At 44.6% G+C, this 115,343-nt stretch carries 114 protein-coding genes and 2 other annotated features (1 of these 116 cut by a window edge); of the genes, 28 read left to right on the forward strand and 86 right to left on the reverse strand.

Translation table 11 applies throughout. The features are described 5' to 3' along the window. The 13 genes from GYO_RS36730 to sppA all read right to left on the reverse strand — a co-directional run. On the reverse strand, positions 1–32 hold the start of the coding sequence (locus tag GYO_RS36730; RefSeq protein ID WP_014114762.1) for a metal-dependent hydrolase. It extends 652 nt beyond the left edge of the window; the window shows 32 of its 684 coding nt (coding positions 1–32); its start codon is at positions 30–32; its stop codon lies off the left edge, out of view. A 61-nt stretch (positions 33–93) separates the two neighbouring features. Continuing rightward, positions 94–861: an SDR family oxidoreductase gene (locus GYO_RS36735; protein ID WP_014114763.1), complete on the reverse strand. Its 768-nt coding sequence runs from the start codon at positions 859–861 to the stop codon at positions 94–96. Positions 862–987: 126 nt separating this feature from the next. After that, positions 988–1,119, reverse strand: a complete 132-nt coding sequence (locus GYO_RS44245; RefSeq protein WP_003223517.1) for a hypothetical protein — start codon at positions 1,117–1,119, stop codon at positions 988–990. A gap of 64 nt (positions 1,120–1,183) precedes the next feature. Beyond that, positions 1,184–2,569, reverse strand: coding sequence for an argininosuccinate lyase (gene argH, locus GYO_RS36745; RefSeq protein ID WP_014114765.1), 1,386 nt, complete (start codon positions 2,567–2,569; stop codon positions 1,184–1,186). Next, complete coding sequence (locus GYO_RS36750) at positions 2,566–3,777, reverse strand: argininosuccinate synthase (RefSeq protein ID WP_014114766.1); 1,212 nt, start codon at positions 3,775–3,777, stop codon at positions 2,566–2,568. The genes argH and GYO_RS36750 overlap by 4 nt, the downstream gene beginning before the upstream one ends. Before the next feature lie 168 nt (positions 3,778–3,945). After that, positions 3,946–4,458: a MogA/MoaB family molybdenum cofactor biosynthesis protein gene (locus GYO_RS36755; protein ID WP_014114767.1), complete on the reverse strand. Its 513-nt coding sequence runs from the start codon at positions 4,456–4,458 to the stop codon at positions 3,946–3,948. Between the two features lie 84 nt (positions 4,459–4,542). Next, positions 4,543–5,730, reverse strand: coding sequence for an acetate kinase (locus GYO_RS36760; RefSeq protein WP_003223511.1), 1,188 nt, complete (start codon positions 5,728–5,730; stop codon positions 4,543–4,545). Positions 5,731–6,076: 346 nt separating this feature from the next. Continuing rightward, a complete protein-coding gene (locus tag GYO_RS36765; RefSeq protein WP_014114769.1) occupies positions 6,077–7,063 on the reverse strand; it encodes a class I SAM-dependent methyltransferase in 987 nt (328 codons plus the stop codon). Between the two features lie 59 nt (positions 7,064–7,122). Then, on the reverse strand, positions 7,123–7,626 hold the full coding sequence (gene tpx / locus GYO_RS36770) for a thiol peroxidase (RefSeq protein ID WP_003223506.1): 504 nt from the start codon (positions 7,624–7,626) through the stop codon (positions 7,123–7,125). Between the two features lie 108 nt (positions 7,627–7,734). Then, entirely contained in the window at positions 7,735–8,196 is a 462-nt protein-coding gene (gene ytfJ, locus GYO_RS36775; RefSeq protein WP_014114770.1) for a GerW family sporulation protein, read from the reverse strand. A 13-nt stretch (positions 8,197–8,209) separates the two neighbouring features. Next, on the reverse strand, positions 8,210–8,890 hold the full coding sequence (locus GYO_RS36780) for a DUF2953 domain-containing protein (protein WP_014114771.1): 681 nt from the start codon (positions 8,888–8,890) through the stop codon (positions 8,210–8,212). 74 nt (positions 8,891–8,964) lie between these two features. Next, positions 8,965–9,459 (reverse strand): RDD family protein, encoded by a 495-nt coding sequence (locus GYO_RS36785; protein WP_014114772.1) that lies wholly within the window; start codon positions 9,457–9,459, stop codon positions 8,965–8,967. Between the two features lie 12 nt (positions 9,460–9,471). After that, on the reverse strand, positions 9,472–10,479 hold the full coding sequence (gene sppA / locus GYO_RS36790; protein WP_014114773.1) for a signal peptide peptidase SppA: 1,008 nt from the start codon (positions 10,477–10,479) through the stop codon (positions 9,472–9,474). Positions 10,480–10,665: 186 nt separating this feature from the next. Here sppA and GYO_RS36795 point away from each other — a divergent pair, with 186 nt between their 5' ends. Continuing rightward, on the forward strand, positions 10,666–11,469 hold the full coding sequence (locus GYO_RS36795) for an NAD kinase (protein WP_014114775.1): 804 nt from the start codon (positions 10,666–10,668) through the stop codon (positions 11,467–11,469). Between the two features lie 36 nt (positions 11,470–11,505). Here the strand turns inward: GYO_RS36795 and GYO_RS36800 are convergent, their stop codons facing one another. The 5 genes from GYO_RS36800 to GYO_RS36820 form a co-directional block, all read right to left on the reverse strand. Beyond that, the gene (locus GYO_RS36800) at positions 11,506–13,092 is read right to left on the reverse strand and encodes an amidohydrolase (protein WP_014114776.1); all 1,587 of its coding nucleotides are present in this window, start codon (positions 13,090–13,092) and stop codon (positions 11,506–11,508) included. A gap of 19 nt (positions 13,093–13,111) precedes the next feature. Further along, positions 13,112–14,701, reverse strand: a complete 1,590-nt coding sequence (gene mbcS, locus GYO_RS36805) for an acyl-CoA synthetase MbcS (protein WP_014114777.1) — start codon at positions 14,699–14,701, stop codon at positions 13,112–13,114. A 180-nt stretch (positions 14,702–14,881) separates the two neighbouring features. Beyond that, entirely contained in the window at positions 14,882–15,091 is a 210-nt protein-coding gene (gene sspA, locus GYO_RS36810; RefSeq protein WP_014114778.1) for an alpha type acid-soluble spore protein SspA, read from the reverse strand. Positions 15,092–15,182: 91 nt separating this feature from the next. After that, positions 15,183–16,388, reverse strand: a complete 1,206-nt coding sequence (gene thiI / locus GYO_RS36815) for a tRNA uracil 4-sulfurtransferase ThiI (RefSeq protein ID WP_014114779.1) — start codon at positions 16,386–16,388, stop codon at positions 15,183–15,185. A 3-nt stretch (positions 16,389–16,391) separates the two neighbouring features. Continuing rightward, positions 16,392–17,537, reverse strand: a complete 1,146-nt coding sequence (locus GYO_RS36820) for a cysteine desulfurase family protein (RefSeq protein WP_014114780.1) — start codon at positions 17,535–17,537, stop codon at positions 16,392–16,394. 201 nt (positions 17,538–17,738) lie between these two features. Between GYO_RS36820 and brnQ the strand changes: the two genes are divergently transcribed. After that, positions 17,739–19,079, forward strand: coding sequence for a branched-chain amino acid transport system II carrier protein (brnQ, locus tag GYO_RS36825; protein ID WP_014114781.1), 1,341 nt, complete (start codon positions 17,739–17,741; stop codon positions 19,077–19,079). Between the two features lie 99 nt (positions 19,080–19,178). Here the strand turns inward: brnQ and ezrA are convergent, their stop codons facing one another. Continuing rightward, a complete protein-coding gene (gene ezrA, locus GYO_RS36830; RefSeq protein ID WP_014114782.1) occupies positions 19,179–20,882 on the reverse strand; it encodes a septation ring formation regulator EzrA in 1,704 nt (567 codons plus the stop codon). Positions 20,883–21,078: 196 nt separating this feature from the next. On the opposite strand from ezrA, the gene hisJ reads away from it, so the two are divergent. Next, complete coding sequence (gene hisJ / locus GYO_RS36835; RefSeq protein ID WP_014114783.1) at positions 21,079–21,888, forward strand: histidinol-phosphatase HisJ; 810 nt, start codon at positions 21,079–21,081, stop codon at positions 21,886–21,888. Here the strand turns inward: hisJ and refZ are convergent. Next, entirely contained in the window at positions 21,881–22,504 is a 624-nt protein-coding gene (gene refZ / locus GYO_RS36840) for a transcriptional regulator RefZ (protein ID WP_003223478.1), read from the reverse strand. The two genes, hisJ and refZ, sit on opposite strands and share 8 nt — an antisense overlap. Positions 22,505–22,630: 126 nt before the next feature. On the opposite strand from refZ, the gene msrC reads away from it, so the two are divergent. Then, positions 22,631–23,122: a free L-methionine (R)-S-oxide reductase MsrC gene (msrC, locus tag GYO_RS36845; protein ID WP_014114784.1), complete on the forward strand. Its 492-nt coding sequence runs from the start codon at positions 22,631–22,633 to the stop codon at positions 23,120–23,122. 37 nt (positions 23,123–23,159) lie between these two features. Here the strand turns inward: msrC and GYO_RS36850 are convergent, their stop codons facing one another. Further along, positions 23,160–24,899, reverse strand: coding sequence for a diguanylate cyclase domain-containing protein (locus tag GYO_RS36850; RefSeq protein WP_014114785.1), 1,740 nt, complete (start codon positions 24,897–24,899; stop codon positions 23,160–23,162). 294 nt (positions 24,900–25,193) lie between these two features. Here GYO_RS36850 and rpsD point away from each other — a divergent pair, with 294 nt between their 5' ends. Further along, a complete protein-coding gene (gene rpsD, locus GYO_RS36855; protein ID WP_003223474.1) occupies positions 25,194–25,796 on the forward strand; it encodes a 30S ribosomal protein S4 in 603 nt (200 codons plus the stop codon). Positions 25,797–25,817: 21 nt separating this feature from the next. Here rpsD and sr7p read toward each other — a convergent pair whose 3' ends face one another. The 3 genes from sr7p to acsA all read right to left on the reverse strand — a co-directional run bounded on the left by sr7p (position 25,818) and on the right by acsA (position 29,403). Then, the gene (gene sr7p, locus GYO_RS44250) at positions 25,818–25,946 is read right to left on the reverse strand and encodes a small protein SR7P (RefSeq protein WP_014114787.1); all 129 of its coding nucleotides are present in this window, start codon (positions 25,944–25,946) and stop codon (positions 25,818–25,820) included. A gap of 130 nt (positions 25,947–26,076) precedes the next feature. After that, on the reverse strand, positions 26,077–27,345 hold the full coding sequence (gene tyrS / locus GYO_RS36865) for a tyrosine--tRNA ligase (RefSeq protein ID WP_014114788.1): 1,269 nt from the start codon (positions 27,343–27,345) through the stop codon (positions 26,077–26,079). A gap of 48 nt (positions 27,346–27,393) precedes the next feature. Next, positions 27,394–27,630, reverse strand: a binding site (T-box leader). 54 nt (positions 27,631–27,684) lie between these two features. Further along, positions 27,685–29,403 carry an acetate--CoA ligase gene (gene acsA, locus GYO_RS36870; RefSeq protein ID WP_014114789.1) on the reverse strand — a complete coding sequence of 573 codons (1,719 nt, stop codon included), beginning with the start codon at positions 29,401–29,403 and terminating at the stop codon, positions 27,685–27,687. A 159-nt stretch (positions 29,404–29,562) separates the two neighbouring features. Here acsA and acuA point away from each other — a divergent pair, with 159 nt between their 5' ends. Genes acuA through GYO_RS36885 form a run of 3 tightly spaced genes read left to right on the forward strand, consistent with a single transcriptional unit; the run spans position 29,563 to position 32,029 of the window. Next, the gene (acuA, locus tag GYO_RS36875) at positions 29,563–30,195 is read left to right on the forward strand and encodes an acetoin utilization protein acetyltransferase AcuA (protein WP_014114790.1); all 633 of its coding nucleotides are present in this window, start codon (positions 29,563–29,565) and stop codon (positions 30,193–30,195) included. Positions 30,196–30,221: 26 nt separating this feature from the next. Beyond that, positions 30,222–30,866, forward strand: a complete 645-nt coding sequence (locus GYO_RS36880; protein WP_014114791.1) for an acetoin utilization AcuB family protein — start codon at positions 30,222–30,224, stop codon at positions 30,864–30,866. Further along, positions 30,863–32,029, forward strand: a complete 1,167-nt coding sequence (locus GYO_RS36885) for an acetoin utilization protein AcuC (protein WP_041521040.1) — start codon at positions 30,863–30,865, stop codon at positions 32,027–32,029. Before GYO_RS36880 ends, GYO_RS36885 begins: the two co-directional genes overlap by 4 nt. A 28-nt stretch (positions 32,030–32,057) precedes the next feature. On the opposite strand, the gene motS is transcribed toward GYO_RS36885, so the two are convergent. The 13 genes from motS to GYO_RS43820 form a co-directional block, all read right to left on the reverse strand. Further along, complete coding sequence (motS, locus tag GYO_RS36890) at positions 32,058–32,768, reverse strand: flagellar motor protein MotS (protein WP_014114793.1); 711 nt, start codon at positions 32,766–32,768, stop codon at positions 32,058–32,060. After that, positions 32,758–33,576: a flagellar motor protein MotP gene (gene motP / locus GYO_RS36895; protein ID WP_014114794.1), complete on the reverse strand. Its 819-nt coding sequence runs from the start codon at positions 33,574–33,576 to the stop codon at positions 32,758–32,760. Before motP ends, motS begins: the two co-directional genes overlap by 11 nt. Positions 33,577–33,639: 63 nt before the next feature. Beyond that, complete coding sequence (gene ccpA, locus GYO_RS36900; RefSeq protein WP_041521041.1) at positions 33,640–34,644, reverse strand: catabolite control protein A; 1,005 nt, start codon at positions 34,642–34,644, stop codon at positions 33,640–33,642. Positions 34,645–34,919: 275 nt separating this feature from the next. Continuing rightward, positions 34,920–35,996, reverse strand: a complete 1,077-nt coding sequence (locus GYO_RS36905; RefSeq protein WP_003223454.1) for a bifunctional 3-deoxy-7-phosphoheptulonate synthase/chorismate mutase — start codon at positions 35,994–35,996, stop codon at positions 34,920–34,922. 235 nt (positions 35,997–36,231) lie between these two features. Further along, on the reverse strand, positions 36,232–36,558 hold the full coding sequence (gene ytxJ / locus GYO_RS36910) for a bacillithiol system redox-active protein YtxJ (RefSeq protein WP_014114796.1): 327 nt from the start codon (positions 36,556–36,558) through the stop codon (positions 36,232–36,234). A gap of 23 nt (positions 36,559–36,581) precedes the next feature. After that, positions 36,582–37,037, reverse strand: coding sequence for a YtxH domain-containing protein (locus GYO_RS36915; RefSeq protein ID WP_014114797.1), 456 nt, complete (start codon positions 37,035–37,037; stop codon positions 36,582–36,584). A 29-nt stretch (positions 37,038–37,066) separates the two neighbouring features. Next, positions 37,067–37,489 (reverse strand): DUF948 domain-containing protein, encoded by a 423-nt coding sequence (locus tag GYO_RS36920; protein WP_014114798.1) that lies wholly within the window; start codon positions 37,487–37,489, stop codon positions 37,067–37,069. Positions 37,490–37,650: 161 nt separating this feature from the next. Next, a complete protein-coding gene (murC, locus tag GYO_RS36925) occupies positions 37,651–38,949 on the reverse strand; it encodes a UDP-N-acetylmuramate--L-alanine ligase (protein WP_014114799.1) in 1,299 nt (432 codons plus the stop codon). Positions 38,950–39,198: 249 nt separating this feature from the next. Then, positions 39,199–42,261, reverse strand: a complete 3,063-nt coding sequence (locus tag GYO_RS36930; RefSeq protein WP_014114800.1) for a DNA translocase FtsK — start codon at positions 42,259–42,261, stop codon at positions 39,199–39,201. 160 nt (positions 42,262–42,421) lie between these two features. Next, positions 42,422–43,027, reverse strand: coding sequence for a YtpR family tRNA-binding protein (gene ytpR / locus GYO_RS36935; protein ID WP_014114801.1), 606 nt, complete (start codon positions 43,025–43,027; stop codon positions 42,422–42,424). A 15-nt stretch (positions 43,028–43,042) separates the two neighbouring features. Continuing rightward, positions 43,043–43,852: a DUF1444 domain-containing protein gene (locus tag GYO_RS36940; RefSeq protein ID WP_003223439.1), complete on the reverse strand. Its 810-nt coding sequence runs from the start codon at positions 43,850–43,852 to the stop codon at positions 43,043–43,045. A 15-nt stretch (positions 43,853–43,867) separates the two neighbouring features. Next, the gene (locus GYO_RS36945; RefSeq protein WP_014114802.1) at positions 43,868–44,191 is read right to left on the reverse strand and encodes a thioredoxin family protein; all 324 of its coding nucleotides are present in this window, start codon (positions 44,189–44,191) and stop codon (positions 43,868–43,870) included. A gap of 39 nt (positions 44,192–44,230) precedes the next feature. Further along, on the reverse strand, positions 44,231–44,347 hold the full coding sequence (locus tag GYO_RS43820) for a hypothetical protein (protein WP_014114803.1): 117 nt from the start codon (positions 44,345–44,347) through the stop codon (positions 44,231–44,233). Between the two features lie 77 nt (positions 44,348–44,424). On the opposite strand from GYO_RS43820, the gene GYO_RS36950 reads away from it, so the two are divergent. Next, positions 44,425–44,871, forward strand: a complete 447-nt coding sequence (locus GYO_RS36950) for a YtoQ family protein (protein WP_003237917.1) — start codon at positions 44,425–44,427, stop codon at positions 44,869–44,871. Positions 44,872–44,927: 56 nt separating this feature from the next. Here GYO_RS36950 and GYO_RS36955 read toward each other — a convergent pair whose 3' ends face one another. Next, positions 44,928–46,001 (reverse strand): M42 family metallopeptidase, encoded by a 1,074-nt coding sequence (locus GYO_RS36955; protein WP_014114804.1) that lies wholly within the window; start codon positions 45,999–46,001, stop codon positions 44,928–44,930. 158 nt (positions 46,002–46,159) lie between these two features. Between GYO_RS36955 and GYO_RS36960 the strand changes: the two genes are divergently transcribed. After that, the gene (locus tag GYO_RS36960) at positions 46,160–46,477 is read left to right on the forward strand and encodes a PepSY domain-containing protein (protein WP_014114805.1); all 318 of its coding nucleotides are present in this window, start codon (positions 46,160–46,162) and stop codon (positions 46,475–46,477) included. Positions 46,478–46,534: 57 nt separating this feature from the next. On the opposite strand, the gene GYO_RS36965 is transcribed toward GYO_RS36960, so the two are convergent. The 3 genes from GYO_RS36965 to trmB all read right to left on the reverse strand — a co-directional run bounded on the left by GYO_RS36965 (position 46,535) and on the right by trmB (position 49,871). After that, positions 46,535–48,235 carry an NAD-dependent malic enzyme gene (locus GYO_RS36965; protein WP_014114806.1) on the reverse strand — a complete coding sequence of 567 codons (1,701 nt, stop codon included), beginning with the start codon at positions 48,233–48,235 and terminating at the stop codon, positions 46,535–46,537. Between the two features lie 82 nt (positions 48,236–48,317). Next, positions 48,318–49,163 carry a YtnP family quorum-quenching lactonase gene (locus GYO_RS36970; protein WP_014114807.1) on the reverse strand — a complete coding sequence of 282 codons (846 nt, stop codon included), beginning with the start codon at positions 49,161–49,163 and terminating at the stop codon, positions 48,318–48,320. Positions 49,164–49,229: 66 nt separating this feature from the next. Beyond that, positions 49,230–49,871, reverse strand: coding sequence for a tRNA (guanosine(46)-N7)-methyltransferase TrmB (trmB, locus tag GYO_RS36975; protein ID WP_014114808.1), 642 nt, complete (start codon positions 49,869–49,871; stop codon positions 49,230–49,232). Between the two features lie 204 nt (positions 49,872–50,075). Between trmB and GYO_RS36980 the strand changes: the two genes are divergently transcribed. Beyond that, positions 50,076–50,354 (forward strand): YtzH-like family protein, encoded by a 279-nt coding sequence (locus tag GYO_RS36980; protein WP_003237926.1) that lies wholly within the window; start codon positions 50,076–50,078, stop codon positions 50,352–50,354. On the opposite strand, the gene GYO_RS36985 is transcribed toward GYO_RS36980, so the two are convergent. The 5 genes from GYO_RS36985 to thpR form a co-directional block, all read right to left on the reverse strand. Next, entirely contained in the window at positions 50,355–51,152 is a 798-nt protein-coding gene (locus tag GYO_RS36985) for a phosphotransferase family protein (protein WP_003223423.1), read from the reverse strand. A 179-nt stretch (positions 51,153–51,331) separates the two neighbouring features. Then, a complete protein-coding gene (pulA, locus tag GYO_RS36990) occupies positions 51,332–53,488 on the reverse strand; it encodes a type I pullulanase (protein ID WP_014114809.1) in 2,157 nt (718 codons plus the stop codon). A gap of 25 nt (positions 53,489–53,513) precedes the next feature. Further along, positions 53,514–54,443 carry a YegS/Rv2252/BmrU family lipid kinase gene (locus GYO_RS36995; protein ID WP_014114810.1) on the reverse strand — a complete coding sequence of 310 codons (930 nt, stop codon included), beginning with the start codon at positions 54,441–54,443 and terminating at the stop codon, positions 53,514–53,516. A gap of 48 nt (positions 54,444–54,491) precedes the next feature. Next, entirely contained in the window at positions 54,492–55,406 is a 915-nt protein-coding gene (locus tag GYO_RS37000) for a hypothetical protein (protein ID WP_014114811.1), read from the reverse strand. 25 nt (positions 55,407–55,431) lie between these two features. Next, positions 55,432–55,983, reverse strand: coding sequence for an RNA 2',3'-cyclic phosphodiesterase (thpR, locus tag GYO_RS37005; protein ID WP_014114812.1), 552 nt, complete (start codon positions 55,981–55,983; stop codon positions 55,432–55,434). Positions 55,984–56,131: 148 nt separating this feature from the next. Between thpR and cysK the strand changes: the two genes are divergently transcribed. Further along, the gene (gene cysK / locus GYO_RS37010) at positions 56,132–57,067 is read left to right on the forward strand and encodes a cysteine synthase A (protein ID WP_014114813.1); all 936 of its coding nucleotides are present in this window, start codon (positions 56,132–56,134) and stop codon (positions 57,065–57,067) included. 32 nt (positions 57,068–57,099) lie between these two features. Here the strand turns inward: cysK and pepV are convergent, their stop codons facing one another. Next, on the reverse strand, positions 57,100–58,491 hold the full coding sequence (gene pepV, locus GYO_RS37015; protein ID WP_014114814.1) for a dipeptidase PepV: 1,392 nt from the start codon (positions 58,489–58,491) through the stop codon (positions 57,100–57,102). Between the two features lie 96 nt (positions 58,492–58,587). Between pepV and pbuO the strand changes: the two genes are divergently transcribed. After that, the gene (gene pbuO, locus GYO_RS37020) at positions 58,588–59,886 is read left to right on the forward strand and encodes a hypoxanthine/guanine permease PbuO (RefSeq protein WP_041521042.1); all 1,299 of its coding nucleotides are present in this window, start codon (positions 58,588–58,590) and stop codon (positions 59,884–59,886) included. Between the two features lie 40 nt (positions 59,887–59,926). Here the strand turns inward: pbuO and GYO_RS37025 are convergent, their stop codons facing one another. Both GYO_RS37025 and GYO_RS37030 read right to left on the reverse strand, forming a co-directional pair. Further along, the gene (locus GYO_RS37025) at positions 59,927–61,075 is read right to left on the reverse strand and encodes an ABC transporter permease (protein WP_014114816.1); all 1,149 of its coding nucleotides are present in this window, start codon (positions 61,073–61,075) and stop codon (positions 59,927–59,929) included. Continuing rightward, a complete protein-coding gene (locus tag GYO_RS37030) occupies positions 61,072–61,782 on the reverse strand; it encodes an ABC transporter ATP-binding protein (RefSeq protein ID WP_014114817.1) in 711 nt (236 codons plus the stop codon). Before GYO_RS37030 ends, GYO_RS37025 begins: the two co-directional genes overlap by 4 nt. 289 nt (positions 61,783–62,071) lie before the next feature. On the opposite strand from GYO_RS37030, the gene GYO_RS37035 reads away from it, so the two are divergent. Continuing rightward, positions 62,072–62,293 carry a DeoR family transcriptional regulator gene (locus tag GYO_RS37035; RefSeq protein ID WP_003152337.1) on the forward strand — a complete coding sequence of 74 codons (222 nt, stop codon included), beginning with the start codon at positions 62,072–62,074 and terminating at the stop codon, positions 62,291–62,293. A gap of 121 nt (positions 62,294–62,414) precedes the next feature. Here GYO_RS37035 and GYO_RS37040 read toward each other — a convergent pair whose 3' ends face one another. After that, positions 62,415–63,134 carry a pseudouridine synthase gene (locus GYO_RS37040; RefSeq protein WP_014114819.1) on the reverse strand — a complete coding sequence of 240 codons (720 nt, stop codon included), beginning with the start codon at positions 63,132–63,134 and terminating at the stop codon, positions 62,415–62,417. A 68-nt stretch (positions 63,135–63,202) separates the two neighbouring features. After that, positions 63,203–64,837, reverse strand: coding sequence for a lipid II flippase MurJ (murJ, locus tag GYO_RS37045; RefSeq protein WP_014114820.1), 1,635 nt, complete (start codon positions 64,835–64,837; stop codon positions 63,203–63,205). A gap of 204 nt (positions 64,838–65,041) precedes the next feature. On the opposite strand from murJ, the gene GYO_RS37050 reads away from it, so the two are divergent. Together GYO_RS37050 and opuD are read left to right on the forward strand one after the other, a co-directional pair. Then, a complete protein-coding gene (locus tag GYO_RS37050) occupies positions 65,042–66,304 on the forward strand; it encodes a BaiN/RdsA family NAD(P)/FAD-dependent oxidoreductase (RefSeq protein WP_014114821.1) in 1,263 nt (420 codons plus the stop codon). 189 nt (positions 66,305–66,493) lie between these two features. Beyond that, positions 66,494–68,029, forward strand: coding sequence for a glycine betaine transporter OpuD (gene opuD / locus GYO_RS37055; RefSeq protein ID WP_041521043.1), 1,536 nt, complete (start codon positions 66,494–66,496; stop codon positions 68,027–68,029). 38 nt (positions 68,030–68,067) lie between these two features. On the opposite strand, the gene GYO_RS37060 is transcribed toward opuD, so the two are convergent. The 6 genes from GYO_RS37060 to rmgP all read right to left on the reverse strand — a co-directional run bounded on the left by GYO_RS37060 (position 68,068) and on the right by rmgP (position 72,900). Next, positions 68,068–68,250 carry a sporulation protein Cse60 gene (locus GYO_RS37060; protein ID WP_003223398.1) on the reverse strand — a complete coding sequence of 61 codons (183 nt, stop codon included), beginning with the start codon at positions 68,248–68,250 and terminating at the stop codon, positions 68,068–68,070. Between the two features lie 67 nt (positions 68,251–68,317). Then, a complete protein-coding gene (locus GYO_RS37065; protein WP_014114824.1) occupies positions 68,318–68,986 on the reverse strand; it encodes a YesL family protein in 669 nt (222 codons plus the stop codon). Between the two features lie 21 nt (positions 68,987–69,007). Beyond that, a complete protein-coding gene (locus tag GYO_RS37070; protein ID WP_041521044.1) occupies positions 69,008–70,294 on the reverse strand; it encodes a Gfo/Idh/MocA family protein in 1,287 nt (428 codons plus the stop codon). Between the two features lie 11 nt (positions 70,295–70,305). Further along, complete coding sequence (locus GYO_RS37075; protein ID WP_079288113.1) at positions 70,306–70,809, reverse strand: lipoprotein YteS; 504 nt, start codon at positions 70,807–70,809, stop codon at positions 70,306–70,308. Continuing rightward, positions 70,806–71,927, reverse strand: coding sequence for an unsaturated rhamnogalacturonyl hydrolase (rmgQ, locus tag GYO_RS37080; RefSeq protein WP_133063243.1), 1,122 nt, complete (start codon positions 71,925–71,927; stop codon positions 70,806–70,808). Before rmgQ ends, GYO_RS37075 begins: the two co-directional genes overlap by 4 nt. Before the next feature lie 7 nt (positions 71,928–71,934). Beyond that, entirely contained in the window at positions 71,935–72,900 is a 966-nt protein-coding gene (rmgP, locus tag GYO_RS37085) for a polygalacturonan/rhamnogalacturonan ABC transporter permease (protein WP_014114828.1), read from the reverse strand. A 214-nt stretch (positions 72,901–73,114) separates the two neighbouring features. On the opposite strand from rmgP, the gene GYO_RS37090 reads away from it, so the two are divergent. Next, positions 73,115–75,430, forward strand: a complete 2,316-nt coding sequence (locus GYO_RS37090; RefSeq protein WP_080010098.1) for a helix-turn-helix domain-containing protein — start codon at positions 73,115–73,117, stop codon at positions 75,428–75,430. A gap of 41 nt (positions 75,431–75,471) precedes the next feature. On the opposite strand, the gene GYO_RS37095 is transcribed toward GYO_RS37090, so the two are convergent. The 11 genes from GYO_RS37095 to GYO_RS37145 all read right to left on the reverse strand — a co-directional run bounded on the left by GYO_RS37095 (position 75,472) and on the right by GYO_RS37145 (position 86,783). Continuing rightward, entirely contained in the window at positions 75,472–76,968 is a 1,497-nt protein-coding gene (locus tag GYO_RS37095; RefSeq protein WP_014114830.1) for an extracellular solute-binding protein, read from the reverse strand. Between the two features lie 23 nt (positions 76,969–76,991). After that, on the reverse strand, positions 76,992–77,852 hold the full coding sequence (locus GYO_RS37100; protein ID WP_010886597.1) for a carbohydrate ABC transporter permease: 861 nt from the start codon (positions 77,850–77,852) through the stop codon (positions 76,992–76,994). Between the two features lie 208 nt (positions 77,853–78,060). Continuing rightward, positions 78,061–78,822: an NAD-dependent epimerase/dehydratase family protein gene (locus GYO_RS37105; protein ID WP_014114833.1), complete on the reverse strand. Its 762-nt coding sequence runs from the start codon at positions 78,820–78,822 to the stop codon at positions 78,061–78,063. 76 nt (positions 78,823–78,898) lie between these two features. After that, the gene (gene bioI, locus GYO_RS37110) at positions 78,899–80,086 is read right to left on the reverse strand and encodes a biotin biosynthesis cytochrome P450 (RefSeq protein WP_014114834.1); all 1,188 of its coding nucleotides are present in this window, start codon (positions 80,084–80,086) and stop codon (positions 78,899–78,901) included. Between the two features lie 69 nt (positions 80,087–80,155). Continuing rightward, the gene (gene bioB, locus GYO_RS37115) at positions 80,156–81,163 is read right to left on the reverse strand and encodes a biotin synthase BioB (RefSeq protein ID WP_014114835.1); all 1,008 of its coding nucleotides are present in this window, start codon (positions 81,161–81,163) and stop codon (positions 80,156–80,158) included. Between the two features lie 2 nt (positions 81,164–81,165). After that, on the reverse strand, positions 81,166–81,861 hold the full coding sequence (gene bioD / locus GYO_RS37120) for a dethiobiotin synthase (RefSeq protein WP_041521045.1): 696 nt from the start codon (positions 81,859–81,861) through the stop codon (positions 81,166–81,168). After that, positions 81,858–83,027 (reverse strand): 8-amino-7-oxononanoate synthase, encoded by a 1,170-nt coding sequence (bioF, locus tag GYO_RS37125; protein WP_014114837.1) that lies wholly within the window; start codon positions 83,025–83,027, stop codon positions 81,858–81,860. The genes bioD and bioF overlap by 4 nt, the downstream gene beginning before the upstream one ends. Then, positions 83,017–84,363 (reverse strand): adenosylmethionine--8-amino-7-oxononanoate transaminase, encoded by a 1,347-nt coding sequence (gene bioA / locus GYO_RS37130; RefSeq protein ID WP_014114838.1) that lies wholly within the window; start codon positions 84,361–84,363, stop codon positions 83,017–83,019. Before bioA ends, bioF begins: the two co-directional genes overlap by 11 nt. Further along, the gene (gene bioW / locus GYO_RS37135) at positions 84,353–85,129 is read right to left on the reverse strand and encodes a 6-carboxyhexanoate--CoA ligase (protein WP_041521046.1); all 777 of its coding nucleotides are present in this window, start codon (positions 85,127–85,129) and stop codon (positions 84,353–84,355) included. Before bioW ends, bioA begins: the two co-directional genes overlap by 11 nt. Before the next feature lie 199 nt (positions 85,130–85,328). Then, the gene (locus tag GYO_RS37140) at positions 85,329–85,829 is read right to left on the reverse strand and encodes a hypothetical protein (RefSeq protein WP_014114840.1); all 501 of its coding nucleotides are present in this window, start codon (positions 85,827–85,829) and stop codon (positions 85,329–85,331) included. Positions 85,830–85,883: 54 nt separating this feature from the next. Then, positions 85,884–86,783, reverse strand: coding sequence for a dienelactone hydrolase family protein (locus GYO_RS37145; RefSeq protein WP_014114841.1), 900 nt, complete (start codon positions 86,781–86,783; stop codon positions 85,884–85,886). Between the two features lie 217 nt (positions 86,784–87,000). On the opposite strand from GYO_RS37145, the gene GYO_RS37150 reads away from it, so the two are divergent. From GYO_RS37150 to GYO_RS37180, 6 genes are all read left to right on the forward strand, one after another. Next, complete coding sequence (locus tag GYO_RS37150; RefSeq protein ID WP_014114842.1) at positions 87,001–88,035, forward strand: LacI family DNA-binding transcriptional regulator; 1,035 nt, start codon at positions 87,001–87,003, stop codon at positions 88,033–88,035. Positions 88,036–88,068: 33 nt separating this feature from the next. Further along, positions 88,069–89,346, forward strand: coding sequence for an ABC transporter substrate-binding protein (locus GYO_RS37155; protein WP_014114843.1), 1,278 nt, complete (start codon positions 88,069–88,071; stop codon positions 89,344–89,346). Next, positions 89,343–90,254 carry a carbohydrate ABC transporter permease gene (locus GYO_RS37160; RefSeq protein ID WP_014114844.1) on the forward strand — a complete coding sequence of 304 codons (912 nt, stop codon included), beginning with the start codon at positions 89,343–89,345 and terminating at the stop codon, positions 90,252–90,254. Before GYO_RS37155 ends, GYO_RS37160 begins: the two co-directional genes overlap by 4 nt. Continuing rightward, complete coding sequence (locus tag GYO_RS37165; RefSeq protein ID WP_014114845.1) at positions 90,251–91,081, forward strand: carbohydrate ABC transporter permease; 831 nt, start codon at positions 90,251–90,253, stop codon at positions 91,079–91,081. Before GYO_RS37160 ends, GYO_RS37165 begins: the two co-directional genes overlap by 4 nt. Positions 91,082–91,100: 19 nt before the next feature. Continuing rightward, positions 91,101–92,399: an alpha-galactosidase MelA gene (gene melA / locus GYO_RS37170; RefSeq protein WP_014114846.1), complete on the forward strand. Its 1,299-nt coding sequence runs from the start codon at positions 91,101–91,103 to the stop codon at positions 92,397–92,399. 110 nt (positions 92,400–92,509) lie between these two features. Beyond that, a protein-coding gene (locus GYO_RS37180) for an IS3 family transposase (protein WP_087941766.1) occupies positions 92,510–93,660 on the forward strand; the annotation gives its coding sequence in 2 pieces (ribosomal slippage) (positions 92,510–92,783 and positions 92,783–93,660; 1,152 coding nt in all). Between the two features lie 50 nt (positions 93,661–93,710). Here GYO_RS37180 and GYO_RS37185 read toward each other — a convergent pair. The 3 genes from GYO_RS37185 to GYO_RS37195 form a co-directional block, all read right to left on the reverse strand. Further along, on the reverse strand, positions 93,711–94,022 hold the full coding sequence (locus GYO_RS37185; RefSeq protein WP_014114849.1) for a rhodanese-like domain-containing protein: 312 nt from the start codon (positions 94,020–94,022) through the stop codon (positions 93,711–93,713). Positions 94,023–94,137: 115 nt separating this feature from the next. After that, a complete protein-coding gene (leuS, locus tag GYO_RS37190; protein WP_014114850.1) occupies positions 94,138–96,552 on the reverse strand; it encodes a leucine--tRNA ligase in 2,415 nt (804 codons plus the stop codon). A gap of 109 nt (positions 96,553–96,661) precedes the next feature. Further along, positions 96,662–96,876, reverse strand: a binding site (T-box leader). A gap of 103 nt (positions 96,877–96,979) precedes the next feature. Beyond that, positions 96,980–97,315 carry a DUF4257 domain-containing protein gene (locus tag GYO_RS37195; protein WP_003223352.1) on the reverse strand — a complete coding sequence of 112 codons (336 nt, stop codon included), beginning with the start codon at positions 97,313–97,315 and terminating at the stop codon, positions 96,980–96,982. A gap of 392 nt (positions 97,316–97,707) precedes the next feature. On the opposite strand from GYO_RS37195, the gene ytvA reads away from it, so the two are divergent. Further along, on the forward strand, positions 97,708–98,493 hold the full coding sequence (gene ytvA, locus GYO_RS37200) for a YtvA family blue-light photoreceptor (RefSeq protein ID WP_014114852.1): 786 nt from the start codon (positions 97,708–97,710) through the stop codon (positions 98,491–98,493). Between the two features lie 30 nt (positions 98,494–98,523). On the opposite strand, the gene GYO_RS37205 is transcribed toward ytvA, so the two are convergent. Next, the gene (locus GYO_RS37205) at positions 98,524–99,717 is read right to left on the reverse strand and encodes an MDR family MFS transporter (RefSeq protein WP_014114853.1); all 1,194 of its coding nucleotides are present in this window, start codon (positions 99,715–99,717) and stop codon (positions 98,524–98,526) included. A gap of 188 nt (positions 99,718–99,905) precedes the next feature. Between GYO_RS37205 and GYO_RS37210 the strand changes: the two genes are divergently transcribed. Further along, entirely contained in the window at positions 99,906–100,652 is a 747-nt protein-coding gene (locus GYO_RS37210; protein ID WP_014114854.1) for an LMBR1 domain-containing protein, read from the forward strand. Between the two features lie 36 nt (positions 100,653–100,688). On the opposite strand, the gene bceB is transcribed toward GYO_RS37210, so the two are convergent. From bceB to GYO_RS37270, 12 genes are all read right to left on the reverse strand, one after another. Next, positions 100,689–102,629 (reverse strand): bacitracin ABC transporter permease BceB, encoded by a 1,941-nt coding sequence (bceB, locus tag GYO_RS37215; RefSeq protein ID WP_014114855.1) that lies wholly within the window; start codon positions 102,627–102,629, stop codon positions 100,689–100,691. Continuing rightward, complete coding sequence (gene bceA, locus GYO_RS37220) at positions 102,619–103,380, reverse strand: bacitracin ABC transporter ATP-binding protein BceA (protein ID WP_014114856.1); 762 nt, start codon at positions 103,378–103,380, stop codon at positions 102,619–102,621. Before bceA ends, bceB begins: the two co-directional genes overlap by 11 nt. Positions 103,381–103,481: 101 nt before the next feature. Then, positions 103,482–104,486 carry a two-component sensor histidine kinase BceS gene (bceS, locus tag GYO_RS37225; protein ID WP_014114857.1) on the reverse strand — a complete coding sequence of 335 codons (1,005 nt, stop codon included), beginning with the start codon at positions 104,484–104,486 and terminating at the stop codon, positions 103,482–103,484. Next, positions 104,479–105,174, reverse strand: coding sequence for a two-component response regulator BceR (gene bceR, locus GYO_RS37230; RefSeq protein ID WP_014114858.1), 696 nt, complete (start codon positions 105,172–105,174; stop codon positions 104,479–104,481). Before bceR ends, bceS begins: the two co-directional genes overlap by 8 nt. Before the next feature lie 96 nt (positions 105,175–105,270). Continuing rightward, positions 105,271–106,581 carry an ABC transporter permease YtrF gene (ytrF, locus tag GYO_RS37235; protein ID WP_014114859.1) on the reverse strand — a complete coding sequence of 437 codons (1,311 nt, stop codon included), beginning with the start codon at positions 106,579–106,581 and terminating at the stop codon, positions 105,271–105,273. After that, a complete protein-coding gene (ytrE, locus tag GYO_RS37240; RefSeq protein WP_014114860.1) occupies positions 106,571–107,266 on the reverse strand; it encodes an ABC transporter ATP-binding protein YtrE in 696 nt (231 codons plus the stop codon). Before ytrE ends, ytrF begins: the two co-directional genes overlap by 11 nt. Positions 107,267–107,280: 14 nt before the next feature. Further along, a complete protein-coding gene (locus tag GYO_RS37245) occupies positions 107,281–108,258 on the reverse strand; it encodes an ABC transporter permease (RefSeq protein ID WP_014114861.1) in 978 nt (325 codons plus the stop codon). A 30-nt stretch (positions 108,259–108,288) separates the two neighbouring features. Next, positions 108,289–109,275, reverse strand: coding sequence for an ABC transporter permease YtrC (gene ytrC / locus GYO_RS37250; RefSeq protein ID WP_014114862.1), 987 nt, complete (start codon positions 109,273–109,275; stop codon positions 108,289–108,291). Further along, positions 109,269–110,147: an ABC transporter ATP-binding protein YtrB gene (gene ytrB / locus GYO_RS37255; protein WP_014114863.1), complete on the reverse strand. Its 879-nt coding sequence runs from the start codon at positions 110,145–110,147 to the stop codon at positions 109,269–109,271. Before ytrB ends, ytrC begins: the two co-directional genes overlap by 7 nt. After that, on the reverse strand, positions 110,140–110,532 hold the full coding sequence (gene ytrA / locus GYO_RS37260; protein ID WP_003223328.1) for a GntR family transcriptional regulator YtrA: 393 nt from the start codon (positions 110,530–110,532) through the stop codon (positions 110,140–110,142). The genes ytrB and ytrA overlap by 8 nt, the downstream gene beginning before the upstream one ends. Positions 110,533–110,564: 32 nt before the next feature. Beyond that, positions 110,565–110,702 (reverse strand): hypothetical protein, encoded by a 138-nt coding sequence (locus tag GYO_RS43825; RefSeq protein ID WP_014114864.1) that lies wholly within the window; start codon positions 110,700–110,702, stop codon positions 110,565–110,567. Positions 110,703–110,856: 154 nt separating this feature from the next. Next, complete coding sequence (locus GYO_RS37270) at positions 110,857–111,129, reverse strand: YtzC family protein (RefSeq protein WP_003223324.1); 273 nt, start codon at positions 111,127–111,129, stop codon at positions 110,857–110,859. A 161-nt stretch (positions 111,130–111,290) separates the two neighbouring features. Here GYO_RS37270 and mnmL point away from each other — a divergent pair, with 161 nt between their 5' ends. Both mnmL and mnmM read left to right on the forward strand, forming a co-directional pair. Continuing rightward, positions 111,291–112,259 (forward strand): tRNA modification radical SAM protein MnmL/YtqA, encoded by a 969-nt coding sequence (mnmL, locus tag GYO_RS37275; RefSeq protein WP_014114865.1) that lies wholly within the window; start codon positions 111,291–111,293, stop codon positions 112,257–112,259. Beyond that, positions 112,256–112,840: a tRNA 5-(aminomethyl)-2-thiouridylate-methyltransferase MnmM gene (gene mnmM / locus GYO_RS37280; protein ID WP_014114866.1), complete on the forward strand. Its 585-nt coding sequence runs from the start codon at positions 112,256–112,258 to the stop codon at positions 112,838–112,840. The genes mnmL and mnmM overlap by 4 nt, the downstream gene beginning before the upstream one ends. On the opposite strand, the gene tbcS is transcribed toward mnmM, so the two are convergent. Beyond that, positions 112,830–113,936, reverse strand: a complete 1,107-nt coding sequence (gene tbcS / locus GYO_RS37285) for a tetraprenyl-beta-curcumene synthase (RefSeq protein ID WP_014114867.1) — start codon at positions 113,934–113,936, stop codon at positions 112,830–112,832. The genes mnmM and tbcS overlap by 11 nt on opposite strands. Positions 113,937–113,956: 20 nt before the next feature. After that, positions 113,957–114,736 carry a phospholipase YtpA gene (gene ytpA, locus GYO_RS37290; RefSeq protein ID WP_041521047.1) on the reverse strand — a complete coding sequence of 260 codons (780 nt, stop codon included), beginning with the start codon at positions 114,734–114,736 and terminating at the stop codon, positions 113,957–113,959. Between the two features lie 48 nt (positions 114,737–114,784). Between ytpA and GYO_RS37295 the strand changes: the two genes are divergently transcribed. Continuing rightward, complete coding sequence (locus GYO_RS37295) at positions 114,785–115,300, forward strand: gamma carbonic anhydrase (RefSeq protein ID WP_041521048.1); 516 nt, start codon at positions 114,785–114,787, stop codon at positions 115,298–115,300. Positions 115,301–115,343 lie beyond the last annotated feature (43 nt).

Raw genomic sequence — 115,343 nt, forward strand, 5'->3', positions numbered from 1 at the left:
ATTACAGAATGTCCGTGATATGTCACTTTCATTTCTTTCACCTCGTCACGTTATTTTGTTTTTTTATTTTCCCTTTTTATAAAGCTGAAAAACTTATGTTGTTTGATTCTTATTAATGACATTGAGGCCTCCAGTGGCTTCAATGACAGTCCCTGTCACAAGGTCTGAGTTCTCCTCACACAAGAAAGCGATAATCCGGGCAATATCCTCGCCTGTGCCGGATCTTCCTATCGGCGTTTTTTCTTTGCCGATTCGCTTTCTGGCTTCCTCTATTGATGCTTCCTTCATGTCGCCGACAATGTCACCCGGGCAAACCATGTTGGCGGTTATGCCGAATTCGGCTTCTTCAAAGGCAATTGTCTTCGTTAAAGAAGCCAAACCCACTTTCGCAGCGCCAAATGCCGACCGGTGAAGCCATCCGGGCGCGTGCGCCGCACCTTGGAATCCGTACGTGATAATGCGTCCGAATTGCTGTTTTCTCATAATAGGAATAACCGCTTTGAATAAATGAAAGACGGCGCTTAAATTACCTTCCAGCATGCCGTACCATTCATCATCAGTATAATCGGCTAACTTTTTACGTTCAAATATGTAGGGTCCCGCGTTGTTAATCAAAAAGTCGATCCTTCCGAAGCGGTTTAAGGCAGCCTCTGCAATACGCAGCAGATCTTCTTTTTTGGTGACATCACCTTTTACAAATTGCAGCCGGTCAAGACAATCAGGACAGGCTTCCTTCAGGCGGCTGACAGCCTCCTCATCCTGCCTGTAATTGACTGTTACTGAATACCCCTTTGCAAGCAACGTCTCAGTCACTTTGCGGCCTAAACCCTTCGAACCGGCAGTAATTAAAGCATGTCGCACATGAATACCTCCCAAAGCAACGTCGCCGCTTTCAATAAAGTGTTTCTTCTTCTACTTTACTATAAAAGGCCTTCAATATCACTTTTTACACTTGGACATACAAAAAAAGCTGCCTGTACAGACAGCTTATTCAGCAGAAGATGAAGGCTCCTGATCATGCATATCGACATAACCGCTTTGATATGCTTCTGAAATGAGCCTTGTTGTCTCCTGGCTTTCTTGTTCATCATATATATAGCGTTCCGGTTCTTTTTTCATTCTTCTGCCTCCCATCATTATAGAGGTAGGTTGGCTATAATGACGGGATTTTATGAAGGAAATTTTAACAAACTCCGGCTGCCACGCAAGCTTTCGCTTTTTCAAGCGCGTGCTCCACCTGTTTGAATCCGGTGCCTCCGGCGCTCATTCTTTTTTCAACTGCGTGGTAAGGGTCTAAGACAGTGTATATATCTTCTTCGAAGAGCGTGCTCGCCTGCTGAAATTCGGCAAATGGCATATCACTTAGATAGATCCCTTTTTCGATACATGTGTACACAAGTTTCCCGACTACTTCATGCGCTTCTCTGAACGGCATTCCTTTTTTCGCTAAATAATCGGCCAGTTCCGTCGCATTTGAAAAGTCTTGTTTTGTCGCTTGCTTCATGACCTCTTTGTTTACAGTCATTGTTTGAATCATGCCTGTGAAGATTTGCAGGCTGCCCTCAACTGTTTTCACTGTGTCAAACATGCCTTCTTTATCTTCCTGAAGATCTTTATTGTAAGCGAGCGGAAGACCTTTCATGATCGTAAACAGTCCCATCATATCGCCATAAACGCGTCCTGTTTTACCCCGGATCAGCTCTGCCATATCAGGGTTTTTCTTTTGCGGCATCATGCTGCTTCCCGTTGCATACGTATCGTCAAGCTCGATGAATTTAAACTCCTGAGAGCACCATAGAATGATTTCTTCAGAGAAACGGGATAGGTGCATCATCAGCATACTGCTGTTGCTTAAAAACTCCAAAATGAAATCTCTGTCGCTGACGCCGTCCAGGCTGTTTTCATAAATGGAATCAAAACCGAGCAGTTCTGCTGAATAATCACGGTCGATTGGGAAGGTTGTTCCCGCAAGTGCCCCGCAGCCTAGCGGAGATTTGTTAATCCGCTTCATTGAATCCTGAAAACGCTCCTTGTCGCGCTCCAGCATCCAGAAATACGCAAGCAAATGGTGAGCGAACGAAATCGGCTGGGCGCGCTGCAGATGAGTGTAGCCCGGCAGAATCGTTTCGACATTCGCTTCGGCCTTTTCGATCAGCGCGCTTTGGAATGCCTCAATCAGCTCGATGATGTGGCCGACATGATGTTTCAAGTATAAATGCATGTCAGTTGCCACCTGGTCATTCCGGCTTCTGCCGGTATGAAGCTTGCCGCCGAGAGGGCCAATTTCGTCAATAAGCATTTTCTCAATGTTCAAATGAATATCTTCATAATCAACTGAGAATTCCAATGCTCCCTCCTCTGCTTTTTGCAGAAGGGTATTCAGTCCCTCACGGATTTTCAGCTCTTCCTCTGCTGTCAGGATACCGCATTTTTTCAGCATGGCAGCATGTGCGAGAGACCCTGTAATGTCTTCAGTGACTAAATTTTGGTCAAATGATATAGACGCGCCGAACTCGTCGACCCATTTTTCCGGTGTTTTTTGAAATCGGCCTCCCCAAAGCTTCTTCATGCTTGAATCTGCTCCTTCTTTTTCACGATGCTGTTCACTTTTGTCGGAAGTCCCCAAAGCTCGATAAACCCGATTGCCGCATGGTGATCAAACGCATCGTCTTTTGTATATGTTGCAAGTTTTTCATCATATAGAGAGTATTCTGATTTACGACCTTCTACAATCGCATGGCCTTTAAACAGCTTCACGCGGACAATGCCTGTGACATGCTTTTGCGTTTCTTTTAAGAAAGCGTGCAGCGCGTCTTTTAACGGCGAGAACCACAAGCCGTTGTAAATGATTTCTGACATTTTTTGCTCGACGATCGGTTTAAAGTGGGCTACCTCTTTAACCAGGGTTAGATCTTCCAATTCTTTATGCGCTTTGATGAGTGTTATCGCACCAGGGCATTCGTATACTTCCCGCGATTTAATGCCGACAAGACGGTTTTCCACGTGGTCGATACGTCCGACACCGTGCGCGCCTGCCATTTCATTCAGCTTCAAAATCAGTTCAGAAAGCGAGTAGGATACGCCATCAATGGATACAGGCACACCTTGTTCAAATGCAATTTCAATCACTTCCGGCGTGTCCGGCGTTTTTTCCAGCGGAGCTGTTAAATCGTATGCACCTTCTGGCGGCGCCGCCCATGGATCTTCTAAAATGCCGCACTCATTTGCGCGTCCCCAGAGGTTTTGGTCGATTGAATAAGGGCTGTCAAGATTGATCGGAATCGGAATGCCGCGGCTTGCCGCATATTCAATTTCTTCTTCACGTGACCACTGCCATTCCCGAACCGGCGCGATCACTTCGAGGTCAGGGTTTAATGATTTAATGGATACTTCGAAACGAACCTGGTCATTTCCTTTCCCTGTGCATCCGTGCGCAATCGCCTGTGCATCTTCTTTTTCCGCGATTTCAACCAGTTTTTTTGCAATCAGCGGCCGAGATAATGCCGAAACGAGCGGATATTTTCCTTCATACATCGTGTGGGCCTGCAGAGAGATAAGCGCGTAGTCCTGTGCAAATTCTTCTTTTGCATCGATCACGTAGGAGTTTGTCGCGCCGACTTCCAGCGCTTTCTGCTGAACAAATGCCAAATCTTTGCCTTCACCGACGTCCAGGCAGCAGGCGATTACATTATATCCTTGCTCCTGGAGCCATTTTATTGCGACGGAAGTATCAAGACCTCCTGAGTATGCTAATACGACTTTTTTCTGTTCTGACATGATAAAAATCCCCTCTCAACCGTGTTTCTTTTTGTATAAAAATAAATTATATTTAATAAAAATACATTTTGTATGTATACACTTTAACAAGTACGTTTCGTTTTTTCAAGCCTTTTATAAAAAAAACTTCACCTAATTTTCAGGTGAAGTTTCGTAGTATTTATTCATTTACTTGTCTTTTCTGATTTCTCTGACCACATGTGCAAGTTCGGGAATAATCAGCTTATTCATTGCCAGCTTTACCGCGCCGCTTGAGCCTGGTGTTGAGAAAACAGCTGTATGCTGGATGACACCAGCAGTAGCTCTCGACATGATTGCGGCAGAGCCGATATCCTCTGTATAACTCAGCATCCTGAAGATTTCTCCAAAGCCGGGCAACTCTTTCGAAAACAGCGGCGTAATGGCTTCAATTGTGACGTCCCGATTTGCTATGCCTGTCCCTCCGTTTAAGAGAACCGCGTCTGTTTGTTCATCCATGCAGCCCGCAAGCACAGCCCGCTGCAAAGCATCCTTTTCGTCTTTTACAATTTCATATGCAGCAATGTGATGACCGGCTTCTTCTAAAAACGAGATCATCAGTTTGCCGCTTTTATCGGTTTCCTCTGTTCTCGTGTCACTGACTGTGATCACTTTGCACCGAACGATATCCGGAGCTTCTTGTTTATGCTCTTGAACACTCATTGGCCCACCTCTTTTAATTTTCTGTCTGTCATTATGATGCATGAACAAAAAAGCACATTCAAGAGAATGTGCTTTTCAACTGATTTATTTTGCTAAACGAACAACGTCGCGCGCAATCATGACTTCTTCATCAGTCGGAATGATCATGACTTTTACTGGAGAATGCGGATAGCTGATGAAAGCTTCCTCGCCGCGCACATTATTAAGCGCAGGATCCCAGTATACACCCATGAATTCTAAGCCGCGAAGGACGCGCTCTCTTACTTCCACACTGTTTTCACCGATACCGGCAGTAAAGATGATCGCATCTACACCACTCATTCTTGCAGCGTAAGAACCGATGTATTTGTGGATTCTGCTCGCGAAGACTTCAAGGGCAGTTTCCGCGCGCTCATTTCCTTCTTTCGTTGCTTCAACGATGTCACGAAGATCGCTTGAGAAACCGGAGATGCCGAGCAGTCCGCTTTTTTTGTTTAATGTATTCAGTACTTCGTCAGCCGTTTGGCCTGTTTTCTCCATGATGTATGGGATCAGGGCAGGGTCGATGTTTCCAGAACGTGTACCCATTGCAACACCGGCAAGCGGCGTAAAGCCCATAGATGTATCAATTGATTTGCCGCCTTCAACAGCCGCAATACTTGCGCCGTTTCCGAGGTGGCAGGAAATCAGGCGTAAGTCTTTTAACGGGCGGCCGAGAAGCTCTGCCGCGCGCTCAGTCACATATTTATGTGAAGTGCCGTGGAAGCCGTATTTACGGATGCCGAACTTTTCATAGTATTCATACGGCAGGCTGTATAGGTAAGACTGCTCAGGCATTGTTTGGTGGAATGCCGTATCAAAAACAGCAACCGCAGGAACATTTGGAAGCACTTCTTTGAACGCTTTAATTCCAACGATATTTGCCGGGTTGTGAAGCGGTGCCAATTCAGAAATATCCTCAATTTCCTTAATGGTTTCATCCGTTAATAAAACAGAATCGCTGAATTTTTCTCCGCCATGCACGACGCGGTGGCCGATTCCGTCAATTTCATTCAAATCTTTAATAATGCCGAATTCCGTTAACTTGTTCAGCAGCATTTTAACAGCTACCGCGTGATCCGGAATATCAGTTACTTCTGTATTTTTTTCGCCGTTTACAGAAATCGTGAATACGCTGTCGGCGATACCAATTCGTTCAACTAAACCCTTCGTTAAAACGGTTTCTGAAGGCATTTCGAAAAGCTGAAATTTCAAAGACGAGCTTCCTGCGTTAATTGCAATAATTTTGGACATGATTGACGCTCCTTTATACTCTGTATCAACAACTTCATTTTTCGTACTTTTTTCCCGGTGAATATCATCATCTTCCCCGAAAAATATCTGACTTTTCCATTTAAACATTGTCATGTCGGCATTTCAAGTCAACTTGTGTATTGATAACGCTTACAATAAGAAGTCGTTATTTTCAGACATATCACCTATAGATTTCGTGTTGACGAACGCTTACATGTTGCGGTTTTTCTTTCTGTATTTTGTGTTTCAAAGCTGGATTCAATTCGCCGGCCTTGTCTTCAAGTGCACAAATAAAAACAGCTTAAGCATCCATCGTATGACGGCTGCCTAAGCTGCTATTCGACACCTATTTTTCTTTTCTAAACCACTCATCGAATTGAGCCATCATATCAAGCATTGCCTTCTGATTGGAGAAAGACGGAAGATTCGCAAGCAGAATTTTACTCGGCGCTTTCGTCTCCTCTCCTTTTTTCTGAAGCACAAGAATGCTTTTGGCATGAGCCTCATCTTTAAAAATGGATTTTGGCAGCTGCAAAAGCGCGTTGATATGAACCTTATCTTTGAAAAACTGTTTCAGCTTGTCGCTTTGGGAGCTCTCAAATAAATGATTCGGGATCATAAAAAATAAGTAGCCACCCGGTTTGGTATGTTTGACGCTCTGTTCAATAAACAGATGATGCGCGAAGGAATGGCCTTCGTCCGCTTTGAGCTCAAACGCTTCTGCTCCTTCGTCATTCGGATAATAGCCGACGGGCAGATCGCATATGACAGTGTCAACAGGATCGATAAACAGCGGCTCAAGGCTGTCCTGATGGAAAAGCTCAAGCTCTTTTTTCAGAAGGTTCGCTTGGGCATACGCGATCTTCAACAGCACATCATCAATTTCAATGCCATAGCTATTTGCCGTTTTTTCAGACAGCTGGTTCAGCACGGTGAACAGAAGGTTTCCCGTTCCGACAGCCGGATCAAGAACCGTCAGTTCCTTTTGGTCCGCCATAAACTTATTCACCAAATAACTGATGAAAAGCCCGATCGTGTCCGGCGTCATTTGTCTGTTCGGATGGGAGACATCTTTCAGGCCTTTCAGGACGGCAAGCTGAAAAGCTTTGCGCACCCACTCGTGCTCATACGTGCCGAATTCCGCTTTTTCAAGCAGAGCCTGAAGCTGTTTGACTTTCTCATCAGGCAGTTTCAACTGATCCGTTTTTTCAAGAAAATACATTTCTCCCGCTTCAGCCAGCGCTTCTATATATGAAATTTGCAATTCATTCTTTATTATTATCGCGGCTTCGTTTAACAGCTCGTAAACCGCACCTACATGGTCTTTTTGCATATATGTTCCTCCTTGCCATGAAAAAAGCTCCGGCGGCAGCCTGGAGCTTTTTTCCGTGCTTACTTCACTAATGCCTTGGCAGCCTCAATTGGCTTTTCATAGTTCGGGTGGTTTGTTGCTTCGCTTACATATTCAGCGTAAACGACTTTTCCGTTCTCATCAAGGACGAATACGGAACGTGCAAGCAGACGAAGTTCTTTAATATACACACCGAATGCTTCGCCAAATGACATATCTCTGTGGTCAGACAGTGTTTCCACTTTGTCAATTCCGTTAGCACCGCACCAGCGCGCTTGTGCAAATGGAAGGTCTGCACTGATTGTATAGACGTTAACATCTCCAAGCTTTGCAGCTTCTTCGTTAAAACGGCGTGTTTGCGCATCACAAACACCTGTATCAATTGAAGGGATAACAGAAATAATCGTTACCTTTCCTTTCATATCAGCTAACGATTTTTCTTCAAGGCTGTTAGTCAGCACTGTGAAATCAGGAGCTTGATCTCCTACTTTCACTTCTTGTCCGACGAGTGTAACCGGACCGCCTTTAAATGTAATTTCAGCCATTATAATTCCTCCCTTTTGTATGTATGACTCTATCATAGTAAAGTTTCCTGTAAACTGCAAAGTATATGCCAAAAAAAAGTTAACTGCGGCGGCCGCAGTTAACCTTCTTTAATAATTCATATTGTTCATTTGGTTTTGATTTTGGCCTTGGCCCTGACCTTGGTTCTTGTTATTTTTCTTGAACATTTGCTGGATGCGTTCAAGGGTTTGAGGGGCTGCGTCTAAAATTTTCTCAATCAAATGGGTATTTTCATCTAAATGAAGCATTCTGATTCCTGTCGATCCGACAATTAAAAACGCGATCGGCGTAATGGACACACCGCCCCCGCTTCCGCCTCCGAAAGGAAGTTTTTGTTCTCTTGTCTCATCGTCTTCCGATTTCTTTTCTGCCGGCTTTCCGCCAAACTCGCTTCCGCCTGCGGCGAATCCGAATCCAACTTTAGAAACGGTTAAAATCACGCTTCCATCCGGCGTTTCAACCGGATCTCCAATAATGGTGTTAACATCAATCATTTCCTTCAAGTTTTCCATTGCGGTTTTCATTAAACCTTGGATGGGATGGTCTGCCATATACGCTTCCTCCTTAAACTGATGAATCATTCTTTGAAGTCATTCGGGACGACGGATTCTTCTTTAATACGGATAGCTCCCGTCCGTATTTGACGAATTTGAAAGCTGCAAGCATAGCATGTCCAAAGCGAAAAAAGAATATACACTGAAGATGGGTCTTGGAGACAGGGACTTGAAACGATGGAATCACTTCATAGACGGGTTTATTCACAAAGTCCAGATGGTCATACAGCATCGCAGCGATGCCGCCTTTCACACCCCATACAGCACCTGTTAACACACCTGTCACTGCCGCGTCGTGAATACCGACAACTGTGACCCATTCGAGTTTTGTGATATGCAAATGCGCCAGAATAGAGGCGCTGGTTTTTCTTAAATTAGTAACTCGATGCACTAGCATTTCAATTTTATTAATGCTTTGCTGTACATCATCAAACGTAATTTTTTTCTTGCTGCTGCTTTTTTTTACTTTCGATGTTGATTTTTGTTTGATATCAACTGTTCCGTCCTCTTTATTCACCTTAATCGCCGGAATTGTTTTTTTGATCCGTATGAGGCCAAACAGCGTCGTAATATTCAAGGTCAGTTTGTCGTTATCATCGGCATGAAGAAACTCCATCGCGACATGGATTTTCATTCTGAAAAGCAGCACGATACCTATAAGAATAAGAATGGCTGTCAGCACATATACCATATTCTTCACTTCCTCTAGGAGCATTATCGCCAATTCAGAAAAAAATAAACCCGGACGAGGTCCGGGTTTATCGGTTATTTGCTGTATAGTTTTTCATGCACCACAGTTGTATCCGCAATATAATCATGAATCCCCTGCTTTGTGGGTGAAAAAGCAACGACGATATATAAAATCCAAATCTTATCAATATACCGTCCGACTACTTCACGAAAAATCACTGTGCTCCATGACAGTTTGCGATCCGGCTTCATAGAAACCACTTTGAGGCCGAACACCATCTTTCCAAGCGTCTGCCTAAAAAACTTTGTCATCAGCGCAAAATAGGCAAGATAAACAACAAGCGTAGTCACACTGTAGGCCGAGAAGGTAAACATGCCGGATGTTTTCGGCAGATCCAATACGGTAAAGAGGGGAGAAACAAGTAAATGGTTTAATCCCCATACAACGAGCCAATCAAGCAGGAAAGCCCAGAAACGAACCCAAAAGCCAGCATAGGCGTGTGTCAGCCGCTCTGCTTCTTGCGGGCTTGTGATGTCATTGTGCTCTAACTCTTCATATGTCACATCCATTATTGATCCCTCCTACTTCGCATAGAGATACATCATTCTCGGCGAACCGGATTGTGAAAGAATTTCTCTCATATTCAGAAAATCAATTTCACTCTTAAACATTTTGTTCGCGCCCATGGAAAACAGTGAGCCTAATCCGAAGCTTTCCTCGTAAGAAATGACAGAGGCGTTTTTCAAATCCTTATGATCCTTTTTCATCGCTGAAATGGTATCGTCATAAAAACCAAGCTCATCAACGAGATTCAGCTTTTTCGCCTGCCGTCCGTCATACACGCGTCCGTCCGCAATTTTCTTTACCTCTGCTTTCGACATGCCGCGGCCTTCTGAAATGACATCAACAAAGCCTTCATACGAATGATCAACCATGGATTGCATGATGTTCTTTTCTTCTTTTGTCATCTCACGGGAAGGAGACATAATATCCTTATGGGCCCCGCTCTTAATTGTTTCAAAAGAAATGCCGAGCTTATCAGCAAGCTTTGAATAATTGACGCTTTCCATAATGACGCCGAGTGACCCAGTCAGGGTTTCCGGTGTCGCAAAAATCTTATCAGCCGCCGTTGAGATGTAATAGCCGCCGGATGCTGCCATCGATCCCATCGACACGTAAATCGGTTTTTTTGTTTCTTTCTTGATTTCTTCCAGCTTCTTATGTATTTCAGCACTTTCATATACTCCGCCGCCCGGAGAATTCACCTTCAGAACGATGCCTTTAACCGCCTTGTCATCTTTTGCACGCTCAAGGTTTTTTAAGAACGTTCTGTGGTTATATCCGTCTGAACCGAGCAGACTGCTTGAATCCCCATTATCCTGAATGGTGCCGCTGACCTCCAATACGGCAATTTTACTTGAAAGACTGCCGTTTTCCAGCGTCTTTTCCTGAGATTCATCTGTCAGTGATGTGAGATCCGTTTGAGCGCCTTTGACGCTTTCAAAGAAACTCATTGAGATGCTGACGATGATGGACACGCCGAAAATCCCCAGGGCAATCACTAATGCAATCCATCTTTTTGCATTCATTTTTTTCTCCTCCTTTTTCCCAAACTCTCTCATTATACGATTTAATAAGAAAAATGTTTCATTTGATGAGAAAGCTCTGGCTTAACGGGCTGCCGGCAAACGTGGTACACTTATGGCCAAAGGTATTTTATCACAAATACTGGATGGCAGAAAAACTTAAATATGACAGCAAAGGGGAAATGGGATATGACCGATCAACGCCGTAATGTTTATTTTTTTCACAAACAGGACCAGGAAACAAACGAACAAGCTAACTCTTTAACGCAATTGGCTGAAGAGCATGGATTTACAGTTGTGAATCAGCACTCAGACGCCAATATCATTGCTAGCATTGGCGGGGACGGCACATTTTTGCAGGCAGTCAGAAAGACGAATTTCCGTGACGACTGCTTGTACGTCGGCATTACCAAAAAGGGGAAAGCTCATTTATATTGCGACTTTCATAGTGATGAGCGTGAAAAAATGGTCGATGCGATGACGTTTGAACAAATTGAAGTCAGAAAATATCCGCTGATTGAAGTGACAGTGGATAACGCCAGTCCTTTTCATTGCCTAAACGAGGTTTCCATCCGTTCAAGCATCATTAAAACCTTTGTGATGGACGTGCTGATTGATGATCTGCACTTTGAAACGTTTAGAGGTGACGGGATGATTATCTCAACGCCTACAGGCAGCACCGCATATAACAAGTCTGTTGCAGGAGCGGTTGTTGATCCGCTGCTCCCATGCATGCAGGTATCTGAGCTTGCTTCTCTTAACAATAACACCTACCGGACACTTGGCTCGCCATTTGTCCTCAGCTCTGACCGAAAGCTGACCCTTCGTGTGGTACAAGACGGCAATGAGCACCCAATCATTGGCTTAGACAATGAAGCACTCAGCACGAGGAATGTGAAAACGATCGAAATCAAACTGTCCGACAAGAAAATCAAAACAGTCAAACTAAAGGACAATTCATTTTGGGAGAAAGTGAAACGTACTTTTTTATAGAAAATGAAAAGGACAGGCTTCCCGCCTGTCCTTTTATTATTTCTCATATACAATCTGGCCGTTAATTACGGTTTTTTCAATGTCTAAAAGATGAAGCTTTACAGGGTCAATTGCAAAAGGATCCTCGCTGAGAATCGTAAAATCCGCGTCATAGCCTTCGGCAATTTTTCCGCGTGATGTCTCTTTATAAATGATTCCTGCGCTTCCTTCTGTATAGAGCTTAATTGCTTCATATACAGTTAAACATTCGCTTTCATAATAGCTTGGCCCGTTCTGTTCATGACTGCTTTTCCGGAGCACCGCGGACTGGATGCCAAGAAGCGGGTCAACAGGCTCAATCGGGGCGTCTGAACCGCCCGCGCATAAAATGCCTTTAGACATCAGCGTTTTCCACGCAAAGGCTGTATTCATCCGGTCTTTTCCGAGACGGTCAATCACCCAAGGAAAATCACTGGCGACAAAATGAGGCTGAAGATCAAGTGCGATCGGCATGCGCGCTGCTTTTTCGATTAATTCGTCATTCAGCACTTGAGCATGAATCAGCCGATCATGCCGGCCGTTTTTGGGCGGATGCTTTTCTATTGCGTTCAGCACTTTTTCAAAAGCTAGGTCGCCGATTGCATGAACCGCAACTTCCATGCCTTTTTCTCTCGCTTTTCGAATGAGCTGGCCAAGGGTTTCGTCATCATGAACTTGAACACCATTAGTGGATGGATCGTCCTGATATGGTTCTTTCAATAAAGCCGTTCTTCCGCCAAGCGCCCCGTCTGCAAAGATTTTCATCGCACCGAACTCCACATACGGGCCTGACGGCTTCTCCAGCTGCTCCCATCGATCTACTGCTTCGTGATGAACGAGCAAATGACAGCGGAACGGATACTTTCCGCTAGCGGCAGCTTTCTCATAAGCTTTCATCGGCACCGAAACATCACCATAATAGGACAAGTCTTCCGAATGTCCGCCCGTCAGGCCTTTTGTCCAGCAGTCCTCTATTGCAGCCGTAAGCGCCTCATCAACATAGTGCTGGGAGACTGGCGGGACAGCCTTCAGAATCAAATCCTGCGCCTTATCAAACAGAAGCCCGGTCGGCTCACCGTTTGCATCTTTTACAATGACTCCGCCATCAGGATCAGGAGTGTTTCTGGAAATCCCTGCCGCTTGAAGAGCCGCAGAATTGACGGCTATCGCATGCCGACATATTCGTTTAAGCAAGACGGGCCTGTCTGGAAATAAGCGATCAAGATCATGCTTAACCAAATAGTCAGGTGTCTCAAACTGATTTTCATTCCAGCCCTCTCCAATGAGCCAATCGCCTTCAGGAAGCTGCTGCTCTCTTTCCTTGGCAGCCTGCAAAATAGCTTCTTTTGACGTTAGTGCGGACAGATCGAGCTGAAGCTGTTTCTCACCGTGGCCGATCAAATGTAAATGGCTGTCGACAAAACCGGGAAACATCACTGCTCCGTTCAGGCTGATTTCTTCTGTTTCCGGGGACCCGTACTTTTTCTTTAGACGTTCATAGCTGCCAGTGCCCTTTATGACACCATCCTCGACATAGACTGCCTCTGTCAGATCGCCTTCTTCGAGCATCGTATAAATGAAACCGCCGTGCCATATCGCCTTCATTCACGTTCACTCTCTTTCTTTACGCCTTTTTATTGGCTTTGAGCTGTTCTTCACGTTTTCTTAATTCCACTCGTCTGATTTTTGCAGAAGCTGTTTTCGGCAGGCTTTCCACAAATTCAATTTCTCTCGGATATTTGTATGGAGCGGTAATGGTCTTCACGTGATTTTGCAGCATTTTGACAAGCTCATCACTGCGTTTTGCGTGATCTTGCAGGACAACGTACGCCTTAACGATGGAGCCTCTGATTTCATCAGGGCTTGCGACCACAGCACATTCTTTTACTTCAGGGTGCTTAACAAGCGCGTCTTCCACTTCGAATGGCCCGATCGTGTAGCCAGAGCTAATAATGATATCGTCATTTCGGCTTTCAAACCAGAAGTAACCTTCCTCATCTTTTTTTGCTCTGTCTCCTGTTAGGAAATAATCGCCGCGAATTTGTGTTTTCATTCTTTCAGGGTCTTTGTAATATTCTTTAAAGAGTGCCGGCGTGCTAAGGTGAACTGCGATATCGCCAACCTCACCAGATTTGCAGATTTCACCGTCTTCATTAATGATCTCCACCTGATTTCCTGGTGTCGGTTTTCCCATGCTTCCCGGTTTAATATCCATATCTTTCAAGACACCGACTAAAAGCGTGCTTTCTGTTTGGCCATACCCGTCCCGCACCTTAATGCCGAAGTGCTTTTGGAACACATCAATGACTTCACGGTTAAGCGGCTCGCCTGCGGACACAGCGCTGTGCAGGGCAGAAAGATCATACCGGTCCAAGCCTTCGACCTTCGCCATTAAGCGGTATTCCGTTGGCGTACAGCAAAAGACATTGATTTTGTAGCGGTTTAAAAGTTCTAAATATTTTTCTGCTTTGAATCTGCCGTGGTACACAAAACCCGTTGCTCCACTGCCGAGTACCGCTAAAAACGGGCTCCACACCCACTTTTGCCAGCCAGGGGCAGCAGTCGCCCAGACGATATCCTTTTCAGAAATATCAAGCCAAGCGCCGGCAGATGTTTTTAAATGAGCAAATGCCCATCCGTGTGTATGTACAACACCTTTAGGCTGACCTGTTGTTCCGGATGTATAAGATAAGAAAGCCATATCTTCTCTTGTTGTGTCAGCTGTTTGGAATCGGCTTCCGTCCGCTTTAATCGATAAGAGATTTTTCCAGCCGGCATCGTTTTCGCCAATAGACAGTTTAATCAGTTTGTCAGCCGTACTGACATCACGGAAAGCGCCGATAAATTCAGAGTAGACGATGGCGCCTTTCACTTCTGCATGTTCAATCCGGTATTCAAGATCTTTCGCACGAAGCATTTCCGAGCACGGAATGACAACCATTCCTGATTTCAGGATAGCCAAATAAACAGCATAGGCTTCAAGCACCCGCGGAACCATTACAATCAGCTTGTCTCCCTTTTTAAATCCAAGGTCAGCCAAAGCCGCTCCAATTTTATTTGTTTCTTCCATCAGCTTTTCATATGACCAAGATTTTTGCTTGCCTGACTCATCCTCCCATAGAAGAGCGGTTTTTTGTCCAGCGGCACTGAACTTTTCCATTTCATTCACTAAATTATATTGCATAGGGGCAATTAAATCTTCTCGTTTTAACACGAACAACTCCTCACTTTCTTCACCCATTATACATAAATACAGGCTCTTTCCGTAAGGATATGCCTAAAAACAAGCTCTGTAAACATAGGTTTTTATAGGCCGCTGGTCCTTTTTTATACATATAACACGAAAAAGAGTGGGGATACCCCCACTCCTAAAGCCATTATGTGAAATTGTAAATTAGAATTGTCCTCCGCCCATGTTTTGTTGAGCAAAAGATACAAGACGTTTTGTGATCTCTCCTCCAACAGAACCGTTAGCGCGAGAAGTTGTTTCTGCTCCAAGGTTTACACCGAATTCAGAAGCGATTTCTAATTTCATTTGGTCGATCGCTTGAGCAGCTCCTGGTACTAAAAGGTTGTTGCTGTTACCTGAGTTATTGTTAGCCATGTGTCTCACCTCCTTGTGAGTATAGAATGTGTTAAAACACATGGCTTCATTCAAAAAAACTTTGGTAATTGTATACAGGAGCCGGAGCGATTTAAAAGAGTTCTGCGAATTTATCGTTTGCTTCTTGTTCGCTATAAAGCGTCATTGTTTCAATGTTGTCAACCGCTTCTTGAATATACGGCTCAAAATCAACAAAGCTTTCAAAGTGTTCGATTTTTTCTTTTTTAGGTCGTGTTTTCGGACTTGGCGGCGTAAAGATCGTACAGCAGTCTTCAAACGGCTGAATGCTTGTCTCATATGTGCCGATTTCTCGTGATTTTTCGATGATTTCTGTTTTATCCATGGCGATTAACGGACGCAAAATCGGTGTTGACGTCACCGCATTAATCGCATACATGCTTTCAAGCGTTTGGCTCGCTACCTGACCGAGGCTTTCTCCAGTAATGATGGCAAGCCCATTTCTCTTTTCTCTGATTCTGTCGGCAATTTGAAGCATGAGGCGGCGGGTTGCCGTCATTGTGTAGTTCTCAGGTATTTGTTTTTGGATGAGCTCTTGCGTTTTCGTAAACGGAACGATATGAAGCGTCATGCTTCCCCCAAAGCGGGACAGGCATTTTGCCAGATCCATTACCTTTTGTTTTGCGCGCTCGCTTGTGTACGGCGGGCTGAAGAAATGAACAGCTTCTACCGATAGTCCCCGTTTCATCGCATAAAAACCAGCCACAGGGCTGTCAAAACCGCCGGAAAGCATTAGCATCGCTTTGCCTGCAGAACCAACGGGCAGGCCGCCTGCACCTTTTTCATCGCGAATCGTCAAAAAGGTCGCTTCTTCCCTGATTTCGATTCTGAGCGGGATGTCGGGATTGCGAACATCGACCGTCAATCCTTCTGTATTTCGCAAAATATGGCCGCCGATTTCAGCGTTCATTTGATTTGTATCTAATTCAAATTGTTTATACGCTCTCTTCGTTGCGACTTTAAACGTATCACCAGGCTGATACTGATCTTCGATAGCCTGCAGAGCAGTTTCCTTAATATCATCAAGGCGGCTATCACACTTAATCGCCAGGCTGAAGCTTTGAATGCCAAACACCTGCTTTAAATGAGGAAAAAGAGCCTCAGGATCTTCTCCATTTAATGTAATCGTCATACGGTCCCGATTGGAAAAGTATTTTAAGTTCGGATAGTCTTTCAAAACGAGTCTGACGTTTTGCTTTAAGCGCTCAATAAAGCTTTTTCTGTTTTTGCCTTTGGTTGAAATTTCCCCAAAACGAATTAATATATGATCGTAATTCATGTTCTACCTCATCATTTTCTTTAATTTTTTGATGCCAGGCACAAGTGCGTTCATAAACGGTTCTGTCACATCGCTTGTCTGGCTGTAGTTTAAGCTGATTCTGATGCTGCTTCCGGCAATCTGCTCTCCCTTGCCCATCTGTAAGAGAACTTTGCTGGGCTTATGCTCTTTTGCCGAGCAGGCCGAAGTTGTTGAGACGAATATATCCTGTTCCTCGAGCATGTGTAAAAGCACCTCTGCTTTAATCCCCGGAACAGAGAAATTAATAATGTGCGGCGCACTATTCATTTGAGGCGTGTTGACAACGACACCTTCAGTTTCACTCAGCCTTTTCATAAACAATTCCTTTGCGGCAGCCATCGTGTCAAGCCTTGTTGCAAAATCAACAGCGGCAAGATTAATGGCTTTGGCAAGCGAAACCGCACCCGCAGTATGCTCCGTTCCGGCCCGAATGCCTTTTTGCTGAGAGCCGCCCGTTATCAGGGGAATAAGACGTGTTCCTTCTTTTACGATAAGCGCGCCTGTCCCCTTCAGCCCGTGAAACTTATGCCCGGAAATCGAACAAAGATCAATGCCTGCCTTTTCAATCGCCAAGGGCACTTTATAGATGCCCTGCACATAATCGACGTGAAACAAAATGTTCGGGTGCTCTTTCAGCACTTCTCCTGCCTTTTCAATAGGCTGCACCGAACCGACTTCATTGTTCACATGCATCATGCTGACAAGCACGGTATCCGGACGGATGGCTTGTTTCAGTTCTTCAATTGAAACAAATCCGTCTTCGTTCACTGAAAGATAAGTGACATCAAACCCGAATAACTCTGTCAGCTGTTCTAACGATTCCGTAACGGATGGATGTTCAATAGAAGTGGCAATGATATGTTTGCCTGCTTTTATTTTTGACAAAGCGGCTCCTTTTAAAGCCAAATTATTAGCTTCTGTAGCGCCTGACGTAAATACAATATCATAATTCTTTAGGCCTATGGCTCTTTTTATCTGATGTTTAGCTGCATGAAGCAGCTGTTCCGTTTCAACTCCATACCGGTGCAAAGATGAGGGATTTCCAAAATATCGTCTGCTTGTTTGTTCATATGTGTTCAAGACTTCATCGTAAGGTTTGGTCGTTGAACTATTGTCTAAATATAACATCTTTTTACTCCTTTAATATGAAAGCGATACAAAACTGATTTTATATGTTACCATAACAAATTACTGCAGAAAAAGTAAATGAAATTACTATTGACTTCTTCATACATTCACCTATAATTAGATTTGTTACTTTCGTCATATTATCTGACAATTAATTGACAGAATATTCTACCATAGTGAAATTAGGAGGATTTATACGTTATGAAATCATCACTATCAGCCAAGGAAACGATCGCCATTGGGCTTATGCTCTTTGCTTTGTTCTTTGGCGCAGGAAATATGATATTTCCGCCGGAACTTGGACAAGCAGCCGGTGAAAATGTTTGGAAAGCGATGATAGGCTTTCTCGTGACGGGTGTCGGCCTGCCGCTTTTAGGTGTTGTAGCTGTTGCATTAACAGGTACAGACGCTAAAGGCCTTGCAGATAAAGCACATCCGGTCTTTGGAACCATTTTTACAGTCGTTCTGTATTTAACAATCGGACCGCTGTTTGCGATTCCGCGAACAGGCACTGTTTCTTATGAAATTGCGGCTGCACCTTTTGTAGGAGGCATGCCGGCATGGCTCACACTTCTTATTTTTACGTTTCTTTTCTTCGCTGTTACGTACTACCTGGCTTTAAACCCTACAAAGCTAGTTGACAGGATTGGCAAGGTATTAACACCTATTTTACTTGCTGTTATCGCAATCTTAGTCATCAAAAGCATCGTGACGCCGATGGGGGACATTCAGTCGCCGCTTGAAACGTATGCTTCCGGATCATTGTTTAAAGGATTTTTAGAAGGCTATAAAACAATGGATGCACTTGCTTCTATCGTGTTCGGAATTGTCGTTGTTAATGCCGTTAAGGACAGAGGCATTACAAGCCGTAAATCAGTTGCTTCCGTATGTATTAAAGCGGGACTTGTTGCCGCAGCAGGACTCGGCCTGGTTTACGTATCACTCGCCTATTTAGGAGCAACAAGCACAGATTCTGTCGGACTCCTTGGTGCAGGAAGCAAAATTTTATCAGAATCTTCACAGCACCTGTTCGGATCATTAGGAAATATCATTTTAGGCGTCGCTATCCTATTCGCGTGCTTGACAACAAGCATTGGCCTTGTCTCTTCATGCGGAAATTATTTCTCAAAGCTGATTCCTTCTTTATCTTATAAAGCCGTTGTAACGATTGTCACTGTGTTCAGCTTTATTATTTCTAACTTTGGGCTGTCAAATATTATTTTGTTCTCAGTTCCTATTTTATCAGCTATTTATCCGTTAGCAATTGTTATCATTTTGCTTTCATTTATTGAAAAATCATTTAAAGGTAGACGTGAAGTATATATTCTTTGTTTGATTGCAACAGGTATTTTCAGTATTATTGACGGTCTGAATGCCGCGAGCATTCCGCTCGGTTCTTTAAATAAAGTTCTCGGTCAATCGCTGCCGCTTTACAGCTTAGGATTTGGCTGGGTCATCCCTGCAATCATTGGAGGCATTGCCGGTTATCTGATTTCTCTTGCTACCGGTTCGAATAAAAAAACAGCTAATATCAACCAGTAAAAACAAAAAGCCTTAATGGATGTAGATCCAAAAAGGCTTTTTTATATTCTGAATACATTAAAAGGCCGAGCACTCACGCGTCGGCCTTTTATATACAATTTATTGATATTGATGCTCTTTTGTCTTTTGTGATTCTATTTTTCGGACAGCACCTGGTGCAGCCTTTTCAACTGCTGCTGCTGCAATTTCATACGCTTCACTGTAATCATATTCATAAAAACGTCTTTCCGCTTCTTTCAGCTGTTCAGATAAAATATGATTCTGGCTTCTGAACCTGTTTCCGAACTGAATGATTTTTTCAATGAGGATCACCTGCTCGACAAGTTCCTCTGATTCCCTGCTTGCCCTGTTGACGATATCTTCTGCTTGCTTTAAATGGGCTCCGGCTTCTTCCATGTTTAATGGAAGTTCGTTTAGTTGATTGACTGTTTCTTGAATATGATGATATGCGTTTTCCAGCATCTCTTGAATATGACTCGGAATGCCTGGTATATTGCTTGTCTTCAGCAGTCTTGCTGTCTCAGAAATTGTTTTTTTCAAATTGCTGAGCGTCTCTCTTGCCTGAAGTTCTTCTTTTCTCAGCGCTTGCAGATTTTCACGGTATTCGGCATGCTCTTTTTTCACTTCTTCAATCTGCTTCTCTATTGATGCAACTTCTTCCACTAAAAGTGAGTAGGCGACGTGCTCTGCATCGAGCTTATCTTTAACGGATGAGAGCAGCTTGCCAATTTCATCAAGGCGCTTTTCAAAAGCCTGCTGTTTACCGAGCTCGCCAGCTGTCAGCCTGTAGCTTTCCTTCACCAGCTCAGTTTCCGCCTTTGTATCCTCTTTCTCTTCTATCAGCTTGTCATAAGCAATGATCAATTCAGGCATTTTGCTTAGCACAGATTGGCCGGCTTCGACTTCGCCCTCCAGCTGCTGATAAACAGATTGAATATTTTCGTCTATGAGCTGCAGGATTGCGGACGCTTCATCAATATCCAGCTCAGTCATCAAGACATGTTCCGCCCGTTTCAGCTGATTTGACAGATTTTCTAATTCCTTATCAAGCTGGATATGCTCAAGCTTATACCCTTTCTCTTTCATTTCGCGATAGCCGTCTTTGAGCTTTGCAATCTGGCCTGGCACCGTCTGCTTGCAGTCAGCCAACAGCTTCGGCACGTCATCTATGTATGACTGAAGCCGATCAAGATTGCGGTCCTGCTCAAGCAGCACTTTACGTGCAGTAATATAGTTTCCGCCTTCTGTTTCTTCTTCAAATTGTTTGATTCCGCTCCAAATTTCGTCAAGATCCTTTTCAAGGCTGTCATAAAGCTCTCCGTAAAGGTGGCTGTAAGCCAGCAGGTTTTTTCTCGATTTTGAATAGCGTTCTCTCACCTGTTCAATCTCTTCACGGCTCTTTTCCTCACTTGTGACGAGGTCGCTGATTTCGCGAAGAATCTTTTCAATGTTCGATTCCGCCGCTGTCAGCAAGTCGTCGATATGAACGAGCACTTGATTGGCCTTTTTAAAACGATATTTGTCTGCATTTTCCTCGGCATCATAAAGGAGCTCTTCAACTTTCGGCATGTGGGCTGTGACAATCTCATCCCATTCTTCACGCCACTTCTCAAAGAACTCTTCTGTCTGACCCGTCATTTTTAAGTGTTTAATTTTGGACATTTCTTCCACAATCGACCGGTTTAGAATTTCAATCTTCCACGATTCCAGCCGGTCAATTTCAGCGTAGATTTTTTTCCTGAAAAAGTAGCCTGCCGCAAACAGCGCGAGCAGTACAATTAATAATCCAATGACAAACTCCATAATGAGCCCCCTTGCTGTTAACCTTAATCTGTCAGGGTGTTTTATTTATTCAGAAAGATTTCAGGATATGTATTGAGAAAAACTGTCGTTTTCATTGTTATTATGATACCATGTAACCAACATTTTTTGACCAGAAATCAAAAACTTTTTGTGCAAAATCGGCAGGATTTGACTATTTTTTCATGGAGTGACGCCAATGCAAAAGCGAGACGGACATATTCACACACCATTTTGCCCTCACGGCTCAAATGACACACTCAGACAATATGCAGAAGAAGCCTTAAAAAAAGGCTTTGATTCGATTACTTTTACCGAACACGCCCCATTGCCGCCCTCTTTTACTGATCCGACACCGCTGAAAGACAGCGCGATGGCACAAGCCTCTCTGGAGCGCTATATCAACGAAATCTCCCGATTAAAGAAAGAATATCGCGGACAGCTTGCCATACGGACGGGGCTTGAGGTCGATTATATTGCTGAATTTGAAGACGAAATTACATTATTCCTGGACACATACGGGCCATATTTAGATGACAGCATCCTATCCGTTCATTTTTTGCGCGCAGGTTCTTCCTATCTGTGCCTTGATTATGATGAGCATACCTTTAAGGAGCTGATTTCAGCCTGCGGGAGCATTGAAGCTGTATATGAACAGTATTACCGCAGCATCTATTCTTCCATTGTAGCATCTCTCGGCTCTAATAAGCCAAAAAGAGTCGGTCATATCACTCTCGTTCAAAAATTCATCAAGCTGTTTCCATACAGCATGTCTGAACATATTCGCGGACTCGTTTCTCAGTGCCTGAGTGCCATAGAAGAAAACGGAATGGAGCTCGACTTCAATACTTCCGGCTTAAGAAAAACGTACGCTGGCAGCGTTTATATCGAGGATTGGATGCTGAATGAAGCGAAGCAAAAGAAAATCCCGCTTGTGTTTGGGTCTGATGCCCATCAAGCGGGAGATGTCGGATACGCATATGAGACGTTTTTGAAGGGTGCTAATTGATAAGCGCCACGTCTCCTGTCCGGAAGACGCTCCTGATCCAAATTTTGATTTCTTCAAAGTACATTTTATAAAAATACGGCTCGTGCGGCTGCATGTAGAGCACTTCTGAAATATATTGAGGCTGGAGATATGGCATCATTAAGAGAGATTTTAATTGAAGAATAAAATGGGGCAGCGGCAGCGTTAAATGTTCACGCTGTTTTTCTCCTTCCTCAATGATCAGCTGGAAGATATACTTTTCCTTCATTAGATATGTCGACATAATTTCCCTGATTAACGTGGAGTCAATCGTGACTTCCCGGTAGACAAAACGAGTTAATTGACGATGATTATGCTGATAGGATAAAATATCGAAAACCAGTTGGAGAAGCTGTTCTTGTGTACTTTGAGAAGAGATATTGCCTGCCGCTGTTTCAAGCGTTTTGCTGTAGCCTTCGTAAAACTCTGAAACTAAGTGTTCCATCAAACCTCCTTTACCTTTAAAATAGTAGGAGATGTGCGCAACATTTACATCAGCTGACTTTGCAATTTCACGGACAGACGTGCCAGAAAATCCTTTTTGGTTAAAGAGCATGACAGCAGATTCAATAATTTTGTCTTTGGTGCTTACTTTCATACGGCTCACTCCTTCCTCTTTGTACTATTCAAGCAGAAGACCGCTGTTCCTGTAAGAACTTATCGACAAATGCCGGCAGAAAAGCCGGAAATTTGTTTTATATTATAGAAAAAGTGAGGGTTTTCCATGTTCCATGTCGAAAAACAATCTGGAGATAAAGAAAAAGACTATCAGCTTCTGCTAAAACAGCTCGAAGCCATGACCGAAGACGAGACAGATCAAATTGCAAACTATGCAAATGCCTCAGCGCTTCTGTATCATTCTTTGCCTGAAGTAAACTGGGCTGGTTTCTATTTTGCCAAAGAAGAGGACGGACAGCTTGTGTTAGGGCCGTTCCAAGGTCTGCCGGCATGTGTTCGGATTCCTTTCGGCAGAGGCGTTTGCGGTACAGCGTATGCAAACGGAAAAGTGGAGCGTGTTGAGGATGTAAACGCGTTTCCGGGACATATCGCTTGCGATGCAGCGTCCCAATCAGAAATTGTGCTTCCGATTCATGTAGGCGGAAAAGTTGTCGGCGTCCTAGACATCGACAGCCCAGTGAAAAACCGTTTCGACGAAATTGATGAAAAATACTTATCACAATTTGCCGAAACGCTTGAAAAAGCGTTAGCACAGTAATATAAAAGCCCAAAACTGATATTGTTTTGGGCTTTTTTTATTTTATTGATTCGTGAATCATCAAGCGGTTTTTTCCGCTTCGTTTTGCGCTGTAGAGCGCTTCATCAGCCTCGTGCACAAGCTCTTTCAGAGATTTTCTTTTTTCTGTCGTCCAGCAGGAGATACCGCATGAAATGGTTACCTCGGGTTTCGTATTTTTTCTGACCGCATAAACCAATCTCTCAGTAATCCGTTTACCCACCGCAACCGGCACATTCGGCAAATAAATCGCCAGCTCTTCGCCTCCCCAGCGGGCGCCTACATCATGCTTTCGGATGTTGCTTTTAATCACCGAAGCGACTTGAATTAAAATCTCGTCCCCAGTCTGATGACCGTACGTATCATTTACATTCTTGAAATTATCAATATCTACAAGAATAAAGACACCCTTTTGGTGGATTTTCATGCTGTATTGAATTTTTTCATCTAAATACACCCTTGAATACAGTTCAGTTAGCTGATCTGTTTTCACGAGATGCTCAAGGCGGTCGCGGAGCATCGAATTGGTTACAGCCAGCGTTGCGTGATGAATCAGCGCTTGAAACAGCTTGTACATTTCAAATGTAAAAGCGTACAGTTCCTGTTTTAATAAAACCGCAAAGCCTAAAAGCCGGTCATTCTCAATCATCGGAGCGGCCATCAGCGAGCCGTAGCCGGCCTTTCCAAAAACAGACTGGCCATTTCCGATGAAAACCCCTTTTTCACCTTCATACAGCTTTTCTTTCAACTCATGATAAAAATCAGATGGCTTCGCTTCTTTAAAAAACACTGTGCTGCCAGGGAGCAATGTTAGCTTTTCAAAATGGTCTATATGAAAAAACCCCACTTCATCTGCCTGAAATGATTCTGCCATTCTCACAGCCAGATCATTCATCGTATCGGTCAGTGTCAGCCTCTGATTCAGGCGGCGTGACGTTTCATTGATCAATTCCAAATTTGCGATGCTTGCTTTGGATTGTTCATAGAGCTGGGCATTTTCAAACGCTTTTCCCGCCGCGTTTGCGATCAGCGACATTTCATCAAGGTAGACGTCAGTAATCAAACTGCCGCCCGTTCCTTCAACCATCAACACACCGTACGTTCCCTGCTGTCCTTTGATCGGAATGTAGGCGGCTGATTCATTCTTCCGCAAAATATCCCCCGACAAATACACTTTGAGAGCAAAGGAATCGGATTTTTCCCCTTCCATATACAGCTCTTTTGCAGGAACACCTAAACATTGATCTTGGTCGTGCGAAATAAACAATGAAAACTCAAAAGGAGAGAACGTGCGGGTCAAGCTTTCTAAAAGCTGCTTCAGCACCTCTGTCTGATCAAGCAGTGAATGGAACAGCTCTGTCATTTTGTATATCTTTTTTTGATAGATCGTTTTGATATAGAGCCTTTCCTGTTTCATTGACTGGTTTAAAAATGAAGCAACCATGTCCGGAAGCCCTTCAGGAATCTCTCCATCCTGCCTGCATGTAAGATGAAAGCGCCTGCTGGAACCGTCCTCAATCATATAAAATGAAGCGTTTATTTTCGAAGCGGAAAAATGTAATTCATCATCTGCCAGTTTTGCCGCAGAGTCAGATGGTGACGGTGTAAGCGAAACACAAAGGGATGAAAAATAGGTTTGAATAGCCGAAGTCAGCCATATGAATGAGTCGGTGAATGTGACTTTTTCAGATTTGGTTAATAAAAAATCGAGCATATGATAATGAAAGGCGGATAATTGTTCTTTTGTTTGTTCTACCATGTTTTTATCACCTAAAAGTTTACCACTAATTTTTGTTTATTATATCATAAACAGCGAAGCAGTAATGGAGAAATGGTTGACTTCAAAACAAATAAATTATATAATGACCTTTGTGTGAAATATTGCAGCCTTTTTGTTCAGCTTCTATGTTTTCATTTTGTTCCTTATCCATAAGGTGTATCGTGTAACTCTCTGCTGCTGGAGCGAGGATACATGAAAACAAAATGTACATGGTCGAATAGAGCAGACGGTTTTTATTTTCCACAAAAATAAAACCAAAGGAGGAGTCACATTATGGCTCGCTATACAGGTCCATCTTGGAAACTGTCCCGCCGTCTAGGAATCTCTCTTAGCGGTACAGGAAAAGAATTAGAAAAACGCCCTTACGCTCCAGGTCCACACGGTCCAGGACAACGTAAAAAATTATCAGAATACGGTTTGCAATTGCAAGAAAAGCAAAAGCTTCGTCACATGTACGGTGTAAACGAACGCCAATTCCGCACTTTGTTTGACAAAGCTGGCAAACTAGCTGGTAAACACGGTGAAAACTTCATGATTCTTTTAGATTCTCGTCTTGATAACGTTGTGTACAAGCTAGGTTTAGCACGTACTCGCCGTCAAGCTCGCCAATTGGTTAACCACGGTCACATTCTTGTAGACGGAAGCCGCGTTGACATCCCGTCTTACCAAGTAAAACCTGGTCAAACAATCGGTGTTCGCGAAAAATCAAGAAACCTTTCTATCATCAAAGAATCTGTTGAAGTGAACAACTTCGTTCCTGAATACCTTACTTTCGATGCTGAAAAGCTTGAAGGTACTTTCACTCGTCTTCCTGAGCGTTCTGAACTTGCTCCGGAAATTAACGAAGCGCTTATCGTTGAGTTCTACTCTCGTTAATCGTTTTAAAAACCCCTGCCGCTATGCGGTCGGGGTTTTTTTATCGTCTGTTTCGTCTTTTGCCTCTTGCTGGCCAACACTATCTCGCGCCTGCTGCTCCCAATAATCCCGCTGCAGCCTTTCTTTTGCAATCGTAAACATGAGATTCACGGTGAGCGCTCCTTTCTGTTAAAAGGTGGTGATTGATCGTGTTTGCCCTACCTAATATACTCTTTTCCTGTCTTTCCTATGCGCTAAACAAAAAAAGATCCTTTGCCCTTATCGGCAAAGGATTTTTTTCTTATTTATAAGTTACAAGGAAGTATTTTTTCTTCCCGCGGCGCAGGACAGTAAATTGGCCTTCGATGCGGTCTTCTTCCGATAAGATATAATTTATTTCCGTCTGGCGTTCGCCGTTAATGTAAACAGCTCCGTTTTGAATGTCTTCACGGGCTTGGCGTTTAGATGGAGATAATTTAGATTGCACCAATACATCTACAAGTGATAGCTCTTGGCTGCTGTCAGCTTCCATAGATGGAACATCTTTAAAGCCGACTTTTACGTCTTGGGCAGAAAGCTCTTTAATATTGCCGCTGAACAACGCTTGGGAGATGTTGATAGCCTGCTCAAGCGCCTCACGTCCATGAACGAGCGCTGTCACTTCTTCTGCCAGGCGTTTTTGCGCTTCACGCTTTTCAGGCGCCGTTTCTGTTTTCTCAGCGTATGCTTCAATTTCCTCTTTTGATAGGAACGTAAAGTATTTTAAGTATTTCACAACGTCACGGTCATCTGTGTTGATCCAGAATTGATAGAATTCATACGGCGATGTTTTTTCCTTATCAAGCCAGATAGCGCCGCCTTCCGTTTTGCCGAACTTCGTGCCGTCTGCTTTTGTGACAAGCGGAATGGTAAGGCCGAACGCTTTTGCTCCTTCTTCTTCTGATTTTCTGATCAGTTCAAGACCAGCTGTGATGTTGCCCCACTGATCGCTTCCGCCGATTTGCAGCTTACAGTTTTTGTCTCTGTACAGATTTAAGAAATCATAAGATTGAAGAATCATGTAGCTGAATTCCGTGTATGAAATGCCTGATTCAATTCTTGAGCTGACCGTGTCTTTTGCCAGCATGTAATTGATGCCGAAGTTTTTACCGACATCACGAAGGAAGTCGATCACATTCATTTTGCCGATCCAGTCAAAGTTGTTCGCGATGACAGCAGGATTTTCTGCAGCATCAAAATCCAGAAATCTGGACAGTTGGTTTTTGATTTTTTGGGACCATTCGGATACGATGTCAGCAGTATTTAATGTACGCTCCGCTTTTTTTCCGCTCGGATCGCCAATAAGGCCCGTCGCCCCGCCCACAAGCGCAATCGGATGATGCCCCGCAAGCTGGAAACGGCGAAGTGTTAAAATAGGCAGCAGGTGTCCGATATGCAAGCTGTCTGCTGTTGGATCAAAGCCTGAGTACAGGCGGATTTTTTCTTCATTCAGCTGTTTATTTAATCCCTCTTCATCCGTCATTTGCTGAATCAATCCGCGGAAGGATAAGTCTTCAAGTAAATTTGTCATGAGATAAAGCTCCTTTTTTGTTAAAATAAAAACGCCCCTTCGTTTACACGAAGGGACGATTAATTATCGCGGTACCACCCTACTAATAAGAGAATGCAAACATTCGTCTTATCACTTTGCCTGATAACGGATCAGGTCCGTTCTTTCACTACTGAAAGCCTGGCCGGCTTTGTTTGCAAAAGCGGTTCATGAGTGTATTCGAGATATCCGTCTGTGCTGATTTTCACCGGCCATCAGCTCTCTGGGACGTAAGGATATTCTACTTGTCTCAATCTTTACCTTTTCATATGAAGCTATATCATTTTTAACATAAATAAAATCCCGTGTCAACGTCGCCTTTTAATCCTCCATCGTTGATAGATCTCCAGCCGGCAGATTGAGCTCCCACGCCTTCAGCACGCGTCTCATGATCTTTCCGCTCCGGGTTTTCGGAAGCTTATCTTTAAATTCAATTTCACGCGGAGCCGCATGGGCTGCAAGACCCTGTTTCACAAATAGGCGGATCTCTTCTTTCAGTTTATCGGACGGCTCAAATCCTTCTCTGAGTGCGATAAAAGCTTTAATGATTTCTCCCCGCACCGGATCGGGCTTTCCGATCACGCCTGCTTCTGCAATGGCCGGATGTTCGACAAGCTTGCTTTCCACTTCAAATGGGCCGACGCGCTCACCGGAGGTCATTATGACGTCATCAACTCTGCCTTGGAACCAGAAATACCCTTCATCATCCATATAAGCAGAATCACCAGACACATACCAGCCGCCCGGCATGAAATACGATTCATACTTTTCAGGGTTATTCCAAATGGTATGCATCATGGAAGGCCAGCCCTTTTTAATGGCGAGATTGCCCATTCGGTACGGAGGAAGCTCGTTGCCCTGATTGTCAACGATTGCTGCCTCCACACCGGGAATCGGCTTACCCATTGAGCCTGGTTTGATATCCATGCAAGGATAGTTGCAGATGAGCTGACTGCCCGTTTCTGTCATCCACCATGTATCATGGATTCGCTTGTTAAAGACTTTGTGTCCCCATCTGATGACTTCCGGATTTAACGGTTCACCGACACTGAGCACATGCCGGAGTGATGTTAAATCATATTTTGCAGCCATCTCATCTCCCGCTCCCATCAGCATTCGAAACGCGGTCGGCGCGCTGTACCAGACGTTGACGCCAAGCTGCTCAATCGTTCCATACCAGCTTTCCGGGCTGAAACGGCCGCCAACGATGACATTTGTCGCTCCATTCAGCCACGGTGCAAAAATGCCGTATACCGTACCTGTCACCCAGCCCGGATCAGCTGTGCACCAGTAAATGTCTTCTTCCTTTAAATCAAGGACCCACTTTCCTGTCTGATATTGCTGAATCATCGCTTCATGGACATGAAGCACACCCTTTGGCGTTCCAGTGGACCCAGATGTATAGTGAAGCAGATAGCCGTCTTTTTTGTCCATCCATTCGATATCCAATCTTGTGCTCTCCTGTTTTGCCGCTTCATCATAATTGATGATGTTTGTGCCGCTCTCAGCCTCTCCGCCGACTACGAATATATGCTGTAAGTGAGGCAGTTTGTCAGCCGGTATTCTTTCCAGCAGCTCAGGCGTTGTGACAACAACCTTCGCCTCGCTGTTTTCAAGCCGGTCCTTCACCGCTCCCTCCATAAATGCTTCGAACAGCGGCCCGGCGATGGCGCCAATTTTGATAGCGCCAAGCATAATAAAATAAAGCTCGGGTGATCTCGGCATAAAGATAAAAACGCGGTCCCCTTTTTCCACATCTCCATACCGTTTCAGCACATTCCCGGCTCTGTTTGATTCTTCCTTCATTTCTTTAAATGTGTATTTTTCATCCCGGTTTGCGTCTTTATAATAAAGCGCTACTTTGTTTTTTCGAAACGATTCGGCATGACGGTCAATCGCTTCATACGCCGCATTTAGTTTCCCTGTCTCATGCCAGGAGAAATGTTTCTCTGCCTCGGCCCAATCAAAATGCCGGTACGTTTCTTCATAATTTTTTAAATGATGATCCCCTTCCACTGCTGGTAACGCTTTCAAATTCATGCCCAAACATCCCCCTTTGCTGAAGTTGTCACATTTATTATAGTATATATTCATATTCTTCTCAATTTTTAAAATATAAACCATATTGAAAACGCTTTATAATTTGTTATTCTTAAAGAAGGCATGTATTTTTATAAGAATTGATGGGACGGTGGATCAGTGGAACATCATAAAACATACCATTCAGCAAACATCAAAACAGCAACCGGCTCCTTACTGATAGAAGGGCCTGTCTCTCCAGAGGATTTAGCAGGTTACGAGTTTCATAACGATTTAACCGCATTTCGCCCGCCCCGTGAGCAGCATGAAGCACTAGTCGATATTGCAGGCCTTCCCGAGGGACGCATTATTATTGCCAGAGATGGCCGAACCATTGTCGGCTATGTGACGTATTTATATCCTGACCCGCTCGAAAGATGGTCTGAAGGAAATATGGAGGATTTGCTTGAGCTCGGTGCCATCGAGGTTGCGCCGGCCTATCGGGGATGTTCTGTCGGAAAGACGCTTCTGACCGTCAGCATGATGGATGAACAAATGGAAAACTATATCGTGATGACGACGGAATATTACTGGCATTGGGATTTAAAAGGGATGAAAAAAGATGTGTGGGAATACAGAAAGATTATGGAAAAGATGATGAATGCAGGCGGATTGGTCTGGTTTGCAACAGATGAGCCGGAGATCAGCTCCCACCCTGCAAACTGTCTGATGGCCCGCATCGGAAAAAACGTCAGCCAAGAATCAATTGAACAATTTGACAGGCTCCGTTTTTATCATCGTTATATGTATTAACTGACACTGACAAAGGGGAAAAAATAATGATTGTTGAGCAAATCATGAAAAGGGATGTCATTACATTAACGAAGATGGATACGCTTGAAACAGCAATATGCAAACTGAAGGAGTTCCATATCAGGCATCTGCCTGTTGTAGACGAAGACCGCCATGTGATCGGCATGATTACAGACAGAGACATGAAACAGGCCAGCCCGAGTATTTTTGAAGAAAGCAAACGGAGCCGATTTCTCACACGAAGCGTAGATTCAATTATGAAAAAAGATATCGTCTGCGCCCACCCGTTAGATTTTGTCGAAGAAATATCTGCTGTGTTCTACGAGCATGGAATCGGCTGTCTCCCAGTGGTGCAGCATCAAAAATTAGTAGGCATTTTGACAAAAACCGATTTGCTGCGGACGTTTGTCAAATTGACAGGAGCTGACCAGCCGGGATCGCAAATCGAAATAAAAGTAAACGACATCACCAAAAGCCTCGCGGAGATCAGCAGTCTTTGCCAAGACCTCCAAGTGAAAATATTAAGCGTGCTTGTTTATCCGCATGATGATCCCGGTGTAAAAGTGCTTGTCTTCCGTGTAAAAACGATGAATCCGCTGCCGTTTTTGCAGGCATTACAAAGAAATGGGCACCACGTCATATGGCCGTCAGAGCAAAGGGATCTGCTATGAGAGACAGTGTATTTATCTATTCTCCATCGTATCAAACCTATATGTTTCATCAAGAACATCCATTTAATCAGCAGCGGGTTCTGTTAACATACGATTTGCTCAAAATGATCAATGCCTTTGATGATGGAGACATTATCAGTCCCAGACTCGCGGAAGAAGAGGAGCTCGCTCTTGTCCATACGGACGATTACATTCAGGCGGTCAAGCTTGCGGGCGCGGGAAAGCTTCCCGCTGAAGAAGGAGAAAGCTACGGGCTCGGCACAGAAGATACACCTGTCTTTGCCGGCATGCACGAAGCGGCATCACTCTTAGTCGGCGGCACCTTAACGGCCGCAGACTGGGTGATGTCAGGACAAGCCCTGCATGCCGCCAACCTTGGAGGAGGCCTACATCACGGCTTTCGGGGAAGAGCTTCAGGGTTTTGCATATACAACGACAGCGCTGTGGCGATTCAATATATCCAGAAAAAATACAGAGCCAGGGTGCTATATATTGATACGGACGCCCACCATGGAGACGGTGTGCAATTTACGTTTTACGATAACCCTGACGTATGCACGCTGTCCATTCATGAGACAGGAAGGTATTTATTCCCCGGAACCGGCCAGATTCAGGAAAAAGGCAGCGGAAAAGGATATGGCTATTCCTTTAATATCCCGCTTGACGCTTTTACAGAGGATGATTCTTTTCTTGAGGCTTACCAGACAGCGGCTTCCGAAGTAGCCGCTTATTTCCATCCGGATGTCATTATCAGCCAAAACGGCGCCGATGCCCATTACTATGACCCGCTGACGCATTTATCTGCAACAATCAACATATACGAAGAAATTCCCCGGCTTGCACACACTTTAGCGCACCAGTATTGCGAAGGAAGATGGATTGCAGTGGGAGGCGGCGGCTATGATATTTGGCGTGTTGTGCCCCGTGCCTGGGCCAGGATATGGCTTGAGATGAAGGGAATTGATCCGGGAGACGATATCCCGCCAGAATGGATCGCTAAATGGCAAAAACAATGCCCCGTCACCCTTCCGTCCACCTGGAGAGATCCAGCCGATTTATATCCTCCGATTCCCCGCAAGCCAGAAATTACAGAAAAAAATGCACAAACCGTCAGCAAAGCATTATATGCGATACGATCTGAGCAGCAGCAAAGAACAAAATAAAAAACGACCTTTACAAAGAGGTCGTTTTTTATTTTTTGATGACGATTTCCACACGCCGGTTTTCCTTCATGTGTTCGTTTGTCTTGTTATCCTTTACAGGCTTTGTATCTGCATAACCGACAGCGATAAAGCGCTTGGAGGGAAGTTTTTCTTTTGATGTAAAATATTGAATAACTCCGCTCGCCCGCGCTGCCGACAGCTCCCAGTTAGACGGGTATCGGTATGTCGAAATGTTTCGGCTGTCTGTATGGCCCTCCACCTGAATGTCATTTGGAATGGTTTGAAGAAGAACAGCAATTTGGTGAAGAAGTGTTTCAGCATTTTTCAGCACCTTTGCCTCACCTGAATCAAACAGCACAGCCTCCTGCAGAACGAGCACGACACCGCGTTCATCCCGTTTGGCTGTCATTTGGGTCTTCAAATGATTGTCTTTTATATATGTATTTACTTTCTTGAGAAGCTGATCCTGCTGATCCTCTTGCTTCTTCGCATCGGCTGGCGAGGTACCCTTTTTTTCTATGGACGTTTGGCCAGGCTGGAGCCCGCCGCCTTCCTTTTGGATCGAATCAACTGCAGCTTTAAATTTTTGCAGATCGATTTGGGACATGGAAAAAAGTAAAATAAAGAACACAAGGATCAAAGTGATCAAATCTGAAAAGGTGACCATCCAGTTTGATGAAGAATGGCTGTTTTTCCCGCTTCCATTCCTTCTTTCAAAACGTTCTCTTCTAAGCTTCATGTACAGATCCCTTTTTTGTTTTTACTTGATTTGTCTGCTTCTGCCATTCTTCCCGAGAGCTGAAAACGACAAGCTGGCTTTCGAGATTGCGCGGGTTTTTTCCGGATTGGATTCCGATAATACCTTCCACCATTACCTGCTTGATGAAGATTTCACTTTCTGTTTTTTCTTCGAGCTTAGCAGCAATCGGGTTGAAGACCATGTTTGCCAGTAATGAACCGTATAAGGTCGTCAGAAGCGCAACGGCCATATTCGGTCCAAGCATATGTGGATCATTTAAGTTTTTGAGCATCAACACGAGCCCGACGAGTGTTCCGATCATTCCCCATGCCGGAGCGAATTCCCCCGCTTTTTCAAAAACACGCCGTCCTTTGCGGTGCCGTTCCTCCATTGCTGCGATTTCTGAATCCATGACGAGCCGAATCGTTTCTTCATCCCAGCCGTCAATCGCTAAAAGCAGCCCTTTTTTCAAGAACGGATCTTTGATTTCCCGAGCCTGATCATCCAATGATAAAAGCCCATGTTTACGCGCGTGATCGGAAAGAGAGACAAAGGTTTTCACAAGATCTTTCACATTGTCTTCCTGGCGGATAAATGCCTGCTTTAACACAGAGGGCGCTTTTTTCAGATCTCTCGGCGGAAAACTGATAAAAACAGCGGCGCATAGTCCCCCTGTTACGATGAAGAAAGAGGTCAGATCAAGAAAAGAGCGGAAACCGCTTACTCCCGATCCCGAGATAATCCCGATAACAATAATAATCGTCCCTAACACAAAACCAACAGGTGTAAGATAATCAAAACGTTTCATCATTTCTCCCCATGAAAAAAGCAAGAATTCACCTTAGAGGTGAAGCTTGCTCTCTTGTTTTTCTTATGACTTGGTTGACTTTCTTAGCTCTATACGGTGCGGCAGTTCGACGATATGCTCTTCAACCGGCTCTTTATTCATGAGCTTCGTCAACAGTCTCATCGCAACGGCACCAATATCATATGTCGGCTGAACAACCGTTGAAAGCTGAGGACGAACCATGAGGCTTAATCTCGTATTGTCAAAGCCGATAATCTCTAGGTCCTCAGGAATGGATAGGCCTTGATCCTGAGCCGCATGGATAATGCCGAGTGCCATTTCATCAGTTGCAGAAAGAATGGCTGTCGGTTTTTTGTCAAGGCTCATCAGATGCTGCAGCGCTTCAAGTCCGGAATCATATGTGTAATCCCCTTCAGCGACAAATTGTTCATTAAACGGCAGGTTCGCGTCTTCAAGCGCACGTTTGTAGCCTTGCAGTTTTTTTGAACGGTTGATCGGTTCTGTCATAGGACCGGATACGAATGCGATATCTGTATGCCCTTTATCAACCAATAACTTCACTGCATCATAAATCGCCTGTTCGTAATCGATGGCGACTGACGGTGTTTCCTCCTGCTCTTCTACAGAAGCGGCAAGTACGATCGGCACTGGGGAACGCTTAAATTCCGCAACATGCTCGTCCGTAATGTTTCCGCCCATAAACACGATGCCGTCCACTTGTTTGCCGAGCATTGTGTTTAACAGGTGCAGCTCTTTCTCCATGTTTTGGTCAGAGTTGCTCAAAATAATGTTGTATTTATACATTGTCGCGATATCTTCAATTCCGCGAGCAAGCTCTGAATAGAAAATGCTTGAGATATCGGGAATGATGACACCTACAGTTGTTGTTTTTTTGCTTGCCAGCCCTCTTGCCACCGCGTTTGGACGGTAGCCGAGACGGTCAATGGCTTCCAAGACTTTTTTCCGCGTTGTCGGTTTTACATTCGGGTTGCCGTTCACGACACGGGAAACGGTTGCCATGCTTACATTAGCTTCTCTCGCTACGTCGTAGATCGTAATATTGCTCATCCTAAAACCACTCCTTTTACTGGATACACTTATCCTTATCTATAGCATAAACACTTTATGTAGAGAAATGTCATAATGTCCGAAATTATGTCGTTTATGATTTGTAAGCGTAAGTCAGTAGTGTACATTATTTTTCATTATTCATCAAATTTAAATACTTCTCATGAAATTATACACGTTTTTATAGATGATGAAAACGTATACTTGGATTTTATAACTAATTAAACGAGAAAGCATAAAAAAAGGCCGCAGACGCGGCCTTTTGGATTGTTCAATTAAGCGTTGACTTTTACCATAGGTTTCAGTTCATTCAGCCATTTTTCGAATTCAGGAATCGCCATTTGCTGAGCAGAGTCAGATAGTGCGACTGACGGATCAGGGTGAACCTCAGCCATTACGCCGTCTGCACCGATCGCTAAAGCAGCTTTAGCTGTCGGAAGCAAGAGGTCGCGGCGGCCAGTTGAATGCGTAACATCAACAAAGACAGGCAAATGCGTTTCTTGTTTCAAAATCGGCACGGCAGAAATATCCAGTGTATTTCTTGTTGCTGTTTCGTATGTTCTGATACCGCGCTCACAAAGGATAATTTGGTCATTTCCTTGTGACATGATGTATTCAGCAGCATTGATGAATTCAGAGATCGTTGCAGCAAGTCCGCGCTTCAGAAGCACTGGCTTTTTCACTGCGCCGGCCGCTTTCAGCAACTCGAAGTTTTGCATATTGCGCGCTCCGATTTGAATGACATCAATGTAGTCCAGCGCTTCTTCGATATGAGCCGGAGTTACGATTTCACTGATCACTGCCAGGTCAAATTCGTCTGCTACACGTTTTAAGATTTGAAGGCCTTCAACACCAAGCCCTTGGAAATCGTATGGGCTCGTACGAGGCTTAAAGGCTCCTCCGCGCAAAATTTTAATTCCTTGTTTTTTCGCAGCTGCAGCCACTTCAGCCACCTGCTCGTAGCTCTCTACCGCACATGGGCCGACAATGAATCTTTGCTGGCCGTCCCCGATTTTTTCACCTTTGATATCTACAATTGTATCTTCAGGTTTTTTCTTACGGGAGACAAGCAGCGCTTTGCTGTGATCTTCTTCCTGAAGCTCTAAACCGGCTTTGAATATCTCTTTAAAAATGTGCTGGATGGTAGAATTTTCGAACGGCCCGTCATTGTTTTCAATGATATTGTTTAACATTGTGCGTTCTCTGACAGGATCAAATCGGTTAACACCCTGTGCTTCCTTCGCTTTACCGATCTCTTTTACAACATTTCCGCGTTCGTTGATTAATTTTAAAATTTGTAGGTTTAATTCGTCTGCTTTCTGCCTTAAAAGCTCTAACTCTGTGTTGCTCATTTTTTTCATCCTTTCCCTGCACATTCATTTTTTATTTTGTAGTTATCATGCATCTTACTATAAGTAATTCCAAATGGAAATACTGAAATACAAAAAATTTTATAAAAACTCTACTTTATTACCCAAACGCTTTTAAGTGATAAAGTAATCTATGAAGTTATCCTACATGATGTGAGGGCAATGTTCAAGGGTTTTTTCAAAAAAAAAGCGCCAGAATGTATCTGGACGCTTTTTTCTATGATAAATGCTGCTCAATGGCCGCTTCTGTAATTTGTGAATGTGAGGTATGCCATTTCACTTCACCGTTTTGGATGACGAAAACCTGAGGGCTTTCGTGCTTTACGCTGTATGTTTCTGCGATGAAATTTGACAGCGGCCGGGCTTCTTGTACTTGCAGATAATAAGCCGGCACATCCTCATGCTGATTTGCAAAGGCATCAAACTCATGAAATGCTGCCTGGCTGATCGGGCATGTGATGCTGTGTTTAAAGAAGACGAAAGTGCCTTCTTGTTCTGCAATCCGTTTAAATTCTTCCTCAGATTGAATAAGCTGTTTTGCCATGACTCAAGCTCTTCCTTCCCTGCTCAGCGATTGATATGCTCAGCCTGTTTTTGTGCATCTTTCAGTTCGTCTTTTACATCCTCTTTCGTTTGGAGGACTTGATCTTTTGTTTCATCGGCCGCCTGCATCGCTTCTTCTCTCATCTCTTGCATATCAGTTGATGAATCTGTTTTTGCAGATTTGGAACGATCTCTTAAATCCTTCACCTTGTTCATGATCTGTCCTGACTGATCTGCTACAAGCTGTGTGATGTTGGATGTTTTGTCTTTTGCGATACTGACATATTGCGTGCCTTTTTCCTTTGCATCTGCCGTCATTTTGTCAGTTTTATCTCGTAAAGCAACAGCTTGGCTGCCGAGATCGTCGCGAAGTTCTTTGCCTGATTTAGGCGCTAGAAAAAGAGCGGTCGTGGCACCGATGATTCCCCCGATTAAAGTTCCGATTAAAAAATCTTTACTATTAATTCCATCTTTGCTCATCATTATTCCTCCTCATAGTTTTTTTTCTCTTAGAGAGTTGATTTTTTTCTTAGTTTCCATTTCTCCCAAATTTCCATTGCTGCTTGGCTCCATGTGACAACTTGATTGATCTTGTCTTGATTTTCTCTTACTGATGCCGATACAGACCCTGCCGCCTGTTTCATGGATGTATTGAACTGCTGTACAGAAGTTCCAACCCCTTGAACAGCATGAACGACCGTGTTCAGCTTTTCTGATTTTTCCTGAATATCTTCAGCCAGGCGGTTGGTCTTATGTAACAGCTCGGCTGTTTCAGTTGTGATGCCTTTCATTTGTCCCTCCAGCCCTTCGAGAGTGGATGCGACGTGTTTTAGTGTCAGCTGCAGTGACTTCAATGTTTTAGACAAGTAGATCACTAACACCAGAAATGCGACTGCGATGAGTGCAACGCTTAAATAAAGAATAATAATCATCTCAAACCTCCTTGCTGCAGGATATACTGCTGTTTACCCGTTTTCTTAAATCATAAACATGTGTACTGGGCTGTATACATATTATTCTCCATTATGTAAGAAAATCCTTTAACAAGCTTTTCCATCAGATAAATAAAAAGCAGTGAGATCACTGCTTTTTATTATGCCATGACGTTTTCGTAGGCTCTCATATATTTTTGGATATCTCCTGCTCCCATAAAGATGAGAACGGCTTTTTCATGAGCTTTTAAAACAGATGTGTCATCTTCTTCAATCAGCTTAGCATTATGAATTTTTCCCTGCAGGTCGCCGATTGTCAGCTTTCCTGCATTCTCCCGGGCTGAGCCGAAAATATCACATAGATACACACAGTCAGCCCCGCTCAGGCTTTCTGCGAAATCGTCAAGGAATTGCTGCGTCCGCGTAAATGTATGAGGCTGAAATACCGCGACGATTTCACGATCAGGGTATTTCTGTCTTGCCGCCTCAATCGTCACTTTTATTTCTGTCGGGTGATGAGCGTAGTCATCTATCAGCACTTGATCCCCGAGCTGCTTCTCATTGAATCTGCGTTTGACGCCGCCGAATGATTTGAGGGCATGCTTAATGATGCTGGAATCAATTTCTTCATAATGGCATAACGCAATGACCGCCAATGAGTTTAATACATTGTGGTTGCCGTACGCAGGAATATAAAACGTATCATAGAATGTATTGCGTACAAATACATCGAAAGTTGTCCCTTCTGTGCTTTTAACGATGTTTCTGGCTTGAAAATCATTTTCTTCCCCCGTGCCGTAATATACAACAGGTACGTTCGCATGGATTTTCGGCAGATGCTCATCGTCTCCGCAGGCAATAATTCCTTTGTTGACTTGCAGAGCCATCTCTTGGAAAGCGTCAAACACATCGTCAATGCTTGAGAAGTAATCAGGATGATCAAAATCAATATTTGTCATGATCGCGTAGTCTGGCTGATAGCTTAAGAAATGGCGGCGATATTCGCACGCTTCAAACACAAAGTATTCGCTGTTTTCATTTCCCTGGCCTGTTCCGTCCCCAATTAAGAAAGAGGTCGGTTTCGCGTTTTGGATCACATGAGCCAGCAGACCCGTAGTCGACGTTTTGCCGTGTGCGCCCGTAACGGCAACACTAGTGAATTTTTTCATGTAGTCGCCTAAAAACTTATGATAACGTATCACCGGAATTCCGTCAGACATGGCTTTTTCAATTTCAGGATGCGTGTCTGGGAATGCGTTTCCGGCGATGACTGTCATGCCGGGTTTGATATTATCCGCGCTAAAAGGAAGAATCGTAATATTTCTTTTTTCAAGCGCTGTTTGCGTAAAAATAAATTTTTCGATATCCGATCCTTGGACAGTATATCCATTATCATGAAGTATTTGGGCAAGCGGACTCATACCGGTCCCTTTTATTCCAACAAAATGATAAACAGTCATAATTGTACCTCCAACAAACGTCTATCTGTTCCCCAGTATATGACGCTCATTTCAATTTGCGACCGCGGCGGCTGAAAAGCCCCCTTTTGCGGCGTATTTTATATGTTTTGTTATATTTAGTATCCGGTTATTTCTTTCCGATTAAACCTAGATATCAGGAATTGTCTATGCGCATCTGCTGTAAAGCGGCATAGCTGTTAAATGCTCTAAACACTATCATACCATGTTTGGTGTGAAAATGAACCTTTATTATTCGTTTATTAAATCACTTGCTGTGATCAGCACCTCTCGAGGCTTGCTTCCTTTTGCCTCAGAGATCATGCCTTCTGCTTCCATCATATCGATCAGCCTTGCCGCGCGATTGTATCCAATTCTGAATCTTCTTTGCAGACTTGAAGTGCTCGCGCTGTTTTGCTCAACAACAAACTCACACGCTTCGTTAAACAGTTCATCCTCTTCTTTCAAGGCTGATCCTTGTCTTACAAGCTCTTCTTGTTCAAATAAATAGGTTGGCGGCATTTGTTTTCTGACGTGGGAAACAACGCGGTCGATTTCGCGGTCCGATACAAAGTTCCCTTGAAGGCGGACAGGTTTTCCCGAGCCGTTTTCCAAAAAGAGCATATCCCCTTTTCCGAGAAGCTTTTCTGCACCGGCGATGTCAATGATCGTTCGGGAATCAACCTGGCTTGAGACAGAAAATGCGATTCTCGTTGGGATATTCGCCTTAATCAGGCCGGTAATGACATCGACTGACGGCCGCTGGGTTGCGACAAGCAGATGAATTCCGCACGCTCTGGCTTTTTGGGCGATCCGCGCAATGCTCTCTTCCACATCATTTGGAGCCACCATCATCAAATCAGCAAGCTCATCAATAACCACAACTAAATACGGCAGCTTTTCGCCCGTGTGATGATCAGCGGTTAATTGATTAAAGCGGTCAATGTCGCGAACACCTGAATGGGCAAACAGCTCATAGCGCCGCTCCATTTCCTCAACGACCCACTTTAACGCAGCCGTAGCCGCTTTGGCGTCAGTAATGACCGGGCTGACGAGATGAGGAATTTTGTTGTAAGGGGCCAGCTCCACCATTTTCGGATCAATCAGCAGCACCTTTACCTCACTCGGATCCGCTTTATACAACAGGCTGACTAATATTGTATTGATGCAAACGCTTTTTCCCGAGCCCGTGGCGCCCGCAATCAAACCATGCGGCATTTTCTTTAAGTCGATGACGACAGGGTTCCCTGAGATATCCAATCCCAGCGCAGCCGTGAGCGGTGACTTGCTTGTCCTGAAGGCTGCGCTGCGAATCATCTGGCGCAAATCAACCACCTTGCTCGAGCGGTTTGGCACTTCAATTCCGATCGTGTTTTTCCCCGGAATCGGCGCTTCAATCCGAATATCTCTTGCGGACAGGCTGAGTTTAATATCATCAGATAAGTTGGTGATTTTATTTACCTTTACGCCTGGTTCAGGATGCACTTCAAATCTTGTGACAGACGGCCCCTGGGTCACATGGACCACATTGGCGCGGACATTGAAATTTTTCAGGGTCAAATCAAGAAGCTGACGCTGTTCTTCGATCCACGCAGTATCGTCCTGAACTTGTGCTGGCGGGACATCAAGCAGTGCGACATTCGGAAACACATAGCTGCCGCGGCGCTCCTCTGCTTTTTGCTGTTTATGCGTATCTCTTTTCAGCATCATGACATTAAAAGGAACGGACGGCCCTTTTTGAGGAGATGCGCTTCGTTCAGTCCGTTTCTCCTGCATGACAGCCCTTTTTTGCGGCTCCTCTATAGCTGCATGTGTTTCGTTCGCATGGATTTCCTGCCGGTTTTGATAGGCTGCAGCAAACGGTCTGGAACCCTGCTTCAGGCTGTCATTCTGCACCGATTCTGTCTGGCTGTCTGGCTGAACATCTATCTTCGTGTTCTCAGCTTCTCCCGGCATATCGTACTGATTATTTATTATGCTGTCTGATGGCGCTTCTAATTCTTTGGCATCAGTTTCTGCTTGAGTCAGAGCCTCAGATGCTGAATGCTCATGATCAGTAAATAAGGAAGGCTCTTCCTGTTGAATTTCCAATTGCTCTTCTTGAACAGATGGGGTCTCAGCAGCTTCTGCCGCGATTTCGTGATGATTGTTTACTGAGCTGTCTGACGGCTCTTCTGATACTTCAGCCTCAGATACTGCCTCTGTCAGAGACTTAGGTACTGTTTGCTCTTCATCTTGTTCAGCGCGGAACACAGGTTCTTCCAATTCCTCTGGCTGTTGTTCCCTTTGTTCTTCTTGAATCTCAGCCGTTGCAGACTTGATGTCTTCACGGCTTACTTCACTGCCTGTAAGGTCTTCTTGTGGCTCAGCCAACGTATCTGCCAGTGTCTCAGGTGCTGTTTGCTCTTCATGTTGTTCAGCGCGGAACACAGGCTCTTCCAATTTCTCTGGCTGTTGTTCACTTTGTTCTTCTTGAATCTCAGCTATTGCAGACTTGATGTCTTCACGGCTTACTTCACTGACTGTAAGGTCTTCTTGTGGCTCAGCCACCGTACCTGCCAGTGTCTCAGGTGCTGTTTGCTCTTCATGTTGTCCCGCAGGGAAGGAAGGCGCGTCTTTTTCTGGTTGCTGAATGTCCGCAGCAGCTGGCACTCTCTTGTCTGACCGCTCTTCGGCTGGGCGTTGCGCCAGCGCTTCTTCACGCCCTGCAGTCGTTCTGTTTAATACGCCAGAAGGCTGTTCTTCGAATTGGCTATCCGGAAAGGGTCGTTCTTTCACGTGCTGTACCGGTCTGTCTGGAGCAGGATAGCTGCGTTCACGTTCAATCTCTTCGGACAGCAGTGTTACTTTCTCTTTTACAGATTTGTCCGGTGCCTTCAATGTTTCAGAAGGCTGTTTCGGCACATCCTTTTTGACGGATGGTTTTTGATTGAATCCATATACAGGCGAAGGGATATTTGTCGGTTTAAACGGTTTCTTCGCCGGCTCTGATGTTTGATATGTATGCTGCTCTGTTTCATCTTTGGGGCGTTCTCTGTATGATGCGGCGCTTGGACGAGGTGCGGATTTCGGTTCGTCCGATGGTGCACGGCGCCTTCTCAAGTCTTGATTTTTGTATCCGTCAGGCACGATTGGAAAACGGAACTTGCCTTTTGGATATTCATAATATATTTTAGGATCTTCCAATCTTTTTAATTGTCCTTCAGGATGATGTACTTCTTGTTGCTGCGGAATTTGAGCAGGTTTTTTCTCCCGTTCAGCATTCTCTTCGCTCTCGCCTAAAAACAAATCAAAAAATTTATGAAGCCAACTCATAATTTATCTCTAACTCCCTTATAGTTTTCTGGGACGGTTTTTAGTATACCATTGCTGGTCGGCCCAGAAAAGATTAAGCTTTCAGCAAAATAAAGCCGCTAAACAAGGGCTTAGCGGCTTTTTTCACATGATTCGTTTTTTGGGTCGGATTTATGGGAGTCTAAAACTGAAATGCGTCTCCCGCCTTAAGGTCTCCTTCTAACACCAGAATTCCTTTTTCAGCAGGGGCATCCGGCAAAGCGAGCTCTTTTGCTGAGCAGATCATTCCGCTTGACGGAACGCCGCGAAGCTCTGCATCCTTAATGACAAGTCCGCTCGGCATTACGGCGCCCACTTTGGCAACGACAACTTTTTGGCCTTGGTCAACGTTAGGTGCGCCGCAGACGATCTGAAGCGTTTCTTCTCCTACATTGACTTTGCATACGCTTAGTTTATCCGCATTCGGATGTTTTTCTTTTGATTCCACATACCCCACAACAAACTTCGGTGATAAATCAACGACTAATGTTTCTTCAACGCCGTTTCTGCTTAGAATCTCATTCACATCTTGCACGAATGTTTCTGAGAGCGCAACAGGACCGTTTTCATCAATGGTCAAGTAAGTAGACGCATTGAAAATGTTGAAGCCCGTTGTTTCCTTTGTTTCGTTATTGAACATTTTGACGACGTCACCGCGTTTTTCATAGCCTATTTGTTCACGTGTCACATCTTTAAGAGAGATCAGGAGCGTGTCTCCCACACCTTCTTTATTATAAAAAGCGTTCATAAGTAAAAATCCTTTCTAATCCTTTTTCGGACGGCTTTTCGCCAGGATAAACACTGGTTCCAGCTTTCCTTCATTGTACAAAAATGAAAGGGCGGTAATCGGAACGGTGCCGCCTGCAAAGAAGCTCATCGACATTTGTCCTAGAATATCATACCCCGATTCATTCCGGATGTCAGCAAGAATCAGAACGTCCTGATGCGGAACAGAGATTGCCAGCTCACCTTCTGCACGTTGCTTGTACTCATTTAAAACCGCTTCGTTCAGAATCCGGCTGGCGTCGTAACCGTCGTTTGCCCTGAAGAAATAAAAGTAATTACCGGCAACCGTATCCTCTTTGACAACCGTCGGCAGGGAACGGAGATTAAATGCAGCCGTTTCTCTGATCCGCTCTTTTGTCCAGTTTTCTTTCTCAAGCATGCGCTGGTCAATTAAGCGATAGGTTTTCCCAAGATCAAGCGCATAATAAATTCTTGTCTCTGCGGTATGATCGTCATAAATGAGCGGAATATCTTCGCTGGACTTGTCCGGGAAAGAAGTCGAGCGGATAACCGGATAAATGCGGCTTTCTTTTCCGGTCATTTCCTGAGCCTTCCCTTCCATTGCCGTCATTGCTTCGGAGACATAGTACACAATCTCATCAATAGCTTCGTCTTTTTTCAGTTCCCATTTTGCAATAATCGGCGGCAGGTCGAGCGTAATTCCTTTTTTGGTCGTTTGATCCTCAACACGGAGGGTGTCTTTTTCTCTGTCAAACAGAAAGGAGCGATTCTCGTGCTGAAGGCGCTGTTTCAGTATATCTGACAGCTTCCTTGAGGTCATTTTCAAACCGGGTATCCTCCTTTACGCTTTTGCGAGAGAGTCAGTTAAAAACTGTTCAATTTCTTCTTTTGTTTTGCGGTCTTTGCTCACAAAACGATTGACTTCTATTCCTTCATTAAACACAACAAAGCTTGGGATCCCGTAAATTTCCCACTCTGCACACGTATCAATGAATTTGTCGCGGTCTACGTAGTAGTAAGTGAATTCAGGGAAGTTCGCTTCCAGTTCAGGCAGAAAAGGCTCTACAAAACGGCAATCCGGGCACCAGTCAGCTGAAAACATAAATACCGCCCAATCATCCTTTACCGCTTTTTCCAGCTCTTGTGTTGATTCAATTTTTTTCATTTCATATCCCTCCAGTTGTTTATGTTCTTACATGTTTGTTTATCGATACTCGTCCATTTGGATCATACCAAACTGCTTGCGGCAAAACCACTTATATGCAACGAATGGATATGTAAGATTGGCTTTCCCATTATCATTATCATATTTCATTTGCATTATCAAGCTCGTTTCGTTTAACATCGTGTACATGAGGGTAAAACTTACAGATGGACATACATAAGGAGGGATTCAGTATGGAGTTTATCGTCTATTTAGCAGGAGAAATCCACAGCAATTGGCGTGAGGAAATCAAAGAGAAAACAAAATCACTGAAGCTGCCGATTACGTTTGTCGGCCCGATGGAGAATCATGACCGATCAGACAATATCGGGGAAGAAATTATGGGCGTTCAGCCAAATGCCGTTTTGAAGGATGATAAAGCCTCAGACATGAACAACTTCAGAACCGCCGTCCTGATGAATAAAGCAGACTTTGTGATCGCCCTGTTTGGCGAAAAATACAAACAGTGGAACACGGCAATGGATGCATCATATGCAATCGCAAAAGGAAAACCCCTGATTATTATCCGGCCGGAATCGCTCCACCATCCGTTAAAAGAGCTTTCCAACAAAGCGAATATAACGGTTGAAACCGTGAACCAAGCCATTAAGGCCCTTTCCTATGTATTTGAAACAGAATAAGAAAAAAGCTTGTCGATCCGGGCTTACTGCCCAGTTCAACAAGCTTTCATGAAATCCTACATATTTTCTTTAATCGCATCCACTGTCTGCTTATCGCAGGCTGTTACAAGTTTGATGAGCATTTCTTTAGCAGCAGCATAATCATCAATATGAATGATAGAAGCGTTCGTATGAATGTAGCGGGAACAAATTCCGATAACCGCTGAAGGAACGCCGCTGTTCGAAATATGAACTCTGCCTGCATCTGTTCCCCCGCCTGATACAAAATATTGATATGGAATTTCATGTGTTTCCGCCATATCAAGAACAAATTCTCTCATTCCGCGGTGCATGACTGTCGTTCTGTCAAGAATACGGAGCAAAAAGCCTTTTCCAAGCTGGCCAAATTCATTTTTGTCACCGCTCATATCGTTTGCCGGACTGGCGTCAAGCGCGAAAAACAAGTCCGGTTTAATCATATGAGAAGCCGTCTGCGCGCCTCTCAGCCCCACTTCTTCCTGAACCGTTGCACCCGCATAAAGCGTGTTCGGAAGTTCTTTTCCGTGCAATTCCTTCAGAAGTTCTATGCTCAAGCCGCATCCATACCGGTTATCCCACGCTTTTGATAATATTTTCTTTTCATTCGCCATCGTCGTAAACGGACAGACAGGAACAATCTGCTGTCCCGGTTTTATGCCGATTTTGATAGCGTCTTCCTTATCATCCGCTCCGATATCGATCATCATGTTTTTGATATCCATCGGGCGGTTTCGCTGAGCATCTGTCAGCAGATGCGGAGGTATGCTTGAAATCACACCCGGAACCGGCCCGTTATCTGTTTGAATTTCAACTCGCTGTGCAAGCAGCACCTGGCTCCACCAGCCCCCGAGCGTCTGGAACCTGAGCAGCCCGTTGTCTGTGATGGATGTAACCATGAAGCCGACTTCGTCCATATGCCCGGCTACCATGATTCTCGGTGCGCCCTCTGCGCCTTTTCTCACCCCGAAAACACTTCCCAGTCTGTCCTGAACGATGTCATCGGCATATTTGGCAAGCTCCTGCTTCATAAAAGCACGAACCTGATGCTCATTGCCCGGCGCGCCGGGAAGCTGCGTCAGTGTTTGGAAAAGCGCTTTCGTTTCTTGATTCATGTTTTCCCCTCATTTCTATGTAGTCCTTTTATTTTATTAGAAAAAATCAAGTTTTCCAAGCACCCTGACCGAATCTGCTCGATCAGCCGCGTATTGCTTAACAGGATTTGGCGGTTTCTGTATAATGAAAAGTACGATCAACCAGGAGGTGCTTTATTTTGAAATTGCGTCATCTTCTTTTAGGAGCAGGACTTGGCATTTGTACAGCTGTCGTTGTGAAACAATATGTGATGAAGCCTTATATTTCTTCAGAAAAAGCGCTTCGAATCGTAAAATCCGCTTTTAAGCAGCGGGGGCCGATTGATGGATCATGGATTTACACCCAGCCGGAGCCTTATAATGTGAACGGAGAAACAGTACAGGTATACAAAACCGGCATTACACGATCAGCTTTCGGAGAATTAGAGCAGTATGAAGTCATGGTGGATGCGAAAACGGGGATAATTGTAGATGTCATTGATACAATTGCCTCTTAACAAACACCGGACAAGCATAAAATAGAAGCCGCTGCCTATGCAGCGGCTCTTTTTTTATTATATCGCGCGAATCGGTTTATATACCGGATACCACATCGCGTCCTGCACAGCCTGTATGATGTCCTCTGGCTCTTCTGTCGCAACGCCTTCCTTAATTGCAGTTTTAGCGACTTCAACTGCGACGGTTGCCGATACAGTCCGCAAATCCTCTACTTTCGGAAGCATCGGCGCGCCAGGCACCCCGACATTAACCATACTTGCGATCGCGCGGGCACATGCTTCAAACATGCCATCGGTTATTAATTTTGATTTAGTGACAATCGTTCCAAGCCCGAGACCAGGGAATACAAGCGCGTTGTTTGCTTGGCCGATATGGTACGTTACACCGTTATATTCCACTGGCGGGAACGGGCTTCCTGTCGTGATCAGCGCACGGCCTTCTGTCCATTCGATTAAATCCTCGGGTTTTGCTTCAGAAAGTGTTGTCGGATTCGACATCGGCAAAATCGCCGGACGTTTTACGTGTGACGCCATTTCTTTTACAATTTCTTCAGTAAAAGCACCGGAAACCGTAGATGTCCCGATCAGGATCGTCGGTTTTGCCTGCCGGACCACTTCAAGGAGATCAATACCCCCGCCTTCTCCGTTACGCTGATAATCCTTCACTTCATCAGCCGAACGGGCATAAGGCTTTTGGAAATCAAGAAGCTGATCCATATCATCTGTTAACAGCCCGTTTCGGTCTATGCACCAGAAGCGCTGGTATGATTCTTCCTCACTCAGCCCTTCGCGCACCAACGCTTCCCGCAGCTGTTCAGCAATCCCGATTCCTGCCGTTCCTGCTCCGAATATGACGACTCTGTGATCCCTCAGCGGCACTTTAGACGCTTTTGCACAGGATAAGACTGCCGCCAGTGAAACAGCGCCTGTACCTTGGATATCATCATTAAACGTACACACTTTATCTTTATAGCGTTTCAAAATGCTGCGCGCGTTTTTCGCTCCGAAATCCTCCCAGTGCAGCAATGCATTTGGGAATGTTTCTCTCGCCAGCGCAACATAATCGTCAATGAATTGGTCATAGCGTTCCCCGCGTACTCTGGAATGCTGGTTGCCGACATAAAGCGGGTCGTTTAAGAGGCTCTCCTGATTTGTCCCCGCATCTAAAACGACAGCCAGCACTCTGCTCGGATCAATGCCGGCAGCCGCCGTATAAACCGCTAGCTTGCCGATAGAAATCGCGATTCCGCCGACGCCCCAATCTCCGATTCCTAAAATTCCTTCCGCATCAGTTGCAACAATTAAATCGATCGTATCGCTTTGATCTTTATACTGTTTAAATGCTTCTCTCATACCGTCCGGGTCATCGATTGACAGATAGAGCCCTCTTGGTTTTCTGTATTCATGGCTGTATCTCTGGATCGCCGTTCCGACTGTCGGTGTGTAGACAATCGGGAGCATTTCCCCTAAATGGTCATTTAACAGGCGGTAAAACAGCGTTTCATTCCGATCGTGCAGTGCTGTCAAATAGACATTTTTGCTCAAATCGTCAGGCTGTGCGGAATATTGTTCGTATGCTCTTTTCGCCTGATCGTCAATTGTTAATACCTTTGGCGGCAGAAAGCCTTTTAAACCAAGTTCTTTTCTTTCTTCCTCAGTAAAAGCAACACCTTTGTTCAAAAAAGGAACAGAGAGTACTTCAAGGCCTCTTAATGTTGTTTGAATGTCTCCTTCGTTTGTTACTTTGAATTGTTTCACCCTGCCTCTTCCTTTCTGAGCATAATTAGTACTAGGTTTGCATTATTAGCCGGAAAACATGCAGGGTAAACATAAAAATATGCTATCGCTTCATTCGCTTGACTGAATCTTTGATACTTCCATCCTCATTCCATTTAAGCGCGCGATATCCAGCGTCATGATAAAAAATAAACCAAGCGTCTTTTTCGGCTGCGAATGCCTGCCATTTCTGCTTTTGCGGTATAGACGTCATCGGATAATCATCGTAAGCCAGCACCCATAGCGGATTGCGGTGGGCGTGTGTCGGCATCAGATCTGCCATATGTACGGCGGTTTCACCCGCATCCTCGCATATAAGTACACTATGTCCGTCGCTATGGCCTCCGGTATGATGCATCGTAATCCCCTCTGTAATCGTTAAGGTGTCTTCAAAGGTTTTGACTTGGCCGGCAACAGCCTCCCAGTTTTCTTTCCAATACGTATTTTTCGATCTGATATTTGGATGGCGCATTTCATTCCATTCAACAGCTGATGCATAAATCACTGCATTCGGAAAGACAGAGACTAGCTGTTCTCCCTCATATTCTGTTAAACCGCATGCATGATCGAAATGAAGGTGTGTCATAGCGACTACGTCTATATCAGCAACCGTTAATCCGAGTGCCGCTAATGATGTTTTCACATTCGATTCTTGTGTCACGCCATAGTTTCGTTTTTGTTTATCAGTCAGCTTGCCGGACCCAATTCCGGCGTCAACGATAATATTCAGCCCGTCCTTTTGAATGAGGATAGGGTCTGTCCTTAGTTCAATCTGGTTTTTTTCATTGACTGGATATTTTTTAGACCATAGCGGCTTTGGAACGACGCCGAACATGGCACCTCCGTCCATATGTGTCACGCCTCCGTCAAGCCAGGTTAACGTCATGTTTCCAATTTTCATTGTTTCCATTTTCATCCCCCCTGTCATCATGGTAGCAAACGGCCCATAAAAAAAACAGACTCCTTCAGAGTCTGTTTACGTTCTCCATTCAACTTCAGCCCGATAGATCGGCTGGCCGAGCGCTGAGAATTTTTCTTCATATTCTGTCATAATATTGCCTTCCAGATTGCTGTTATGCAAATCGAGACTGACATATGTCAGCAGCAGGCCGTACTCAGAGAAGCTCTTCAAAGAGTATTCAAACAAGCCGCGGTTGTCCGTTTTAAAATGAATCGCTCCGCCTTTTCCCATTACTTCTTCATATTTTTTGAGGAAGTGGGAATACGTCAGACGGCGTTTTTCGTGGCGTTTCTTCGGCCAAGGATCAGAAAAGTTCAAGTAGACCCGTTTGACTTCACCAGGCTCAAACACATCCGTCAGCGTGTCCGCGTCTATATTCAGAAGCTTTACATTCGGCGCTTCGCTGTCTTTTACTTTTTGGACGGCTGTCACGATGACGCTTTTAAATAACTCAATACCAATATAATTGATGTCCGGATTTTGTTTGGCCATTCCAGAAATGAATTGCCCTTTTCCTGTACCGACCTCGATATGGATCGGATTGTCGTTGCCAAACACTGTGTTCCATTTTCCTTTATAATCAGCAGGATTGCTGATGGCAATATCTGCGTTCTCAGCCAAAAAGTCATCAGCCCAAGGCTTGTGGCGCATTCTCATATGATTGACACCTCTATCTATTATTTCGACTAACAACATACCATGAATTAAAAAGACCCGCAAGATCGTTTTTCCAGTGTGCCTTTTAGGGCCGATGATATAAAAAAAGAGGTTCCCGTCTGTCGGAACACTCCTTTCACATGCATAAAAACGCTCTATTTTGAACAATTTAACCCGTATGATACTGAAGGGATGTGTACCGTTATGGGTTTACATTATGAGCATCAAGTTCATTTATTGAAGGATATATTGACTGACCATCAATTGGATTGCTGCGGAACCGTCGCAGAATACGAGCAGCTTGAGCGTGTGATTAAATCGCTGATGGCAAACACCGAGCTTGATTCAAACTTCAAAAACGTGCTGGAAGATGTTTACCGCTACAGCCAATCAGGAATATCGTCCAAATCCATCGACTCACACATACAAGAGCATCAGAACAGCCTCTCTCAATGGGTAGAGCAAATGGATTCGTATTCCTGATTATTCAACGATACGTTTCATGAGAATATGCAGTTCTTCCATTGCATCATGAAATTCCTTATCATTGCCTTTTGCTTTGTGCCAGGCAATGAAAGTGATTGTTTCCGATAACACATACCAAGCCATTCGTAACCGCAGGCTTTCTGTTAACTCAATGCCGTACATGCTCAGCCAGCTCTCCCAAGCTGGCTTTTCAACGTAGTGGTACAGCAAAGGCCCGAGATCCATCGCCGGATCAGCGATCATGGCGCCGTCCCAGTCAATTAAATACAGCTGGTTGTCTTCAGACAATAGCCAGTTATTATGATTGACATCACAATGGCAAACGACTTTCTCACCGAAATGCACTTCATGCAGATGTTCTTCTAAATACTTGATTCCTTCTTGAATCAGCGGCGAAGATTGCTGCACAGCAAATACAGCCTGCTTCAGCTGAGACAGAAGAGCCCCCGGGTTCAGCGGTTCTTTTCCAAGTCTCTTCAGCATGTCCAGCAAGGCTTTTGATGTGTGTATTTTACGAAGCAATTCAGCAACGGGCCGTCCGCTCATATCTTTGGGCTTCAGCTCTCTGCCGGTCATCCAGTGCTGGGCCGTAATGACGTCCCCATTTTCCATCCGTTTTGTCCAAACCAGCTTCGGAACAATGCCTTCGGCGGATAAAACAGCTAAAAAAGGTGAGCTATTACGTTTTAAAAAAAGCTGCTGCCCGTTATGTTTCGCATAATATGCATCTCCTGTAGCTCCTCCGGCGGGGAAGATCTCCCAATCGCTACCTAGTAATTGTCCCAACCAGTTCATATCAATGTTCAACCCATCATTTCTTAAAATATTTTAGAATAAAGGCTAATCGTCTCCAGTCTATCCAGCGAGTGCCTTTTTCGTACGAATCGTATGAAAATAAAAAAGACAGCTATTGAGAGTCTCATATGCTAATCAATAGCCGTCCTTTAAATTTTAGCGCTATAGCACAAACTTCGTCAAGCAAAACTCTTAAGATCTGATGCTAAATATAAGATAACCGTTCCGATGCCGTTTACCGCAACCGCTTTCTTGATTTCTTTCGGATCATGATGAAGACCTGATGTGTCACATAAAAGCCGGTACGTTTTGTCGTTTGGCAGCTTCCATTCAACGAAGTCCGGACTCGCGTGATGAATGACGATGATGTCTTCCCATTCATCAATCCCGTTAAGGTCATAGAGCCTGTATGCGATAAGGTGTTCTTTTAGCGTTACACATTCAAGATGGCTCTGGATGTCTGCAGCGGAATTGAGACGAAATGCCGGATGCGTTCTTCTCAACGAAATCAGCCTGCGGATATAGTCAACATCTTCTTTGAACGTTTCACGCCGATCCCAATCCAGCTGGTTGATGCTGTCACTGGATTGATAGCTGTTTTCCACTCCCTGCTTCGTCCGGAAAAATTCCTGTCCGCTATGAATGAATGGCACCCCTTGGGCCAGCAAGATAATCGCGGCTGCCAGCCTTTGCCTGCTTCTTTTTCGGCTGTCAGTTTCTTGAGAAAGCACAAAGCCCATTTTATCCCAAAAGGTGTGATTGTCGTGTGACTCAACATAATTGATGGACTGGCTGGGTTCAGGAACAATTGGTGCTAATGCCTTCCATCCGGAAGAGCCGGCTATCCCGTGCATAACGTTTCCCGCTGCTTCGCCGCTTCCGAGCGCAAATCCCGCTGCAGTGAGGTGAAAGGTGTTCCCTTTCACAGCGTCACGAAACATATCATTAAAAAAACCGATGCCCGGCATTTTTGTAACGTTCGCCAAGGTCGCTTTTTGTTCATGCGGCAGAGGTGTCGCCAAATCCCATCCTTCTCCAAAAAGCAGGATTCCAGGCTTTACTGCAGTTGCTTTTTCTTTCATATAAAGCACGGTATCGATATCTAAAATGCCGAGCAGATCAAAGCGGAAGCCGTCAGCATCGTATTCCTCAATCCAGTAGATAACGCAATCCGCAATGAATTTTCTCGCCATCCGTCTTTCTGACGCGATGTCATTGCCAACGCCGGTTCCGTTTGACGGCATCCCAAATTCGTCATGCCGGAAAAAGTAACCTGGCACTGTCTTTTCAAAAGGTGAATTCTCCCTCTCGTACACGTGATTAAAGACGACATCCAGAATGACTCGCAGTCCATGCTGATGAAGGGTTTTGATCATTTGTTTTAACTCTGTTTTTCTTGTTTGAGGATCATGAGGGTTTGAGGCATAGCTTCCCTCCGGGGCAAAAAAATGAAGCGGGTTATATCCCCAATTGTAAGCATCAAGCGGCTTCTCTTCATTAACTCCGGCAAAATCATTCACCGGCAGAAGCTCTACATGTGTAATGCCTAGCTCTTTTATATACGCCAGTCCGGAAGAGCAGCCGTTTGTGGTTTGCGTATCTGTTTCCGTCAGCGCTAAGTATTTTCCCTTGTTTTTCATGCCGCTGTTTTCATGAATGGAGAAGTCGCGGATGTGCATCTCATAGATGACAGCATCCACAGGGTTTGAGAATGGTTTAAGCTTGTCAGCCCATTTCATTTGATCCGGGCGCAGGACGACACCCTTCTCTCCATTTACTGTCACTGCCTTTGCATACGGGTCAACCGTTTCCGCCCATACTGAATTGTTGCAGATGCAGAACACATACTCATACCCGTGGAGATCACCGTTGACAGTAACGGTATAGACGCCTTTGTCCATCCGAATCATTTGGAATATGCGCCCGCGTTTATTCGGATGTGAGAGCTTGACAGCAGCTGAGGTTGCGGCAGGCGCCCATACTTTAAATTCAGTATAATCCGCAGTATAAACAGCCCCCAGCTCTCCGTCGTAATAAAATGAATCATCAAACGTATCCATCCGGATGACCGCGCCAATTTGGAGATCCGTTTTGTCGCCGCTGGACGCTCTGACGGCATGTATTTTTCCGAATGTCACTGGACGGTCAGATACGCAGACGTACTTGTATGTTGCTTCAAGGCGGCATTCCTCTCTGACAGCCAGAGGAAAATCGGTTGTTTCTGTCTCAAGCCGAAACGGCGGTTTGATGATTTCTTTTTGTTCAGCAGGAATCAGAACGGTAATGATATTCATATCATCGACATACGCTTCGAAGCTGCGGCGGATGCTGACCATTGGAAGCTCTCTCCTCCAAACACGTTTATGTTTTAATCCTTAGGGGTGAAGGACTCGATGCCAGACGAAACGGGGTGGTGCCCATGATTTCTCCGTCAGCATGGAACGGAATTTTGTCCTTCGTATAAAACGTAATGTCCTTTGCTTTAAACATCGTAACGCCATCCATCTTTGTATGTTTTCCAAATGCCATCAGACATAAAAGCCAATATTTTTTCAAAAACGGCTGATTTTCAACGATCACGATATCAAATGCCTTCTCGCGCGGATTTGCAAGCGGCGCCGCCTTCATGCCGCCCCCGTAAAACGGATGGTTGGATACAACCGCAAACCAGACATCATGAAATTCTTGTGTTTCTCCTTCTATTGTACAAGCTAATGAAAACGGCTTAAAGGTCGCCGAGGCGTGCAAATGGGAAAGCGGATACACAAGAAATCGAAGGCGAAGAAAAAGAAAAAACCGTCTCAACGGAAATTCCATCGCCTTTTTATTGACATATGCGTCAAACCCGATCCCGATATGATTCATAAAATAAAGAATCTGAGATTTATCCTGAAGGAAATTAACGCTCCCTAAATGAAAGGTTCGGGTTAACGGACGCTTTACCTTCTTGATTTCCTGTATCAGATCGTTTTTTTTAACAGAGAATCCTCTCGAAAAATCATTATACGCGCCCGCCGGCACAAAGCTCAGTTCAATATCGTCAACATCTTTCAGCCCGTTGACAACTTCATGCATGGTTCCGTCTCCGCCAATGACGATCAGGCGCTTCAGCTTATATTCCTGTATCGTTGAAATCTGCCTGGCGAGCACCTCAGCGTGCCCCGGGTGTTCAGTTAAAAATGAGCGGTGCTCGACCTTTCGTTTGATCAATTCCTTTTGAATGGACTTCCAAACACGCAGGCCGTTTCGATGCCCTGCTGTCGGATTAATAATAAAAAACCAATGGCTCATCTTTCTCACCTGCTTATGTTATGAGAAAACCGCTCAAATCGTTCTCTTTTACTCCAGCCACTCTTGTCTGCGATAGGAGTCAGACATGCAGTAAGACAATAGAGCCTTTGCTGCCTTTACCTGATGATGTTTAATCGGAGCAGTGTTTTTCTTCTGCCGCTCAATCCATTCCTCCGCGCCCCGCTTATCTGCTATTTCTAAGCCGTATGGCGGTTCCGGGTAATCGATGTACGACGTTCTGCTCAGAAGCAATTTTCGAACTGGAATTTCAGCCTGTTTTTCCTTTATGATCTTTGATACAACGGAGTCCGTGCGAAACAGGCTCAGCCCCGGATTTAATACTGGTGCAGTCTGAGAGGCTGTTTTCTTCTCCCAAAAACGATTTTTAGACCCGATGTACACACTGTCTTCCTCCGCCTCTAAAAAAGAAACGCAGTAAATGTCAAGCGGGGAAATAATCACAATGCTTAATTCAACCGCCGCCTGCTGAATTTGCAGCACAGGCTTATACATAATGAAATAAGAATCAGGCAGCTGCTGGGTCAGATAACGCAAAATGCGGTCCTGCTTCACCTGGTTTGAGAGATGTGATATTTCTGAAAGAGTAGAGCTTGCCCATTTAAGCTGAAAGTCATATAAATGTCTTTTATAAAAAGAAGCAAGCGCCATCCTGCTCTTCGGCAGCCTTACATGTAAATCGTCTTCTTCCTCAAACCATTGGTGTCTCTCTTCTTGTATATCGGCTTTTATCTCTTCTTTTCTTCTTTTCAATGAAAATTTTTTTCGTTTCTGCACCGGTTCCGGCTCTTCGGCACTGGCTTGTCTTTCTTCATGCTGGCGCTCCGCTGCTTCTATTAGTGAAAGCCAGCGCTCTTTTTTCAGCCGTACAAACTGATTTATATAATGGTACGGATCAAGCTCATATCTCGATATATAATCATGAATTTTGATGATTTGTGCCATGTTCGTTTCTCCACTCCGCAATGAATTAAGATAAATGAAATTTGAATATTTCCTCGTATTTTGGTGATTGGTTCAAGTGTATTTGAAAGAGCGAAAACCGTTCAGCCATCATCGAAACCTCGCCGCTTTCAAACGGAACATGTGCCGGAAATCCTTCTTCGCCTGTCCATTTTCTAGCCAGCGTCATATGAGGGTGATACGGTCTTTTTTCCACTTGAAAGCCGGCTTGAAGAACAGCCTGTTTCGTATGTTCCCGCAATAGTTCTAGCGTTCTGTTTTTCTTTGGCTCCAGATGTAAAACACGCGGCCTTCTGCGGTCGCCGAATACATCTATTTTGCCAAACTCAATCGGAAACGGATCGGTTTCTGAAGCAATCTCAGCTAGTGAGCCTTCAAGCTGCAGGATTTGTGTCTCATCCGCCGCTCCGAGAAAAATCAACGTGATATGGTAGTCAAGCGGGTGCACCCATTTTTGAAACGTCAAAACCGGCTCGTTTTTCGCAGCTTGGTAAATCGGATTCGCGATTCCCTCAGGAATGGGAACACCGATGAAATAATGAGGCCGTATATCTGGCATTCGTCTGATACTCCCTTCTTTGACAGCTATTATTTTATCAATAAAGAGGCTGTGCGAATAGAGGAACAGTGTATGAAAACACTCTCGCACAAACGTTTATTATGTTAGGATATTATATGACACTTGTTTTATTCAGAAAGGAATGACAATGTTGAAAATCGTTGAAAATACAGCCGATTTGATAGGAGATACACCGCTTGTGAGATTAAATCGGCTTCAGCCAGAAAACGCGGCACAAGTCTATTTAAAGCTTGAATTCTTCAATCCGAGCGGCAGTGTAAAAGACAGAGCCGCTTATCAGATGATCATAGAAGCAGAACAAAACGGTTTGCTCAAGCCGGGCTCCGTTATTATAGAGCCGACAAGCGGAAATACCGGAATCGGACTCGCCATGAATGCGGCAGCACGCGGCTACAAAGCGATCCTCGTCATGCCTGATACGATGACGAAGGAACGGATCAACCTACTTAAAGCTTACGGCGCAGAGGTTGTATTAACACCTGGAGCGGAAAGAATGCCGGGCAGCATCAAAAAAGCGAAGGAGCTTGCCGAACAAATTCCGAACAGCTATATTCCAATGCAATTCGATAACACTGCCAATCCTGATGCGCACCGGAAAACAACGGCGCCTGAAATTGCCCGGGCAATAGAGGAAATCGGAAAACCGCTCGGCGCTTTTGTAGCCTCTTCCGGAACGGGCGGAACCATTACCGGAACAGGTGAAGCGCTCAAAGAGTTTTTTCCGGATATCACGGTTCATGTTGTCGAGCCTGCGGGTTCGCCTGTATTATCCGGAGGAAAACCCGGCGCACATAAGCTTGTAGGGACGAGTCCGGGCTTTATTCCTCCAATCTTAAATCAAGAGGTATATGATGAAATCATCAAAATCTCTGATGAAGACGCCTATGCGACGACAAGACGCCTCGCTGCTGAAGAAGGAATTCTTGTCGGCCCTTCGTCAGGCGCTGCATGCTTCGCGGCAATCGAAACAGCGAAACGCCTCTCTCCTGACCAAGTTGTGGTCTGCATGACAGCCGATACGGGAGAACGGTATTTATCAACTGATTTATGGTCATTTGTTTAAAAAAGGACAGGCTTCAGAAGAAGCCGGTCCTTTTATTTTGCAAGTTCATAGATCGCCTGCGCATATAAAGCTGTCGATCTAAGCAAATCATCGATTTCGATATATTCATCCTTTTGATGTGCGCTGTCAGGACGTCCGGGGAACAGCGGGCCGAACGCGACACCGGCTTTTAAAGATCTAGCATAAGTCCCCCCGCCGATTGAGATTAAATCAGCTTTTTTGCCCAACTGGCCTTCATAAACCTTTTGAAGGGTTTTGACTAACGGATGGTCTGCTGACACGTGATGCGGCTTGCTGTCTTTGAATTCTCCCAGCTCAAATTCAGATGCGCTTTCGAATGCATCGCGGATCGCTTTGCTTTCTGCGGTAACAGGATAGCGGATATTGATACCGAGCTCGCCTCCTTGCCCTTCCGTATAGCGCAGTGTCCCGACATTTAATGTCAGCTCCCCGCTAATGTCATCCTCACAGTCGATATTCAGTTTCTTCCCTCTCGTATCGTCTGAAAACTTGTCTGTCACGACTTGCACAAACCGCTGTCCTGCTTCATCAAGCTTAGCCTGCTGCAGAAATTTGCACAATAAAAGGCCGGCATTGATCCCATTGTTCGGTTCCATCGCATGGCAGGAAAGCCCGTACATACGCAAAATGAGCTGTCCGTTTTCTATTTCAGCTTCCCCTTTTTGATCTGTCGTGCGCAGCATGTCTTTAAATGAAGCAAGAATCTCTTCTTTTTTCGGCCCTTCAATGACAGCTTCCGCAGCATCAGGCACCATGTTCAAGCGAAGGCCTGACTGAAATGAGACAAGCACTGTTTCTGAATCGGCTTGGTTTGAGCGGTGCGGGATCAGTAGTGAGGCATCAATGATCCCTTTTTCCGCGTTAATAATTGGAAAATCGGCGTCAGGCGCAAATCCCAGCGTTGGCATTTCTTCATGCTTGAAATAATGCTCCACACATCTCCAATCGCTTTCTTCATCTGTTCCGATAATGATTCTGACACGCTTGGACAGCGGCAGATTCATATCTTTCACGATTTTCAGCGCGTAGAACGCAGCCATCGTCGGACCTTTATCATCAATGGCGCCTCTTGCATAAATCCGTCCGTTACGGATATCAGCTGAAAACGGATCACTCGTCCACCCATCTCCTGGCGGCACGACGTCAACATGGCAAAGTACGCCAACAATGTCATCGCCTTCGCCCCATTCAATATGGCCCGCAAAGCCGTCAAGATTTTTTGTTGTAAAGCCTTCTTTTTCTCCGAGCTTCAACAATGAAGTCAAGCTGGCATTTACTCCTTCTCCAAACGGCTTGCCAGGTCCGGCGGTTGTTTCGTCCATTACACTGTTGATTCTCAAAAATTCCTGCGTATCACGAATTAAATCCTCTTTTTTTCTAATCACTTCGACTTCCCAGTTCATAACGATCCCCTTTCCGCAAGAAATGACTTGCAAAAACAAAATAAAACGAATAATATTAATGGTGTTTTGTTAAAACGTTCGTAATTGGAGGATACTATGTTTCATCTAAAAGAGCAGCAAACATCCATAAAGCAAGAAATCATAGCAGGACTGACCACCTTTTTCACAATGGTCTATATCGTCGTGGTTAATCCGGTCATTCTGGCTAATGCCGGAGTTCCTTTCGACCAGGTTTTCACCGCAACGATTATTGCCTCCATTGTCGGAACGCTGTGGATGGCCCTAGCAGCAAATTACCCGATTGCTATTGCGCCCGGCATGGGTTTGAACGCTTATTTAGCCTTTCATGTCGTAAGTGCAAGCGATGGGGGCATTACGTACGCAACAGCTTTCAGCGCCGTATTTACAGCAGGGGTTCTCTTCATTATTCTATCGTTAACGCCTTTAAGAAAACAACTTATAGAAGCGATTCCAAACAATTTAAAATACGGGATCACAACAGGGATCGGGCTGTTTATTGCTTTTATCGGTTTGCGGCAGGCGGGAATTGTGGCTGCTGATGAGTCAAACCTGGTTACTCTCGGCAATCTGCATTCACCTGGGGTTATTTTAACGCTGGTCGGCCTTCTGATCAGTGTAGTCTTAATGGTGCTGAATGTCAGCGGCGCCTTATTCATCGGAATGGCAGCTACCGCTTTGATTGCTTTTTTTACCGGGCAGCTGCATTTTTCAAAGGGCTTTATGTCGCTTCCTCATTTGCCGGACGGATTGATCATCTCTAATCCGTTTTCCGCTTTTGGAGATGTCGTTCATCACGGCCTGTACGCTGTCGTCTTTTCTTTTCTATTGGTCACGATTTTTGATACGACCGGCACGATGATCGGTGTTGCCGAGCAAGCCGGGCTGATGAAGAATAACAAGCTGCCGAACGTGCGAAAAGCACTGCTTGCAGATTCAACGGCGACGACAGTAGGAGCTGTTTTCGGCACGAGTCCGACAACTGCATTTATCGAATCTTCCGCCGGTGTCGCAGCCGGGGGAAGAACGGGGCTTACGGCTTTGACTGTTGCTGTGATGTTTGGGATCTCAATGTTTTTCAGTCCGCTAGTCAGCGCCTTATCCGGCATAGCCGCCATCACCTCTCCTGCTTTGATTATTGTCGGCAGCCTGATGATGAGCTCAGTTTCCAATATGAATTGGAAAGAGATGGACGAGGCATTTCCTGCGTTTCTCGTCATTCTGGCCATGCCTCTGACATCAAGCATTTCTACAGGAATTGCGCTTGGCTTTATTTCGTATCCGATCGTAAAAGCAGCGCGTGGAAAATGGAGAGAGATTCATCCGCTCGTCATCGTTTTCGCCATTCTGTTTTTCATCCAGCTGTTTATTTTATAACATAGACAAAAAACCCAGACGTCAGCCGTTTGGGTTTTTTTTATGTAAACAATAAAGAGACAGCGGCCGCTACAAAACAAAAGGCGGCAAACGCATAGTGCAGGGTGTTGATACAGCTTTTTCTGGCCCGGTAATACTCATCACTTTCCTTATCGGCGCCAATTAAAAAAGGGGCATCCATGACCTTGTCAAAGATAAGTGTAAGGATATAACGGCAAACGCCTGTATACACCAGCAGCGCAATCAGCTTCAGCCAGATAGGGGAGACAAATATTAGAACGGTGAAAGCTGACAATAGCATGTACATCTGCCTCGCATACTCGCCATTCCTCAGCGTGACTTTAAAAAACAATTCCTTATAGCCAGTCAAGATCGTTCGTCTTTTAAATATCCTTTTTGAATTCCGGTATAATAATGGCTTTCTTCTCAGCCTGTCTTTTACTTTCGGGATTCCCGCCTCCTGGCTCATCATCATCACAAGCCCGGCAAGCGCAAGCCTGCTTTTTTTCTCTTCAGTCACCTCTGCTTCAAAAGCCGAGAACAAAGCTGTCTTTTTCCAACCGCGGACGAATGCAAAAATCAAAAACAAAATGCCAATGAGCGCAAGCAAACGCCACTCAGTGAATACGATCAGGACAGCAGAACCAGAGAAAAGAACGGCTCTGAAAAGAATTTCGGCAATCCGTCTTGAAATGGAACGCGGCTTTCTGATCCTGTCTTGCTTTAAGGCTAAAAAGGTTGTATGAAGGCCAAACAGGTAGCACAATAGAGCCGTACTTTCTGCCAATGTGATATGACTGATAAAGGGAAGAACAATGAAAAAGAGCAGCAGCCATTTGGCCAGCGTGACCAAAAAAGAATACATCAGCGCGTACTGTTTGAGCTGATAGATTATCTCTTTTTTTTGCAGCAAAAACACTTTGTCTGCTTCCATTAAAAACGTATGGATTGAGCCTGTGCACACGATCAGCACACACACAGCGTACAGCCATCTCCATTCCATCATTTCAGACCACTTATAAAAAAGGCCTCTTCCGTTCATCAAATCGATATACTGATAGATGACAAAAGCAAGCGCAGGCAAAACAATGTAGAGAGCGACTGTCCAGTCAATGACCGCATGGAATACTTTAAACTGATACCTGTAATAGTCAAACAGCCTTCGAAAAAAGAGCGTACGCCCGTTCATGGCTGATCACCTTGGACCGCCTTATAAAAACAGTCAAGCAATGACTGCCCCTCTAATCTAGTCTGGCCCTGAATATCTTTTAACGTACCTTGGAGAAATAAAGTACCTTTCTCCATCATGTAAAATCGGTCGCAAATTTTTTCTGCGGTATCAAGTACGTGGGTACACATGAGAATACCGGCTCCCCGATCTTTTTCTGCCATAAGCATGTCCACAAAACGTTTCGTCGATATCGGATCAAGGCCGATAAACGGTTCATCAATCACATACATATCCGGCTTAGAGAGAAAAGCCTGGATAAGCATCAGTTTTTGCTGCATGCCTTTTGAAAAGGTGACAGGCAGCTCGTGCATGACATGGTCAAGCGAAAACGTCTGCAGCAGGCTTTGGGCCCGATGCGCAAAATCACTCTCCTCAATCCCGCGGAGCGTGTTGATCAGATCCAAATGCTCCCACAGCGTTAGTTCTTCGTAAAAGGACGGATGCTCCGGAATATATGCAAATGAACAGTCGTTCCAGGCAATATGCCCTTTAAAGTCTTCTGAGAGGCCGAGTATCGCCTTGATTGCGGTGCTTTTTCCGGCGCCGTTAGCTCCGATTAGCCCGACTAGCTCCCCTTTTCCGACTTCCAAAAAAACATCGGTGAGCACTTTTTTTCGGCTTGTATACCCTGCCTGTTCTATTGAAGCTTCAAGCAATTTTGTCAAATCTCACCCACCTCCAAAATTTACTACGAAACAGAATAAAAAAAGTTTCTTTAACCATAATAATATTGTGTCGAAATACATAGTAATCCAACAAGGATGGCTGCCCAACTCAAATTGGAAAAAATTAATAGGAGTTATCCCTAGATTCATCACTACGATATCGTGTATAATGAGGGCGAATTATTTTAAAAATTACAGATGTCTGCCTTTGTTGCTATTTCGTACTCAGTTGATAGTCGTGAGTTGTGGTTAGTCAAGTCCATCCGATCTTATGATAGGGAGTGGTTTTTTGAAACCTTCAACAAACCGTATGCTAACTCGAATCAAATCAGTTTACATGTTTATCCAAGAAAAAGGTCTTGTGACAACACAGGAACTGGTTGACGAATTCGGCATTACACCTAGAACGATTCAAAGAGACTTAAATGTGTTGGCATATAATGACCTTGTTCATAGTCCAAGCCGTGGCAAGTGGGAGACAACGAGAAAGAAAGTAAAGATTACCTCATAAATTGAAAAATTACATAGGGCCGCCTGTGAGCGGCCTGATAGATATAGGGCGAAGAAACTTCTGAGCCTTGTTTTTGTGTGCTTATCAATAAAAAATCCCGCATCGAAATGCGGGATTTTTTTCATGCTTGCGGCTCATTCAGCCACTGAAGCTCTTCTTCTGTAAGCTCACGATATTCTCCCGGCGCCAGAGCGGGATCCAAGGAAACTGGCCCCATCGAAAGCCGCTTCAGATAAATGACTTCATTGCCGACAGCCTTTGCCATCTGCTTGACCTGATGGTATTTTCCTTCTGTAATCGTCAGGTATATGACGGTATTGCCGTTGTCGTTTGCTTTGATTTCCGCTTTTGCCGGCTTTGTTTTATAGCCGCCTTCAATGTAGACACCCGTTTCCAAATCGGAGATGCCTTCCGGCGAAATCTCTGATTTTAAATGGACTTCATACGTTTTGGGAACATGCTTTTTAGGCGAAAGGAGCCGATGTGCGAGCTGGCCGTCATTTGTAAGCAGCAAAAAGCCCTCTGTATCTTTATCAAGCCTGCCGGCGGGAAACGGCTCAAATCTCATCTCCTCTGGCGTCAGCAGATCGATCACTGTTTGCTGCCGGCTGTCCTCAGTCGCCGACAGCACTCCCTGGGGCTTATTCATCATAAGATAAATGAACTCTCGGTAATCAACCGGTTCCCCGTATACAGTAACCTCCTGCGTATCAGGATCAACGTGCGCTTTTACATCTTTGGCCGGTTTACCGTCGACCATGACGGCACCCGCCTTCACAACAGCTTTTACTTCTTTTCTGGAACCATACCCGCTGTTGGCAAGCAGCTTATCAAGTCTCATACCCGATCTCTCCTTTATAAAAGAAAGCCCGCAGCATGCGAGCTCTCAGTTTCAATATATCTTGTTCATCAGCCAGCATGTCTGCCTCTCTTTAAGAACCCCGGCAAACGGCGGCCTAATATTTTCTGCAAAAATCCTAACCGGTAGCCGCAATACAGATAGACAACTCCGCCTACAGCTGCCGCAATCACCACAACGATCGCAGCTTGCACCTGGCCATCCTGGTAGGAAATAAAGAAGCTTAATACCCACTGTACGATTTTCACGGCAATACCCATAATGGCTGATAAGACCAGCATCAAAACAGTCCGTTTAACTAATATCTTATACGAATAGCCTGCATGGCGCTTAATCATGATAAATCCGTATAAAAGTGAAGCGATATATCCAAGCGCTGTCGCTAAAATCGCGCCGTCAGCCTGCATCAGCTTGATCAGCGGAACATTCAGCACAAGCTTGATCACGACGCCGATCACAAGGCTGACAACCGCAAATTTTTGTTTATTGATCCCCTGCAGAATAGCTGCGTTGACCGTAAATAAAGAGAACAGAATCGCAACTGGCGAGTACCAAAGCAGAATGTTTGCCCCCAGCTCAGGATGAAGACTCTCTGATCCGTAAAAGAACGTATACGTCGGTCCTGCCAATAGAGATATCCCGACAACAGCCGGAATAATTAAAAACAGGATCGTCTGCATCGTTTGATTGATCTGCTGATTCAGCAGCTTATAGTTTCCGCTTGTAAACGATTCAGTAATCGTTGGAATTAATGTCAGTCCGAAAGCCGTTGCAAGGGAAACCGGGATCATCACGAGCTTTTGTACATACAGGGTAAGAATCGCCAGCATGTCCTGACTGATGGCTTGATGGCCGGCTTCAATCATCGCTTTGTTAAACGTATTTGTATCAATATAGTTATACAAAGGGATGGCTAGTCCGACAAAAACGTACGGAGCGGCATAGCTGAACAGCTCGAGGAACATTTTCTTGTAGCTTAAGTTTGCTGTCGGTCCCGTATTCGGCATCATCGCCAACAGGCTGCCCTTCCGTTTGTTCCAATAAATATACAGCACGATCAATCCTCCGAAGGCGCCGATCAGCGCTGCGAAGGTTGCATAACCGACAGCTATTACAAGGCCGCCGTTGAAAACCTTCAAAATCAAGAATGTCGCACTCAGTAAAAAGATGATGCGGACAATCTGTTCAACAACTTGGGAAACAGCTGTCGGCCCCATCATTTGGTGCCCTTGAAAGAATCCGCGGACAAGGCTCATAATCGGCACGACCAAAAGCGCTAAGCTGACCATGCGAATGACATAAACGACATGATCGATTGTCACGCCGTTATTATCCTTTCCTCCCAGTGATATTTCCGCAAAAAACGGAGCGGATAAATACAGAATGAAAAAGGCAATCATTCCAGTGACGAGCATAACTGACATGCCCGCCTTGAGCATTTTTCTGCTTGTTTCATAATCCCCTTTGGAATTATATTTGGAAACAAATTTAGAAACAGCGGCCGGAAAGCCCATCGTAGCAATATTCAAAAATAAAGTGTATTGGTTGTATCCGTATTGAAATAATGCACCGCCTGTCGCCCCGACCATAATGCTGAAGGGAATTAAATAGACCATTCCCAGAATCCGCGATATATATGTACCGAGCGTTAATACAAACGTGCCTCTTAACAGTTTGCTTGACATGTTTCTTCATCACCATTTTCTACGAAGATTCAACTTTTCTATTTTACCACAACTGGGCATTTAGACGGTAATAAATACAAAAGCAATCTTGTGAACATTCAGCTTCGCGGCAAAAGACGTTTAAGGAGAGGCTTTCTTTCGCTATAATAGTACTGCGGACAGGGTGTTCGCACACGAAACGGAAAAAGAAAGTTGATGATAAAGATGAAGCAATATGACGTAATCGTAATCGGTGGAGGCCCATCAGGCTTGATGGCTGCGATTGCAGCAGGTGAACAGGGCGCAGATGTTCTGCTGATAGATAAAGGAAATAAATTAGGCCGGAAACTCGCGATTTCTGGGGGCGGCCGCTGCAATGTGACCAACCGCCTTCCTGTAGAGGAAATTATTAAGCACATCCCCGGCAACGGGCGTTTTTTATACAGTGCGTTTTCAGAATTTAGCAATGAAGACATTATCAAGTTTTTTGAAAATCTAGGCATTCAATTGAAGGAAGAAGATCACGGCCGGATGTTTCCTGTAACAGACAAAGCCCAAAGTGTCGTTGACGCGCTGTTAAACAGGCTGAAACAGCTCCGCGTAACGATCAGAACGAACGAGAAAATTAAATCTGTCATCTATGAAGATGGACAAGCAGCAGGGATTGTGACGAATAACGGCGAAATGATCCATAGTCAGGCAGTCATTATCGCTGTCGGCGGTAAAAGTGTGCCTCATACCGGAAGCACGGGAGACGGCTATGAATGGGCTGAAGCTGCGGGGCATACCATAACAGAGCTGTTTCCGACAGAGGTGCCCGTCACATCTGCCGAACCGTTCATTAAGCAAAAAACACTTCAGGGCTTATCACTAAGAGATGTTGCTGTCAGTGTGTTAAATAAAAAAGGCAAACCGATCATCACACATAAAATGGACATGCTGTTTACCCATTTCGGCCTCTCGGGACCTGCCATTCTCAGATGCAGCCAATTTGTCGTGAAAGAGCTGAAAAAACAGCCGCAAGTGCCAATCAGAATTGATTTGTATCCGGATATCAATGAAGAAACACTATTCCAAAAGATGTATAAAGAACTGAAGGAAGCACCGAAAAAAGCCATTAAAAACGTGCTGAAACCTTGGATGCAGGAGCGCTATCTCCTATTCTTGCTCGAAAAAAACAGCATCTCTCCGAACGTATCATTTTCTGAGCTGCCGAAGGACCCTTTCAGACAATTTGTAAAGGACTGCAAGCAGTTTACCGTTCTCGCAAACGGCACACTGTCTCTTGATAAGGCATTTGTCACAGGAGGAGGAGTATCCGTTAAAGAAATTGATCCGAAAAAGATGGCTTCTAAAAAAATGGAGGGTCTTTATTTTTGCGGTGAAATTCTGGATATCCACGGCTACACAGGAGGATACAATATTACCTCCGCACTTGTAACAGGAAGGCTTGCGGGGCTCAATGCCGGTCGCTTTGCCCGCTCTTGACCAGCCTTTTCAAATTTTTACAAAACGCTGAACATTTGAAAATTCTCCGCATTCATGTTAGGGTGGGACTTGTTTTGTTTCACCTGATTGCGGGGTAATTTTAAGAGAGGAATGATCTGCCAGCGTACGACCATACTAAGCCTACGAGCAGATATAGGCGTACACAAAAAATTTAGAGGGTGAGAATATTTGAAAAATATATCTAGTGTATTTTGGATTGTGATTGTGATCACAGCTGCCGCTGTATTGTGGGGCGTTGTTTCTCCTGACAGCCTGCAAAACGTATCCCAATCTGCACAAGCATTTATCACCAATTCGTTTGGTTGGTATTATCTTTTAGTTGTCTCATTGTTTGTCGGGTTCTGTCTCTTTTTGATTTTCAGCCCGATCGGCAAAATTAAACTCGGAAAGCCCGATGAAAAACCGGAATTCGGGTTATTATCATGGTTCGCCATGCTGTTCAGCGCAGGCATGGGAATCGGCTTGGTATTCTACGGTGCGGCTGAACCGATCAGCCATTACGCAATTAGCTCTCCATCAGGTGAAACAGAAACCCCCCAAGCCTTTAGAGATGCACTCCGCTATACGTTTTTCCACTGGGGTCTGCACGCTTGGGCCATTTATGCCGTCGTGGCATTATGCATTGCCTATTTCCAATTCCGAAAAGGCGCTCCAGGATTAATCAGCAGCACGCTGTCACCGATTCTCGGCGATAAAGTTAACGGACCGATCGGCAAATTGATTGACTGTATTGCTGTTTTTGCCACAGTCGCCGGGGTAGCGACAAGCCTTGGTATCGGAGCGACTCAAATTAACGGCGGATTGAGTTACTTATTTGGCATCCCAAATAACTTTCTCGTTCAATTTATCTTGATTGCCATTGTTACTGTGCTTTTCTTGATTTCTGCGTGGAGCGGACTCGGAAAAGGCATTAAGTATTTGAGCAACACCAATATGGTATTAGCCGGACTATTAATGCTGTTTGTGCTGTTTGTCGGGCCTACCGTACTGATTATGAACTCATTTACAGATTCTATCGGACAGTATATTCAAAATATCGTGCAAATGAGCTTCAGACTGACACCGTACGATCCTGAAAAACGTGAATGGATTAACGGCTGGACGATTTTCTATTGGGCATGGTGGATTTCCTGGTCTCCATTTGTCGGCATTTTCATCGCCCGGGTATCCAGAGGACGGACGATCCGTGAATTTTTGATCGGTGTCTTGGTAACACCATGTATTCTCGCGTTCCTATGGTTCTCTATCTTTGGCGTATCGGCTATGGATCTTCAGCAGAATGGCACATTCAATGTAGCGAAGCTGTCAACTGAAACGATGCTGTTTGGAACACTTGACCATTATCCGCTGGCGATGGTGACATCTATTTTGTCATTGATCCTGATCGCTGTATTCTTTATTACGTCTGCTGACTCTGCAACATTTGTGCTCGGCATGCAGACGACATACGGCTCATTGAACCCAGCCAATTCAGTAAAATTCAGCTGGGGCATCATTCAATCTGCCATGGCTGCTGTCCTCTTGTATTCCGGCGGTCTTTCCGCTTTGCAAAACACAGCAATACTGGCAGCGCTGCCGTTTTCTATCGTCATCCTGCTAATGATTGCCGCTCTCTATAAATCGCTCTCAAAAGAACGAAGAGAGATCAAAAAAGCGGAGAAAATCGACAAACCGAGAAGTCCAAGAGTAAAAAAGGCATATTAACAAAAAAGATCTTTCCGCGCCCGCGGGAAGATCTTTTTTTATTTTCGATATAGAATAAGGGCGGAAAAACAGTAAAGCTGCTCACCGTCCGGGTCGCACGCCGCCGAAACCGTATATTTGATATCAATCAGCTGCTCCTCCGAAATCCCTTTTAAAAATGAATTGATTTCCGTCTGTAAGTCTTTTTCATGTTCTTCATCGAATACTGCCACCTTCAGCATCTTATCCGCTCTCCTTTCTCTATCAATCTATTCCGTTTGGAACAGTGTTATGATAGAGAAATGATGATCACCTCGTCTCCGGATAAAAAGCTTCCCGTGTAAGATGTTTCTTCTGCGGCACACCGTCTTGGCGCTCCACTTTCAGCAGTACGGCATAAACAATTCGCATATGACAGTAGCTGATCAGGCTGACGCTGAAAAAAGGGACAATGCCGGGCAGGTACGCAAGCAAGAAAAACAGAGCGACAGTCAGCGCAAGCATGACGAGCGTATATTGCAAATACGCCACACTGAGCAAGAGCGAAAACTTCACATACAGACGTTTTTTCCAGTCAAAATGGACAAGCAGCGGAAACACATAAAAAAGCATGGATACGAACAAAAATCCAAATATCATAATAGCGAAGCGCAGAACATGCAGAAGGAAATGGCTTGGATAAATAAAGGCCAAATCGATATAAATGATCAATCCGATGATCGCCAATACAGCGCCAATCAGATTTGAACGAAAAAATTCAGCCTTGTATTCCCGCCAAAACGTTTTTAGCACTGGAACGTTGTCCTGCCCCTGAATCCATTTCCGCATGACAGCGAATAAAGCTGTGGTCGCGGGCATGATGCCGAACACACCGAGACCGAGCAACGTAAAAACCAGCCAAAGCAAGTTTGTATACGCAAATCTCATGATCCACTCGCAAAAGCGCAGCACCCGCCCCATTGAACCATCATGCTCCACGGCGGTCCCTCCTTTTCCGCATTATACATTTTGCATCTGAAAAAGCCTTTTAATGTCGATCGGCTTCTTTTCAGCAACCGAGCGCCACATCCCCTCACCAACCGCGATGGAGTAGGCTCCTGCTTCAGCCCCGGCTAAAATGTCATAGCGGCGCAGCGGGTCTTTTCCTAAAAAAAGATCCTCAAGCAATAGCGGGTCGCCTCCGCCGTGCCCGCCCTCGTTTTTGACCACTTGTATTGTCTGCTTTGATTCAAAAAGCGGATAGTATTCGATCGTCTGCTCAGGAAAAGCAAACGGAATTCTGGAAGGCTCGTGAAATTCATTTGATTCGATACGCCCTTTTGTGCCGTTGATCGTCAGCCGGTAGCCTTCATACGGTGCGGAAAATATGATCGAATAGCTTAAAAGCGCGCCGCCGTCATATTTGACAGCCGCCACGTACGTATCCTCGATGTCAATCTCCTCATCAAAAATACACGCGTCAGGCCTGTATGCAGTATATAAGCTGGACTGGTCTCCCGCTTGGAGATGATCATCCTTAACAGAGGCTTGGGAGGAGCGGGGATGCCATCTTGAATAGTAATGGCATTTTTCTTTGACCCGGCACGTCCCGCAAAAACGCCCGTCTTCTTCCGGCAGCGGGTTCCACTCACTGTCCGGCCCATAGTAATTCAAGGCGCCGTAAGCAAATACCTCCGCCGGATTTTGCCCGAGCCACCAATTAACGAGATCGAAGTGGTGTGTTGATTTATGGACAGAAAGACCGCCGGAAAGTGGCCTTGACCGGTTCCAGCGTTTAAAATAGCTGGCGCCGTGATACGTATCAATATACCAATTCAAATCAACAGAGGTTACCCTGCCTATTTTTCCGTCCAGAATCATCTCTTTAATTTTCCGATGAAACGGGCTATAACGATAGTTAAACGCCACGGTCACTTTCCCTTTGCTTTTCGCCTCCGCCTCAAGCACCCGATTCGCATCCTGCACTGTCGTCACCATTGGTTTTTCTGTAATCACATCCATATCCCACTGAAGGCTTCTTAGGATATATGTGACATGTGTGTCATCCCTGCCAGCCACAATGACGATATCAGGCTTTGAAACGCGCATCATTTCATCAAAAGCATCTTCGTTGTACTCCGGTACGTGGGCAAGTTCGGGAAACTTCTTCTTGCATACGGCAAAACGTTTCGGATCAGCATCCAGCAATCCTGTAATCTCATAATGTGTTGAAAACCGCTCCATCAGCGGTTTGATAAACATACTGAGAGCTCTGCTGCTCAATCCGCAAATGACGATGTTCTTCAATGTCCTCACCTCTATCGGGCTTCAGTTAGTTGGGAAATCAGCTGCAGCGCTTCCTCTGTTTTTTTAGCGTACACAGGGATAAACGCCGCCATATTGCGATTCAATTGAAAAGAATAGCCATTCAGCTGTTTTTTCCCTTTTTCGATCTGAACGGCATAGACCGTTTTTTCTCCTGTGTTTTTATTAACAGTTGTATAAGGAGATGTTTTTTCCAATGGCAATCCATCTAACAGCTGAAAATTTTCCGGATCATCGTACGCTTGAAACATGTCTTCAGGCACGATGAAAACATCTCCCTCATGAGCGGTGATTTCAGTCAGCAGTTTTTCCGGAAAGGCTGGATAGATATCAACCTTCCCGGCCTTCTGCTCAGTGGCCTCTTTGATGTTTTCCTGTACGCCTGCCTGCATATCAGAAAAGAGGATGACATGCATTCCGTCCGGCCTGCTTGAGCATGATGCCAAAAAGAGCACTGAGACGATCACACACAAAGCCGTACGTATACTTGTTGTCATTTCCCCGCAGACCTAAAAAGAGTCTCCAGCTCTGTCATAGCCAAAATAAACGCGCCGGCCCCGTGCAGGTCGTTTGTGCTTCTTTCCCGGCTGACATAATAGTCATAGAAGCCGGCTGATGTTCCGACACATATATCTTTAACGAGAAACGCACCGTCTTCTGTTGTTTCGGTTTTATGCTGAATCAGACCTTGATACGCTTTGAACAGTGTTGGTTCGGATGCTCTGTCTAGATATCCTTTATTGATTCCTTTCGCAATTGCGTACATGTACAGACAGGATCCTGAGCTTTCCAGCCAGTTATCGGGCCTGTCGCCCTTATCAACGATCTGGTACCATAACCCCGTCTCCTTGTCTTGATAGTGGCAGATGCTTTCAATCATGTCCTGCAGCGTTTTTTTCCACACGTGACGGTTTGGATGCTTTTTCGGCAGCTCTTCAATCATGTCAGCAAGAGACATGACGTACCACCCGATGGAACGCGCCCAGAATTCCGGTGAACAGCCTGTCTCTTCATTGGCCCAAGGCATTTTTTTCGCTTCATCCCAGGCGTGATAATAGAGTCCGGTTTTTGAATCCTTCGTATGCTTTCTCATTAGCGACTCTTGGAGCACGACCTGATCAAACAGCTCCGGCTCCTGCTTCAGATTCGCATATTTCAGTGCGAACGGTCCGCCCATGTATAAACCGTCAAGCCACATTTGATAAGGATAGCCGTCCTTGTGCCAAAAACCATCCTCAGACGTCCGGTTCAGTGTCCCATACAAGCCGCGCAGCCTTTTTGCCGCTTTGACATACCGCTCATCCCTGGTCTGCTCGTATAATGGAAAAAGAATAAGACCCGCTTGAATAGCGTCAAGCTCATCTCTTCTAAATAATAGATTGCCATAATCATCGATTAAGAGATCTGCATAAGCCTTCGCATACTCAAAATACCGCTTTTGCCCGGTTGCTTCCCACAGCTGCAATACACCGCATAAGAAAACACCCTGATGGTAGTGCCAGCGGTTTGCAGGCGGCAGCTCCTCCACTGTGTACGTGTTCATAATGGTTTTTGCCAATGCCTCCGCGTACGTAAGAGGCGATTTTACAGCGATTGATTGATCCATTGATCCCATCCCTTTCTTAATAGATTCCTTCCTCGCCAAATTTCTTCGCCAAACGATTCGCAAGCATGACCAAAATCAGCCCGACCGCCGCTTTAAATACGCCGACCGCTGTACTGTAGCTGAACTGGCCCTGTTTCAGCCCTGCAGTATAAACGTACGTATCAAAAATTTCCGCCACTTCCCTGTTTGTCGCGTTTAACAGCAAATACACATGCTCGAAGCCAAGCTCCAGCGTGTCTCCGATTTTCAAAATCAGCAAAACGACGATAACGCTTTTAATGGCGGGCAGCGTAATATGCCACATTTGCCGCAGCCGTCCCGCTCCGTCCATTTTCGCCGCTTCATACAGCTGGGGGTCAACTGCTGTAATGGCCGCCAGATAAATGATCGTCGACCAGCCCGCTTCCCTCCAGATGACCTGTAGAATATACAGGGGCCGGAACCAATCTTCGTTCAGCAGAAAATTGATTTTTTCGCCGCCAAAAAACACAATCAGTTCATTAATCAAGCCTCCGTCTACCGTTAAAAGCACAAACGAAAGCGATACAACAATGACCCAAGACATAAAATGCGGGATATAAATCAGCGTCTGAACAAATTTTTTAAAGAGAGCGATCCGCACTTCGTTTAATAGAAGCGCCAGCAAAATCGGCACCGGGAAAAATATAACCAGATTCAAAGCAAATAACACGAGCGTGTTTTTTAACAGGAGAAAAAATGTAGGCTCTGTAAACAGCCTGATAAAATGTTTCAGCCCAACCCATTCACTGCCCAAAATGCCGAGAAACGGCTGATAATCCTGAAACGCAATCACAATTCCCCACATCGGGACATACTTAAAAAGCAAAAAATAAATACACCCCGGCAAAATCATCAAGTACAAATATTTCTGCTGGATCAGCCTGTTTAGTAAGCGCTTTCTTTTTTCTTTTTTAAAAATGACTGCATCAACAGCCGGCGCTTGCGCTTCTGCTGTTTTCATCTTTCCAAGCCTCCTTTCACGGGTTCTTGCATTCACTGTAGCGCAGCAGGCAAAAGTCCGTCTACAATCATATGATCACATCCTGCCTTATCCCTTTATGATCAAGGGTTCAGCCGTTCCACCTGAAAAAAAGACACCGATATTAGAAAATGATTATTGACAATATCTATCAATCTTTGGATTAATTGTATTAAGGTGAAGTGGATGTTATGAAATGGGGGGTTTTATGAAAAGAAGCCAATACAAGTTTTATTACAAACTAATCACGTTTTTCTGTTTGCTCAGCACCATTCCGGTCATTCTGGTCGGATTGTTTTCGTACGAGCACTCTCAGAAGACTGCTATCTCCAACGTTTCGGAGGAAAAACTCGACACACTCCAGCAGACCCAGCAAAGCATTGAGCATATTTTGAAAACCGTCGATCACTCTTTAACCCACTATGTGAGTTCGCCGCCTCTCCTTCGCACACTGTCCGAGCCCTTGCACTCTGACCAATTTCAAATCTATAACCAAGTGAACCAAGAGCTCAACTATCTGCAAAGCTTTGATACCGACCTGTCCAACATGACACTAGTCAGTTATATGAAAAAATGGTACATGAACAATTCCGGCTTGTACCGCTTGAATACAGACTCTCTTCATGAAGCATCCGCAGCGTACACACAACACAAAGCAAGCCGCTCATATTGGACGCTTGAAAAAAACAATCATTTGATTTCGACAAAAGAAGGCACATCAGAAAACTGCCGCTACAATATCAATTTGATTAAACAGCTTCCTCTAAACAGCACAAATACGAAGGGATTGGCCGCCGCAAGCATCCCGAGCTGTTCGCTTGTCAAAAACATGCCTGACTATTCAAACGCCAACAATCTGTTTATCATTGATGAAAAAGGCCGCATCATCCTGCATAACAACATGTCTGACATCGGTGAATCTCTTCAAAACGACGACTTTGTCCAACAAATGCTGGCGCAGAACGCCAATAGCGGTCAGTTTGAAACAGTTATTGACCGGATTCATTATAAAGTCACCTATCAAAAATCTGACTATAACACATGGACTTATTTCTCTCTCGTCTCCTTGCCTGAATTAAAAAAAGAGGCCAAGTCAATCGGCTGGATCACTTTTACGGTATGCTTTATTTTGTTAACGCTTTCATTATTATTCTCTTGGCTTGGCTCACGCCATTTTTACAAGCCGATCAGAGTGCTTTACGAATCATTTGCAAGGCATGGAGCCATACAAGATAAACAGCCGCCTCAAAATGAATTTGAGTTAATCGAACAGAGCTTTAAGCAGCTGAAGGACAGAAATGACGACCTCGAAGAAATGATGAAACAGCAGGCAACACATCTCCAGCAATATTTTATGGTCAGGCTCATGCTTGGAAAACTGACGGATGAGGAGGTCAATAACCGTTTTGAAAGCCTTGGTTTAAAGCAAAATTGGCGGCATCTCGCCCTGCTCGTGCTTCAAATTGATACGCTGAATCACACGCCTTATGAGAAAAAAGATATGGATCTGCTTTTGTTCGCCGTCAACAGCCTCATTGAGCGAAACATTCCGGCAGACAAACATCTTGCACCCGCCGTTGTGGACAAACAGCAAGCAACCATTTTGATCAACCAGAACGGGACAAAGGAAGAATTCTTGGCTGAGCTGAGTGAGACTGCAAGAATGATTCAGGAAAAAGCGGAAGTTGAGCTGCAGCTGTCTGTCAGCATCGGCATCAGCCAGCCTTTTGATGCGCTCGCAAAAGCGAAAACAGCCTATGCGGAAGGCTCAGAAGCATTGAAATACCGGCTCAAAGCGGAAAACAAGTCGATCATCTTTTACGAAGACCTTGACCAGAAAAAAACCTTCAAAACCCATTTTCCAAAGCAGCTTCAGCATGAGCTGTTCGATGCCGTAAAAGCGGGAGACAAGGAGAAAGCGGACAAATGCCTGCACGCGATTTTGCAAGCTATTTTCACCCAAAACACCAACCCGTATCAATTTCAAATCGCAATCGCCCGCTTCTTGAACCATGTGATTGAGCTGATGCATGTGCTCGGGATCGAATTGTTTGAGCTTGAAGAAAACAAAATGCTGTATGATCAAATTTTTGAGCTGAAAACGTTTGAGGATACCGAAAACTGGCTCAGGAATGAGTTCATTCATCCAATGACAGACAAAGTAAACGCCCGTGCGGATGCCCAGTACAAAAATATTTCCGACAACATTATTCATATTATCCACCATGAGTTTGAATCCGATTTGACACTGGACGAAATCGCCCGCAGGCTGCATTACAACCCAAACTATTTAAGCAGCATTTTCAAAAAAGAAATGGGCATTTCATTCAGCGAATATGTCTCCAGCTACCGCCACCATATGGCGAAAAGCTGGCTTGCCGAAACTGATATGGCGGTAAAAGACATTGCCGAAAAGCTGAAATATAAAAACTCGCAAAACTTTATCAGATCATTTAAGAAGCTGGAGGGGATTACACCGGGAAACTACCGCCAGCAAAAAAGGAGCATGTAAAAAAACCCAAAACGCGCAAGCGGTTTTGGGTTTTCCCAGTGTTATTTTGCTTGTTTAAACGCTTCTTCGTATTCCTGAATAATCTGCTTTCCGCCGCTTGACTCCCATTTTTCCACCTCTTTATCAAACTGGCTTTCTGTGATGTCTCCAATCATATATTTATAAGTCGCGTCATCAATGATTTTTTTCAGTTCATCTCCCCGTTCCGACTCCGCAGCGGAATACAGGCTTTCAGCAGGGTTTGAAACGATGATCTTTTCATTGTCTTCGGTCAGCTCCTCGTACGCCGTCCGAAGCGGATCCCCAGTGTTTTTTAAGTAGGCTTTATCAATGGCGATTAAGGCGGACAGCGGCTGAATATCAGTCTGCCAGTCTTTCACTTGGCTTTCTTCGCGTGTGAACGTTTTGCCCTCTCCTTTGTTATAATGAACGCCGTCAATGCCATAAGTCATCAGGCTATAGACGTCTTCTTCGGCAATTCGGTCAAAAAACGCCAAAATCCGTTTAAGCTCAGCTTCCGTTTTCACACTCGTTTTTGGAAAAGCGAACAAGCCGTTATGCCCTCCTGATGCCCACACCCGCTCTTTCCCATCTGGGCCTTTTATGCGGTTGATGATTTCAAGCTTCATCGATTTATCGGAGGCATGGTCGCGCAGATTAACCGCATCTACCATATTCCCAATGTAGATGCCGGCTTTCCCTTGAGAAAACAGCTCCTGCTGCTGGGTTTTGCTTGTGACAGGAAAATCCTTATTCATATAGCCGTTGTCACGCAGCTTTTTCATATAGTTCATTGTGTCTTTGTATTCCTGCGTCATGAAATCAGGCGTGAATTTGCCGCCTGATTCCTTCCAATCTGTCGGCATGCCTTCATAAGAGCCGAGCGTTTTAAACGCGCCGTAAATTAAGTCATTGCGGTCTGTCAGCCCGAATGTATCGTCTTTTCCATCCTTGTCCGGATCGTCCTCCGTAAACGCTTTGGCCACTTTATAAAGTTCATCAAGCGTTTCCGGCGTTTTCAAATTCAAATTGTCGAGCCAGTCCTTCCGAATGACGATGCCCTGTCTGGAAAGCGGACGCTCTCTGTATATCCCGTAGAGCTTGCCGTCGATTGTTACGTTTTTATTAATGAGTTTGTTCATTTTGCTTAAGTTCGGATAATCTTTGATATAATCGCCAATCTCCCAGAACATTCCTGATCTGAAGGCATTCATGACTGACGAATTTTTAATATCTTGGATGGTCACGATTTGCGGAAGATTGCCGGCTGCAAGCGCCGCATTCAGCCTGTCTTCTTTCACCGCATCCGGAACCCAGGTGATGTCCAGTTCTGTATTTGTCAGCTTTTCAATTTCTTTAATCGCCCTGTCGTTCGGCGGTTGCTGGTGATACAAAATCGCCATCCAAGACAGCTTCACCTTTGAATCCGAGTCAGCTTTGCCTTCAGCCGAAGACTGATCAGCCCCTTTACAGCCCGCCAGCACTCCGCCAAATGCAAGTACAAGCACAATCAAAAACACCCTCCATTTGTTTCCCATCGTACCCCTCCGTTTCATTTTCTTTATCCTTTGACAGATCCCAGCAAAGCTCCTTTTGCAAAATGCTTTTGTATAAATGGATAGACGAGCAGAACCGGGATGGTCGCCACCACAATCACGGCCATTTTAATGGTTTGCTCAGGCGGCGGGCTGCCCGACCCCATTTCTGACATATCCCCCTGCATCCCGCTTGATACAATCACGATTTGGCGCAGAAGCACCTGAATCGGCCATTTCGCTGAATCATTTAGGTACAAGATCGCCGTCATATACGTGTTCCAATACGTAACCGCATAAAATAGTGAAATCGTTGCGATAGCAGGGAGAGACAGCGGCAGCACAATTTTAAAGAAAATGCCCAGATCATTGCACCCGTCAATTTTCGCGGACTCTTCCAGGCTTGACGGGATATTTTGAAAGAAGTTTTTCAGAATGATCAGGTTAAAGGCATTAATGGCTGTCGGCAAAATAAGCGCCCAGTAAGAATCGAGCAATCCAAGCGATTTGACCACAAGGAAAGTCGGAATCATGCCGCCGCTGAAGAGCATCGTAAATACGACGAGAAACATGAGAGGCTGCCGACCGATTAAATCACGGCGGGATAATCCGTAAGCCATCAGTGAAGAAAGAAACATGCTGACCGCAGTGCCTATCACTGTCACAAACACAGAAACAAGCAAACTCTTATAAATAATATCTGTTGAAAAAATGTAACGATAAGCATCAAGCGAAAAAGTGGTCGGTATTAAAATAAATTTTTTCGACACGACTTCTTCTACTGTGGCGAAAGATGCCGCGATGACATGAATAAACGGAAGTACGCATATTAAAGCGAACATCAGCAAAAACCCGTAAATCAACATATCAAACAGGCGATTTTTCAGTGAATGTGCGATAGCCTCCACCTCTCTTTTGTAAGCGTTATCATTCTTTTTTAAACGAGCTGCAGCATGTGACGATATCGTGTCTAAAATGTAGCAAATCTGTGATCGCCATGTCTATAATCATTTGAACAGAGTCCCCCGGCACGGCGGGGGCTGCCGTGAATGAAAATTGATCACAAAAGAAAAAGAGCATAATCTTAGAAAATGATTATGCTCCGTTCTCTTCCTCTTTCAGAAGCTCGGCCGTATTGATTTGTGGTGAAAATCCCAGTTCATTGACAGCGGATTCAATGGACCATGGCCGGCCCGGATTATCAGAGACGGCGTAATAAGTGCCGTACCGGATATTGGTTTCAATGGCGGCTTTAAAAATTGACAGCAGATCGGGATGAGAAAGCAGCGTTTTTTTCGTCCGTTCTTTTTCATGCAGCGTATCCATTTCATCTGTGACGACTGTTCCGATTCGAAGGTTGATCACAGAAAGCTTATTTTCCAAATAAAATAAGTGGCCGATCTGTTCCGAGGTCAGCTTTAATACACCATACAAGTTTTTTGACAGCGGATAATCGCTTGTTGTGATTTCCCGTCCTAAGAGAGAACGCCCGTCTTTTTCGTACACATCTGTGACATGATTGCTGCTGGCGAACACGAGCTTTTGAATGCCGAGCTCCGCTGCGGCGCGGCACAGATAATAGCTTGCCCTATAGAAAACATCCGTCATTTTCTCAAATTCAGCGATGTCCATGACATCGTATTTGATGTTGACAGCCAATAAATTTAAGATCACATCGGTATCTTTCGGAATCTTCTTTAACAGCTCCTCATAATTTGCCGCGTCAGCCTGAATGGAAGAGGCTGTGCCATCGAAATGATCTTTATCAAGCACTGTCACTTCATAATCTGAAATAAGCCCTTCAGCCAGGAGTCTCCCAATTACACCATTTCCGCCGGCGATCAGCACTTTTTTCACTGTGTTCACTCCCCTTTTTTATAGATTGCCCATTTTCGGCGGGGCTGACACTTTTTTGGCACTCACATGCTTTTGTTTATTCAAAAGTCACCGGCAGCTCCTCAAGCGCCCGAAAGCCAAAAAGCGGCCGGTACCGCCATTCAGAATCAGCGAGCTTGAGGCCGGGCATTCGCTGCAGCAGGGTATGAATCGCAATTTGTGCTTCTAATCGTGCCAGCGAGGATCCTAGGCAAACATGATGTCCCTGACCGAATGAAAGATGCGGATTAGGGCTTCTGGTTATATCAAAAACATCGGCTTGCATGAATATGTTTGGATCTCGATTGGCAGCCCCTAACAGCAGATAGACTTGTTCCCCTTTACGAATCGTCACCCCGCTGATGTCAATATCTTCTGATGCAACTCTTGCAGTCATTTGCGTGGGGCTTTCATAGCGTAAACATTCCTCAACTGCGGTATCAATAAGATCTGGGTTTTCTTTCAGCTTCAGAAGCTGTTGTGGATGCTGCAGCAGACAAAGGACTGAATTGCTGATGAGATTGACCGTTGTCTCATGTCCGGCGATCGCCAGCAATACACACGTAGATGCCACTTCCTCTTCTGTCAGCTTATCCTTTTCTTTCCCCTTCAATAGCATGCTGACCATATCCTGCTGTGGATGCCGTTTTCGCCTTTGAATCAGCTCTCTAAAATATGCCATGGCCTGTACAGAGATATGATTGCCCTCTGTTAATGCTTTTCTTGACCGGGTAAAATCAATCGTTTGAATGAGAATGGAAGCCCATTCTTTTAATTGCTCCCTATCTTCCGCCGGTACGCCTATAATGTTAGCTATGACGTAGCTTGCTAAAGGAAATGCAAAGTCCGAAATCACCTCCATCTTTTTTTCACCTTGCACTTGATCAAGCAAGTGATGGACAGTTTCATCGATATACAGACGATAGCTCTCTGCCATTCTCGGAGTAAACGCTCCGCTGGCCAGCGTCCGCAATCGTCTATGATCAGGCTGATTCTGAAACAGCATCATCTGATTTTGTACATGTTTAAGATCCTGATATTTGATTGACGTCTCAGGGAGCGGGGTCCGGACTTTGAATCTGGCATCTTTCAGGATAGCTGCCGTTTCTTCATATCCTGTGACATACCAGCCCGGGTATTTCAAGAAACTCCCTTTATATATAGGATGAACAGCACGCAACGTTTCGTAAAAAGGATATGGGTCTTTCAAAAACGCAGAAGATGCAGTTGAAAATGCAATTGTCATGTGTATCTTTCCTCTCTATTAAAAAATAAAAAGCAATCGACATCACACCGATTGCTTTTATTGATTCTTTCAGCTTTTCGCACTTAAACTGGCCTTCATTTCTTCGACAGATTCTACTTCAAAGCCTAAATCATTCAGCATTTTATGATCCTCCGTCTCCTCTTGTCCGGCAGTTGTTAAGTAATCTCCGACAAAAATGGAGTTAGCGGCGTAAAGCCCTAATGGCTGTAATGAGCGGAGATTGACCTCTCTTCCTCCGGAAATGCGGATTTCCTTTGACGGATTGATAAAACGGAACAGCGCCAGCACTTTTAAACAATACAGCGGGTTTAATTCATTGACGCCTTCTAACGGCGTGCCGTCAATCGCATGCAAAAAATTCACCGGAATGGAATCCGCGTCAAGGGCCTTCAAACTTTTTGCAATATCGATGACGTCCTGTTTCGTCTCCTTCATTCCGATAATGGCGCCTGAACACGGGGACAACCCTGATTCTTTTGCCATTTCAACCGTATTGACCCTGTCATCGTATGTATGTGAGGTCGTGATGTTTGAATGGTTTCTCTGTGAAGTATTCAAATTATGGTTATAGCGGTCTACTCCGGCTTCTTTCAACCGCTTCGCCTGCTCCGGCTTTAACAGTCCGAGACACGCACAAACCTTCAATCCATATGTCTCTTTAATTTCCTGCACCGCGTCTACGACCTGATCCACTTCTCTGTTGGACGGCCCCCTGCCGCTTGCCACGATGCAATATGTGCCGATATTTAGATCGTGCGCCCGCTTTGCGCCTTCTAGAAGCGTTTCCTTATTCACCATCCGGTAAGACTGAATCGGCGCTTTTGAAATCGCGGACTGTGAACAATAGCCGCAGTTTTCCGGACAGAGTCCTGATTTCGCATTCATAATCATATTGAGCTTTACTTTTTTTCCATAAAAGTGTTTTCTGATATGAAAAGCCCCATGCATTAAAAGCAAAATATCTTCATCAGGACAGTTTAATATCGAAAGCGCCTCTTCGTCGGTCACTTCTGCTCCAGCAAGCACCTGGTCTGCGAGTTCCATCCATTGATTCATTCTCATACCCCCACTTGATTCATCAGTAATGATAGATTGATATGGTCTTTTACCATATGTAGAACCGTTTCTTTCGTCACGTTGGCAAGCTTTGGCGTAATCCCTAAAATCGGCACACCGCATAAGCGCTCAATCATCCCAGGATTGGTTTTTTCATCATCATCAGGGGAATCACTGATTCCATTGATGACAATTCCGGCAATTGGCAGCCCCATACTTTTTGCATATTGGACAGTTAAAAAGGTATGATTAATTGTTCCGAGATGAGGACGTGCCACAATGATGATGGGAAGCTGTAGCGCTTTTATGACATGACTGACTAAAAAATCCTCTCCCAATGGCACAGAAATACCACCCGCACCTTCTACGATAAAGCATTCATGTTTTTCTCTTATCCGCTCCCAATGGCTTAAAACCTCTTCCATGGTGACAGCCTTTCCTTCCAGCTTCCCTGCAACATATGGTGCAAGTGGCGCTTTGAAGGCAAAAGGCGTAATGTCTTCATGAGAAAGACTCGTCTGTGACGTATCTTTCAGGAGACTAGTGTCGCTCTCCGGATGATGACGAGATATACCGCTTAAAAATGGTTTAAACACCCCGACATCTTTGTTATGTTCTCGCAATAAAGCGGCGATTCCGCTGGATATAACCGTTTTCCCCACTTCTGTATCTGTTCCTGTCACAAAAAAACCCCTCAAATGATGTGCAGCTCCTTTCCAATTGAATGAAATGATTTCAGCAAATGATCAATATCACGAATACTGTGGTCAGCAGTGATTGTTAATCGGATCCGGCTTTCACCTTGCGCAACGGTCGGCGGCCGAATGGCAGGGGCATAAATCCCATTGTCCTGCAGTTTTTCAGCAAATGTGACCGTTTTACGGGCATCGCCGATGATCACAGGAATAATCGGCGTGTGATCACCTTTTACCACATAACCCATGTTCTTCAGACTGGTTCTGATCATGTTGATATAAGAAAATAAAAGCTGCCGTTTTTCCCTGCTGGCTTCAATGATGTTGAAAGCCTCATAAGCGGCTGCACAGCTGGCTGGCGGAATAGCGGTTTGAAAGATAAATGTTCTGGCATGGTTGAGCAAAAAGTCGACGAAGGCCGCTGAACCTGCAGCAAAACCTCCTTCCGTGCCAACAGCTTTGCTTAAGGTGCCGATCACAATGTCAGGACAAACACCAAAGTACTCACTCGTTCCTCCTCCTGAATCACCCAAAACACCTGTGGCATGGGCATCATCAACGATCACGAAGGCATGATAGCGTTTCGCAAGTGAGATGATTTGATCAAGAGGGGCAATTGTGCCATCCATGCTGAAAACCCCGTCTGTTACGATAAAACGGCGCTGATAACGCTGTGTTTCATTCAGCTTGTTTTCAAGATCATCCATATCAATATGCCAGTAAACAACTGTATCAGCCTTAGACAGCCGGCAGCCATCAATCATACTTGCATGATTGAGTTGATCACTTAAAATGACATCTTCCTTTTCTGGCAATGATGAAAGGACACCGACATTGGCCAAATAACCGCTCGAAAACAGTAAAGCCGCTTCCGTCCGTTTAAAGGTGGCAATCTTTTTTTCAAGCTTTTCATGCCAAACCGAATTGCCTGTCGTTAAACGGGAGCCGCTGCTTCCTGCCCCAAATTGCTGCAGTGCTTCTTGGGCTGCAGAGATCAAGCGGCTATGGCTTGCCAGTCCTAAATAATTGTTTGAAGACCAGACCGTTTGATTCTCTCCATCAATTTTCCTCTCTGGAATCGGAGCCCCGTTCATTGTCCGCAGATTACGGTATACGCCGGCTTCCTTCGCTCTGTCTAACCGCTCGTTTAACCAGGCGTCAATCTTCAAGGCTGGTTACCTCTTGGATCGCTTCTTTCATAATGGCAACCATTTCCGCGAGCTCTTCAGCTGTGCTGGCGAGAGGAGGCAGAAATGCAATCACGTCCCCCAGCGGCCTTGTCAGCATGCCAAGCTCTCTCATTTTTAAGGAAACTTTGTAGCCAACCCGCCGATCAGCAGGGTAAGGCTTTTTGGTCTCCTTTGACTGAACAAGCTCTGCACCGCACATAAAGCCCAGCTGCCGAATATCTCCCACGTGAGGAAGAGCGTACAGATCTTGAAGAAGGAAATGGAGTTTTTCACTTTTTTGCGCTACTTGTTCCACAATGTTTTCAGATTCAAATAATCTCAGATTTTCAAGTGCAACCGCACAGCCGAGCTGATTTCCTGTGTAGGAATGACCGTGGAAAAAGGTTTTTTGGTTTTCATAATCATCATAGAATGCCTTATAGATGTCTTCAGTGGCAAACGTAACGGCGATTGGCAAATAGCCTCCTGTAATGCCTTTGCCGGCAGCCATCAGATCAGGCTGGACATTCTCGTGCTCACACGCAAACATTTTCCCGGTACGGCCAAAGCCTGTGGCGACTTCGTCAACGATCATTAAGACATCGTATTTAGTACATAGCTCGCGCACGCCTGCCAAATACCCTTTGGGCATCACAATCATCCCGGACGCTCCTTGAACCATTGATTCAATGGAAAGTGCGGCAATGTCCTCATGATGTTCTTCGAGCAGCTGTTCAAGTTCTCGCAGGCACTCATCACGGCACTCATCAGGATCGCCGCTTTCAGAGCGATACACATAAGGAATCGGAGCTTTGTAACTATCAAACATTAACGGGCCGTATACGTGGTGGAACAGTTCAATTGAACCGACACTGACGGCGCCAATCGTATCACCGTGATAGCCATTTTTCATTGCTATAAATTTTTGTTTCTCAGGCTTTCCGATGTTCTTCCAATACTGAAACGCCATTTTTAGGGCTATTTCCATCGCTTCTGCACCGCTGTCTGAATAAAAGACTCGCGTGAGCTTTTTTGGACTGATGTCGATTAATGCTTCGGCAAGCTGGGTTGCTGGAACGTTGGTCATGCCCAATAACGTGGAGTGCGCGATTTTTCCGAGCTGATTTTTTATGGCGTCATCTAATTCCTTTTTGCGGTGCCCATGGACATTAAGCCAAACAGAAGAAAAACCGTCATAGTATTCCTTGCCGTTTATGTCTTTGACTTTGATTCCATTGCCGCTTTCGATGATTAAGGGGTTTTCATCATAATCTTTCATTTGGGTAAAAGGCAGCCAGAGGTGCTTTTTACTATTTTCTATCAAATCATGAGTCATGATCTTCCTCCCACTCTATCAAAATAGGCTGCTTCTCCAGATCATGCATGTACGTGTTTACATCTTCGGAGCCATCAATAAAAAAGATCCGGCAGCCCTCTTCAATCCCGTATTCTTTCATTGCTGTAATACGCTGATAGCCCATTTTCTTACCTGCAACGTAGCCTGTTATGTAATCAGGGTCATCTGACCAGCATAATTCTGCAACGGCGGCCGGGTGCTGACTGACCTTTGAAGCGAGTGCAAGTGCCTCTTTTATTCTAGAATGTGCCGGCACGTGACAACGAAGCGCCCATTTTTCAAAATTAGCATCCGGCCAATCCATTCTGGAGACACGCACCCCTTTTTCTTTTGTTTGATCAATCCGCTTGCCTGAGTGAATATCAAACAAAACAGCTCCCCTGACACCCGACCATGAAGGGATTTGTTCATATGCTTTTGCAATCACTTCTCGTGAAACGCCTTCTCTTTCCAACAACAATCGGGCAAGCTTTTGTCCCTCTTCCGGGGAGCTCACTTCGTTCGTATGCACTGGCAATGGCTGTATGGTTTTTATCGGTTCATGAACCTCTTCAAATTGAATTTGCATAAAATCAGGCTTTCCTCTTGAATGGGATAACCCTTTTTCTAATAAGGCATTGACTGTACGCTGCATCTCATGGAAAGGAATAAGCCGTTCTCCGCCAGATATATGCTTTCCGCCGTCTTCATGAGATCCATTCATAGATGCCCTCATTCTGACACTATAAAATGTTTCTTCTTGCATCCATTCTCGCCCTTTCACTAATAACTGAAGAACGTATATCACATCCTATTCTAATTGTTAACCAATTATAAATTAAAGTTAACAATTAGAATATTATTATTCACATACGATTCTGTCAATATAGGAAATCTTCATTTTGTTTTGGGGCTGGTCCTTGAAACGAGCAAAAAGACCGTTTTACAGTTAAACGGTCCTAGCCTTAGATGTCTATTCCTCTGCGTTTTTTTCGATTTCTATACTTGATGAACAAGCCGATCCCATTTACCATCATCAGCCCAAAAATCGTATTGCCTAACGGTGCCCAGCCATTCTCACCTGTGAAAAATAAGGACAGGGCCACCTTCCCAACAAGTGTCACATTCAATAGGATTAAACCAAATACAAGCGACCGCTTCCAGAAAGCAGCCAAAATAAAACCGAGAAAAACCATCATGAAAGCAATTGTTAAAACAGCCGAGACCGGACTGCTTAAAAGTATTTGCTCGAATTCCAGCACTTTTTTCATTTGCAGATCAATCTTCTTAGGTTCCGGAAACCAGACCATACTGCTCATCATCAATACAAAAGTGATGATGATGCCTTTCCAGCTGCGCTTATACGCAGCATAAACCAATACTAATAAAAAGAGGGGTCGGATATACCAGCTTAATGGATTGAGATGCCGCCGGAAAGTCCAATCCAAAATGTCTTGTAATTCCATTGGTTCCACTTCCTTCGCTCAAATCTGCGCCTTTCTGCCAATTTCCTGTAACCGTCACAGCCACTTTTGCAAAAACCGGACAGCTTCATGCCTCATGACTGCTGTTTCGAAATGCCCTGAAGCGGAACGGGCCACCCGATAGCAATCAGAAGCACCCTGTCCAGCATACGCAGATGTCAATTCTTTTTCGATTTTGTTCACACCCTCAGCCGGCGTTAACCGGTCGTGTACACCAACAAGGCTAAGGTGCGGGCGCGGCGCGATCATGCTTTGGATCTCTGAGGCAGAAAAATGCTTTGCAAGCGACGGGACGTAATAATAAAAGCCGTGCCGGTCAAGATTCTGTGTTTTCATCAGCACGTGATGATCTACCTGGCTGCATAAATCCACACACACCTTAATCCGGTCATCGAGCGCCGCTGTCCACCACGCCATCAACCCTCCCATAGACATGCCGATGGTCCCGATTCTGTCAGGCTGAACATCAGGGCGAGACTGCATATAATCTAACGCTCTTAAACTGTCATAAATCATCATGCCCCACATCACTCTTCCGGTAAGAAGCATTTCTTTAAAAATCTCGCTTTCCGTTTTTCCACGCCGATCTCCAAATCCCCAATGATCTATCGCAAGCACGCTGTACCCAAGAGAAGTCAGCTCACGGGAAAAAGAAGGCGCTTTCAAATAATCCGCTCCTTCCATCAGTTCACTTTTTCCCCTGTCATACTGGCCGCCATGCGAATGTTGAAACAATACGGCTGGACACGGCCCTTCTACAGACTTCGGTTTCACAAAATAAGCGGGCACCTTTTCATGTCCGTTTAGATCGAGCAGGAGCGTTTCAATGATGTTTCCTTCTCTTTCTTCAATACGCAATGTCTCCGTACTGATTTCCCTCCGATCAGGCAAATCTCCAAGCAATCGAAACAGCTGCTTTCTTCTTTCCGTACTCATTCCCTCACCCTTCCTTATTCGCTTACTTCACATTTACGAGACGAATCTGGTTTCCCCTTTATTTTTCCAAAACAAATCGCATCATTTACTAAATATTTAGTAAATATAACGAAATATTCCGAAAATGATTATTGTAACCGCTTACTTTCATATGATAGTATCAATTTATCAAAAACAGAGAAGTTAATATTTTACTAAATAGATGAGAGGGATACTTATGGTTCGGATTAAAGATATCGCCTTGAAAGCAAATGTTTCAAGTGCGACTGTTTCCAGAATTTTAAATGAAGATGAGTCGCTTTCTGTTGCTGGCGAAACGAGACAAAGAGTCATCACTATTGCCGAAGAGCTCGGCTACCAAACGGTTGCTAAACGCCGGAAAGCCCGCGGGCAAAAACAGCGGGCCCAGCCGCTGATCGGCGTGCTGAGCTGCCTGTCCCCCGATCAGGAGCGGCAGGATCCGTATTTTTCTTCAATTCGCAAAGGCATTGAAAAAGAATGCTTTGAACAGGAAATTTTCATTACGAATTCGATTCATCTCGGTTCCTTTCAGGAGCATATCTTTCGGGAACTGGATGGTGTCATTGTCATCGGCCGTGTTCATGATGAAGCGGTTAAGCATATCAACGGAAGGCTGGAACATGCCGTATTTATCAATCATTCTCCTGATCCGCAAGCATACGATTCGATTGGCATTGATTTTGAATCCGCTTCACGCCAAGCGATTGATCACCTTTTCGGTCTTGGTTACAAACGGTTAGGTTACATTGGCGGACAGGAAAAAGAGCATACGCTGAAGGACGGCCAAAGCATTCGCAGAACGATTGAAGACAAACGGCTGACCGCCTTTTTGGAGTCCGCCGCCCCCCGGCCTGAGCATGTGCTGATCGGAGAATACAGCATGCGCGAGGGTTATCGCCTGATGAAGAAAGCAATCGCTCAAGGCAATCTGCCGGAAGCATTCTTTATCGCAAGCGATTCCATGGCGATCGGCGCATTAAAAGCGCTCCAGGAAGCCGGACTCCAAGTGCCACGGGATACGGCGTTCGTCAGCTTTAACGGCATTGAAGAAGCTGAATTTGCCAGCACGCCACTAACGACGGTGAAGGTGTACACAGAGGAAATGGGCCGTACAGGCGTGAAACTGTTGCTTGACCGTCTCAATGGGCGTACGCTTCCTCATCATGTCACCCTGCCCACAACATTAATCGTGAGACAAAGCTGCGGATATACAGCTAAGGAGGTGACATAAGCAAGCATTCATCACGATAATAAGGAGGAAAAGATGAAACACACTTTTGTTTTATTTCTCTCTCTTATTCTGCTTGTTCTGCCCGGATGCTCAGCAGAGAAAAGCTCAGCAGATACCGCAAAAAAGACGTTAACGATTTATTCTACAATGTCAACGGACAGTGAAAGAGATACGTTCAGAAAACTGGCGGCAGCGTTTGAAAAGGAACACAGAGACATCCGTGTCAGCCTTCATTTCCCAGGCAATGACTATGAAAATATGATGCGTGTCAGAATGGCAGCCAATGATTTGCCTGACCTTTTCGATACACATGGCTGGGGAAAAATCAGGTATGGAGAATATACAGCTGATCTCAGAGATATGGAATGGACCCAAGATCTCGATCCCAATTTAAACAGCATCCTCAAAAATAAAAGCGGAAAGGTGTATGCCTATCCGATCAATCAGGCAAAAGACGGTCTGGCATATAACCGCAATATTTTAGACCGTTACGGCATTAACCCGCCGGAAACCATGGATGACTTTATGAAAGCGCTGAGAACGATTAAAGAAAAGAGCAAGGGAAGCATTATGCCCTTCTGGTTTGCCGGCTATGACAAAAGCTCATTCGCCCAATATTACGACCAATTCGCTACACCTCTTCTCATCACAGATCCTGCCCATAATGAAAAAAAACAGCTCACCAACGGCACTTTTCATTGGAGCAAATTCACTTATTTATCAGACATCCTTAAACAAATGCAGAAAGAAAAATTGATCAATATTGACGCCGTAACCGCAAAAAAATCACAGCTCATTGAATTAATGGCCCAAAACAAAATCGCCTTTACGATGCAAGGCGGCACGCTTGGCCAAGACGTTGCCCAGATCAATCCGAAGGTCAAGGTCGGCATTATCCCGACACCTGCCATACATGACGGTGATGATCCGATATGGATCGGTGGTGAACGCTACACACTTGCAGCATGGAAAGACTCCCCTCACGTAAAGAAAGCAAAAGAATTCATCGCATTTATGGCCCGTCCCGCCAATGCCAAACAAATGGCTGAAGCCACGTCGCTTCCTTCAGGACTGACCAATGTGAAAGCTGATATTTTCTACGCGAACGACTATGAGCATTATCAAGAAGTCAGAGTCGAGCCTTACTTCGACCGTTTATACCTGCCAAATGGAATGTGGGATGTCCTGGGCACGGCCGGGCAGGAGCTTGCGGCTGACATTTTGACGCCTCAAGAGATTTCGAAGAAGCTGGGAAGAGAATACAAACGACTCCGGGAGCAATCGGAAACACAGGGAGCTGAAGAACAATGAGTGAGATCGCAAGAGACGTTCATGTGAAACAGGTTAAGCCGAAAAAGCAGTCCTCACTTTGGTGGATGTATATTCCTGCTTTGCTCTCCGTTCTGGTCTTTATGATTTATCCGTTTGTGAAAGGCGCATTGATCACCTTTACGAACTGGAACGGCTTTTCGCAAGTCTACCAATGGGTGGGATTCGCGCAATATGAAAGGCTGCTTTCTGATCCTGACACCTGGCACATCTTAAAAAACACGCTGCTTTACGGACTCGGCAGCACCTTTTTCCAAAATGCGGTCGGACTCCTGTACGCCCTGCTCTTGAATCAAAGCATCAAAATGAAAGCGATAACAAGAACAATTGTGTATTTGCCGGTCATGATCAGCCCGCTCATTATGGGCTATATTTGGTACTTTTTCTTCTCCTATGACGGAGGCGCGCTCAACGATTTGCTTGGTGTATTCGGCATCAGCCCGATCAATGCTCTCGCCAGTCCATCGCTCAATCCGTGGCTCATTGTCATGATTAACACCTATCAATATGTCGGGATCGCTATGGTTGTCTACTTAGCTGGCCTGCAAAGCATTCCGAAAGACTATTATGAAGCTGCGCAAATGGATGGCGCGAAACAAGGCCAGCAGTTTTTTAGCATTACGCTGCCGCTGTTAATGCCCTCGATCACGATTAATATGGTCATCAACATTATCGGAGGCTTAAAGCTGTTTGATGTCATTATCGCGCTCACCGCAGGCGGTCCCGGAAATGCGTCACAATCCATGTCCACTTTTATGTACGATTTGTATTTCAAACGGCAGGATGCCGGCTATGCCGCAACGCAAGGCATATTTATGGCATTTGTCATTTTGATCATCAGCTTTTGTGCGCTAGCGTACTTTAAAAGAAAGGAGACGGAAATGTCATGAAAGCCGCCCGTTCAAAAAACATGCGGATCATTACGATTCTTGCCGCCATTGTGGCCTGTGCGCATTTTATTCCTTTTTACATCCTTCTGACCACTTCATTAAAAGCAAAAGGAGACTACAGTTCAAAATGGCTGTTTCCAGCCGACATCTCCTTTCACAATTTTTCAGAAGCGTGGGAGCGCGCTTCGCTAGGAAACTCATTTATAAACACCATCATCATCACAGGTTTTTCTGCCTTGTTATTAATTATATTCGGCTCACTTGCCGCCTACCCGCTTGCCCGGCGGGAAACGAAACTGAATAAAGCCGTTTTTGCCTTGCTGATTTCCATTATGATCATCCCTCCGTTAACGTCGATGGTGCCTTTGTACCGAATGGTCGTGGATGCCGGAATGGTCAATACACACGCCATCGCCATTTTGATCAATACAGCGGCTTATATGCCGTTAACCGTATTCTTATATTCTGGCTTCATCCGTTCGACCATTCCAAAAGAGCTTGAAGAAGCCGCAAGAATAGATGGCGCAGGCATGCTGAAAATCTTTTTTACGATCGTGTTTCCCTTGCTGAAGCCGATCACTGCGACCATCTGTATTATTTCCTGTGTCTTCATATGGAACGACTATCAATTTGCGATTTTCTTTTTACAAGATCAAAAGGTTCAGACTTTAACAGTAGCCATGGCAGGGTTTTTCGGAGAAAACGCCAACAATCTGCATTTAGTTGCCGCAGCCGCGCTTATGGCGATGCTGCCGATGGTTATTCTGTTTTTGGCGCTGCAAAAATACTTTATTGCCGGCCTGTCATCCGGAGCGGTAAAGGGATAACATTAAAGGAGGAAGCAATATGAAAAAGATTACATTTATCGGTGCAGGGAGCACCATTTTCGCCAAAAATGTTTTGGGAGACTGCTTGTTAACAGAAGCACTGAATGGATTTGAATTCGCCCTTTACGACATTGATCCAAAACGCTTGCAGGAATCCCAGTTCATGCTCGAAAATCTGAGAGACCGCTATAACCCGAGTGTGGCCATCAACAGCTATGATGACAGAAAACTCGCCTTGCAGAACGCAAGCTATGTCATCAATGCGATTCAGGTTGGAGGGTATAAACCGAGCACAGTCATAGATTTCGAGATTCCGAAACGGTACGGGCTGCGTCAGACGATCGCTGACACAGTCGGCATCGGCGGGATCTTCAGATCACTCAGAACAATCCCGGTCTTATTTGATATCGCAAAAGATATGGAGGAAATGTGCCCGGATGCGTGGTTTTTAAACTACACAAACCCAATGGCCTCACTTACAGGCGCCATGCTCCGCTATACGAATATCAAAACAATCGGGCTCTGCCACAGTGTTCAAGTGTGCACGAAGGATTTATTCAAATCTCTCGGAATGGAGCATGGCGGAATCGAGGAGCGCATCGCGGGCATCAATCATATGGCTTGGCTTTTGGAAGTCAAAAAAGACGGCGTAGATCTATATCCGGAAATCAAAAGGAGGGCAAAAGAAAAACAAAAAACAAAGCATCATGATATGGTGCGGTTTGAATTGATGGATAAGTTCGGCTATTATGTCACGGAATCATCCGAACACAATGCAGAATATCATCCATACTTTATTAAACGGAACTATCCCGAGCTGATCAGCGAGCTGCAAATCCCGCTCGACGAATATCCGAGAAGATGCGTGAAACAGATTCAAAATTGGGAGAAAATGCGGGATGATATCGTTAATAATAAAAACCTTACGCACGAACGCTCAAAGGAATATGGTTCAAGAATTATAGAAGCAATGGAAACGAACGAGCCGTTCACCTTTGGGGGAAACGTCTTGAATACAGGACTGATCACCAATCTTCCTTCAAAAGCGGTTGTGGAAGTGACATGCGTCGCCGACAGAAAAAAAATTACCCCGTGCTTCGCCGGAGAACTGCCTGAGCAGCTTGCAGCCTTAAACCGGACGAATATTAATACGCAGTTGATGACAATTGAAGCCGCTGTTACACGAAAAAAAGAAGCGGTTTACCAAGCGGCAATGCTTGATCCGCATACAAGCGCGGAGCTTTCCATGACTGACATCATCTCCATGTGTGACGATTTATTTGCAGCACACGGCGATTGGCTTCCGGAATACAAATAAAAAAACTAGGGGGCCTGGGACTGACCCCATAAGATGAGACAAATAAAAACACCTTCAAGTTTGAAAACGGATGATTGTTATCCGAAATTAGACTTGGAGGTGTTTTTTCTATGGGGACAAGAGTGAGTTATCCGGTTGAAGTGAAACAGCAGGCTGTAGAAATGAGATTGGCAGGCGTGCCTATGAAAGAGATCATGCAGAAATTGAATATTAAGAATAAGACACAGGTTCAGACATGGGTTAGATGGCATAAGGCTGGGGATATACATCGATTCGAACAGCCTGTTGGAAAGCAATACACTTACGGAAAAGGTCCAGAGTATTCTTCCGAATTAGAGAAACTGCAGGCAGAGAACCGTTATCTGAGACAACAGAATGAAGTTTTAAAAAAGTACAACGAATTGGAAAGGAAGTTGATAGCGAAACGTCAGTCGAACTTGTAGAAGCATTGCACAGCACAATGACCGTGCAGGATATCTGTATTCATTTAGGTATCTCTCGAGCGTCCTATTATCGTTGGAAGAAGAATCTGACGAAAGATTATCCCAAGCGCCATTTGGAAAAACAAATCGGCACGTTGTGCCGAGAGCACAGGTATCGATATGGATATCGAAAAATCACAGCCATACTAAAAAAGAGAATGCGTATTAACCATAAAACGGTTCAACGTATTATGCAGAAAAATCAATGGCAGTGCCAGGTTAAGGTGAAAAAGCGCAAGAAGAATGGGCAGCCATATGCCGTGGTCGATAATATATTGGATCGGAACTTTAAATCTGATCGCCCTCTTGAAAAACTAGTAACGGACATCACATATTTGCCTTATGGACAGAAACAATTGTACCTTTCCAGTATATTAGATTTATACAATGGAGAAGTGATTGCTTTTACGATTGGCGATAAGCAGGACACAGACTTTGTCTTAGACACACTTGATCAGCTGCCAACACTGCCTGAGAACTGCGTGTTACATAGTGACCAAGGTTCTGTGTATACATCTTACGAGTATCAAAAAGTTGTTAACACAAAAGGCATTACCATGAGCATGTCCCGCAAAGGGACGCCCGCTGATAATGCCTCCATCGAATCGTTTCATTCCTCACTAAAGTCTGAAACGTTCTATCTTAACAGCATTGATCGAACTACGACCGCCATCGTAGAACGCACTGTCATAGAATACATTCATTATTATAACAATATTCGTATTCAAACGAAACTAAACAACCAATCACCGATAAACTATCGGCAATTGGCTGTTTAAAAGGTGTTTTGATCCCTGTCTCAAAAACGGGGGTCAGTCCCGCCTCTCCCCTAGTTTTTTGGTTTTGTTTCGCCTTCCCAGGCCATCATGCCGCCTTCAACATTGACTGTTTTAAAGCCCTGCTCATCCAGGTACCTGCAGACATTCATGCTGCGCATTCCTGAGCGGCAGATAAATACGTACTCTTTGTCTTTGTCAAAGGTGTCCATTTTTTCAGGAATATCTCCCATCCGAATATGAACGGCTTGCGGGATCATGCCTTCCGCCACCTCTTCATCTTCTCTGACATCAATTAAATATAGTTCTTCATCCGCCTCAATTTTTTCTTTCAAAACGGCTGTACTGATTTCTTTTATCTCCAAAGAAAACACTCCTATTCACAATGATCATGTTCAGTATATCAAAGTCAGCTGGACGATTGCTATTTACAGACTGATGAAAAAAATCCCCTTTTGGCAAAGGGGATTTTTTCTAGGCTTAGTTTGCCACAATATTGACAAGCTTGCCAGGCACCGCGATGATTTTTCGAATCGTTTTGCCTTCAAGCTGCTCTTTGATCTTTTCATCTGCTTGAGCAAGCTGTTCCAACTGTTCTTTCGTCGCATCGGCAGGAACCTGTAATTTCGCTTTTACTTTTCCGTTCAGCTGAACAACGATTTCAACTTCATCATCCACAAGTTTCGTTTCATCATATTCAGGCCAAGCTTCGTATGCAATGGTGCCGGAATGGCCAAGCTTCTCCCAAAGCTCTTCCGCCAAGTGAGGCGCGACAGGAGAAAGAAGCTTCACGAAGCCTTCCATATATTCTTTCGGCAGCTCTGTTGCTTTATACGCCTCATTAATAAAGACCATCAGCTGGGAAATACCCGTGTTGAAACGAAGGCCTTCGTAATGGTCTGTGACTTTCATGACCGTTTCATGATACACGCGCTCCAATGTTTCACCAGCGCCTTCAACGATTTTGCCATTAAGCTCACCGCTGTCTTCAACAAACAGGCGCCATACGCGGTCAAGGAAGCGGCGCGCGCCGTCTAATCCTGATTCAGACCAGGCGATTGAAGCATCAAGCGGTCCCATGAACATTTCGTACAATCTCAGCGTATCAGCGCCGTGAGAAGCAACGATTTCGTCAGGGTTGACGACGTTCCCTTTAGATTTACTCATTTTTTCGTTGTTTTCGCCGAGAATCATGCCTTGGTTGTACAGCTTTTGGAATGGTTCTTTCGTCGGCACTACGCCGATATCATAAAGGAACTTATGCCAGAAGCGGGCGTACAGAAGGTGAAGCACGGCATGTTCTGCACCGCCGATATACATATCAACCGGAAGCCATTTTTCCAATTTCTCTGGTGATGCCAGCTGATTCGGATTGCGCGGATCAATATAGCGCAAGAAATACCAGCAGCTTCCCGCCCATTGCGGCATTGTATTCGTTTCTCTTCTTCCTTTTTTACCTGTCTCAGGATCTGTGACTTCCACCCAATCTTTAATGTTCGCAAGCGGTGATTCGCCTGTTCCGCTCGGTTTGATTTCATCCGTTTTCGGCAAAATCAGCGGCAGCTCCTCTTCCGGCACAGCCGTTGATGTTCCGTCTTCCCAATGAATGACCGGAATCGGTTCGCCCCAATAACGCTGACGGCTAAAGAGCCAGTCGCGCAGACGGTACGTCACTTTCTTCTCGCCGTTTTTCGTTTCTTCCAGCCAAGCGATCACTTTCTCAATCGCTTCCTGCTTGTTAAGGCCGTTCAGAAAATCTGAGTTCACGTGCTCGCCGTCGCCAGTGTACGCTGCTTCCTCAACATTTCCGCCTTTCACGATTTCCTTCACCGGAAGGCCAAATGTTTTGGCGAATTCAAAATCACGCTCATCGTGGCCAGGAACAGCCATAACAGCACCTGTTCCGTATGAAGCAAGAACGTAATCCGCAATCCAGATCGGCAATTTTTCTCCGTTTACAGGATTGATCGCATAAGCTCCTGTGAAAACGCCTGTCTTTGTTTTCGCAAGATCTGTACGCTCAAGATCACTCTTTGATTGAATTTCTTTGATATATGCTTCAACAGCTTCTTTTTGCTCTGCCGTTGTGATGTTTTCCACCAATGCATGTTCCGGAGCAAGCACAGTGTATGTAGCGCCAAACAGCGTATCTGGTCTTGTCGTAAACACCGTAAAGGATTCAGCATGTCCATCTACAGTAAAATGAACGTGTGCGCCTTCAGAACGGCCGATCCAGTTGCGCTGCATATCTTTAATGCTTTCCGGCCAGTCAAGCTCTTCCAAGTCTTCAAGAAGCCTGTCCGCATATGCTGTAATTTTCAGCATCCACTGCTTCATCGGGCGTCTCTCTACCGGATGGCCGCCGCGTTCGCTCTTGCCGTCAATAACTTCTTCGTTGGCAAGAACCGTACCGAGAGCAGGGCACCAGTTTACAGGCACTTCGTCAACGTAAGCAAGGCCTTTTTCGTAAAGCTTTAAGAAAATCCATTGCGTCCATTTATAGTATTCAGGGTCAGTCGTATTGATTTCACGATCCCAGTCATATGAGAAGCCAAGCGACTGAATTTGGCGGCGGAAATTATCGATATTCTGCTTCGTAAACACAGCAGGATCGTTCCCTGTGTCAAGCGCGTATTGTTCAGCCGGCAGGCCGAATGCGTCCCAGCCCATTGGATGTAGGACATCATAGCCCTGCATGCGCTTCATGCGGGACAGGATATCCGTAGCTGTATATCCTTCAGGATGGCCGACGTGCAATCCCGCTCCTGACGGATAAGGAAACATGTCCAGCGCGTAAAATTTTTGTTTTTCATTATTATCAAGAGTGGCAAATGTTTTGTTTTCGAGCCAATATGTTTGCCATTTCTTTTCTATCTCTTTGTGCTGAAAACTCAAAGTAAAAACCTCCTTCTGATTGAATACGGCGTTTATGGTTCAAGTATTGACGGGAAGGAGAGGATTATATTCAGAATATTCCCAAACTAAAAAAAACTCCCTCATCCCTAAAAGGGACGAGAGACTTTCGTTTTCCCGCGGTACCACCCTCGTTAGCGCGGCATGCGCCGCACTCACTTGATACTTTTAACGCAGTTATGCGTCAGCGGCTTTTCACCGCTGCAACTCTGAGGTGAGTTCGGAAACAAACTTGATTGACTTTCACCAGCCGTCAACTCTCTGCAACAATATCTGCTTCTTACTGCTCCTCTTCATTGTTCTTATCGCAACCGTAATCTTAACTGTATTTTATAGAATTCTGTTCATAAGTGCAAGCAGGTTTGTATACAATGGGAATGTACCCTGAACGGGCGAAGATTGAGGACAATTATTCGGGTGGAGTTTTGGTTTGACGTTTGGACTCGGCCGGTTCGCCTCCGCTGTTCATTTCTCTCACAAAGTCAAAACTTCTGAGAACAGCTTCACCGCCGTAGCCTGAGATAATGGATAAGATGACAAGTTGAATTCCTGAATCGGGGTCAGCGGATAATACAAGTAAAATGGAAGCTGTCATTCCGATAAACCAATCTTCCAAAAATCCAAGGTAGATAAACCGCTTCGTCATTCTGGGCTTCTCCAGCCTGCCTCTCTTTTTCACATGACCGAGAATCCCCATGATTCCTCCAATTACACAAGCAATAAGTACCTGATGCAGCATCTTCATCATCACCTTCCTAAAGCCCTTATTTCGTAAAGCGACTTCAGGCCATCCAGCCCCCTTAAACGATTCCGATGATTTTCGATATCTACATACTGGCAAATCTGAAAAAAGCTTGTTTCTTCCATTATATGTGAACACATGATCGGTAAGCTTGATGCATTGGATTCATTTTTCACCCAGTGACATTGACCTAGTCACTCATTTAGCTACTTCCGTTCATATGTTCAATCTCTGTTCTTATTTTTAGTGTATACGAGGACAAGCCTTGATGACAAACAACAAACTGCGCTTGCTTGAATCAGAACATGTGTTGTGCTACGGTTACTGTAGAATTCATTAAAAAAGGGGAATACCAGGCTTTCGCACAGTTAGCTGACAGCCTAAGGGGGATTTATATGGCTAGTTTTCAATCATTTGGAGTACAAGGACAGCTGGAAGTCATCAAAAAAGCGCTTGATCACGCGCGAGTCGGTGTGGTAATTACAGATCCTGCACTTGAAGATAATCCTATTGTCTACGTAAACCAAGGCTTTGTTCAAATGACCGGCTATGAAGCCGGAGAGATTTTAGGAAAGAACTGCCGCTTCTTACAGGGGAAACACACAGACCCCGCTGAAGTAGACAACATCAGAATCGCTTTGCAAAATAAAGAACCGGTTACCGTTCAGATCCAAAACTACAAAAAAGACGGAACGATGTTCTGGAATGAATTGAGTATTGATCCGCTGGAGATCGAAGACAAGACCTATTTTGTCGGAATTCAAAAAGACATCACCCAGCAAAAAGAGTATGAAAAACTTCTCGAGGATTCCCTCACAGAAATTACTGCACTTTCAACGCCTATTGTCCCGATTCGCAACGGCATTTCGGCTCTTCCGCTAGTCGGCAACCTGACAGAGGAGCGATTTAATTCCATCGTCAGCACATTGACGAATATCTTATCAACATCCAAAGATGATTATTTGATCATTGATTTATCAGGATTAGCCCAAGTAAATGAACAAACCGCCGACCAGATTTTCAAGCTGAGCCATTTGCTGAAATTGACCGGAACCGAATTAATCATTACTGGCATTAAGCCAGAATTGGCTATGAAAATGAATAAACTGGACGCCAATTTTTCATCGCTGAAAACATATTCAAATGTAAAGGATGCCGTTAACGTGCTTCCGATTATGTAAAAAGATCCCGCTCATCCAGCGGGATCTTTATTATGAAGAGATTGATGCTTGCTTATTTGTTTCTTTAGCCGGTTTTATCCGTTTGTCATATAAAAGCGTCGTGGCAATACTGATCAACAGCAAAACCAAAAGAGATAAGACAAGAGCCTGAATGCCGAAATGATCGACAAGCAAACCGCCGAACAACGGACCAATCATTCTGCCACCTGTCGCCGCGCTGTTGACAAAGCCTTGGTAAAATCCTTCCTTCCCTTTAGGGGCAAGCTGGTTGGCAATCGTCGGCACCGCAGGCCAGACAAGCATTTCCCCTATGGTCAGGATCACCATAGCAGCCAGAAACATCGGGAAATGCTTTGCCGTCAGCAGCATGCTGAAGGATACAATGAAAATGATAAATCCGATGACCATTTGCGCTTTCAGCGACTCCGCCCATTTTTTCACTACAAAGCTGACAAGCGGCTGGCCAAGCACAATTAAAATCCCGTTAACCGTCCACAGCACGCTATATAAGGAAAGAGATATTCCAATGCTTTGTGTGTACGAAGCAATTGTGGTAGACCACTGAGAATAAGCCAGCCATCCGAGTACATAGCCGCTGCTTAATATGATGAGCGCAGCAAATTTTGCTTTGCCGTTTACGGCATCATAATCAAGCACCGATGTTTGAGACGCATCCTTCGTCTGAATATTTCGAAATCCGAAATATACGATAAAGAAAAAGGCCAGATACAATGCAGCATTCGCCAAAAATACGTATGAAAATGAGAAAGACGCCACGACTCCGCCAAGTGCTGACCCAACGGCCACACCCGCGTTTTGCGCAACATATATCGCATTAAATGCCTTCCTTCCCCCTTCAGGCCACACCGATCCAGCCATTGCGTAGCTGGCCGGAAAAACAACACCGGAACCAAAGCCCACAATCGTCAGCAGCACAATATAGGCCGGCCACTCATGAAAAAAGACAAGGCCCATCAGGCTTGCTAACGTAATCGCAATCCCAAGCATAATCGATTTAAAGCCGCCGATTTTATCAAACAAAAAACCGCCGCATAAATTTCCTGCCACACTGGCGCCGGAATTCAGCATCAGCACAAGTCCGGCTACTGTTAATGACTTTCCTAAATGATTATGGATATAAATCGTATTCAGCGGCCATAAAAAAGAAGCACCCGTCACATTAATAAACATTCCAATGATTAAAATTTTAAGAGCACGCGGCACACTAATCCCCCTTTCTTACCTAAAAAAGCTCATGAAAAAAACGAAACCTAAAACGGCTCCGTACGAATCGAGTTATCATAGCACATTCATTCTATCTGTCTATCTCACATTTTTCAACTGATGAGCGTGAAAAAATCTAACAAATATTGTTCAGAAAATGTAAAATAAATAGAAAAAGGGGGCATTTTATGGAAATGACATTAGCATTTTTAGGTTTTCTTGCATGTCTCATTTCGCTTGGCTATGGATTGTATCACCTTGTCAGATATGTGCTGAAAAAGGAGAAACGTTTCTCTAAGAAACTCTTTTGGCCGCTTTTGATAGGAGGCCTGGTGCTGCTCTTCACCGGAGCAGGATTGTCAGAACCTGATGCTGCTGCAGCAAATGCTGAGAAAAAATATTCAGCGCTAAACGCCGAATATAAAAGTCTCACAAAAGAGCATGAAGCACTTGAGAAAGAATATAAATCTGTCAGCTCAGAAGCAAAGAAATTGAAAGACAACACAGAAAATCAGGACAAGCTTGAGCAGATTGAAAAAGAGAATAGCGAACTAAAAAAGACTCAGAAATCATTAAAAGCTGAGATTAAAGAGCTTCAAGAAAATCAAAAACAGCTCAAAGAAGATACAAAAACGGTTAAGGCTGAAAATGAAACACTCCAACAAGATAACACAAAGCTTGAAAAGCAATTGAAAGAGGCAAAAAGCCAAACTGCCAGTTCTCATGAAGACACTGGAAATTCTTCAAGCCATACCTATAAAAATGATGAAGCCAAAACAGCTGACACAGCAGAAGGCTGTAATATTAAAGGAAGCAAAAACGGCATTTACCACACGCCGGGCAGTACATACTATGACCGGACAACCGACCCGGCTGAAATGTTTTGTTCAGTTGAAGAAGCTGAAGCCGCCGGTTACCGGGCGCCAAAACGATAAACAAAAAGCTCCAGAATCTCTGGAGCTTTTGCTGTTTCACAACGACGATTTAATAACCTTCTTATAATAAAGAACTGACAGAAAACCAAAAATCGAGTAGAGCGCAGTATATAACACCATCACCACTATCATCGGCGTCCAGACCTCAGATCCGAATAAGAACCAGCCGGATTGGACGGCAAAGTAGCTGTGGAAGAGACCGACAACCAGTGGAATGCCGAAGTTGTACATTTGTTTGATTCGTATCCCCTTTATCAGGTCGCCCTGCGTAAAACCGAGTTTTCTCAAAATCGTATAATTCGGTTTTTCATCTTCACTTTCACCCATTTGTTTAAAGTAAAGGATACACCCCGAGGTGATGAGAAATGTTAATCCTAAGAAACCAACGATGAACATGACCATACCAAAAAGAGATTTTTGCGCAATACTTGTATCCAGCCTTGATAAATGCAGATCTTTCTTGTTCACCTTTTGAAAAAGCTCATTTGCTTTTTCAAGCTGATCTCCATGTTTCATATTAATGCCGATAAATTCAGATTGCGCCAGCTGAATGCGAGGGTCTTTATCTTTATTCAGCTGTTTAAACAGATTGTCATCCACTATGACTGCGGGCAGTCCCCCGCCTGTAAACGTGTAGGATACAAGAAACTCATCTCTTAATCCTTTATAGTGTAATGGTTGCGTTTCATGCTTGCTGTTTACTTTAATGCTGCCCGAGTCTTTTAAAACCATTATTTTTTGCAGCAAGTCGGTGTATCCTGAGAAAACCGCCTCCCCAGCCGCCACATCGACTCCGTTTACATCTTTGTCGCTAACAACAGCAAGCTGTAATTTGCTAGGATCCCCCTGCATCTCTTTCGGGGTTCCATCCATGATATTTGTGAGATCAAAAGACGATTGCAGGACAGGCATTTCTTTTTTGACGTACGAAATGTCATTTTCACTCAAACTGCTTTCAAATCGTTTGGCATCTTTCTCATTCATGAATGAAAAGTCAGCTGCTACATTTTGTTCAGCAGTTTTTTCTGCCGAGTAATACGAAATATAAGCGAGCGATAACAGCCCGATGGCGAGCGCTGAAACGGTTGTAATAATCGTCAATAGCAACGCGTTCGATTTCATTCTGAACATGATTGATGACAGTGACAGGACCTCAGAAATATTTAAGTAGCCGCCCTTGCTTTTTCGAATGATGTTCGAGATAAACGTAACCGATCCTTTATAAAACAAAAACGTCCCGATAATGACGCTCCCCAGGATGAAGCTCATCGCACCAAACAGTTCATTAATGGTCTTAAATTTTCCGCCAAACAGCTCAGAAGACACATAGTATCCTGTCAAAATCAGCACGATGCCTAAAGCGCCGATCAGCATCTGGAAAAATGATATTTTCTTCACTTTATCTTCAGTGGAAGACGCCACTTTAAATAAAGATAATATACTTTGTTTTTTGATAAACGTATAATTCATGACCATAATCAAAAGGTAAATGCCGCAAAATACAATGATCGTTTGGATCAATGCTTGCTCGGAAAAATGCAGTTTCGCATCAGCTTTGACATCGACAATTTTGAACAGAATCATCAGGACAAGCTTCGATATCGAAAACCCAGCCACTACCCCCATCGCTAGGGAACCGAAATACAGCATGATATTTTCTGCACTTAAGATACGAAAGATTTTATGCTTCGTCATTCCGATTAATTGAAACAGCCCGATTTCTTTACTCCGTCTTTTAATAAAAATCGTATTGGCATATAAAATGAAGATTGCCACTACAGCCACAAGCAAAATCGAAGCAGTTTTAATGGCCGCGGCTCCCTTGATTGAAGCCTTCACTTCGTTAATCGCAGGATCATATTGGAGCGTGACAAAAGCGAAATAAAGCGCCACGCTAAAAATGAGCGCAAACACATACAGATAGTAATTCCGAAGGTTCTTTTTCAAATTTCGCAGGATGAGCTGATTAATGTTCATGCTGCACCCCGCCTAACACGCCTTGCGTTTTCATGATATCCTGGAAAAACGTCTGTCTGTCTTGGCCTCCTTTATTCAGCTGTGTATACATTTGCCCGTCCTTAATAAAAATGACTCTCCCGCAGTAGCTTGCGGCGACGGGATCATGGGTGACCATAATGATCGTGGCGTGGCGTTTCTGATTGAGCTGACTCAGCTTGTTTAATAGATCAGAGGCTGATTTCGAATCGAGCGCTCCGGTCGGTTCATCAGCGAAAATAATGCTCGGGTCATGTATAAACGCTCTGCCGGCCGATGTTCTCTGCTTCTGGCCTCCGGAAATTTCATTCGGGTACTTATCCCGCAATTCATAAATTCCCAATTCCTTTGCAACTTCCTCAAATTTGCGATTGGCTTCCTTTTTTGATAGTTTCGTGATCGATAATGGCAGAAGGATATTCTCTTTCACTGTCAATGTGTCTAACAAATTGTAATCTTGAAAGATAAAGCCTAAATGCTGTTTTCTAAATTCAGCCAGCTGCTTTTCCTTCATAGAAGTCATTTCATTTCCGTTAATGTTGATCGTTCCGTGACTGACCTGATCAATCGAAGACAGCACGTTAAGCAATGTGGTTTTCCCGGACCCTGATGCCCCCATAATACTGACAAATTCGCCTTTTTGGATATGGATATCAATGCCTTTGAGCACTTCTTGTTTATTCAGTTTGTTTCCATAGCTTTTTCGAATTTTATTTGCTTGTAAAATCATCATTTCTATAATCTCCTTTATATTGGATAATCTCATTATAAAAAGGAATGCCGGGCTTTTCCTTCGATACTGCGAACAAAAAAGAAAAGCATGTGACATTTTCGTCACATGCTTATGACACGTTCAAATTGATTCCGTTTCGGAAAGGTTAATGTAAAAACGGTCCCCACACCGAACTCCGAATCAACATCAATATGGATCAATAACGGCGCCGCGGCTTTTTTCGCCAAGTACAGCCCCATGCCTGTGGACGCTTGATCATGGTGGTCCGTTGTAGATGTAAATCCTTTATCAAAAATACGCGGCACATCTTTTTGATCAATGCCCCTGCCACAGTCTTTCACTTGGAGCTGCGTCCGTTCCCCTTTTTGAGTGCTTTTGATTTCTATCTCAGAGGCTTCGCTGTATTTCACCGCGTTTGTCAGCAGCTGTCTGATGATAAACGCCAGCCATTTTGCATCGCTCAGCACTTCTTCAGCCTCCAGCTGAATATCAAAGCCGATCCCTTTTTGGATACACCACGATTGTAAATCTTTGATTTCCTTGAAGATCAAAGGCTGAAGCTGAATAAATTCCACAGACAGATCGTTTTCAATAAATGATATGCGTTTTTGATGAAGCTGCTGATCTAAAAGCAGGTGAATACGCAGCCATTCATATGATAGCTGGGATTTCAAAGCTTGGTTTTCCATTCTATCAATGATTAAATGCATCGCTGTCAATGGGGTTTTGACCTCATGGATCCATGCCATCAGCTCATCTTTTTCATTTTCCAATGCCAAGCGATGCCGGGCAGCGGTTTGCTTCAAGTGTTCCGTTTGCCCGGTAATGCTTCTTTCAACCATCGATTCAAACGGCGTTTCCGGTTCATTTATCGCTGTCACATCAAGATGATTCTCCCATGTTTGCAGGCTTTTATAAAACGCCGTTTCTTTCCGATAGCGGAACCAAAGGAATATGATAAAAAACAAGCCACACAAATACACCATATAAAGAACATTTTCAAATGAAATGGAAGGATCAACAAAAGCAATGACTAACATCAAAGCCTGCTGAAACAAAAACACGGCAATCCAGCTTCGCCTTTCAGTGAGGAATGCTTTAATCATAGAAATGATCTTCTTCCTTCGCCATGTAGCCTTGGCCGACCTTTGTCTCGATATACGTGCCAAGCTGCAGGGCATCCAGTTTTTTCCGTAGGCGGTTGACATTGACGGTCAGCGTATTATCACTCACAAACCGCTCATCGTTCCACAAGCTTCTGATCAGCTCTTCCCGGCTGACGATCTTGTTTTTTTGTTCTATTAGCTGTTTTAAAATGAACATTTCATTTTTAGTCAGTTCAACAGAGCCTTTGTCATTGCTGACGAGGTTCTGCTCTGCGTCTATGGCAGCACCGCACCATGTTTTGATCGTGCTCGGCTCCGTATTATAATGATGCACGCGCCGGAAAATCGCTTGGATTTTCGCAATCAGCACATCAAAGTGAAATGGCTTTTGAATAAAGTCGTCTGCTCCGAGCTGCATAGACATCACCATATCAGCAGGATGATCACGGGAAGATAAAAAGAGAATCGGTACATTTGACCGGGAGCGGATCAGCCGGCACCAATGAAATCCATCGAATTTAGGCAGCTGGACATCAATAATGACACAATCAGGCTTAACCGCCGCAAATTCCTGTAGCACTTGACTGAAATCCTGAATGCCGTATACATCATAAGACCATCCCGTTAAACGATCCTTGATTTCATGAAACAGCGATTCATCATCTTCAATCAGCAAAAGTTTAAACAATCGACTCACCGCACTTTTTCCTTTTTTATCAAGTGTATAGCAAAACACCTTCATACGCTATAGAGAAAGCCGGCTGTCTCAGCCGGCTCGTACGCATTATAATTCTCTTCTCAACGCAGTCAGCACGTTGGTTTTAGTCGCTTTTCTTGCCGGGTTCATACCGGAAATCACCGCAACCCCTCCGCAAATCACAACGGCAATGATCACAAGGCTGCCCGGGATATACGAGAATGTGTAATTCAAATCGCCCGCTTCGCCTCCGCTTGTCGCCGCGAGAATCATTGGAACGGCCAGGTTGACAAGGTAGCTCACGCCGTAAGAAATGATAATCCCAATCACACAGCCTAAAATCCCGATATACGCGCTTTCCATCAAGAACATTCGGCGAATAATAGACGGACTCGCTCCAATCGCTTTCATAATGCCAATCTCCTGCGTTCTTTCTGTAACTGCCATCGTCATCGTGTTAAAAATGCCGATTGCTGAGATGATAACAGCAATACATCCGACAAAGATCAGGCCGATTTTGAAGACCATGAAGAAGGTGTTGACTCCTTCAAGCTCGGTCGTAACTGATGTGACATAGTATCCATCATCTGTCAGATCATTTGTCAGCTGTTCCACGTTCTCAAATTTATCAGCAAAAACGCTAATGTTATTTTCAACATTTCCGCCTTTAAAATCTAAGAATTCCGAAAAATCCTTCTTGAATTGATCACTGATGAAAATGTTTGAGTCCTCCATCCAATCTTGAGATGGCTTTTTTGCAATACCGACAATTTTAAAGTCATATGTTTTTGTTTTTTCAACATCCCCTGTTTTAGGATCTGTTTTTGATACACTTAATTCAATCGTTTTGTTCAGAATATCTTTCGTATAGCCTTCTGGTTCTTTTATATCTTCCGGGTTTCCTTTTGCTTCCTCGATTTTTTTGTTATACTCTTCCGATTCTTTTTTCGTCAATAATCTCTTTGCAAAGTCGTATCCTACTACGATTTCATTTTCCGACTTTGCGACTCTTCCTTTTTCCAACTCCATATTGGCCTTTAGTTCATCATTCATATTGGTAAAGATTAAATTAGAGCTTTCATTTGTACGATTGCCTAAAGTTGCTTTGTTTGGTTCATACACTTGCGTTCTTTCTACAACTGACCTTACATGATCGTACTTCTCTAAATCAGCTTTTTTAATGGGCTTATCGCCTTCCTTGCCCATTACACTGACTTTAGTCACAACCTGCTGGCTCATTGTGATATCCGTAATCGTCTTTTGAATGCCGAATCCAACCGATGACAGCACCACTAAAAACGCACACGCCATTGTTGTCGCAAGAATTGTCATAAAGACACGCAGCCTGTTTTTCTTCATATTTCTTCTGATAAAATGAACCTGATCCTTAAACCTCAACGGTAATTCCCCCTTTTAACACACCGTCATGAAGCTGAAATTTTGAATGTCCGATGGAAGCCACTTCATCATCGTGAGTAATAATCACAAATGTAATGCCCCGCTCACGGTTTAGCTGTTGAATCAAATTCAGCACTTCCTGTTCCGTTTCTGAATCAAGGCTTCCCGTCGGCTCATCCGCTAAAATAATGGATGGGTTTAAAATCAATGCTCGCGCAATACTGACACGCTGCTGCTGGCCGCCCGACAGTTCATTCGGATAATGAGCGGCGTGATTTTCCAAACCAACGCGTTTCAGCATGTCCTGCACCTTTTGCTTGCGCTCAGATGGTTTAATCCCTTTTAACGCCAGCGGCATTTCAACATTTTCATACGTCGTTAACCCCGGGATAAGCTGAAAGCTTTGAAAAATAAACCCGAAATGGTCAAGCCGAAATTGCGCCCATTCCTTTTCATTAAATCCCGTAACATCAGTGCCATTAATGACAATCCGTCCTTTTGACGGCGATATGTAACCGGAAATTAAATTCAAAAGCGTGGATTTTCCTGAGCCGCTTCGCCCGACAATACAGGCGATTTCACCTTTCGCCACGCTTAAGGAAACACCCTTCAATACTGGAACTTCATTCTCACGGCCCTTTTTTCCGATCGTGAAAGAATGGTCGATATGCTGAACATCAATCATATATTCTCTCTCCCTTACAACTGTTTTGTTTTTTTATAAATCGCAAAATAACTGATGAAGAAACCAATCACAGCGCCTGCAGCCATGCCGACGACATAGCCGGCAAAGCTCTCGCTTGCAGCGTATCCAAAGTAGCCGAAGCCCAAAATGCCAATAATAATGACGATCACTTGCACCGGGCGATCCAATGCTTTCCACAAAAAGAAATATCCATTTCGTTCATTAGACAGTTTGACGAAACTGATGTAGCCGATGATGTAGAACATGATGCTCATCACAGCTGGAATCACTAAATAATGCGGTGAATCCTCAACCCAGTTTGGAACAACATATGTGATCGGAAATATATACTGCATCCATTCAGGTATAGGGAAATCTAAAAATCCCGCTCTCCCGCCAAAAAGGATATCCATATTAATCGCAGGAAGGGTAATCACTAAAAAAGGCAAGATGGTGACAGTAAATGAGACCAGCAGCTGTGCAAAAATATGGCCTGTCAAAGCTCCTCCAGCCATAACCAAAGAATAAGCCAGCATGCTGATGATGATCATACCAAGGCTGTAGTGATGAAAATTAGCAACCTGATCAGGCTTCAAAAGCATAACCAGCAAAACAGCTAATCCATACCCCGTGATTTGTGAAACCACAATCACCATTCCGCCCATCATAAACTTTGCGTTAAATACCTGCCCACGTGTATAAGGAAGGCTTAATGTAAAATCAAACAAGCCCTTGCTTCGTTCAATCCCAAGCTGGCTGACCGCCAAAACGACACCCCAAATCCAAAACAGTGAGATAAATGTGCCGTTTAAATAGTTAATCGTAAATACGCAGGTTCCGACCCACTCGTTCTGATTAGCCACGCAGCCTTGATATGAGATGTACGTATTTAAAACGGTAAAAGGATTGCTAAGCATAAATACCAAAAAAATCATGATGAGCAGAGCTTTATTTTGCTTCCACTCTTTATAAAACAGCCCGGAATCCGGCACATTACTTCCCTCCAAACCGAAAGCATGATCTTAATTTTTCGTTTTCTTATAAATGGAGAAGTAGCTCACAAAGAATCCAACCACCGCTCCAATGACCATTCCAAAAATATAACCAATAATGGACTGTCCGGCAGAGTATCCAAATAAACCAAAACCAAGAATACCGAAAGCCATAACCAGAATTTGTACAGGACGGTCTAATCTGTTCCAAAGGAAAAAGTGTCCGTTTCGCTCACTTGGATGCTTTTTGAAGCTTATATAGCCAATCAAGTAAAACAGAATGCTCATAGCAGCTGGAATCATTAGAATATATTTACTATCGATAAGCCAGTCACTTGCAACATAACCAATGGGCACAAGATATAATAAATTGCTTGCCAGAGAGAAATAAGCTTCAGGAGAAGGGAACATTTCCCATATACTAACACCAAAAACAATTTCAAAGTTTCCTACCGGCAAAGCAACAATTAAATACGGTAATACCGCTGCAGCAAATGCCGTTAATAACTGGGCAAAAACATTCCCCGTTAATGCACCGGCGGCCATCAACAAACAATAAGCCATAAAACTAATCACGATTACTCCAACACTGCTGTGCTCAAAAAAGTAGACGTGTTCAGGGTTATAGACAAGAATCAGCAGCCATGCGAGTAGAAAGCCAATCAATTGCGACAGCACAATCACAATACCGCCTAACCAAAATTTCGTCTGAAAAATCTGGCTTCTGTTATAAGGGAGGCTTAATATAAAATCCATCGTGCCTTTCGAACGTTCCATTCCCAGGAAGCAAACCGCCAAAATGACACCCGGCACCCAGTTGATATCTATCAGATTGCTCCTATGATAATTTACAATAAAATCACAATATTGCGGGTCTTGATGAGCCAGACACCCTTGATAAGACAAATACGTATTAACGATAGAAAGCGGATTTGCCAGCACTAAAAACACAATACTTAACAAAAGCACCACTTGATTCTGCTTCCACTCTCGATAGAGGAGACCTCGGTCTACCATCTCCGCTTCCCTCCAAACTTCGCAATGAATACTTCTTCCAAGTTGACAGGAAGCTCATTCCACACTTTTGGCTTCAGTTCTCTCAAAAAGCTCTTGTTCTCCTCATCGCTTTTCGGGATCAGCACCGTGTAAAACACACCGGCCTGATCGAGCATCGGAATGTTTTTCTCTCTGATGGCCAAATTGACATCTGTATCAAACGCCATTTGAATTTTAATGTATTCTTCTTTTAATTCATCAAGATCCATGACATTTGTCAGTCTGTTATCTTCGAGAAAACCAATTCGGTTGCACATCCGCTCTATGTCCTCAAGCCGGTGAGAGGTAATCAGAATGCTCGTATCACGCTCAGCCACTTCATCGACCATCAGCTGCAGCACATCATGTCTTGTCACCGCGTCTATTCCATCCGTCGGCTCATCAAGGAGAATGAGCGCCGGTCTCGCCGCAAACGACAGAACGAGCGACAGCTGTTTTTTCAAACCTGTCGACAGCTCGCGGTATTTTTTCGTTTCTGGAATTTCATACCTGTTCATCAGCTCATTCGCATACGTAACATCAAATTTCGGATAAATTCTTCTTAGGATATCGACTAGCTGCTTGTATGTATACTTGTCGTAAAAAGGATTTTGAACAGGCATGTAGATGATATTCTGTTTGACCTTCGGATGCTTTTTGATTTCTACGCCATCAAACAAAATCGTCCCGCTGTCGGCGAAAATGATTTGCTGGATTAAGCGAAGCATCGTCGTTTTGCCTGACCCATTGCGGCCGAGCAGCCCGAAGATTTCTCCTTTTTCAATTGTTAATGAAACATCTTTTAATACTTGATTGCCGTCAATCGTTTTTGACAGCTGCCGTAGTTCAATCATTTTCTACGCCTCCCTTCACATCAGCGCTGATTTCCTTTATCCATTCTTGCAGTTTCTCCAGCTCAACCCCTGCATAGTGTGCATCGATGATGAGCTGTTTGAGTTGCTCTTTAATCATCGTCATCTTCCCTTCAACCAGTGTCGTTTTTGCATTCTCCGATATATAGGTCCCTCTGCCCCGAAGCGTTTCAATAATCCCCTCTCGCTCAAGCTCTTTATACGCTTTGCTGACAGTGTTCGGATTCGCAATAATGATCGTCGCCAATTCTCTGACAGAAGGAAGCTTATCACCAGGCTTCATGATCCCTTTCAAACAAAGCTCTTTCATCTGCTGAATAATTTGTTCGTAAATGGGTGTTGAGCTTCTTGGATCGATTTGAATCATTTACTTCCCTACTTTCTATACGATCTGAACCTTTATAAATAAAACTGATCAATTATACTTTTTTGCCATTCAAAACCGATCATCACAAGAACAAGAAAAAAAGAACAAGCGATCACAGATGCAGCGATCAGCATCGGCAAGTTACGTTTGCTTCGTTTTTTATGTTTCATAACTGCCTCCCTTTAATTTCAATATATAAATGACTTTTCATCAGTGTCTATAGTGTATTACTTCAATTAGTACACTTAATACAATAAATACTTTGATCCACAAAGTCAATCCCTTTTTACAAAAAAACGGACCCTTATCAAAAGGGTCCGTTTCTTACACATCAAGAGGTTGCTGCAGGATCATATTATTTTGCAAAGCTTGAAGCTGAAGTCTCATTCTGTACAGCTGTTCTCTCTGCTGATCATTTGACGACAGCCACAGCTTATTTAAGGCATTTACCGCATTTTCAAGCTGCATTTGTGCATCACTGTATTCTTGGTCATTATAATGCTCTTGTTTAGAAGCGATTGTCAGCTGTTCTTCAGCATAATCATATGCCTGCATACATTGCTGGAGATGTTCATCTACTGATTGTCTTGTTGCCACAGTAACCCCTCCTCTTGGTAATGGAAATAATCCATCATTCATATTGTAGCCCCATCTCACTTCGTTCAATAAAGTAATTTATGGTCGATATTCATTTGTTCTCTTGTGAAATGCGTGCTACAATTTTAGGATGCAATCGTACGCAAGGAGGCACATGAATTGTGATGCAGAACAATCCTTTTCCTTATTCAAATACGGAAAAACGCTATCATACATTGAATTATCATCTCAGAGAACATTTCGGCCATAAGGTGTTTAAAGTGGCGCTTGACGGCGGTTTTGACTGTCCGAACCGGGACGGCACCGTTGCCCACGGCGGCTGTACATTTTGCAGTGCAGCAGGCTCCGGCGATTTTGCCGGGAACCGGGCCGATGATTTAATTACGCAATTCCATGACATCAAAAACCGTATGCACGAAAAATGGAAGGACGGCAAATACATCGCTTATTTTCAGGCTTTCACCAACACGCACGCGCCGGTTGAGGTGCTTCGTGAGAAGTTTGAATCTGTCCTCGCGCTTGATGATGTGGTCGGCATTTCGATCGCCACACGTCCGGACTGTCTGCCCGATGATGTCGTTGACTATTTGGCAGAGCTGAATGAACGCACGTATTTGTGGGTGGAGCTTGGGCTTCAAACGGTTCATGAACGGACTGCTCTTCTGATCAACCGCGCACATGATTTTAACTGCTATGTGGAAGGCGTCAATAAATTAAGAAAACACGGCATACGTGTCTGCTCGCACATTATCAACGGATTGCCTTTGGAAGACCGGGACATGATGATGGAAACTGCTAAGGCCGTCGCAGATTTGGACGTCCAAGGCATTAAAATTCATCTGCTGCACCTATTGAAAGGCACGCCGATGGTCAAGCAATATGAAAAGGGAAAGCTGGAATTTCTTTCTCAAGATGATTATGTTCAGCTCGTCTGCGATCAGCTTGAAATCATTCCGCCTGAAATGATTGTCCACCGCATTACAGGTGACGGACCGATAGAATTGATGATCGGGCCGATGTGGAGCGTCAACAAATGGGAAGTGCTTGGCGCCATTAATAAAGAGCTTGAAAATCGTGGCAGCTATCAAGGGAAGTTCTTCCAGCATCTTGAGGAGGAATCAGCCCTATGATTTTGAAAAAAATTCTTCCTTACAGCAAAGAACTGCTGAAAATGGCCGCGGGAGAAGGAGATATCGCCGTAGATGCAACGATGGGCAACGGGCATGATACGCAGTTTTTAGCGGAGCTTGTCGGTGAAAACGGCCATGTGTACGCATTCGACATCCAAGAATCAGCCGTGGCCAATACGAAGGAACGGCTCGGTGAGACATATCAAGCGCGAACAACGTTATTTCACAAAAGCCATGACAAAATTGCTGAATCCCTTCCGCCGGAAACACATGGCAAAGTGGCGGCCGCTGTATTTAACCTCGGCTATTTGCCGGGCGGGGACAAATCGATTACAACGAACGGCAATTCAACAATCAAAGCAATTGAACAGCTTCTCAGCATCATGAAAGATGAAGGCCTGATTGTTTTGGTCGTCTATCATGGTCACCCGGAAGGCAAAGCTGAAAAAAACGACGTGCTTGACTTTTGCCGGAACTTGGATCAGCAAGCCGCCCGTGTTTTAACATACGGATTTATCAATCAACAAAATGACCCGCCATTTATTGTCGCCATCGAAAAAAAAGCTCAAATCAGCAAATGATTTGAGCTTTTTTCTTTGAGTTTTTCATCCAGCCCATTTTTTGGAATTTCCGGTAGGCTCTGCCGTTTATATAAAAGAAAAAGGAGGTTTTTCCGCTTGCTTTGATCAGCTTCTTCGCGAGCCGGCCTATTTCCTTTTGGCCAGCCACTTTATCATCTGACAAATAAACGCCCAGCAAGCCGCGATTGATTAAACGATGGAAGTTTTCATGCGGAATGCCTTGTAAATGTTCGTCGGCTTTTTGGATAAAGTGTTCAAGCCGCTTCATCATTTCTTCATGCGACTCGTAATACGAGCAGAAATTTAAGTCCCCTTCCAGCAAGTCCTCCTCTTGATCAATCAAATAATCAAGCAGAATGTGAAGCCCTTGTATGTAAGGAAAATAACTATTGCGGATTTTTTTAGCGGTGTTTTCTGTGAAATCAGGCTGGAACGAATACGCAACAAGACAGAATATGCCTAACGTAGAGCCTGCACAGGCTGAAAATTCATACCATTCCATCTTCTCAGGCAGCTCAGATTCATATTGAGTAAACCACTTCTCAAGCCGCGGAACACGCTCATGCTCAATGACGTGCTTATGCACCTGCAAATCGCAATAATAGCCGCACAGTTCAAGCAGATAAGGTTTAATCATGTCGTAGTGCTCAATTGAACCAAGAACACGCTGGCACGTTTTGACCAGTTCATGCAAATATCCGCTGTCATCCTGTTCTTCTCTGAATTGATAATAATTTTGCGGTTCCGCTCCCACTGTCAGTGCGTCCTGCATTGAGGTGTGGAGCATCCGAAAATCCTGCGGGTCAAGTGAGGTGCTGCGGTCGCACAGATTGTCCAGATAATCACTGATCGTTTGATACGCGATGATAAACTCGACGCATTTCTGCTTTTGATTGCCTGACAATAAGGCAAGTATGCCGCCGCCCTCACAGTGGAACGTTTTGTCTCGAATACTTGCGGTTGCCTGTGCTTTTAATTCACTGTTATAAATTGATTCTGATTTTTGCTTCCAAATGTCCAGCTCTTGATGAACGAGCGGAAATATATCTCGATATACTTTTGCCATCAGTCCAAAAGGATGTTCTGGTACTGTCAACACATGCACCCCCAACTAGTTCAAATATATTGATCAGTAAACGCTCTTGCTGCTTTAAAGACATCTTCTCTTTCGGGTTCATTAAATATTTCATGATAAAGCCCTTCCCACTCTCTGTACGCTTTATTATGGGAAGCTACACCTGAAAACCACTTAATGACCATCGTTTTGTCAACAAGCTTATCGTCACCGGCCTGCATCACAAGAAGCGGCACTCGTAAAAACGCATCTGTCGGCACCATCGCTGACTCAATAGTTTTTAAAAGCTCTCTGTACCATCTGACAGAAACTTTCCTGACGTATAACGAGTCATTTTGGTCGGCCTCGATGACGTCCTCATTACGCGTCGCCATATCAATTGATAATCCCGAATCAACCTTAAGCGACGGAGCGATGACATTCAGGCCTCTGGATGCAAGGTCAAGCGCTTTATTGACTTTAATTTGCAGTCCGAGACACGGTGATGATAAAATAATTCCCGTAATACGGGGATTTCTTTGCTGTTTAAACCATTCAATCGCGACCAGGCCGCCCATGCTGTGACCGAGAAGAAAAACCGGCAGCTCAAAGGTTCGTGCTTTATCTATCCAAGTATCTACTTCATCAATGTATTCTTGAAATGAGCGAATATGACCTCTGGCCCTTGTGGTTGTCCCCTGACCCGGCAAGTCGCCCATGACAACGTGATAACCCGAAGATCTCCACATTTCAATCAGCCATTTATATCGTCCGTGATATTCACTTGCCCCGTGGATCATCACAATCACGGCGACAGGTCTGTCTGCTTTCCAGGTCCACATGCTCTTCACCTCATACGAAATTTAAATAGAGAAAGAAGGATGAATACTATGATCTACCCTTATAAGGAACACATGCCAGATATCCACCCAACAGCCTTTGTAGCTGATAATGCAACCATTACCGGTGATGTCGTTATCGGAGAACAGTCCAGCATTTGGTTTTCTGTTGTCATAAGGGGAGATGTCGCGCCGACTAGAATCGGAAACAGAGTCAATATCCAAGATTTAAGTTGCCTCCATCAAAGCTCGAACCGGACGCTTCTCATTGAAGATGACGCCACGATAGGCCATCAGGTTACACTTCATAGCGCTGTTATCCGCAAGAACGCCTTAATTGGTATGGGCTCAATCATCTTAGACGGAGCCGAAATTGGCGAAGGCGCCTTTATTGGTGCCGGCAGTCTTGTCCCGCCGGGAAAGATCATTCCGCCTGGCCATCTCGCTTTTGGCCGTCCTGCAAAAGTCATCCGCCCTTTGACCGAAGAAGACCGACAAGATATGCAAAGAATACGGTCGGAATATGTAGCAAAGGGCCAATACTATAAATCACTTCAACAAACATAAGACCTGCTTCGTCTTACTTTACCATTTTTCAAATTATGTTTGA

The sequence above is a fragment of the Bacillus spizizenii TU-B-10 genome, from assembly GCF_000227465.1.
In the GTDB taxonomy this organism is placed as follows: domain Bacteria; phylum Bacillota; class Bacilli; order Bacillales; family Bacillaceae; genus Bacillus; species Bacillus spizizenii.

Bases quoted from the DNA above. Each gene is read 5' to 3' on its own strand.
- GYO_RS44245 (WP_003223517.1), bottom strand. From the start codon at position 1,119: ATGAAAAAAGAACCGGAACGCTATATATATGATGAACAAGAAAGCCAG.
- argH (WP_014114765.1), bottom strand. From the start codon at position 2,569: ATGAAGAAGCTTTGGGGAGGCCGATTTCAAAAAACACCGGAAAAATGG.
- GYO_RS36750 (WP_014114766.1), bottom strand. From the start codon at position 3,777: ATGTCAGAACAGAAAAAAGTCGTATTAGCATACTCAGGAGGTCTTGAT.
- GYO_RS36755 (WP_014114767.1), bottom strand. From the start codon at position 4,458: ATGAGTGTTCAAGAGCATAAACAAGAAGCTCCGGATATCGTTCGGTGC.
- GYO_RS36760 (WP_003223511.1), bottom strand. From the start codon at position 5,730: ATGTCCAAAATTATTGCAATTAACGCAGGAAGCTCGTCTTTGAAATTT.
- GYO_RS36765 (WP_014114769.1), bottom strand. From the start codon at position 7,063: ATGCAAAAAGACCATGTAGGTGCGGTTTACGAGCTGTTAAACGAAGCC.
- tpx (WP_003223506.1), bottom strand. From the start codon at position 7,626: ATGGCTGAAATTACATTTAAAGGCGGTCCGGTTACACTCGTCGGACAA.
- ytfJ (WP_014114770.1), bottom strand. From the start codon at position 8,196: ATGGCAGACCATCCCATCCAAGGTTTAATGAAAACCGCAATGGAAAAC.
- GYO_RS36780 (WP_014114771.1), bottom strand. From the start codon at position 8,890: ATGGTATATGTGCTGACAGCCATTCTTATTCTTATAGGTATCGTGCTG.
- GYO_RS36785 (WP_014114772.1), bottom strand. From the start codon at position 9,459: ATGGATGTGACATATGAAGAGTTAGAGCACAATGACATCACAAGCCCG.
- sppA (WP_014114773.1), bottom strand. From the start codon at position 10,479: ATGAATGCAAAAAGATGGATTGCATTAGTGATTGCCCTGGGGATTTTC.
- GYO_RS36795 (WP_014114775.1), top strand. From the start codon at position 10,666: ATGACCGATCAACGCCGTAATGTTTATTTTTTTCACAAACAGGACCAG.
- GYO_RS36800 (WP_014114776.1), bottom strand. From the start codon at position 13,092: ATGAAGGCGATATGGCACGGCGGTTTCATTTATACGATGCTCGAAGAA.
- sspA (WP_014114778.1), bottom strand. From the start codon at position 15,091: ATGGCTAACAATAACTCAGGTAACAGCAACAACCTTTTAGTACCAGGA.
- thiI (WP_014114779.1), bottom strand. From the start codon at position 16,388: ATGAATTACGATCATATATTAATTCGTTTTGGGGAAATTTCAACCAAA.
- GYO_RS36820 (WP_014114780.1), bottom strand. From the start codon at position 17,537: ATGTTATATTTAGACAATAGTTCAACGACCAAACCTTACGATGAAGTC.
- brnQ (WP_014114781.1), top strand. From the start codon at position 17,739: ATGAAATCATCACTATCAGCCAAGGAAACGATCGCCATTGGGCTTATG.
- ezrA (WP_014114782.1), bottom strand. From the start codon at position 20,882: ATGGAGTTTGTCATTGGATTATTAATTGTACTGCTCGCGCTGTTTGCG.
- hisJ (WP_014114783.1), top strand. From the start codon at position 21,079: ATGCAAAAGCGAGACGGACATATTCACACACCATTTTGCCCTCACGGC.
- refZ (WP_003223478.1), bottom strand. From the start codon at position 22,504: ATGAAAGTAAGCACCAAAGACAAAATTATTGAATCTGCTGTCATGCTC.
- msrC (WP_014114784.1), top strand. From the start codon at position 22,631: ATGTTCCATGTCGAAAAACAATCTGGAGATAAAGAAAAAGACTATCAG.
- GYO_RS36850 (WP_014114785.1), bottom strand. From the start codon at position 24,899: ATGGTAGAACAAACAAAAGAACAATTATCCGCCTTTCATTATCATATG.
- rpsD (WP_003223474.1), top strand. From the start codon at position 25,194: ATGGCTCGCTATACAGGTCCATCTTGGAAACTGTCCCGCCGTCTAGGA.
- tyrS (WP_014114788.1), bottom strand. From the start codon at position 27,345: ATGACAAATTTACTTGAAGACTTATCCTTCCGCGGATTGATTCAGCAA.
- acsA (WP_014114789.1), bottom strand. From the start codon at position 29,403: ATGAATTTGAAAGCGTTACCAGCAGTGGAAGGGGATCATCATTTAAAA.
- GYO_RS36880 (WP_014114791.1), top strand. From the start codon at position 30,222: ATGATTGTTGAGCAAATCATGAAAAGGGATGTCATTACATTAACGAAG.
- GYO_RS36885 (WP_041521040.1), top strand. From the start codon at position 30,863: ATGAGAGACAGTGTATTTATCTATTCTCCATCGTATCAAACCTATATG.
- motS (WP_014114793.1), bottom strand. From the start codon at position 32,768: ATGAAGCTTAGAAGAGAACGTTTTGAAAGAAGGAATGGAAGCGGGAAA.
- motP (WP_014114794.1), bottom strand. From the start codon at position 33,576: ATGAAACGTTTTGATTATCTTACACCTGTTGGTTTTGTGTTAGGGACG.
- ccpA (WP_041521041.1), bottom strand. From the start codon at position 34,644: ATGAGCAATATTACGATCTACGACGTAGCGAGAGAAGCTAATGTAAGC.
- GYO_RS36905 (WP_003223454.1), bottom strand. From the start codon at position 35,996: ATGAGCAACACAGAGTTAGAGCTTTTAAGGCAGAAAGCAGACGAATTA.
- ytxJ (WP_014114796.1), bottom strand. From the start codon at position 36,558: ATGGCAAAACAGCTTATTCAATCTGAGGAAGAATTTAAACGGATTGCA.
- GYO_RS36915 (WP_014114797.1), bottom strand. From the start codon at position 37,037: ATGAGCAAAGATGGAATTAATAGTAAAGATTTTTTAATCGGAACTTTA.
- GYO_RS36920 (WP_014114798.1), bottom strand. From the start codon at position 37,489: ATGATTATTATTCTTTATTTAAGCGTTGCACTCATCGCAGTCGCATTT.
- murC (WP_014114799.1), bottom strand. From the start codon at position 38,949: ATGACTGTTTATCATTTTGTTGGAATAAAAGGGACCGGTATGAGTCCG.
- GYO_RS36930 (WP_014114800.1), bottom strand. From the start codon at position 42,261: ATGAGTTGGCTTCATAAATTTTTTGATTTGTTTTTAGGCGAGAGCGAA.
- ytpR (WP_014114801.1), bottom strand. From the start codon at position 43,027: ATGAACGCTTTTTATAATAAAGAAGGTGTGGGAGACACGCTCCTGATC.
- GYO_RS36945 (WP_014114802.1), bottom strand. From the start codon at position 44,191: ATGAAAAAAATTGAATCAACACAAGAGCTGGAAAAAGCGGTAAAGGAT.
- GYO_RS43820 (WP_014114803.1), bottom strand. From the start codon at position 44,347: ATGCAAATGAAATATGATAATGATAATGGGAAAGCCAATCTTACATAT.
- GYO_RS36950 (WP_003237917.1), top strand. From the start codon at position 44,425: ATGGAGTTTATCGTCTATTTAGCAGGAGAAATCCACAGCAATTGGCGT.
- GYO_RS36955 (WP_014114804.1), bottom strand. From the start codon at position 46,001: ATGAATCAAGAAACGAAAGCGCTTTTCCAAACACTGACGCAGCTTCCC.
- GYO_RS36970 (WP_014114807.1), bottom strand. From the start codon at position 49,163: ATGGAAACAATGAAAATTGGAAACATGACGTTAACCTGGCTTGACGGA.
- trmB (WP_014114808.1), bottom strand. From the start codon at position 49,871: ATGAGAATGCGCCACAAGCCTTGGGCTGATGACTTTTTGGCTGAGAAC.
- GYO_RS36980 (WP_003237926.1), top strand. From the start codon at position 50,076: ATGGGTTTACATTATGAGCATCAAGTTCATTTATTGAAGGATATATTG.
- GYO_RS36985 (WP_003223423.1), bottom strand. From the start codon at position 51,152: ATGAACTGGTTGGGACAATTACTAGGTAGCGATTGGGAGATCTTCCCC.
- pulA (WP_014114809.1), bottom strand. From the start codon at position 53,488: ATGGTCAGCATCCGCCGCAGCTTCGAAGCGTATGTCGATGATATGAAT.
- GYO_RS36995 (WP_014114810.1), bottom strand. From the start codon at position 54,443: ATGAGCCATTGGTTTTTTATTATTAATCCGACAGCAGGGCATCGAAAC.
- GYO_RS37000 (WP_014114811.1), bottom strand. From the start codon at position 55,406: ATGGCACAAATCATCAAAATTCATGATTATATATCGAGATATGAGCTT.
- thpR (WP_014114812.1), bottom strand. From the start codon at position 55,983: ATGCCAGATATACGGCCTCATTATTTCATCGGTGTTCCCATTCCTGAG.
- cysK (WP_014114813.1), top strand. From the start codon at position 56,132: ATGTTGAAAATCGTTGAAAATACAGCCGATTTGATAGGAGATACACCG.
- pepV (WP_014114814.1), bottom strand. From the start codon at position 58,491: ATGAACTGGGAAGTCGAAGTGATTAGAAAAAAAGAGGATTTAATTCGT.
- pbuO (WP_041521042.1), top strand. From the start codon at position 58,588: ATGTTTCATCTAAAAGAGCAGCAAACATCCATAAAGCAAGAAATCATA.
- GYO_RS37025 (WP_014114816.1), bottom strand. From the start codon at position 61,075: ATGAACGGGCGTACGCTCTTTTTTCGAAGGCTGTTTGACTATTACAGG.
- GYO_RS37040 (WP_014114819.1), bottom strand. From the start codon at position 63,134: ATGAGACTTGATAAGCTGCTTGCCAACAGCGGGTATGGTTCCAGAAAA.
- murJ (WP_014114820.1), bottom strand. From the start codon at position 64,837: ATGTCAAGCAAACTGTTAAGAGGCACGTTTGTATTAACGCTCGGTACA.
- GYO_RS37050 (WP_014114821.1), top strand. From the start codon at position 65,042: ATGAAGCAATATGACGTAATCGTAATCGGTGGAGGCCCATCAGGCTTG.
- GYO_RS37060 (WP_003223398.1), bottom strand. From the start codon at position 68,250: ATGCTGAAGGTGGCAGTATTCGATGAAGAACATGAAAAAGACTTACAG.
- GYO_RS37075 (WP_079288113.1), bottom strand. From the start codon at position 70,809: ATGACAACAAGTATACGTACGGCTTTGTGTGTGATCGTCTCAGTGCTC.
- rmgQ (WP_133063243.1), bottom strand. From the start codon at position 71,927: ATGGGATCAATGGATCAATCAATCGCTGTAAAATCGCCTCTTACGTAC.
- rmgP (WP_014114828.1), bottom strand. From the start codon at position 72,900: ATGAAAACAGCAGAAGCGCAAGCGCCGGCTGTTGATGCAGTCATTTTT.
- GYO_RS37090 (WP_080010098.1), top strand. From the start codon at position 73,115: ATGGGGGGTTTTATGAAAAGAAGCCAATACAAGTTTTATTACAAACTA.
- GYO_RS37095 (WP_014114830.1), bottom strand. From the start codon at position 76,968: ATGGGAAACAAATGGAGGGTGTTTTTGATTGTGCTTGTACTTGCATTT.
- bioI (WP_014114834.1), bottom strand. From the start codon at position 80,086: ATGACAATTGCATTTTCAACTGCATCTTCTGCGTTTTTGAAAGACCCA.
- bioB (WP_014114835.1), bottom strand. From the start codon at position 81,163: ATGAATCAATGGATGGAACTCGCAGACCAGGTGCTTGCTGGAGCAGAA.
- bioA (WP_014114838.1), bottom strand. From the start codon at position 84,363: ATGACTCATGATTTGATAGAAAATAGTAAAAAGCACCTCTGGCTGCCT.
- bioW (WP_041521046.1), bottom strand. From the start codon at position 85,129: ATGCAAGAAGAAACATTTTATAGTGTCAGAATGAGGGCATCTATGAAT.
- GYO_RS37140 (WP_014114840.1), bottom strand. From the start codon at position 85,829: ATGGAATTACAAGACATTTTGGATTGGACTTTCCGGCGGCATCTCAAT.
- GYO_RS37145 (WP_014114841.1), bottom strand. From the start codon at position 86,783: ATGAGTACGGAAAGAAGAAAGCAGCTGTTTCGATTGCTTGGAGATTTG.
- GYO_RS37150 (WP_014114842.1), top strand. From the start codon at position 87,001: ATGGTTCGGATTAAAGATATCGCCTTGAAAGCAAATGTTTCAAGTGCG.
- GYO_RS37155 (WP_014114843.1), top strand. From the start codon at position 88,069: ATGAAACACACTTTTGTTTTATTTCTCTCTCTTATTCTGCTTGTTCTG.
- GYO_RS37160 (WP_014114844.1), top strand. From the start codon at position 89,343: ATGAGTGAGATCGCAAGAGACGTTCATGTGAAACAGGTTAAGCCGAAA.
- GYO_RS37165 (WP_014114845.1), top strand. From the start codon at position 90,251: ATGAAAGCCGCCCGTTCAAAAAACATGCGGATCATTACGATTCTTGCC.
- melA (WP_014114846.1), top strand. From the start codon at position 91,101: ATGAAAAAGATTACATTTATCGGTGCAGGGAGCACCATTTTCGCCAAA.
- GYO_RS37195 (WP_003223352.1), bottom strand. From the start codon at position 97,315: ATGAAGATGCTGCATCAGGTACTTATTGCTTGTGTAATTGGAGGAATC.
- ytvA (WP_014114852.1), top strand. From the start codon at position 97,708: ATGGCTAGTTTTCAATCATTTGGAGTACAAGGACAGCTGGAAGTCATC.
- GYO_RS37210 (WP_014114854.1), top strand. From the start codon at position 99,906: ATGGAAATGACATTAGCATTTTTAGGTTTTCTTGCATGTCTCATTTCG.
- bceB (WP_014114855.1), bottom strand. From the start codon at position 102,629: ATGAACATTAATCAGCTCATCCTGCGAAATTTGAAAAAGAACCTTCGG.
- bceA (WP_014114856.1), bottom strand. From the start codon at position 103,380: ATGATGATTTTACAAGCAAATAAAATTCGAAAAAGCTATGGAAACAAA.
- bceS (WP_014114857.1), bottom strand. From the start codon at position 104,486: ATGATTAAAGCATTCCTCACTGAAAGGCGAAGCTGGATTGCCGTGTTT.
- ytrE (WP_014114860.1), bottom strand. From the start codon at position 107,266: ATGATTGATGTTCAGCATATCGACCATTCTTTCACGATCGGAAAAAAG.
- ytrC (WP_014114862.1), bottom strand. From the start codon at position 109,275: ATGGTAGACCGAGGTCTCCTCTATCGAGAGTGGAAGCAGAATCAAGTG.
- ytrB (WP_014114863.1), bottom strand. From the start codon at position 110,147: ATGATTGAACTACGGCAGCTGTCAAAAACGATTGACGGCAATCAAGTA.
- ytrA (WP_003223328.1), bottom strand. From the start codon at position 110,532: ATGATTCAAATCGATCCAAGAAGCTCAACACCCATTTACGAACAAATT.
- GYO_RS43825 (WP_014114864.1), bottom strand. From the start codon at position 110,702: ATGAAACATAAAAAACGAAGCAAACGTAACTTGCCGATGCTGATCGCT.
- mnmM (WP_014114866.1), top strand. From the start codon at position 112,256: ATGATTTTGAAAAAAATTCTTCCTTACAGCAAAGAACTGCTGAAAATG.
- ytpA (WP_041521047.1), bottom strand. From the start codon at position 114,736: ATGTGGACCTGGAAAGCAGACAGACCTGTCGCCGTGATTGTGATGATC.
- GYO_RS37295 (WP_041521048.1), top strand. From the start codon at position 114,785: ATGATCTACCCTTATAAGGAACACATGCCAGATATCCACCCAACAGCC.